Origin of the sequence: Amycolatopsis sp. 505 (assembly GCF_031625235.1) — a bacterium.
Taxonomy (GTDB): domain Bacteria; phylum Actinomycetota; class Actinomycetes; order Mycobacteriales; family Pseudonocardiaceae; genus Amycolatopsis.
The window spans coordinates 224,249-338,247 of sequence record NZ_JACKQP010000009.1 but is presented as its reverse complement, the minus strand read 5'-3'; the positions used below and the strand labels follow the sequence as shown (position 1 = coordinate 338,247).

109 protein-coding genes, 1 tRNA gene and 1 riboswitch (1 of these 111 cut by a window edge) are annotated in these 113,999 nt (G+C 71.7%); of the genes, 82 read left to right on the top strand and 28 right to left on the bottom strand.

What is annotated here, in order from left to right; all coding sequences use genetic code 11:
• The 10 genes from H5965_RS32470 to H5965_RS32425 form a co-directional block, all read left to right on the top strand.
• On the top strand, positions 1-643 hold the 3' portion of the coding sequence (locus H5965_RS32470) for a hypothetical protein (protein WP_310974588.1). Its footprint begins 62 nt before the window's first position; the window shows 643 of its 705 coding nt (coding positions 63-705); its start codon lies beyond the left edge, outside the window; the stop codon is at positions 641-643.
• Positions 644-756: 113 nt separating this feature from the next.
• Positions 757-1,485 carry a DivIVA domain-containing protein gene (locus H5965_RS32465; protein WP_003090632.1) on the top strand — a complete coding sequence of 243 codons (729 nt, stop codon included), beginning with the start codon at positions 757-759 and terminating at the stop codon, positions 1,483-1,485.
• A gap of 718 nt (positions 1,486-2,203) precedes the next feature.
• Positions 2,204-2,791: a YceD family protein gene (locus H5965_RS32460; protein WP_310974587.1), complete on the top strand. Its 588-nt coding sequence runs from the start codon at positions 2,204-2,206 to the stop codon at positions 2,789-2,791.
• Between the two features lie 84 nt (positions 2,792-2,875).
• Positions 2,876-3,058, top strand: a complete 183-nt coding sequence (rpmF, locus tag H5965_RS32455) for a 50S ribosomal protein L32 (protein ID WP_003090635.1) — start codon at positions 2,876-2,878, stop codon at positions 3,056-3,058.
• Between the two features lie 13 nt (positions 3,059-3,071).
• The gene (gene rnc, locus H5965_RS32450) at positions 3,072-3,821 is read left to right on the top strand and encodes a ribonuclease III (RefSeq protein ID WP_310974586.1); all 750 of its coding nucleotides are present in this window, start codon (positions 3,072-3,074) and stop codon (positions 3,819-3,821) included.
• Positions 3,822-3,908: 87 nt separating this feature from the next.
• Complete coding sequence (locus H5965_RS32445) at positions 3,909-5,264, top strand: polysaccharide lyase 6 family protein (RefSeq protein WP_310974585.1); 1,356 nt, start codon at positions 3,909-3,911, stop codon at positions 5,262-5,264.
• A 44-nt stretch (positions 5,265-5,308) separates the two neighbouring features.
• Positions 5,309-6,178, top strand: coding sequence for a bifunctional DNA-formamidopyrimidine glycosylase/DNA-(apurinic or apyrimidinic site) lyase (gene mutM, locus H5965_RS32440; RefSeq protein ID WP_310974584.1), 870 nt, complete (start codon positions 5,309-5,311; stop codon positions 6,176-6,178).
• Positions 6,179-6,236: 58 nt separating this feature from the next.
• On the top strand, positions 6,237-6,671 hold the full coding sequence (locus H5965_RS32435) for a helix-turn-helix domain-containing protein (RefSeq protein ID WP_013223693.1): 435 nt from the start codon (positions 6,237-6,239) through the stop codon (positions 6,669-6,671).
• A gap of 262 nt (positions 6,672-6,933) precedes the next feature.
• Positions 6,934-7,419 (top strand): hypothetical protein, encoded by a 486-nt coding sequence (locus H5965_RS32430; RefSeq protein WP_310974583.1) that lies wholly within the window; start codon positions 6,934-6,936, stop codon positions 7,417-7,419.
• Complete coding sequence (locus tag H5965_RS32425) at positions 7,416-8,606, top strand: MAB_1171c family putative transporter (protein WP_310974582.1); 1,191 nt, start codon at positions 7,416-7,418, stop codon at positions 8,604-8,606. The genes H5965_RS32430 and H5965_RS32425 overlap by 4 nt, the downstream gene beginning before the upstream one ends.
• A 223-nt stretch (positions 8,607-8,829) precedes the next feature.
• Here the strand turns inward: H5965_RS32425 and H5965_RS32420 are convergent, their stop codons facing one another.
• Entirely contained in the window at positions 8,830-9,732 is a 903-nt protein-coding gene (locus H5965_RS32420) for an SMP-30/gluconolactonase/LRE family protein (protein ID WP_310974581.1), read from the bottom strand.
• Positions 9,733-9,793: 61 nt separating this feature from the next.
• Between H5965_RS32420 and H5965_RS32415 the strand changes: the two genes are divergently transcribed.
• From H5965_RS32415 to H5965_RS32400, 4 genes are all read left to right on the top strand, one after another.
• Positions 9,794-10,240: an Lrp/AsnC family transcriptional regulator gene (locus H5965_RS32415; RefSeq protein ID WP_310974580.1), complete on the top strand. Its 447-nt coding sequence runs from the start codon at positions 9,794-9,796 to the stop codon at positions 10,238-10,240.
• Between the two features lie 84 nt (positions 10,241-10,324).
• Positions 10,325-10,648, top strand: a complete 324-nt coding sequence (locus H5965_RS32410; protein ID WP_086843254.1) for a PadR family transcriptional regulator — start codon at positions 10,325-10,327, stop codon at positions 10,646-10,648.
• Entirely contained in the window at positions 10,645-11,844 is a 1,200-nt protein-coding gene (locus tag H5965_RS32405) for an HAAS signaling domain-containing protein (protein WP_310974579.1), read from the top strand. Before H5965_RS32410 ends, H5965_RS32405 begins: the two co-directional genes overlap by 4 nt.
• Positions 11,845-11,995: 151 nt before the next feature.
• A complete protein-coding gene (locus tag H5965_RS32400; RefSeq protein WP_396136969.1) occupies positions 11,996-12,886 on the top strand; it encodes an alpha/beta fold hydrolase in 891 nt (296 codons plus the stop codon).
• Between the two features lie 223 nt (positions 12,887-13,109).
• Here H5965_RS32400 and H5965_RS32395 read toward each other — a convergent pair whose 3' ends face one another.
• Positions 13,110-13,631 (bottom strand): general stress protein, encoded by a 522-nt coding sequence (locus tag H5965_RS32395; protein WP_310974577.1) that lies wholly within the window; start codon positions 13,629-13,631, stop codon positions 13,110-13,112.
• Between the two features lie 210 nt (positions 13,632-13,841).
• Here H5965_RS32395 and H5965_RS32390 point away from each other — a divergent pair, with 210 nt between their 5' ends.
• The 4 genes from H5965_RS32390 to H5965_RS32375 are packed head-to-tail and all read left to right on the top strand — an operon-like array spanning position 13,842 to position 18,025.
• A complete protein-coding gene (locus tag H5965_RS32390) occupies positions 13,842-15,206 on the top strand; it encodes a glutamine synthetase family protein (protein WP_396136968.1) in 1,365 nt (454 codons plus the stop codon).
• Positions 15,187-15,894 (top strand): gamma-glutamyl-gamma-aminobutyrate hydrolase family protein, encoded by a 708-nt coding sequence (locus tag H5965_RS32385; protein ID WP_310974576.1) that lies wholly within the window; start codon positions 15,187-15,189, stop codon positions 15,892-15,894. The genes H5965_RS32390 and H5965_RS32385 overlap by 20 nt, the downstream gene beginning before the upstream one ends.
• Complete coding sequence (locus H5965_RS32380) at positions 15,891-17,258, top strand: aldehyde dehydrogenase family protein (RefSeq protein WP_310974575.1); 1,368 nt, start codon at positions 15,891-15,893, stop codon at positions 17,256-17,258. The genes H5965_RS32385 and H5965_RS32380 overlap by 4 nt, the downstream gene beginning before the upstream one ends.
• The gene (locus H5965_RS32375) at positions 17,258-18,025 is read left to right on the top strand and encodes a 3-oxoacyl-ACP reductase (RefSeq protein ID WP_310974574.1); all 768 of its coding nucleotides are present in this window, start codon (positions 17,258-17,260) and stop codon (positions 18,023-18,025) included. The genes H5965_RS32380 and H5965_RS32375 overlap by 1 nt, the downstream gene beginning before the upstream one ends.
• Here H5965_RS32375 and H5965_RS32370 read toward each other — a convergent pair.
• Positions 18,022-18,219, bottom strand: coding sequence for a hypothetical protein (locus H5965_RS32370; protein WP_310974573.1), 198 nt, complete (start codon positions 18,217-18,219; stop codon positions 18,022-18,024). The two genes, H5965_RS32375 and H5965_RS32370, sit on opposite strands and share 4 nt — an antisense overlap.
• A 72-nt stretch (positions 18,220-18,291) precedes the next feature.
• On the opposite strand from H5965_RS32370, the gene H5965_RS32365 reads away from it, so the two are divergent.
• From H5965_RS32365 to H5965_RS32335, 7 genes are all read left to right on the top strand, one after another.
• Positions 18,292-19,587: a helix-turn-helix transcriptional regulator gene (locus tag H5965_RS32365; RefSeq protein ID WP_310974572.1), complete on the top strand. Its 1,296-nt coding sequence runs from the start codon at positions 18,292-18,294 to the stop codon at positions 19,585-19,587.
• Positions 19,588-19,744: 157 nt separating this feature from the next.
• Positions 19,745-19,838, top strand: a riboswitch (glycine riboswitch).
• Positions 19,839-19,973: 135 nt separating this feature from the next.
• Entirely contained in the window at positions 19,974-22,805 is a 2,832-nt protein-coding gene (gene gcvP, locus H5965_RS32360) for an aminomethyl-transferring glycine dehydrogenase (RefSeq protein WP_310974765.1), read from the top strand.
• A 4-nt stretch (positions 22,806-22,809) separates the two neighbouring features.
• Positions 22,810-23,901, top strand: a complete 1,092-nt coding sequence (gene gcvT / locus H5965_RS32355) for a glycine cleavage system aminomethyltransferase GcvT (RefSeq protein WP_310974571.1) — start codon at positions 22,810-22,812, stop codon at positions 23,899-23,901.
• Positions 23,902-23,912: 11 nt separating this feature from the next.
• Positions 23,913-24,290, top strand: a complete 378-nt coding sequence (gcvH, locus tag H5965_RS32350) for a glycine cleavage system protein GcvH (RefSeq protein WP_310974570.1) — start codon at positions 23,913-23,915, stop codon at positions 24,288-24,290.
• Entirely contained in the window at positions 24,290-25,564 is a 1,275-nt protein-coding gene (gene glyA, locus H5965_RS32345; RefSeq protein ID WP_310974569.1) for a serine hydroxymethyltransferase, read from the top strand. Before gcvH ends, glyA begins: the two co-directional genes overlap by 1 nt.
• Complete coding sequence (lipA, locus tag H5965_RS32340; RefSeq protein ID WP_310974568.1) at positions 25,561-26,562, top strand: lipoyl synthase; 1,002 nt, start codon at positions 25,561-25,563, stop codon at positions 26,560-26,562. The genes glyA and lipA overlap by 4 nt, the downstream gene beginning before the upstream one ends.
• A 14-nt stretch (positions 26,563-26,576) precedes the next feature.
• Positions 26,577-27,944: an L-serine ammonia-lyase gene (locus H5965_RS32335; protein WP_310974567.1), complete on the top strand. Its 1,368-nt coding sequence runs from the start codon at positions 26,577-26,579 to the stop codon at positions 27,942-27,944.
• On the opposite strand, the gene H5965_RS32330 is transcribed toward H5965_RS32335, so the two are convergent.
• The gene (locus tag H5965_RS32330; protein ID WP_310974566.1) at positions 27,931-28,185 is read right to left on the bottom strand and encodes a hypothetical protein; all 255 of its coding nucleotides are present in this window, start codon (positions 28,183-28,185) and stop codon (positions 27,931-27,933) included. The two genes, H5965_RS32335 and H5965_RS32330, sit on opposite strands and share 14 nt — an antisense overlap.
• A gap of 84 nt (positions 28,186-28,269) precedes the next feature.
• On the opposite strand from H5965_RS32330, the gene H5965_RS32325 reads away from it, so the two are divergent.
• Together H5965_RS32325 and H5965_RS32320 are read left to right on the top strand one after the other, a co-directional pair.
• Positions 28,270-28,989, top strand: coding sequence for an FCD domain-containing protein (locus H5965_RS32325; RefSeq protein WP_310974565.1), 720 nt, complete (start codon positions 28,270-28,272; stop codon positions 28,987-28,989).
• Between the two features lie 77 nt (positions 28,990-29,066).
• Positions 29,067-30,917: a transglycosylase domain-containing protein gene (locus H5965_RS32320; protein ID WP_310974564.1), complete on the top strand. Its 1,851-nt coding sequence runs from the start codon at positions 29,067-29,069 to the stop codon at positions 30,915-30,917.
• A gap of 1 nt (position 30,918) precedes the next feature.
• Here the strand turns inward: H5965_RS32320 and H5965_RS32315 are convergent, their stop codons facing one another.
• Positions 30,919-31,575: an O-methyltransferase gene (locus tag H5965_RS32315; RefSeq protein ID WP_310974563.1), complete on the bottom strand. Its 657-nt coding sequence runs from the start codon at positions 31,573-31,575 to the stop codon at positions 30,919-30,921.
• Positions 31,576-31,647: 72 nt separating this feature from the next.
• Here H5965_RS32315 and H5965_RS32310 point away from each other — a divergent pair, with 72 nt between their 5' ends.
• Entirely contained in the window at positions 31,648-32,970 is a 1,323-nt protein-coding gene (locus H5965_RS32310) for a PLP-dependent aminotransferase family protein (protein ID WP_310974562.1), read from the top strand.
• Between the two features lie 95 nt (positions 32,971-33,065).
• Positions 33,066-34,211 (top strand): NAD(P)/FAD-dependent oxidoreductase, encoded by a 1,146-nt coding sequence (locus H5965_RS32305; protein ID WP_310974561.1) that lies wholly within the window; start codon positions 33,066-33,068, stop codon positions 34,209-34,211.
• On the opposite strand, the gene H5965_RS32300 is transcribed toward H5965_RS32305, so the two are convergent.
• From H5965_RS32300 to H5965_RS32290, 3 genes are all read right to left on the bottom strand, one after another.
• Positions 34,208-35,986 (bottom strand): hypothetical protein, encoded by a 1,779-nt coding sequence (locus H5965_RS32300; protein WP_310974560.1) that lies wholly within the window; start codon positions 35,984-35,986, stop codon positions 34,208-34,210. The two genes, H5965_RS32305 and H5965_RS32300, sit on opposite strands and share 4 nt — an antisense overlap.
• Positions 35,987-36,650: 664 nt before the next feature.
• Positions 36,651-38,630 (bottom strand): SDR family oxidoreductase, encoded by a 1,980-nt coding sequence (locus H5965_RS32295; RefSeq protein ID WP_310974559.1) that lies wholly within the window; start codon positions 38,628-38,630, stop codon positions 36,651-36,653.
• 59 nt (positions 38,631-38,689) lie between these two features.
• Positions 38,690-38,890, bottom strand: coding sequence for a hypothetical protein (locus tag H5965_RS32290; RefSeq protein ID WP_013223722.1), 201 nt, complete (start codon positions 38,888-38,890; stop codon positions 38,690-38,692).
• A 205-nt stretch (positions 38,891-39,095) separates the two neighbouring features.
• Here H5965_RS32290 and H5965_RS32285 point away from each other — a divergent pair, with 205 nt between their 5' ends.
• Complete coding sequence (locus H5965_RS32285; RefSeq protein WP_310974558.1) at positions 39,096-40,319, top strand: FAD-dependent oxidoreductase; 1,224 nt, start codon at positions 39,096-39,098, stop codon at positions 40,317-40,319.
• A gap of 177 nt (positions 40,320-40,496) precedes the next feature.
• Here H5965_RS32285 and H5965_RS32280 read toward each other — a convergent pair whose 3' ends face one another.
• Positions 40,497-41,216 (bottom strand): MerR family transcriptional regulator, encoded by a 720-nt coding sequence (locus H5965_RS32280; protein WP_310974557.1) that lies wholly within the window; start codon positions 41,214-41,216, stop codon positions 40,497-40,499.
• A 54-nt stretch (positions 41,217-41,270) separates the two neighbouring features.
• Here H5965_RS32280 and H5965_RS32275 point away from each other — a divergent pair, with 54 nt between their 5' ends.
• The gene (locus H5965_RS32275) at positions 41,271-41,525 is read left to right on the top strand and encodes a hypothetical protein (RefSeq protein WP_310974556.1); all 255 of its coding nucleotides are present in this window, start codon (positions 41,271-41,273) and stop codon (positions 41,523-41,525) included.
• On the opposite strand, the gene H5965_RS32270 is transcribed toward H5965_RS32275, so the two are convergent.
• Complete coding sequence (locus tag H5965_RS32270) at positions 41,515-42,720, bottom strand: multidrug effflux MFS transporter (protein ID WP_310974555.1); 1,206 nt, start codon at positions 42,718-42,720, stop codon at positions 41,515-41,517. The two genes, H5965_RS32275 and H5965_RS32270, sit on opposite strands and share 11 nt — an antisense overlap.
• Before the next feature lie 208 nt (positions 42,721-42,928).
• Between H5965_RS32270 and H5965_RS32265 the strand changes: the two genes are divergently transcribed.
• The 6 genes from H5965_RS32265 to H5965_RS32240 are packed head-to-tail and all read left to right on the top strand — an operon-like array spanning position 42,929 to position 49,434.
• Positions 42,929-43,780: a fumarylacetoacetate hydrolase family protein gene (locus H5965_RS32265; RefSeq protein ID WP_310974554.1), complete on the top strand. Its 852-nt coding sequence runs from the start codon at positions 42,929-42,931 to the stop codon at positions 43,778-43,780.
• A gap of 2 nt (positions 43,781-43,782) precedes the next feature.
• Positions 43,783-45,087 carry an enolase C-terminal domain-like protein gene (locus H5965_RS32260; protein WP_310974553.1) on the top strand — a complete coding sequence of 435 codons (1,305 nt, stop codon included), beginning with the start codon at positions 43,783-43,785 and terminating at the stop codon, positions 45,085-45,087.
• Positions 45,080-45,826, top strand: a complete 747-nt coding sequence (locus tag H5965_RS32255; RefSeq protein WP_310974552.1) for an SDR family oxidoreductase — start codon at positions 45,080-45,082, stop codon at positions 45,824-45,826. The genes H5965_RS32260 and H5965_RS32255 overlap by 8 nt, the downstream gene beginning before the upstream one ends.
• A gap of 37 nt (positions 45,827-45,863) precedes the next feature.
• Positions 45,864-46,904 (top strand): sugar ABC transporter substrate-binding protein, encoded by a 1,041-nt coding sequence (locus H5965_RS32250; protein WP_310974551.1) that lies wholly within the window; start codon positions 45,864-45,866, stop codon positions 46,902-46,904.
• Complete coding sequence (locus H5965_RS32245) at positions 46,901-48,424, top strand: sugar ABC transporter ATP-binding protein (protein ID WP_310974550.1); 1,524 nt, start codon at positions 46,901-46,903, stop codon at positions 48,422-48,424. Before H5965_RS32250 ends, H5965_RS32245 begins: the two co-directional genes overlap by 4 nt.
• Positions 48,421-49,434 carry an ABC transporter permease gene (locus H5965_RS32240; RefSeq protein WP_310974549.1) on the top strand — a complete coding sequence of 338 codons (1,014 nt, stop codon included), beginning with the start codon at positions 48,421-48,423 and terminating at the stop codon, positions 49,432-49,434. Before H5965_RS32245 ends, H5965_RS32240 begins: the two co-directional genes overlap by 4 nt.
• Before the next feature lie 43 nt (positions 49,435-49,477).
• Here H5965_RS32240 and H5965_RS32235 read toward each other — a convergent pair whose 3' ends face one another.
• On the bottom strand, positions 49,478-50,200 hold the full coding sequence (locus H5965_RS32235; RefSeq protein ID WP_310974548.1) for a FadR/GntR family transcriptional regulator: 723 nt from the start codon (positions 50,198-50,200) through the stop codon (positions 49,478-49,480).
• A gap of 80 nt (positions 50,201-50,280) precedes the next feature.
• On the opposite strand from H5965_RS32235, the gene H5965_RS32230 reads away from it, so the two are divergent.
• From H5965_RS32230 to H5965_RS32220, 3 genes are read left to right on the top strand one after another with little or no spacing between them, the layout of a single operon-like run.
• A complete protein-coding gene (locus tag H5965_RS32230; protein ID WP_310974547.1) occupies positions 50,281-50,619 on the top strand; it encodes an L-rhamnose mutarotase in 339 nt (112 codons plus the stop codon).
• 5 nt (positions 50,620-50,624) lie between these two features.
• Positions 50,625-51,593, top strand: a complete 969-nt coding sequence (locus tag H5965_RS32225; protein ID WP_310974546.1) for an aldo/keto reductase — start codon at positions 50,625-50,627, stop codon at positions 51,591-51,593.
• Complete coding sequence (locus tag H5965_RS32220; protein ID WP_310974545.1) at positions 51,590-52,441, top strand: amidohydrolase family protein; 852 nt, start codon at positions 51,590-51,592, stop codon at positions 52,439-52,441. The genes H5965_RS32225 and H5965_RS32220 overlap by 4 nt, the downstream gene beginning before the upstream one ends.
• 33 nt (positions 52,442-52,474) lie before the next feature.
• Here H5965_RS32220 and shbA read toward each other — a convergent pair whose 3' ends face one another.
• From shbA to H5965_RS32200, 4 genes are all read right to left on the bottom strand, one after another.
• Positions 52,475-53,131, bottom strand: coding sequence for an RNA polymerase sigma factor ShbA (gene shbA / locus H5965_RS32215; protein ID WP_310974544.1), 657 nt, complete (start codon positions 53,129-53,131; stop codon positions 52,475-52,477).
• Positions 53,132-53,384: 253 nt separating this feature from the next.
• The gene (locus H5965_RS32210; protein WP_310974543.1) at positions 53,385-53,681 is read right to left on the bottom strand and encodes a DUF202 domain-containing protein; all 297 of its coding nucleotides are present in this window, start codon (positions 53,679-53,681) and stop codon (positions 53,385-53,387) included.
• Between the two features lie 171 nt (positions 53,682-53,852).
• On the bottom strand, positions 53,853-54,236 hold the full coding sequence (locus H5965_RS32205; protein ID WP_396136967.1) for a YidH family protein: 384 nt from the start codon (positions 54,234-54,236) through the stop codon (positions 53,853-53,855).
• 11 nt (positions 54,237-54,247) lie between these two features.
• The gene (locus tag H5965_RS32200) at positions 54,248-54,727 is read right to left on the bottom strand and encodes a GtrA family protein (protein ID WP_310974542.1); all 480 of its coding nucleotides are present in this window, start codon (positions 54,725-54,727) and stop codon (positions 54,248-54,250) included.
• A gap of 138 nt (positions 54,728-54,865) precedes the next feature.
• Between H5965_RS32200 and H5965_RS32195 the strand changes: the two genes are divergently transcribed.
• Both H5965_RS32195 and H5965_RS32190 read left to right on the top strand, forming a co-directional pair.
• On the top strand, positions 54,866-55,276 hold the full coding sequence (locus tag H5965_RS32195) for a hypothetical protein (RefSeq protein WP_310974541.1): 411 nt from the start codon (positions 54,866-54,868) through the stop codon (positions 55,274-55,276).
• A gap of 77 nt (positions 55,277-55,353) precedes the next feature.
• The gene (locus H5965_RS32190) at positions 55,354-55,647 is read left to right on the top strand and encodes an iron-sulfur cluster biosynthesis family protein (protein ID WP_176172267.1); all 294 of its coding nucleotides are present in this window, start codon (positions 55,354-55,356) and stop codon (positions 55,645-55,647) included.
• A gap of 444 nt (positions 55,648-56,091) precedes the next feature.
• On the opposite strand, the gene H5965_RS32185 is transcribed toward H5965_RS32190, so the two are convergent.
• From H5965_RS32185 to H5965_RS32175, 3 genes are read right to left on the bottom strand one after another with little or no spacing between them, the layout of a single operon-like run.
• Positions 56,092-57,213, bottom strand: coding sequence for a glycerate kinase (locus H5965_RS32185; protein ID WP_310974540.1), 1,122 nt, complete (start codon positions 57,211-57,213; stop codon positions 56,092-56,094).
• Entirely contained in the window at positions 57,210-58,154 is a 945-nt protein-coding gene (locus H5965_RS32180) for a D-glycerate dehydrogenase (protein ID WP_310974539.1), read from the bottom strand. The genes H5965_RS32185 and H5965_RS32180 overlap by 4 nt, the downstream gene beginning before the upstream one ends.
• Before the next feature lie 30 nt (positions 58,155-58,184).
• Positions 58,185-60,281: an alpha-galactosidase gene (locus H5965_RS32175; protein ID WP_310974538.1), complete on the bottom strand. Its 2,097-nt coding sequence runs from the start codon at positions 60,279-60,281 to the stop codon at positions 58,185-58,187.
• 76 nt (positions 60,282-60,357) lie between these two features.
• Between H5965_RS32175 and H5965_RS32170 the strand changes: the two genes are divergently transcribed.
• The 29 genes from H5965_RS32170 (at position 60,358) to H5965_RS32030 (ending at position 91,887) form a co-directional block, all read left to right on the top strand.
• Positions 60,358-61,527 (top strand): ROK family protein, encoded by a 1,170-nt coding sequence (locus H5965_RS32170; protein ID WP_310974537.1) that lies wholly within the window; start codon positions 60,358-60,360, stop codon positions 61,525-61,527.
• Between the two features lie 18 nt (positions 61,528-61,545).
• Entirely contained in the window at positions 61,546-62,811 is a 1,266-nt protein-coding gene (locus H5965_RS32165; RefSeq protein ID WP_310974536.1) for an extracellular solute-binding protein, read from the top strand.
• A complete protein-coding gene (locus H5965_RS32160; protein ID WP_310974535.1) occupies positions 62,808-63,761 on the top strand; it encodes a sugar ABC transporter permease in 954 nt (317 codons plus the stop codon). The genes H5965_RS32165 and H5965_RS32160 overlap by 4 nt, the downstream gene beginning before the upstream one ends.
• Complete coding sequence (locus tag H5965_RS32155) at positions 63,761-64,594, top strand: carbohydrate ABC transporter permease (RefSeq protein ID WP_310974534.1); 834 nt, start codon at positions 63,761-63,763, stop codon at positions 64,592-64,594. Before H5965_RS32160 ends, H5965_RS32155 begins: the two co-directional genes overlap by 1 nt.
• A 27-nt stretch (positions 64,595-64,621) precedes the next feature.
• Positions 64,622-65,923 (top strand): glycoside hydrolase family 27 protein, encoded by a 1,302-nt coding sequence (locus H5965_RS32150; protein WP_310974533.1) that lies wholly within the window; start codon positions 64,622-64,624, stop codon positions 65,921-65,923.
• A 166-nt stretch (positions 65,924-66,089) separates the two neighbouring features.
• Complete coding sequence (locus tag H5965_RS32145; RefSeq protein WP_310974532.1) at positions 66,090-66,899, top strand: CoA transferase subunit A; 810 nt, start codon at positions 66,090-66,092, stop codon at positions 66,897-66,899.
• Positions 66,896-67,654, top strand: coding sequence for a CoA-transferase subunit beta (locus H5965_RS32140; RefSeq protein WP_310974531.1), 759 nt, complete (start codon positions 66,896-66,898; stop codon positions 67,652-67,654). The genes H5965_RS32145 and H5965_RS32140 overlap by 4 nt, the downstream gene beginning before the upstream one ends.
• Positions 67,651-68,832 carry a thiolase family protein gene (locus H5965_RS32135; protein ID WP_310974530.1) on the top strand — a complete coding sequence of 394 codons (1,182 nt, stop codon included), beginning with the start codon at positions 67,651-67,653 and terminating at the stop codon, positions 68,830-68,832. Before H5965_RS32140 ends, H5965_RS32135 begins: the two co-directional genes overlap by 4 nt.
• A gap of 11 nt (positions 68,833-68,843) precedes the next feature.
• Complete coding sequence (gene pcaH / locus H5965_RS32130; protein WP_310974529.1) at positions 68,844-69,581, top strand: protocatechuate 3,4-dioxygenase subunit beta; 738 nt, start codon at positions 68,844-68,846, stop codon at positions 69,579-69,581.
• The gene (gene pcaG / locus H5965_RS32125) at positions 69,578-70,132 is read left to right on the top strand and encodes a protocatechuate 3,4-dioxygenase subunit alpha (protein WP_310974528.1); all 555 of its coding nucleotides are present in this window, start codon (positions 69,578-69,580) and stop codon (positions 70,130-70,132) included. The genes pcaH and pcaG overlap by 4 nt, the downstream gene beginning before the upstream one ends.
• Before the next feature lie 4 nt (positions 70,133-70,136).
• A complete protein-coding gene (pcaD, locus tag H5965_RS32120; RefSeq protein ID WP_310974527.1) occupies positions 70,137-70,913 on the top strand; it encodes a 3-oxoadipate enol-lactonase in 777 nt (258 codons plus the stop codon).
• Positions 70,910-71,311, top strand: coding sequence for a 4-carboxymuconolactone decarboxylase (gene pcaC, locus H5965_RS32115; protein ID WP_176172256.1), 402 nt, complete (start codon positions 70,910-70,912; stop codon positions 71,309-71,311). Before pcaD ends, pcaC begins: the two co-directional genes overlap by 4 nt.
• 10 nt (positions 71,312-71,321) lie before the next feature.
• A complete protein-coding gene (locus tag H5965_RS32110) occupies positions 71,322-72,155 on the top strand; it encodes an IclR family transcriptional regulator C-terminal domain-containing protein (RefSeq protein WP_310974526.1) in 834 nt (277 codons plus the stop codon).
• A gap of 21 nt (positions 72,156-72,176) precedes the next feature.
• Positions 72,177-72,785 carry a nucleotidyltransferase family protein gene (locus H5965_RS32105; RefSeq protein WP_310974525.1) on the top strand — a complete coding sequence of 203 codons (609 nt, stop codon included), beginning with the start codon at positions 72,177-72,179 and terminating at the stop codon, positions 72,783-72,785.
• Positions 72,782-73,651 (top strand): MoxR family ATPase, encoded by an 870-nt coding sequence (locus H5965_RS32100; RefSeq protein WP_310974524.1) that lies wholly within the window; start codon positions 72,782-72,784, stop codon positions 73,649-73,651. The genes H5965_RS32105 and H5965_RS32100 overlap by 4 nt, the downstream gene beginning before the upstream one ends.
• 44 nt (positions 73,652-73,695) lie before the next feature.
• Positions 73,696-75,465 (top strand): hypothetical protein, encoded by a 1,770-nt coding sequence (locus H5965_RS32095; RefSeq protein WP_310974523.1) that lies wholly within the window; start codon positions 73,696-73,698, stop codon positions 75,463-75,465.
• 308 nt (positions 75,466-75,773) lie between these two features.
• Positions 75,774-75,850, top strand: a tRNA-Arg gene (locus H5965_RS32090).
• A 20-nt stretch (positions 75,851-75,870) separates the two neighbouring features.
• Positions 75,871-76,983, top strand: a complete 1,113-nt coding sequence (locus tag H5965_RS32085; protein WP_310974522.1) for a VWA domain-containing protein — start codon at positions 75,871-75,873, stop codon at positions 76,981-76,983.
• The gene (locus H5965_RS32080; protein WP_310974521.1) at positions 76,976-78,088 is read left to right on the top strand and encodes an XdhC/CoxI family protein; all 1,113 of its coding nucleotides are present in this window, start codon (positions 76,976-76,978) and stop codon (positions 78,086-78,088) included. The genes H5965_RS32085 and H5965_RS32080 overlap by 8 nt, the downstream gene beginning before the upstream one ends.
• Positions 78,089-78,291: 203 nt before the next feature.
• Positions 78,292-78,816, top strand: a complete 525-nt coding sequence (locus H5965_RS32075; RefSeq protein WP_091306596.1) for a (2Fe-2S)-binding protein — start codon at positions 78,292-78,294, stop codon at positions 78,814-78,816.
• Positions 78,816-81,257 carry a molybdopterin cofactor-binding domain-containing protein gene (locus H5965_RS32070; RefSeq protein WP_310974520.1) on the top strand — a complete coding sequence of 814 codons (2,442 nt, stop codon included), beginning with the start codon at positions 78,816-78,818 and terminating at the stop codon, positions 81,255-81,257. Before H5965_RS32075 ends, H5965_RS32070 begins: the two co-directional genes overlap by 1 nt.
• Entirely contained in the window at positions 81,254-82,108 is an 855-nt protein-coding gene (locus H5965_RS32065; protein WP_310974519.1) for a xanthine dehydrogenase family protein subunit M, read from the top strand. Before H5965_RS32070 ends, H5965_RS32065 begins: the two co-directional genes overlap by 4 nt.
• A gap of 78 nt (positions 82,109-82,186) precedes the next feature.
• A complete protein-coding gene (locus H5965_RS32060) occupies positions 82,187-83,179 on the top strand; it encodes an SRPBCC domain-containing protein (protein ID WP_310974518.1) in 993 nt (330 codons plus the stop codon).
• Between the two features lie 412 nt (positions 83,180-83,591).
• Entirely contained in the window at positions 83,592-84,812 is a 1,221-nt protein-coding gene (locus H5965_RS32055) for a GGDEF domain-containing protein (protein ID WP_310994472.1), read from the top strand.
• Positions 84,813-85,997: 1,185 nt separating this feature from the next.
• Positions 85,998-87,065, top strand: coding sequence for an NAD(P)-binding domain-containing protein (locus H5965_RS32050; RefSeq protein WP_310974763.1), 1,068 nt, complete (start codon positions 85,998-86,000; stop codon positions 87,063-87,065).
• A 233-nt stretch (positions 87,066-87,298) separates the two neighbouring features.
• Positions 87,299-87,871, top strand: a complete 573-nt coding sequence (locus tag H5965_RS32045; RefSeq protein WP_310974516.1) for a TetR/AcrR family transcriptional regulator — start codon at positions 87,299-87,301, stop codon at positions 87,869-87,871.
• A gap of 268 nt (positions 87,872-88,139) precedes the next feature.
• Positions 88,140-89,699, top strand: coding sequence for a discoidin domain-containing protein (locus H5965_RS32040; protein WP_310974515.1), 1,560 nt, complete (start codon positions 88,140-88,142; stop codon positions 89,697-89,699).
• Positions 89,700-89,707: 8 nt separating this feature from the next.
• Positions 89,708-90,937 (top strand): MFS transporter, encoded by a 1,230-nt coding sequence (locus H5965_RS32035; RefSeq protein ID WP_310974514.1) that lies wholly within the window; start codon positions 89,708-89,710, stop codon positions 90,935-90,937.
• Positions 90,934-91,887 (top strand): hypothetical protein, encoded by a 954-nt coding sequence (locus H5965_RS32030; RefSeq protein ID WP_310974513.1) that lies wholly within the window; start codon positions 90,934-90,936, stop codon positions 91,885-91,887. Before H5965_RS32035 ends, H5965_RS32030 begins: the two co-directional genes overlap by 4 nt.
• On the opposite strand, the gene iolD is transcribed toward H5965_RS32030, so the two are convergent.
• Genes iolD through H5965_RS31990 form a run of 8 tightly spaced genes read right to left on the bottom strand, consistent with a single transcriptional unit; the run spans position 91,872 to position 99,959 of the window.
• Positions 91,872-93,707, bottom strand: a complete 1,836-nt coding sequence (gene iolD / locus H5965_RS32025; RefSeq protein ID WP_310974512.1) for a 3D-(3,5/4)-trihydroxycyclohexane-1,2-dione acylhydrolase (decyclizing) — start codon at positions 93,705-93,707, stop codon at positions 91,872-91,874. The two genes, H5965_RS32030 and iolD, sit on opposite strands and share 16 nt — an antisense overlap.
• A complete protein-coding gene (gene iolB / locus H5965_RS32020; RefSeq protein ID WP_310974511.1) occupies positions 93,704-94,594 on the bottom strand; it encodes a 5-deoxy-glucuronate isomerase in 891 nt (296 codons plus the stop codon). Before iolB ends, iolD begins: the two co-directional genes overlap by 4 nt.
• A complete protein-coding gene (locus tag H5965_RS32015) occupies positions 94,591-95,283 on the bottom strand; it encodes an aldolase (RefSeq protein WP_310974510.1) in 693 nt (230 codons plus the stop codon). The genes iolB and H5965_RS32015 overlap by 4 nt, the downstream gene beginning before the upstream one ends.
• On the bottom strand, positions 95,280-96,209 hold the full coding sequence (gene iolC, locus H5965_RS32010) for a 5-dehydro-2-deoxygluconokinase (RefSeq protein WP_310974509.1): 930 nt from the start codon (positions 96,207-96,209) through the stop codon (positions 95,280-95,282). Before iolC ends, H5965_RS32015 begins: the two co-directional genes overlap by 4 nt.
• A 34-nt stretch (positions 96,210-96,243) precedes the next feature.
• The gene (locus H5965_RS32005) at positions 96,244-97,023 is read right to left on the bottom strand and encodes an ATP-binding cassette domain-containing protein (RefSeq protein WP_310974508.1); all 780 of its coding nucleotides are present in this window, start codon (positions 97,021-97,023) and stop codon (positions 96,244-96,246) included.
• Complete coding sequence (locus H5965_RS32000; protein ID WP_310974507.1) at positions 97,020-98,063, bottom strand: ABC transporter permease; 1,044 nt, start codon at positions 98,061-98,063, stop codon at positions 97,020-97,022. The genes H5965_RS32005 and H5965_RS32000 overlap by 4 nt, the downstream gene beginning before the upstream one ends.
• On the bottom strand, positions 98,060-99,058 hold the full coding sequence (locus tag H5965_RS31995) for a sugar ABC transporter substrate-binding protein (protein WP_310974505.1): 999 nt from the start codon (positions 99,056-99,058) through the stop codon (positions 98,060-98,062). Before H5965_RS31995 ends, H5965_RS32000 begins: the two co-directional genes overlap by 4 nt.
• Before the next feature lie 22 nt (positions 99,059-99,080).
• Positions 99,081-99,959 carry a TIM barrel protein gene (locus tag H5965_RS31990; RefSeq protein WP_310974504.1) on the bottom strand — a complete coding sequence of 293 codons (879 nt, stop codon included), beginning with the start codon at positions 99,957-99,959 and terminating at the stop codon, positions 99,081-99,083.
• A gap of 111 nt (positions 99,960-100,070) precedes the next feature.
• On the opposite strand from H5965_RS31990, the gene H5965_RS31985 reads away from it, so the two are divergent.
• Genes H5965_RS31985 through H5965_RS31975 form a run of 3 tightly spaced genes read left to right on the top strand, consistent with a single transcriptional unit; the run spans position 100,071 to position 102,591 of the window.
• Entirely contained in the window at positions 100,071-101,087 is a 1,017-nt protein-coding gene (locus H5965_RS31985; RefSeq protein ID WP_310974503.1) for a LacI family DNA-binding transcriptional regulator, read from the top strand.
• Positions 101,084-102,082 carry a Gfo/Idh/MocA family oxidoreductase gene (locus H5965_RS31980; protein ID WP_310974502.1) on the top strand — a complete coding sequence of 333 codons (999 nt, stop codon included), beginning with the start codon at positions 101,084-101,086 and terminating at the stop codon, positions 102,080-102,082. Before H5965_RS31985 ends, H5965_RS31980 begins: the two co-directional genes overlap by 4 nt.
• Before the next feature lie 32 nt (positions 102,083-102,114).
• Positions 102,115-102,591 carry a GNAT family N-acetyltransferase gene (locus tag H5965_RS31975; RefSeq protein WP_310974501.1) on the top strand — a complete coding sequence of 159 codons (477 nt, stop codon included), beginning with the start codon at positions 102,115-102,117 and terminating at the stop codon, positions 102,589-102,591.
• 55 nt (positions 102,592-102,646) lie between these two features.
• Here H5965_RS31975 and asnB read toward each other — a convergent pair whose 3' ends face one another.
• Entirely contained in the window at positions 102,647-104,488 is a 1,842-nt protein-coding gene (asnB, locus tag H5965_RS31970) for an asparagine synthase (glutamine-hydrolyzing) (protein WP_310974500.1), read from the bottom strand.
• A 404-nt stretch (positions 104,489-104,892) separates the two neighbouring features.
• Between asnB and kdpF the strand changes: the two genes are divergently transcribed.
• Genes kdpF through H5965_RS31930 form a run of 8 tightly spaced genes read left to right on the top strand, consistent with a single transcriptional unit; the run spans position 104,893 to position 113,016 of the window.
• Complete coding sequence (gene kdpF, locus H5965_RS31965) at positions 104,893-104,994, top strand: K(+)-transporting ATPase subunit F (protein WP_155545259.1); 102 nt, start codon at positions 104,893-104,895, stop codon at positions 104,992-104,994.
• Positions 104,994-106,655, top strand: coding sequence for a potassium-transporting ATPase subunit KdpA (gene kdpA / locus H5965_RS31960; RefSeq protein WP_310974499.1), 1,662 nt, complete (start codon positions 104,994-104,996; stop codon positions 106,653-106,655). The genes kdpF and kdpA overlap by 1 nt, the downstream gene beginning before the upstream one ends.
• On the top strand, positions 106,652-108,700 hold the full coding sequence (gene kdpB / locus H5965_RS31955) for a potassium-transporting ATPase subunit KdpB (RefSeq protein WP_310974498.1): 2,049 nt from the start codon (positions 106,652-106,654) through the stop codon (positions 108,698-108,700). Before kdpA ends, kdpB begins: the two co-directional genes overlap by 4 nt.
• 6 nt (positions 108,701-108,706) lie before the next feature.
• Positions 108,707-109,297, top strand: coding sequence for a potassium-transporting ATPase subunit C (locus H5965_RS31950; RefSeq protein WP_310974497.1), 591 nt, complete (start codon positions 108,707-108,709; stop codon positions 109,295-109,297).
• A gap of 4 nt (positions 109,298-109,301) precedes the next feature.
• Complete coding sequence (locus tag H5965_RS31945) at positions 109,302-111,830, top strand: sensor histidine kinase KdpD (RefSeq protein WP_310974496.1); 2,529 nt, start codon at positions 109,302-109,304, stop codon at positions 111,828-111,830.
• Positions 111,827-112,525, top strand: coding sequence for a response regulator (locus tag H5965_RS31940; protein WP_086837952.1), 699 nt, complete (start codon positions 111,827-111,829; stop codon positions 112,523-112,525). Before H5965_RS31945 ends, H5965_RS31940 begins: the two co-directional genes overlap by 4 nt.
• A 21-nt stretch (positions 112,526-112,546) precedes the next feature.
• Positions 112,547-112,783: a hypothetical protein gene (locus H5965_RS31935; RefSeq protein WP_310974495.1), complete on the top strand. Its 237-nt coding sequence runs from the start codon at positions 112,547-112,549 to the stop codon at positions 112,781-112,783.
• Positions 112,784-112,812: 29 nt separating this feature from the next.
• Positions 112,813-113,016, top strand: a complete 204-nt coding sequence (locus H5965_RS31930; protein WP_310974494.1) for a hypothetical protein — start codon at positions 112,813-112,815, stop codon at positions 113,014-113,016.
• A 203-nt stretch (positions 113,017-113,219) separates the two neighbouring features.
• Here H5965_RS31930 and H5965_RS31925 read toward each other — a convergent pair whose 3' ends face one another.
• The gene (locus H5965_RS31925; protein ID WP_310974493.1) at positions 113,220-113,813 is read right to left on the bottom strand and encodes a hypothetical protein; all 594 of its coding nucleotides are present in this window, start codon (positions 113,811-113,813) and stop codon (positions 113,220-113,222) included.
• Positions 113,814-113,999: the final 186 nt, after the last annotated feature.

Below are 113,999 nucleotides of genomic sequence, written 5' to 3'. Positions count from 1 at the left end.
CCCCGACGCGCTCGCCGACCGGGCGGCCCGGGACGTCCGCCGGCGCCGCGCCGGGATCACCGGGACCCTCGCCGTGGCCTCGGCCGCCGCGGCCGTGGCGGTGTTCGCGCCGGACCCGGCGCCGGTTCCCCCGGCCGCCTCGCCGCCGTCCCCGCCGCCGCTCGCCGAGCAGGCGCGGATCCGGCAGGCGCTCGGCGACGCCGTGGCCGGGGTGTTCCCCGGGCTCCGGCACCTGAGCGTGGGCACGTCGTCGGCCGACGCGGTGTCACCCGCGAGGATGAGCGTGACCGCCGAGTTCGTCGACGCGGCCGGGCGGCCCGGGTCCTTCCAGCTGACGGTGTACGGCCGGGACGCGCCGGACGACCACGTGCCCGTGGTCCGGTCGTGCGCCGAGCCGGCGTCGATCGCCCTGCGCTGCGACCGGATCCCCCAGCCGGGCGGGGCGGTGCTGCTGGTGTTCGAAAGCGGCGTCGTGACCACCGGGGGGCTCACGAAGCTGCGCGGCTTCGACGGCGCCCTCCACCGGGCCGACGGGTCCATGGTGACGCTCGCGGACGCCGCCGGCGACGCCGCCGACTCGGTGCAGCTGAGCGAGGAGCAGCTCGAGCGGGTGATCACCGATCCGGCCTTCGCGCTGCCCTAGGAACTCCGGCGCCGGGCGTGGTCCAGGGGGACACGCCCGGCGCCGGTCGCGTTCACCGCTTCGGCGCCGGATGCGGGCAGACTGGTCCATAGCGACAGGGGATTGGAGTTGCCGTGTACCGGGTTTTCGAGGCGCTCGACGAGCTCGTGACCATCGTCGAGGAGGCGCGCGGCGTCCCGATGACGGCCAGCTGCGTCGTGCCCCGCGGCGACGTGCTGGAGCTCCTCGACGACGTCCGCGACGCACTGCCGGCGGAGATCGACGACGCCCAGGACGTCCTCGACAAGCGCGACGACCTGATCCACGCGGCCCGCAAGGAAGCGGGCGAAACGGTGGCGGGCGCCAACGCCGAGGCCGAGCGAACGATCGCCGACGCGACGGACGAGGCGGAGCGCATCCTCGCCGACGCGCGCGCTCGTGCGGAGCAGATGCTCGCCGACGCGCACGACCAGGCGGATCGCACGGTCGCGGCGGGCCAGGCGGAGTATCAGAACCTCACGGACCGCTCCCGCGCGGAGTCCGAGCGCATGATCCAGGCAGGCCGCGACGCGTACGACCGGGCAATCGAGGACGGCCGGGCAGAGCAGGCCCGGCTGGTGGCCCAGACCGAGGTGGTCCAGGCGGCCCACGCGGAGTCGGCCCGCATCGTGGACGAGGCCCACGCGGAGGCGGACCGCCAGCGCGCGGACTGCGACGCGTACGTGGACGGGAAGCTGGCGGAGTTCTCGGAGCTGCTGGCGACAACACTGCGAACGGTGGATTCGGGGCGCAACCACCTGCGGTCGCCGGCGAACCTGCCGAGTTCAGGCGGCCGGCCGACGCTCTACGACTACCAGGTGTGACGAGTCTCTCGGCGCGGCGCTGGGCCTGCAGCGTCGCGAATGACTCATTCGCGACCTCGGACGTCCCGAATGAGTCATTCGCGACCTTCGAGGAGTGCAGACACCCACACCGGCGGAACATTGCCGGGCCCTGCCTTGAGAGGGCGCGCTCCGGCGAAGCCGGTGCGCCCGGAAGCTGCCTCGCTCACCGAAACGGGACGTCGACGCCGGACTTGCACCCCGCCCAGACCTGCCCGGCCACCCCGATCCGAAGCCAGCACGCGGCCGGTGGTGCCGGGTCAAGGCACGCTTTCCCGCCTTGACGCGGTACCACCGGCCGTAGTGACAATCCCGGCTTCGGGGTGGTGGGCACCCGGAGCCACCCGAGCCGGGCAGAGACCAACCAGCGGGACCCCCTTCCACCAGGCAGCAGTGACCGGCTGTACCGGAGCCATGCCTGAAGCGGGTGGGGCCCGGCAAGGTCTGCTGATGCGGGGTTGCTGGCACTCCGCGAAGGTCGCGAATGACTCATTCGAGACCTCCGACGTCCCGAATGAGTCATTCGCGACACCGCCGGAGCGCCCCACAGCTGCGGCTTCGGGGTGGTGGGCACCCGAACCCCGCCCAACTCAGCCGCACCTCCGAGCAGAGACCAGCAGCGACCGAACCCGCCCCAGAGGGAGCGCCCCGCCGGGTGCCTGCTCAAAAGGGGTGGCGACCAGTGCGTACCCTGGACTGGATGTCCGAGAACAAGACCCCCCAGCTCGACGACCGCAGCCCGTGGGTGATCGACACCCGTGAGCTCGGCCGTCACGCCGGTCTCAGCCGCGCCGTCAAGCGCAGCGTGCCGGTGGAGACGCCGCTCGGCGTCCCCGATGTCATCACCATCGAAGCCGGCTCCGAGCTGGACCTCGACCTGCTGCTCGAGTCCGTCGTCGAAGGCGTCCTCGTCAGCGGCACCGCCACGGCCACCGCGAAGGGCACCTGCGCCCGCTGCCTCGACCCGCTGACCGAAGAGGTCGAGGTCGAGGTCCAGGAGCTGTTCGCCTACCCCGGCTCGGCCACCGAGGAGACCACCGACGAGGACGAGATCCCCCGGCTGGTCGACGACAAGATCGACCTCGAGCCCATCGTGCGCGACGCGATCGTGCTGGCCCTCCCGCTGGCCCCGCTGTGCACCGAGGACTGCGCCGGGCTCTGCACGGACTGCGGCGTCAAGTGGGCCGATCTCGAGCCCGGACACGGGCATGAGAAGATAGACCCTCGGTGGGCCGCACTCGTCGAGCGCTTCGACGAGAACGCGGGCGAAAAGCCTGGGCCCAGCTGAGCAAGCCTGACGAGCGCCCCAGCTCGTTCCGGAGGAAAGTTCGCTCGCACGACCGCGAGCAGACCGTCATAAGGAGATCTACTCGTGGCCGTCCCGAAGCGGAAGATGTCGCGATCCAACACGCGCTCCCGCCGCAGCCAGTGGAAGGCGGCTCCGGTGCAACTGGTGCCCTGCTCCAACCGCGCCTGCAAGCAGCCGAAGCTCCAGCACGTCGCGTGCCCGTCGTGCGGCCAGCACAACGGCCGCCAGGTCGTCGAGCCCGCCTGATCGGGTAGCCGACATGGGGGGCAAGACGCCCGGGGGACCAGTAGCCGATCGGGCGCTGTTGCTCGAAGCGCTCGGGGTCACCTTGGACCCCGAGCTGCTCCGGCTTTCGCTGACCCACCGTTCGTACGCGTACGAAAACGGAGGTCTGCCGCCGAACGAGCGGCTGGAGTTCCTCGGTGATGCCGTGCTCAGCCTCGTCGTCACCGATCACCTCTACACCACACACCCCGACCTGCCCGAAGGGCAGCTCGCGAAGCTCCGCGCCAGCGTGGTCAACATGCACGCACTGGCGCGGGTGGCCCGCGGGCTCGGCGAGGGCGGGCTCGGGGCGCACCTGCTGCTCGGCAAGGGCGAAGAGCTCACCGGCGGCCGGGACAAGGCGAGCATCCTCGCCGACGGGCTGGAAGCCGTCATCGGCGCCGCCTACCTCGAGCACGGCATCGAGATCGCCCGCAAGCTCGTGCACCACCTCTTCGACCCGCTGCTCGCCGAAGCGCCGCTGCGCGGGGCCGGGCTCGACTGGAAGACGAGCCTGCAGGAGCTGACGGCGTCGGCCGGGCTCGGCGTGCCCGAGTACAAGGTCGAGGACACCGGGCCGGACCACCGCAAGGAGTTCACGGCCACCGTGCTGGTCGCCGGCCGTCCCCTCGGCCACGGCACCGGGTCGACGAAGAAGGAAGCCGAGCAGAAGGCCGCCGAGACGGCCTGGCGTTCGCTGTCCGCCGAACTCGAGGCCCAGCAGAAGGCCGAACCGGAGTCCTGATCAGCGGGAACCCTCGTTGACGCTTTGCCGGACCGCTCAGTAGCGTGTGGACATCCGCCGCCCCGTGCTCACTGAGAGGTTTGGCGGATGCGTCTGCTCTTCGTACCCCTGATCGCCGCGGCGCTCGTCGTCGTCCCCGGCTCGCCGGCGTCGGCCGCGCAGGTCCGCGTCACCTCCCTGTCCGCGCTGCAGTCGGCGCTGGACAAGGCGAACGCCGGGGACACGATCGTCCTGGCCGACGGTTCCTACTCCGCGAGTTCGACGCTGTCGATCAAACGGTCCGGCACGGCTTCGGCACCGGTGACGATCGCCGCCGAGCACACCGGCAAGGCGACGATCACCGGCTCGAAGACGTTCTCCTTCGCCGGCGGTGTCCACCACGTCGTGCTGCAGGGGTTCAAGTTCCGGGGAAGCGCTTCCCTGAGCGTCCCGGCCGGGGCGTCGCACAACCGCTTGTCCCGCAACGACTTCCAGCTCACCGGCGACGGCAACTGGGTCTCGGTCAACGGTGACGACACCGAGGTCGACCACAACGTCTTCCAGAACCGCACCAGCCAGGGCGTGTTCCTGCAGATCCTCGGCCCCTCGGCCGCCATGGCGCAGAACGTCCACGTGCACCACAACTACTTCTTCAACCACCAGTTCAGCGGCGACAACGGCGGCGAATCGATCCGGCTCGGGCTGAGCAACCACCAGTCCTACTCCGCGCACGCCATCCTCGAATACAACCTCTTCGAGAAGGCCGACGGCGACAGCGAGGCGATCTCGGTCAAGTCGTCCGACAACGTCATCCGCTACAACACCATCCGCGACAGCAAGGGCTACATCGTGCTGCGCCACGGCAACCGCAGCACGGTCGAAGGCAATGTGCTCTTCGATTCGGGGATCCGGTTCCACGGCAACGACCACAAGATCGTCGGCAACTACGTCGCGAACTCCGGCGGGCGGGCGATCGTGTTCGGTTCGGGCGACGAGGCCGACAGCGGGCCGACGAGCAAGCTGCACGACCGCCCGGACCGGGACACCGTCGCCTACAACACGGTGATCGGGTCGAACAGCGTCATCGACGGCGACGGCGGCGACTTCAAGCCGAAGGACTGCGTGGTCGCGGACAACATCGTCAAAGGCACCTCGGGGACGCTGGTGACGCTGCCGAGCGGGTCGACGGTCAAGTACGAGGGCAACATCACCTTCGGCGGCACCGCCGGGATGCCGTCGCGGAACGTCGACCCGAAGCTGGTCAAGGACGCGGCCGGGCTCTACCGGCTGGCGTCGGGCAGCCCCGCGGTCAACGCCGGCGTGGGGTCGTACCCGTACGCGGCGAAGGACTTCGACCTGCAGACCCGCTCGGGCACCTTCGACGTCGGCGCCGACGAGTACTTCGCCTCGGGAACGACCCGGGTTCCGCTGGCGAAAGCCGACGTCGGGCCCACCGCGCCGTAGGTGCCTTTTCAAGAAATGTCGGACCCCCCGGGCACAATGGCCGCATGCCCGAACTTCCCGAGGTCGAAGTCGTCCGCCTGGGCCTGCAGGCGCACGTCGCGGGGCGGACCATCCGCCAGGCGGAGGTCCTGCACCCGCGCGCCATCCGCCGGCACGCCCTGGGCGCGGAGGACTTCACGCAGCGGCTCGCCGGCACCCGCGTCGAGGCGGCGCGGCGCCGGGGCAAGTACCTGTGGCTGGAGCTCTCCGACAAGGAGGCGCTGCTGGCCCACCTCGGCATGAGCGGGCAGATGCTCGTCCAGCCGGAGGACGCGCCGGACGAGAAGCACCTGCGGGTGCGGCTGCGCTTCGACGACGACGGGCCGGAGCTGCGGTTCGTCGATCAGAGGACGTTCGGCGGCCTGGCGCTGGACGACCTCAGCGACATCGGCGGGGACGTCCTGCTCCCGGACACGATCGCCCACATCGCCCGCGACCCGATGGACCCGGAGTTCGACCTCGACGCGGCGGTGCGCACGCTGCGGTCCCGGCGCACGGAGGTCAAGCGCGCGCTGCTCGACCAGACGCTGGTGTCGGGCATCGGCAACATCTACGCGGACGAAGCGTTGTGGCGGGCGCGCCTGCACTGGGCCCGGCCGACCGAGAAGCTCACCATGGCGAAGGGCCGCGAGCTGCTGTCGGCGGCGTCGGACGTGATGAACGCCGCCCTGGGGGCGGGCGGCACGTCGTTCGACGCGCTGTACGTGAACGTGAACGGGCAATCGGGGTACTTCGACCGGTCGCTGGACGCGTACGGCCAGGAGGGGATGCCGTGCCACCGGTGCGGCACGGCGATCCGGCGGGAGCCGTTCATGAACCGTTCGTCGTTCTCGTGCCCGCGGTGCCAGCCGCGGCCACGGGCGAACTCGGGTTGATGGTGGAGGTGCGCCTTTCAGCTAGGATGAATACGCCTGGTAGCTGAGGGAGTGCATCGTGGTCAAGGAGCCCGGAAAGTCGACGCTGGCCGACAAGATCGACCGGCTGTTCCACGTGGTCCGCAGGCCCGATCGGGAGCCGTACAGCAACGAAGAGGTCGCCAAGGCCTGCCGCGAAGCGACGGGCGAGAGCTTCTCGACGACGTACTTGTGGCAGCTCCGCACGGGCCGCCGCGACAACCCGACCAAGCGGCACCTCGAGGCACTGGCCCAGTTCTTCGGCGTGCCCCCGGCGTACTTCTTCGACGACGAGCAGAGCCGGAAGATCGCGGAGGAGCTGGCGTTGCTGGGCGCCCTGCGCGACGCGGGGGTCCGGGACCTGGCGCTGCGCGCGGTGACGTTGTCCTCGGACGGCCTGGACACGATCAGCGACATGATCGACGCGATCGCCCGGAGGGAGGCCGGCCGCGGCGGCCCGAAGAAGGAGAGCTGAGAGTGGCGGTGCGTTCGCCGTCGGAGCCGGCCGCGGACGCGAACCGCCGGTCCCGGTCCCGGAACGCCGGTGTGGAACCATGTGCGGCGTCCGCGCGTCGGATTTTCCCCCGGCCGCGCAACCACACGCGCTTTGCCGCGTTGAACCTGCCGAAGCCGTTCGGCCGGGGCGTGGCGAGGGAGGCCTGAGAGTGGCGCGACCATCCTTGCGGCGGCGACCGGCCCGGTCGCTGTGGAAACGGGCCCGCGAAGTCGCCGATGCCGTGAGTCTGCCCGAACCCTTCGACGCCGAGGGCTTCGTCGCGGCGCTGGCCGCCGAGCGGGGGCGTCCCATCGAGCTGATGCCCGTCAGCGCTCCCGAAGGCGCGCCCTGCGGACTGCTGATGAGCACCGAACGCGCCGACTACATCCTCTACCCGACCAACACGACCGCCCTGCACCGGCGGCACATCCTGCTGCACGAGGTCGGGCACCTGCTGTGCGGGCACGTCGGCGCCGACGCGGGCGCGGACGGCGTCGCGATCGATGCCGCCGCCGGGCGGCAGCTCATGCCGAACCTCTCGCCCGAGCTCGTCCGGCGCGTGCTCGGGCGCACCACCTACTCGGCCGCCGAGGAACGCGAAGCCGAACTGGTCGCGACCCTGCTCGCGCAGCGCGTGGTCCGGCCCGCCGAGCCCCGCGAACCCGCGCCCGGCGTCCCGGACGGCGTGCGGCGCTTCGATTCCCTGTTCGGCCGCCGCACGCCGTGATCGAAAGCCTCGCCTACTACCTCTGCCTCGCGGGGTTCGCCGGGTTCGGGTACAAGCTGATCGAGGCGCGCCGCAGCCAGCCGCCGCGCACGATGTGGTTCCTCGCCGGGTTCGGCATCTGCATCGCCACCGGCATCGTCGTGCTGACGCCGGCGATGTCGGCCCTCGCCGGCCCCGGCCCGGTGGCCGAGTGGGTCCTGAGCTTGGCCGGCGACGAGCTGAAACTGGGCGCGATCGGCTTCGCGGTGGCCTTCACCCAGTCGGTGTGGCGCGGCGACAGCGCCCGGCTCGCCCCGCACGCGCTGTTCACCGGGGCGACGATGGTGCTGCTGGCGGTCTGCTTCGCGCTGTCCGAACCGCGGCGCGTCGGCGACGACACGGTTTTTTCGGGCGCGGACCTGCCGTTCGCCTTGGGCGACAAGGTGTTGTTCCTGCTCTACAGCCTGATCAGCCTCGGGTTGCTGCTGGCGGTGTTCGTCCGCAGCGCGTGGCACGCGGAGCCGGGGCCGCTGCGGGCGGGGCTGTGGTTGCTGGTCATCGGCGTGGGCGCGGCGACCGCGTGGACGTTCTGGGACGTCGACGACGTCCTCCAGCTGGCCCGCACGGCCCGGATCGGCGCCCGCGAAGACCTCCCGTCCTCGATCCTCGCGGCGGCGACGGTCGGTTTCGTGGCCGCGGGGGCGACGCTCAGCGCCTGGTCCCCGGCGGTGTCGTCGCTGATCGGCCGGGTGCGCGCGTACCGGGCGTACCGCCGCATCGAGCCACTGTGGACGGCGCTGCGCACGGCGGTCCCGGGCATCGCCCTCGACCCGGGCCGCGAGCTGGCGGGGGGAGCGGAGTTCGCGCTGTACCGCAGGGTCATCGAAATCCGCGACGGCCACTTGGCGCTGCGAGCCCACTTCGACCCCGACCTCCCACCCCGAGCCGAGGCGGCGGCCCGCCGAGCGGGAGTCCGCGAGACGGAGGTGGCGGCCACGGTCGAGGCGGTGACCCTGGCGGCGGCGATCGAGGCGGGCCGCGCGGGAAGGCGCTTCGACCGCGAACCGGACCCCGAGCCGGCCCCCGAGCCGGAGCCGGACACGGAGGCGGACGTCGCGGCGGAGGCGGCCTGGCTGGTCCGGGTGAGCCGGGCTTGGCGCCGCCGCGAGGCAGTGGTGGAGCGGGTCGAGGCGCCCACGCCCGGCTGACCGGACACGAGCTCCGCCGGAAGTGGGCCCGCCGCCGGGGGTGAGCTTGCCGCCGGAAAGTGGGCCGCCGCCGGGGGCGAGCTTGCCGCCAAAAGTGAGCCTGCCGCCGCAAGTAGGCTGCCGCCGGGGGTGGGCCTGCCGCCGGAAGTGAGCCAGCCGCTGCAAGCGAGCCAGCCGCCGAAAGTTCCTCGCCGCGACACCGGTCCCGGCCGGCCGCGGTCCCTCAGCGCGGGTAGCGAGCCCCGTTCACCGTCACCCTCAGCGTGTACAGCGAACTCGAGGCCGTGATGAACAGCTCGTTGCCCCGCGCGCCGCCGAACGTGAAGTTCGAGCACACCTCCGGGATGCGCAGCTTGCCGATCCGCGTTCCGTCCGGCGCGAAACAGTGCAGCCCGTCGTGGGCCGCCGCCCAGACGTGGCCTTCGCTGTCGACCCTCACGCCGTCGAAACCGCCGCTGTCGCTCGTCGCGAAGATCTCGCCGCCCGACAGCCGGCCGTTCTCGCCCACCGAAAACACCCTGATGTGGCTCGGTGTCTGGCGTGTGTCCGCGATGTACAACCGGGACTCGTCCGCCGAAAACGCCAGGCCGTTCGGGCGGCTGAAGTCGTCCGCCGCGATCTCCACCGTGCCGTCCGGGTCCGCGCGGTACACGTGGCAGGCCCCGATCTCGCTCTCCGCCCGGTACCCCTCGTAGTCGCTGTCAATTCCGTAACTCGGGTCGGTGAACCAGATTGACCCGTCCGAGTGCTCGACCACGTCGTTCGGGCTGTTCAGCCTCATGCCCCGGTACTCCGACGCCAGCACCGTGATCGAGCCGTCGGGCTCGGTGCGCGTCACGCGGCGGAGACCCTGCTCGCAGCTGATCAACCGGCCCCGGCGGTCCACCGTGTGGCCGTTCGCGTACCCGGACGGCTGACGGAAGACGCCGACCTGGCCCGTCGTCTCGTCCCAGCGGAGGGTGCGGTCGTTCGGGATGTCGCTGAACACCAGGTAGCGCCCCGCCGGGAAGTACGCCGGCCCCTCCGTCCAGCGGCAGCCCGTGTGCAGGCGCTGCGTCCACTCGTCGCCGTTGACGCGGGCGAACCGCTCGTCCAGCACCTGGAAGTCCGTCTTGATCACGTCCATCACCAGCTCCTCATGAGATTCTGTCAAAAGCATGGATCACCGAACCTGATACGGTCAACACGTGGATGAAGTAGATCGCATGCTGCTCAGCGAACTCCAGCGTGACGCCACCCAGGCGTACGCCGTCCTCGGGAAGGCCGTCGGACTGTCCGCGGGCGCCGCCCATGAACGCGTGCGCAAGCTCCGGGAGCAGGACGTCATCCGGCGGACCACCGTGGACGTCGACCCGGCCGCCGTCGGGCGCGGGGTCGCGGCCTTCGTGCTCGTCGAAGCGAACGCCTGGATGGGCGATCACCCCGTGCGCGAAGCCCTGGAGGCCCTGCCTGAAGTCGTGGAGGCGCACGTCATCGCCGGCCCGGCGTCGCTGCTGGTCAAGGTGCGCACCGCCACGACCGAAGACCTCCAGTCGTCGCTGCGCCGGCTCTTCGCGATCGACGGGGTCACCGGCACGCAGACCATCGTGGTCCTCGAATCCTTCTTCGAGCGGCCGGTGGACACCCGGAACTGAACACGGCGACCCGAAACGGCCCTCCGCCGTGCACACTACTGCGCAATGCGTGGTACCTTCCCAAGCGTAAGACTGGAGGGTGCAGTGGAGATCAGTCAGCTGCTCAAGGGCGTGCTCGATCTCGCCGTCCTCGCGGTGCTCCGCGAGGAAGACGGCTACGGGTACGACGTACTGAGAAGACTCCGGGCCGCCGGCCTGGACGAGGTGGGGGACGCGTCGGTGTACGGGACGTTGCGCAGGCTCTACAAGGCCGGCCTGCTGACCTCGTACGTCGTGCCCAGTGAAGAGGGTCCCCACCGCAAGTACTACAGCCTGAACGAGCCGGGCCGGGCGCGCCTCGCGGAGTCGGGCAAGACCTGGCAGAGCTTCGCTTCGACGATGAACGTGCTTTTGGGAGAGGCAGCATGAGCGACAAGCCGACCGCCGTGCGGGTGTATCTGGCGCGGGTCCGCACCGCGCTCGCCGACCTGCCCGCGAGCGAGATCGAAGAGATCCTCGAGGACGTCCGCCCGCACCTGGCGGAACTCGAAGCCGAACTGGGCGAGGGCGCCCGTGTCGAGGCCCTGATCGAACGGCTCGGCTCGCCCGAGAGCTACGCCGCCGAGCTGCGCGCGTCCGGTGGCTACCCGGCGCCGGGCGAGGGGGCGACACAGGTGCTCACGACAGCTGCGCCCAGCCTGCTGAAGCCGCGGATCGCATTGTGGGGCCTGGTGTTCTGCGCCCTGGGGCTCGCCATGCTCGCCTTCGGCGCCACCGTCTCCCGCAGTCCCGATGCCTTCGTCGGCCTGTTCCTGTTCGCGCCGGTCTTCCTCGTCAGCCTCGTGCTGCTGCTGCGCGGCGGGGTCGAGCCGGTGCTGGCCCTGCCGGAAGTCGGGTGGCTGCGCACCACGATGGCGAAGGGCCGGGATCAGGAGGACACCGGCAAGTTCCTGCGCTACCTCGGCTCGCTCAAGCCGGCGTGGTGGGTGTTGTGCGCCGTCGTGCTGGTCGCGCTGGGGCTGCTGTTCATGCTGCAGCGCCGCAGTGGCGTGCTGTTGCTGCCGTTCCTGATCCTCGCGGCCGTCGCGGCCCTGTGGGCGGGGCCGCGGGTGCGGGGCGACCGGAAGCTGCTGTGGGTGGTCGTGCCGATCTCGGCGTTCGTCATCGGCGGCGCACTGGGCGGCTTCGGCGCCGCGATCGACCTCTTCGCCCGCGGGACGTCCTACTCGGGCCCGTCGTCGTACTACCCGTCGGCGTCCGACAACTACGGCAACGACCAGCTGACCTACGGCGGCCGCGACGTCGAGAACGTCTACGCCTTCGACGCCGAGGGCAAGCCGCTGACCGAGGTCTACCTCTACGACGAAGAGGGCAGGCCGCTCACGGTGACCCGCTACGGCTGCGAGCGCTCGACCGGCGGGAAGCAGAAGATCGGCGAGGACAACCGGTTCCCGCGGCCGAAGATCGAGCAGGGCGTCACCGACGACCGGGGCAGCTACAACGGCTACAACGGCTACCGCGGTGCCTGCCGCGAGCTGGCGGGCGTGCCGTTCAGCGCCGCGATCCCGAAGGTGACGGCACCGCCCGCGACGACGACCACGTCACCGGCTCCGCCGACGAGGTAGGGGAGGAACGCCGGGGCCGCTCCCGGCGTTCACCTGATCCGAACGCGCCCGAAACGTTCCGCCAACGCGGGGCTGGTGTGCTGGGCCGGTGCTCCCGGAAGCCTTCGCCCCGCGGACCCGGGTGGTCCACGGCTACGAGCGCGCCTACCGGATGGCCGGGCGCGGCCCCGTGCTGCTCTTCCTGCACGGCATCGGCGACGACTCGTCGACGTGGCTGGAGCTGCTGGAGTCGCTGGCGGACGACTTCACGGTCATCGCGCCCGACCTGCTCGGCCACGGCGCTTCGGCGAAACCCCGTGCGGACTACTCGGTCGCCGCCTACGCCTGCGGCATGCGCGACCTGCTTACCACCCTCGACGTCGACCGGGTGACGGTGGTCGGGCACTCCCTCGGCGGCGGCGTCGCGATGCAGTTCGCCTACCAGTTCCCGGAACGCTGCGAACGCCTGGTCCTGGTCGGCTCGGGCGGGGTCGGCGCGAGCGTGCACCCGCTGCTGCGGCTGGCCGCGGCGCCGGGGGCGGGGCTGCTGCTGCCGCTGCTCGGAGCGCAGCCGGCGTTGCCGGTGCTGCGCAAGCTGGCCGAGTCGCTGCGGATCTCCGACGACCTCGACTACGTGGTCGCCCGCTACCTCCGCCTGGTCGAGCCGGGCACGCGGTCGGCGTTCCTGCGGACGCTGCGCTCGGTCGTCGACTGGCGCGGGCAGGTCGTCAACATGCTGGACCGGTGCTACCTGACCCAGGGAATCCCGACGCTGCTGGTGTGGGGCACGGAGGACCGGGTGGTGCCGAGCGGCCACGCGCTACGCGCGCACCGGGCGATGCCGGGCAGCCGGCTGGTGCTCTTCGAAGGGGCAGGCCACTTCCCGCACCGCTCGGCCCCGAAGCAGTTCCTGGAGGTCCTGCTCGAGTTCCTGGCGGAGACGCCGCCGGCCGAGTACGACCGGGCGCGCTGGGGCGAGCTGCTGCGGGCGGGCCGCCCGGCGGAGCAGCCACCGGCCTCGGCGGAGATCCCCGACGCGCCGACGGTGTCCTCGGGCACCTGAGCAGCCCCGATTTCCACGCTACCGGCGGGCACCGACAGTTCCGGGCACCGGCCGGACTCGGTGTGGACCACCCGCGCTTCGGCTCGGCGTTGTGGACAACTCGGGCCGCCCGCGGTGAGCGTGCCCGAACCTGTCGGGCGCTCCCGATAGCGTGGAAACCGGGGGCTGCTCGGACACGGCGAAGGCCGCCTCCCGCAGGAGACGGCCTTCGCGTACTACCGGATCAGTGGCCGAACGCGCTGCGCGCCGCGAGGTCCGCCAGCAACGCGCGGCCTTTCTCGGCGTTGCGCGGCTGGGACAGCACGTCGTAGCGGCGGGCCACCAGCTGGCTCTGCGAGATGAACCCGCGCTTGTTGCGGTTCACCGCGTAGCCCAGCGCGCCGAAGAGCAGGTTGAACCCGAGACCGGCGACGAGGCCGATCACGATCGGGACCATGCCGGCGCCGGGGTTCAACAGGCTGAGCATCAGGCCGAGGAACAGGCCGAACAGCGCACCGGACGTCGCCGCGCTGCCGAGGACCTTGCCCCACGACATCTTGCCCGCGACCCGCTCGACGAGCATCGGTTCCACGCCCACGATCGTGACGTCGGTGACGGGGAAGTCCGCGCCCGCGAGGTGGTCGACCGCCCGCTGTGCCTGCTCGTAGGACTCGTACGAACCGATCGGCCAGCCGGTGGGCAGGGTCGGCAGCTGGGGCCGGGCCTGCTGCTGTCCGATCGTGGTCTGCGTGAATGCTGTGGTCATCGATCTCACCTCTCTTGCCCCGTTCAACGCGCGAGGGCTCCGGATTCCTCCCGTGGCGGCGGATTCACAGACTCTTCTCAGCCGGGCATCCCGGACAATCCGACCGCCGCCGCAATGGTTCAAAAAGATACCTTTGTTCCGGTTGACCCGGCGAGGCTCACCGGGTAGGAAGGACCGGCAAAGGATTCATACCAAACCTTTGGGGCGACGATGGCACGCAGGCGAGGCATGCTCACGCTCGACGAACTCCGGGCGCGCGTGGACGCGGGCACGATCGACACCGTGCTCGTCGCGCTCACCGACATGCAAGGCAGGCTGCAGGGCAAGCGCTGCTCGGCGGAGTACTTCCTGGACGAGGTCGTCGGCCACGCCACCGAGGCCTGCAACTACCTGCTCGCCGTCGACGTCGACATGAACACCGTCGACGGCTACGCGCTCTCCTCCTGGGACAGCGGGTACGGCGACTTCGTGCTGCGCCCCGACTTCGACACCCTGCGGGAGATCCCCTGGCAGGAGGGCACCGCGCTGGTGCTGGCCGACGTCGAGCGCGTGCAGGGCGGCGCCGTCAGCATGTCGCCGCGGCAGATCCTGCGCCGCCAGCTCGACCGGCTCGCCGAGCGCGGGCTCGCCGCCTTCGTCGGCACCGAACTCGAGTTCATCGTCTTCGACGACACCTACGAAGCCGCCTGGGACAAGCGCTACCACGGCCTCAAACCCGCCAACCAGTACAACGTCGACTACTCGATGCTCGGCACCGCGCGCCTGGAGCCGCTGCTGCGCCGCATCCGCAACGACATGGCCGGCGCCGGGCTCTACCCCGAGTCCGCCAAGGGCGAGTGCAACCCCGGCCAGCAGGAGATCGCCTTCCGCTACACCGATGCCCTGAGCACCTGCGACAACCACAGCGTCTACAAGAACGGCGCCAAGGAGATCGCCGCGCAGGAGGGCAAGAGCCTCACCTTCATGGCGAAGTACAACGAACGCGAAGGCAACTCCTGCCACATCCACATCAGCCTGCGCTCCACCGAGGGCCGCGCCGTGCTGGCCGGGGACGGCGAGCACGGCTTCTCCAAGCTGATGGAGCACTTCCTCGCCGGCCAGCTCGCCGGGCTGCACGAGCTGACGTACTTCTTCGCGCCGAACATCAACTCCTACAAGCGGTTCGTGCCGGGCAGCTTCGCGCCGACCGCGATCGCGTGGGGCACCGACAACCGCACCTGCGCGCTGCGCGTCGTCGGGCACGGCGAGTCGCTGCGCGTCGAGAACCGGGTGCCGGGCGGGGACGTCAACCCGTACCTCGCCGTCGCCGCGCTCATCGCCGCCGGCTTGCACGGCATCGAGAACGAGCTGGAGCTCGAAGAGCCCTTCACCGGCAACGCGTACCACTCCGACCGCGGCACCGTGCCGACCACCCTGCCCGAAGCGGCCGCGGCGCTGGCGGAGAGCGACCTGGCCCGCGCGGCCTTCGGCGACGAGGTCGTCGATCACTACCTGAACGCGGCGAAGATCGAGATCGACGCCTACAACGCCGCCGTCACCGACTGGGAGCTGATCCGTGGCTTCGAACGGCTCTGAGCCCGTCATCGGCCTCACCAGCTACCTGGAGCCCGCGAAGTTCGGAGTCTGGGACACCGAGGCCGTGCTGCTGCACCGGGTCTACGTCGACTGCGTCGTCGCGGCGGGCGGCATCCCGGTGCTGCTGCCGCCGGTGTCCGACGCGTATGACAAACTCGTGTCCACTGTGGACGGGCTGGTGCTCACCGGTGGCGCCGACGTCGAGCCCGCGCGCTACGGTCACGAGCCGCACCCGGCCACCTACGTCCGGCCCGAGCGGGACGCCTTCGAGTTCGGCCTGTTCGCCGCGGCCCGGCGCGCACGCAAACCGGTGCTGGGCGTGTGCCGCGGCCTGCAGGTGATCAGCGTCGCCCTCGGCGGCACCCTGACCCAGCACCTGCCCGAGAGCGGCACCACCGAGCACCAGCCGGCACCGGCGACGTTCGGCCGGGGCACCGTCACGCTCGCCGAGGGCAGCCGGGCCGCGGCGATCCTCGGCCCCGAAACCAAGACCCTGTGCTACCACCACCAGGCGATCGACCGGCTCGGCAGCGGCCTGGAACCGGTCGGCCGGGCGGAGGACGGCACGATCGAGGCCGCTGAACTACCCGGTGAGTTCACCCTCGGTGTCCAGTGGCACCCCGAGCAGGACACCGACGACGTCCGGCTGTTCCAGGCTCTCGTCGAAGCGAGCAAGGAGAACCGATGACCACCACCTTCGACGTCCTCAACCCGGCCACCGAGGAGGTGGTGCGGAGCGTCCCCCTGACCAGCGCCGAAGAGACCGACGCGGCGATCGCCCGCGCCCAGGCGGCGTTCCCGGCCTGGCGCGACGTCACCCCCGGCGACCGCGCCCGCCTGCTGCGCCGGTTCGCCGACGCCGTCGAGGCCGACATCGAGCACCTCGCGCGGCTGGAGGTCGAGAACTCCGGCCACACCATCGGCAACGCCCGCTGGGAGGCGGGCAACGTCCGCGACGTCCTCACCTACTACTCCGCCGCCCCGGAACGCCTGATCGGCAAGCAGATCCCGGTGCCCGGCGGGATCAACGTCACCTTCCAGGAGCCCCTGGGCGTGGTCGGCGTGATCGTGCCGTGGAACTTCCCGATGCCGATCGCCGGCTGGGGGTTCGCGCCCGCGCTGGCCGCCGGGAACACCGTCGTCCTCAAGCCTGCCGAGCTGACGCCGCTGACCGCGCTCCGGCTGGCCGAGCTGGCCCGGGAGGCGGGCATCCCGGAGGACGTCTTCCAGGTGCTGCCCGGCAAGGGGTCCGTGGTCGGGCAGCGGTTCGTCGACCACGGGGGAGTGCGGAAGGTCGTGTTCACCGGCTCCACCGAGGTCGGCAAGCAGATCATGGCGGGCTGCGCGGCGCAGGTGAAGCGCGTGACGCTGGAGCTCGGCGGCAAGAACGCCAACATCGTCTTCGCCGACTCCGACCTGGAGAAAGCCGCGGCGACCGCCCCCTACGGCGTCTTCGACAACGCCGGCCAGGACTGCTGCGCCCGCTCCCTGATCCTGGTGCAGGCGAGCGCGTACGACCGCTTCATGGAGCTCCTGGAGCCCGCGGTGCACGGCGTCGTCGTCGGCGACCCCGGCGACGAGAAGACCGAGATGGGCCCGCTGATCTCCGCCGCGCACCGGGAGAAGGTCGCCTCCTACGTCCCGGACGACGCGCCCGTGGCCTTCCGCGGCACCGCGCCTTCCGGACCGGGCTTCTGGTTCCCGCCGACCGTCGTCACCCCGCCCGACCTGCGTCACCCGCTCGCCGCGGAGGAGGTCTTCGGGCCGGTCGTCGCCGTGGTGCCGTTCGCGGAGGAGGCCGACGCGGTCCGGATGGCCAACGCGACCGAGTACGGCCTGTCCGGGTCGATCTGGACCCGCGACGCCGGGCGCGCGTTCCGAGTTGCGCGCGGCGTCGAATCCGGCAACCTCTCGGTGAACTCGCACTCGTCGGTGCGCTACTGGACGCCGTTCGGCGGCTTCAAGCAGTCCGGCCTCGGCCGCGAGCTCGGCCCGGACGCCGCCGCGGCGTTCACCGAAACCAAGAACGTCTTTCTGAGCACGGAGGAGTAATGGTCCAGCGTTTCGAAGGCCGCGTCGCGGTCATCACCGGCGGCGCCAGCGGCATCGGGCTCGCCTCGGCCCGGCGCCTGGCGAGCGAAGGCGCGAAGGTCGTCATCGCGGACCTCTCGCCGGCCGAGGGCAAGGCGGCCGCCGACGAGATCGGCGGCGCGTTCATCCAGACCGACGTGACCGACGCCGAGCAGGTCGAGAACCTGTTCCACAGCACGGTGGAGCAGTTCGGCTCGGTCGACGTCGCCTTCAACAACGCCGGCATCTCACCGCCGGAGGACGACTCCATCCTCACCACCGGCATCGAGGCGTGGGACCGCGTGCAACGGGTCAACCTGACGTCGGTGTACCACTGCTGCAAGGCCGTCCTGCCGCACATGCAGCGCCAGGGCAAGGGATCCATCATCAACACGGCGTCGTTCGTGGCGGTGATGGGCGCGGCGACCTCGCAGATCTCCTACACCGCGTCCAAGGGCGGCGTGCTCGCGATGAGCCGCGAGCTCGGGGTGCAGTTCGCGCGGGAGAACATCCGCGTCAACGCGCTGTGCCCGGGCCCGGTGAACACCCCGCTGCTCAAGGAGCTGTTCGCCAAGGACCCGGAGCGCGCGGCGCGGCGGCTGGTGCACGTGCCGGTCGGCCGGTTCGCCGAGCCGGAGGAGATCGCGGCGGCGGTGGCCTTCCTGGCCAGCGACGACGCCAGCTTCATCACGGCGGCGCAGTTCCTGGTCGACGGCGGCATCTCCGGGGCGTACGTCACCCCGATCTAACGCTGCGACTTCTTCTTGACGTCGTAGACCTCCCGCAGGTAGCGCCAGGCGGCGTTGAGCTTCCTGCGCTCTTCGGAGATCTCCTTTTCCCGGCGGCGCAGGATCCGGGTGGCGATCTCGGAGGCGAGGAACGCGCCGGCGGCGAAGGTCAGCGCGCCGACGATCAGGGTCAGGGCGAGCACAGTGGTGGTCATGGTGACCAGCGTCGGAGCACCGTGGGCGGGTCGTCCCTGCGCAAAGCTAGCGGGTTTCGTTAGCTTTGTGAGGTGACGCACTGGCGCGCCGACGAGTGGGCGGAAGCGGTCCGGGCCGGCATCCGCTCCCGCGGTCTGTCCCTGGACGAGGCCGCGCGGCGCATCGGCGTCCCGACCTCGACGTTGCGCAGCTGGATCGAACACCGGCACGCGCCGAAGGTGACGGTGTTCGACCACTGGGCCGAGATCGCCGAAGTCACCGGGCTCGGGGAGGCCGAGCTGCTGCGCGTCGCCGGCGTCCTGCCGGACAGCCTCGCGAGCCCGGTGCACGTCGCGCAGGCGGCGAAGGCGCTGCGGGAGGGCATCGACCGGGCCGGGCAGTTCCTCCGGCAGGCCACCGCGCTCGTCTACTCCTCGCCCGGCACGCAGGTGGCCAACGCGATCGCGGCGTCGCCGATCGACTGGGAGATGCGGATCCGCTCGGCCACCCGCGGCGACGAAGTCCGGGTCACCTACCACCACTACGTCGGGATCGTGCCGCCGCGGGACTTCCCCTACGACGACGCCGAGGTGCGCCGGATCATCGAGCACGACGTCCTCGGCGAGCTGTGGCGGCCGCTCGGGCTGTACTGGCGGGTAGCCGAGGTGCACGACTGGCACGAGCCGCCCCGGCTGGTCATTCAGGTGCCCGAGCAGGAGGCGACGCGCCCGCCCGCGCCGTCGCCGGTGGTCGCCGCGCCGCCGGTGGTCGTGCTGTCGCCGATCTGGGGCTACGGCGAGCTGCTGGCCTCGCTGGTCGCCGACGGCCTCGGGTTCGGCAACGTCGACTTCCGCTACTTCGGCCTCCCGGACAAGATGGCCGACCGGGTCCGCGTCACCGCCCGTGAGCTGGCCGAACCCGCGCCGCGGCTGGTGCACTCGGTGCCGCCGATCATGCTGCTGCACGGCCTGGCCGTGCCGGACCTGACCGGCCGCCTCCCGGTCGTCGTCCGCTACGGGCCGCGGATGCGGGAACGGGCGGCCCGGATCTACCGTTCGGCGCTGCTCGAAGCCGGGTTCGACGACCCGCTGGAGGGCGCCCGGGCGATCGAGGACGCGGTCGCGGTCCCGCCGGGCTGCGCGCACTTCGAGGTGACCCTGGCCGACGAGGACGTCTTCGACGGCGACCGGCCGTCGCTGGACCGGCTCAACGACTCGGTGGCCTGGCACGCCGAGCAGATCGTCGAGCAGGTCCTGCTGGGTGCGGGCCTGCCGCCGGTGCCGGTGGGCGGGCCGCTGAAACGGCTGGTCCTGCCCTCGGGCCGGGTCCGGCGCCCGCCGGTGCTGGCCGGCCAGGTGGTCCGCCGGGTCGCCGGAGGTCGCGAATGACTCATTCGGGACCTCCGACGTCGCGAATGAGTCATTCGCGACCTTGCTGGGGGTGCGTTCGTGAGCCATCGAAAACTGATGTGGTGTTGCCCGGGTGAAGTGGACGCCCGCGGGAAGCGCCGGGTACCGTTACCGCCACAACTGCAGATCGGGCCGTCGAGCCGAGGCGGGAGAGCCCTCACGAAGTCGGTGGGGCACCGAAGGAGCAAACTCCCCGGAATCTCTCAGGTAACCGCTACCGCTTCGCGCGAGGCCACTCTGGAAAGCAGGCGCACCCGCGCCTCACCCAAGGTGAAAGCCGCTGCACAGGCGGTGAAACTCTCAGGTGCCATGACAGAGGGGGAGTTCCCAGCGCACCGGTGTGCGCCCGGCCCGAGGAGCTCCCGATCACTTCCACGCAGTTCGACGCCCGCCACATCGGCCCGTCCGAGGCCGAACGCGCGAAGATGCTGGCCGAGTGCGGTTACGGCAGTCTGGACGCCCTCGTCGGCGCCGCCGTCCCGAGCGCCATCCGCGCCACCCGTGACCTGCGGCTCCCGCCCGCCGCGTCCGAAGAGGACGCCACCGCGGAGCTGCGCGCCCTCGCCGCGCGCAACCGGCCGATGACGCAGATGATCGGCCTCGGCTACTCCGACACCGTGACCCCCGGCGTGATCCGCCGGAACGTCCTCGAGAACCCCGCCTGGTACACCGCGTACACGCCCTACCAGCCGGAAATCTCGCAGGGCCGCCTCGAAGCGCTGCTCAACTTCCAGACGATGGTCGCCGACCTGACCGGCCTGGCCACCGCGAACGCCTCGCTGCTGGACGAGTCGACCGCCGTCGCCGAGGCCGTCACGCTGATGCGCCGCGCGTCGAAGTCGAAGTCCAACAAGGTCGTCCTGGACGCCGAGTGCCTGCCGCAGACCATCGCCGTCGTGCGGACCCGCGTCGAGGCCCTCGGCATCGAGGTCGAGGTCCGCGACCTGCTGACCGGCCTGCCCGAGGACTTCTTCGGCGTCGTCGTCCAGTACCCGGGCGCGTCCGGCGTGCTGCGCGGCCGCGGCTTCTACCACGCGATTTCCGAGTCGGCGAAGGCCGCGGGCGCGCTGTTCACCGTCGCCGCCGACCTCCTCGCGCTCACCCTGATCACTTCGCCCGGCGAGTTCGGCGCCGACGTCGCCGCCGGGTCGACGCAGCGCTTCGGCGTCCCGCTCGGCTACGGCGGCCCGCACGCCGGGTACATGTCCGTCCGCGCCGGGCTCGAGCGCTCGCTGCCCGGGCGTCTGGTCGGCGTCTCGGTCGACGCCGACGGCAACTCCGCCTACCGGCTCGCGCTCCAGACGCGTGAGCAGCACATCCGGCGCGAAAAGGCGACGTCCAACATCTGCACCGCGCAGGTGCTGCCCGCCGTGCTGGCCGCGATGTACGCGGTCTACCACGGTCCGGACGGCCTGAAGAAGATCGCCCAGCGCGTCCACGGCCTCGCCGCGGGCTTCGCCGACACCCTCCGCCAGACCGGCGTCGACGTCGTGCACGAGTCCTTCTTCGACACGGTCGTCGCACACGTTCCCGGACAGGCCGCCGAGGTCCACGCGGCCGCCCGCGAGGCCGGGATCAACCTCGGGCACGTCGACGCCGACCACGTCCGCGTCGCGTTCGACGAGGTCAGCACCCCCGCCATCGCCGCGAAGGTCCTGAAGGCGTTCGGTGTCGAAGGGGACCTGGAAGACGGCGTCGCGCTGCCGAACGGACTGGCCCGCGAGAGCGGCTTCATGGGCCACGAGGTCTTCGGCACCCACCGCTCCGAGACGGCGATGCTGCGCTACCTGCGCAAGCTGTCCGACCTGGACTACGCCCTCGACCGCGGCATGATCCCGCTCGGCTCCTGCACGATGAAGCTCAACGCCACCACCGAGATGGAGCCGATCAGCTGGCGCGAGTTCGCCGGCATCCACCCGTTCGCCCCGGCCGAAGACGCCGCCGGGTACCACGAGCTGGTCGGGCAGCTGGCGGGCTGGCTGGCCGAGGTCACCGGCTACGACAAGGTGTCGCTGCAGCCGAACGCGGGCAGCCAGGGCGAGCTCGCCGGGCTGCTGGCGATCCGCGCGTACCACCGCGCCAACGGCGACGAGGCCCGGGACGTCTGCCTGATCCCGTCGTCCGCGCACGGCACCAACGCCGCGTCCGCGGTGCTGGCCGGGATGCGCGTGGTCGTCGTGAAGTGCACCGACGAGGGCAACGTCGACCTGGCCGACCTGCGGTCCAAGGTGGACACCCACCGGGACACCCTCGCCGCGATCATGGTCACCTACCCGTCCACGCACGGCGTGTACGAGCACGACATCGACGAGCTGGCGAAGATCGTCCACGACGGCGGCGGCCAGGTGTACGTCGACGGCGCGAACCTCAACGCCCTGCTCGGCCTGGCCAAGCCGGGCGAGTTCGGCGGCGACGTCTCGCACCTCAACCTGCACAAGACGTTCTGCATCCCGCACGGCGGTGGCGGCCCGGGGGTCGGCCCGGTCGCGGTGCGCGCGCACCTCGCGCCCTACCTGCCGAACCACCCGCTGCTGGAGGCGGCCGGCCCGGAAACCGGCGTCGGCCCGATCAGCGGCGCTCCCTACGGCTCGGCGTCGATCCTGCCGATCTCCTGGGCCTACGTCCGGATGATGGGCGCGCCCGGCCTGACCGCGGCCACGGAGGTCGCCGTGCTGGCCGCGAACTACGTCGCCTCGCGCCTGGCGCCGCACTACCCGGTGCTCTACACGGGCCAGGACGGCCTGGTCGCGCACGAGTGCATCCTCGACCTGCGCCAGCTCACCAAGGAGACCGGCGTGACGGTCGACGACGTCGCCAAGCGGCTCATCGACTACGGCTTCCACGCGCCGACCATGTCGTTCCCGGTCGCGGGGACGCTGATGGTCGAGCCGACCGAGTCCGAGGACCTGGGCGAGATCGACCGGTTCTGCGACGCGATGATCGCCATCCGCGCCGAGATCGACGACGTGGCCAACGGCAAGTGGAGTGCGGAGGAATCGCCGCTGCGGGGCGCCCCGCACACCGCGGAGACGCTGGTCGGCGAGTGGGACAAGCCGTACAACCGGGAGCTGGCCGTGTACCCGGCGGGTGTTTCGCGCAAGAACAAGTACTGGCCCCCGGTGCGTCGCATCGACGGCGCCCGCGGCGACCGTAACCTCGTGTGCTCCTGCCCGCCCCTCAACGCTTACGAAGGCTGAACCCGTGTCACACGAAACCTCCCTGCACGGAGTCCACAAGGGACTCGGTGCGCTGTTCACCGACTTCGCCGGCTGGTCCATGCCGGTCCGCTACGCCAGCGAGCTGGCCGAGCACAAGGCCGTCCGCGAGGCCGCCGGGCTGTTCGACCTCTCGCACATGGCCGAAATCCACGTCACCGGCAAGCAGGCGGCCGACGTGCTGGACTTCGCGCTGGTCGGCAACCTCACCGGGGTCAAGCCGGGCCGGGCGCGGTACACGATGATCTGCAACCCCGAAGGCGGCGTCCTCGACGACCTGGTCGTCTACCGGCTGGCCGACGAGCACTACCTGGTCGTCGCGAACGCGGGCAACGCGCAGGTCGTGGCGGACGCCCTGGCCGAGCGGGTCGCGGGCTTCGACGCCGTCGTGGCCGACAAGTCCGAGACCACCGCGCTGATCGCCGTCCAGGGCCCGAAGGCCGTCGAGATCCTGGGCGCGGTGACCGACGCCGACCTGGACGCGCTGAAGTACTACGCCAGCGTCCCGGCGAGCGTGAAGGGCCACGACGTCCTGCTCGCCCGCACCGGCTACACCGGCGAGGACGGCTTCGAGCTGTTCGTCGACGCCGACGAAGCCCCGGCGCTGTGGCGGCTGCTGATGGAGGCGGGGGAGCCGCACGGCCTGGTGCCGGCCGGTCTCGCCTGCCGCGACACGCTGCGCCTGGAAGCCGGGATGCCGTTGTACGGCAACGAACTCACCGTCGAGCAGAGCCCGTTCGAGGCCGGTCTCGGCCGGGTCGTCAAGTTCGAGAAGCCGGGCGACTTCGTCGGTCGCACGGCCCTCGAGGAGCGGTCCAAGCAGGACGTCCCGCGCGTGCGGGTGGGGCTGAAAGGCGCCGGTCGCCGAGCCCCGCGGCACGGTTACCAGGTGCTGGCCGACGGCACCGGGATCGGGGAAGTGACCAGCGGCGCCCTGTCGCCCACGCTGGGTTACCCGATCGCCATGGCGTACGTCGATCGGGCGTACGCCGAGCCCGGCACCGAGCTCTCCGTCGACATCCGGGGCAGGATCGAGCCCGTCGAGGTCGTCGCCCTGCCCTTCTACTCCCGCGCGTAAGGACTTCCCCTGTGAGCATCCCCGAGAACCTGCAGTACACCAAGGAACACGAGTGGCTGAAGGTCGAAGACGGCGTCGCCACCGTCGGCATCACCGCCTTCGCTGCCGAGTCGCTCGGTGACATCGTGTTCGTCCAGCTGCCCGACGCGGGCTCGGCGATCACCGCCGGCGAGGTGTTCGGCGAGGTCGAGTCGACCAAGTCGGTCAGCGAGCTGTACGCGCCGGTCTCCGGCGAGGTCGTCGAGGTGAACGGCACCACATCGGACACCCCCGAGGTCATCAACTCCGACCCGTACACCGAAGGATGGCTCCTGAAGGTGCGTCTGACCGGGGACGTGCCGGACCTGCTCGACGCCGCCGCCTACGCCGCGCACACCCAGGAGAACTGATGACGACTTTCGACGCCCCCCTCGCCGACGTCGACCCCGAGGTCGCCGCGGCCGTCGCGGACGAGCTGAACCGCCAGCAGTCGACCCTGGAGATGATCGCCTCCGAGAACTTCGCCCCGGTGGGCGTGCTCGAAGCGCAGGGCTCGGTGCTGACCAACAAGTACGCCGAGGGCTACCCGGGCCGCCGCTACTACGGCGGCTGCGAGCACGTCGACGTCGTCGAGCAGCTCGCCATCGACCGCGCGAAGGCCCTCTTCGGCGCCGAGCACGCCAACGTCCAGCCGCACTCGGGCGCGCAGGCCAACGCGGCCGCGATGTTCGCCGTGCTCAAGCCGGGCGACACGATCCTCGGCCTCGACCTGGCGCACGGCGGCCACCTGACGCACGGGATGAAGATCAACTTCTCGGGAAAGCTCTACAACGTCGTCGCCTACCACGTCGATAAGGAGACCGGGATCGTCGACCTGGCCGAGATCGAGCGGCTGGCCGTCGAGCACCAGCCGAAGCTGATCATCGCCGGCTGGTCCGCCTACCCGCGTCAGCTCGACTTCGCCGAGTTCCGCCGGATCGCGGACCAGGTCGGCGCCAAGCTCATGGTCGACATGGCGCACTTCGCCGGGCTGGTCGCGGCCGGCCTGCACCCGTCGCCGGTGCCGCACGCCGACATCGTCACCACGACCACGCACAAGACCCTCGGCGGCCCGCGCGGCGGCCTCATCCTGTGCCGCGAGGAACTGGCGAAGAAGATCAACTCGGCGGTGTTCCCGGGGCAGCAGGGTGGGCCCCTCGAACACGTCATCGCGGCCAAGGCCGTCGCGCTGAAGATCGCCGCGAGCGACGAGTTCCGCGAGCGTCAGGAGCGCACCCTCGAAGGCTCGCGGATCCTCGCCGAGCGGCTGTCGCAGGCCGACTGCGCTTCGGCGGGTGTCCGGGTGCTGACCGGCGGCACCGACGTCCACCTGGTGCTCGTCGACCTCGTCCAGTCCACTCTGGACGGACAGCAGGCCGAGGACCGCCTGCACGAGGTCGGCATCACGGTCAACCGCAACGCCGTCCCGTTCGACCCGCGCCCGCCGATGATCACCTCGGGCCTGCGGATCGGCACCCCGGCGCTGGCCACCCGCGGCTTCCGGGCCGAGGACTTCACCGAGGTCGCCGACGTCATCGCCGAGGCGCTCAAGCCGGACTTCGACGACGCCGTGCGGGCCAAGCTGCGCGACCGCGTCGAAACCCTGGCCGAGAAGCACCCGCTGTACGCGGACCTCGCGCGATGAGCGCCCAGCCCGAAGGCCGGAAGCTGCTGCGTCTCGAGGTGCGCAACAGTGAGACGCCGATCGAGAAGAAGCCGTCGTGGATCAAGACGCGGGTGCGGATGGGGCCGGAGTTCACCGAGCTCAAGGGTCTGGTGCGTCGCGAGGGTTTGCACACGGTGTGTGAGGAGGCCGGTTGTCCCAACATTTACGAGTGCTGGGAGGACCGGGAGGCGACGTTCCTGATCGGTGGCGATCAGTGCACCCGGCGGTGTGATTTCTGTCAGATCGACACCGGTAAGCCCGCCGAGCTGGACCGCACCGAGCCTCGGAAGGTCGCCGAGTCGGTGCAGGCCATGGGCTTGCGGTACTCCACGGTGACCGGTGTGGCGCGGGACGACCTTCCCGATGGTGGCGCCTGGCTGTATGCCGAGACGGTCCGCCAGATTCACGCGTTGAACCCCGGCACCGGCGTCGAGCTGCTGATCCCGGACTTCAACGCCGACCCCGCACAGCTGGCCGAGGTGTTCGGGTCGCGGCCGGAGGTCCTGGCCCACAACGTGGAGACGGTGCCGCGGATCTTCAAGCGCATCCGTCCCGGGTTCCGCTACGCGCGTTCCCTGGAAGTCATCACGAAGGCGCGTGAGGCCGGTTTGGTGACGAAGTCGAATCTGATCCTGGGCATGGGTGAGACCCCGGACGAGGTGGCGCCGGCGATGCAGGACCTGGTGGATGCGGGGTGCGAGATCTTGACGATCACGCAGTATCTGCGTCCGTCGCCGCGGCATCACCCGGTGGATCGGTGGGTCAAGCCGGAGGAGTTCGTGGAGCACTCCCGGGCGGCCGAGGCGATGGGCTTTGCCGGTGTGATGGCGGGGCCGTTGGTGCGCTCGTCCTACCGCGCGGGACGGCTCTACGCCCAGACCAAGCGTCACCGCGGAGAAGAGCTGCCGGAGAACCTGGCCCACCTCGCCGACCAGGGCCCGGCTTCGCAAGAGGCCAGCTCGCTGCTGGCCCGATAGGAAGGGGCGGATCAATGGCGATCAGCGTCTTCGACCTGTTTTCCATCGGCATCGGCCCGTCGAGCTCCCACACCGTCGGGCCGATGCGGGCGGCACTGACCTTTGTGGACGGACTCGGCGACGACCTCCCGCGGACGTCCCGCGTGCAGGCCGAGCTGTTCGGCTCGCTCGGCGCGACCGGCTTCGGCCACGGCAGCGACAAAGCCGTCCTGCTCGGGCTGTCGGGCGAGCGTCCCGAAGAGATCGACACCGACACCGTGCCCGTCCGCATCGCGGAAATCCGCGAGTCCGGGCGGCTGCGCTTGGCCGGCACGCACGAGATCGCGTTCGACGAGGACAACGACCTCACCATGCACCGCCGCAAGTCGCTGCCCGCGCACCCGAACGGCATGGTGTTCCGCGCGTTCGACGCTTCGGGCGCGCTGCTGCGCGAGCGGACGTACTACTCGGTCGGCGGCGGTTTCGTCCGCGACGAGTCGTACGAGACGGACACGGTGTTCGTCGAGGACTCGACGCCGGTGCCGTACCCGTTCCGCACGGGGGCCGACCTGCTCGCGCACTGCGCGTCGACGGGCTTGCCGATCAGCGAGATCATGCTGGCGAACGAGCTGTCGTGGCGGTCCCGCGAGGAAGTGCGGTCCGGGCTGCTGGACATCTGGGCGGTCATGGCGGAGTGCGTCCGCAACGGCTGCACGCACGAAGGCGTCCTGCCGGGCGGCCTGAAGGTCCCGCGGCGGGCGCGGGCGCTGCACGAGAAGCTCCTGGCGGAGGACGGCGCGGACGACCCGTTGTACGCGATGGACTGGGTGAGCCTGTACGCCCTCGCCGTCAACGAGGAGAACGCGGCGGGCGGGCGCGTGGTGACGGCCCCGACCAACGGCGCGGCGGGCATCATCCCGGCGGTGCTGCACTACTACCAGCGCTTCATCCGGCATTCGTCGGACGACGGCATCGTGACGTTCCTGCTGACGGCGGGCGCGATCGGCTCGATCCTCAAGCAGACGGGCTCGATCTCGGGCGCGGAGGTCGGCTGCCAGGGCGAAGTGGGCTCGGCGTCGGCCATGGCGGCGGCAGGGCTGACGGAGGTGCTCGGCGGCACGCCGGCCCAGGTGGAGAACGCGGCGGAGATCGGGGTGGAACACCACCTGGGGCTGACGTGCGACCCGGTCGGCGGCCTGGTCCAGATCCCGTGCATCGAGCGCAACGCGGTGGGAGCGTCGAAGGCGATCCACGCGGCCCGCATGGCCATGCGCGGCGACGGCAGTCACGTGGTGACGCTGGACAAGGCGATCAAGACGATGCGCGAGACGGGCGCCGACATGAGCGTGAAGTACAAGGAAACCGCGCGTGGCGGCCTGGCGGTGAACGTCATCGAGTGCTGACGCGGCGGGGTCGGTCTCGGCGGTCGTCCGGCTCGACGGCCAGCTTCAAGCCGACTTCGACCAGGCGCCAGCCCAGTTGCTGCTTGCGGGTTCCCGGGTGGCGGCTCGGCGTCGCGCGGCCCGGTGGGCGGTTCTGCACGCCGTGGCGCAACTCGTTCTCTCGTTCGTGGACCAGATCTTCGGCCATCAGGAAGTGCACCGGATCGCCCCCTGCGTCGATGTTCGGTGTCGGTGGTTCCATCGTCGCCGAGAGTGCCCACCGGGGCCACCGGTTTTCCGGACCGCGAACACAGGGTGATGGCCGGGCAGCGCCTAGACTCGCGGGATGGAGTCGACCTCGGTGGTGAATGCCGGCGAAGCGCTGTTCCGGCCGGTCCGCACCGGCAACGCCTTCGAGGAGACCGTTGAGCGGCTGCTGCAGGCCATCCGGCTGGGCGTCGTCGGCGCGGGGGAGCGGCTCCCCTCCGAACGCGAGCTCGCCGAACGGCTCGGCGTCAGCCGCGTCACGCTGCGCGAGGCCATCCGGGCGCTCTCCGACGCCGGTTACGTCGAGTCACGGCGGGGGCGGTACGGCGGCACGTTCGTGCACGACACCCTGCCCGCTCCGCCCGAGCCCGGCGGGAAGGTCGACACCGTCGCGCTGGAAGACGCGCTGAGCCTCCGCTACGTCCTCGAGACCGGCGCCGCCGAGATGGCCGCCGCGCGGTCGCTGAGCCCGGCCGACCGGCAGCACCTCACCGGCACGCTCGCCGAGGCCGCCGGCGCCGACCTCGACGACTACCGCCGCAAGGATTCCCGGCTGCACCTGGCCATCGCCGAGGTGACCGCGTCCGGCTCGCTGACCACGGCGATGGCCGACGCCCGCAGCCGCGTCAACCAGCTGCTCGACCGGATCCCCCTGCTCCCGCCCAACCTCGAGCACTCCAACGCCCAGCACGAAGCGATCGTGGACGCGATCCTGGCCGGCGACGCCCCCGCCGCGCGCCGCGCGATGGCCGAGCACATCGAGGGCACCGCCTCGCTGCTGCGCGCCTTCCTGTCCTGATTTCGACAGTTTCGATCTTCACAGGATTCGAACAACCTGCCGCAGAACCTTCTCACCCGTTCGGCCGTCATCCATTCGTGACCTTGGCGACCGAGGAAACCGAAGAAGAAGACAAGCCCCGCTCCCCGAAGTGGCGCCGCGTCCGGCGGATCACCGGCTGGACGCTCGGCGCCCTGATCGGCGGCCCGCTGATCGCCTTCTGGATCGCCTACCTGGTGCTCGACGTCCGCAGCCCCCAGGAGGTCCTGGCCGGGCTCGACAAGACCGTCGTCCTGAAGTACGCCGACGGGTCCGAGCTGCTCAAGGTGATCCCGGCCGACGGCGACCGGATGTTCGTCCCCTACTCCCGGGTGCCCGCGAAGCTGCGCGACGCCATCATCGCCACCGAGGACCCGACCTTCTGGGACAACCAGGGCTTCGACCCCACCGGCATCGGCCGGGCGTTCCTCACCGGCGTCGGCGGCGGCTCCGGGATCACCCAGCAGTACATCAAGAAGTCCACCGGCGACGAAGACGCGACGCTCGGGCGCAAGTTCGCCGAGCTCGTGCTGGCCACGAAGATCACCCAGGAACAGGGCAAGGAACAGATCTTCGAAAGCTACGTCAACATCATCTCCTTCGGCCGCGGCACGTTCGGCCCCGCCGCGGCGATGAACGCCTACTTCGGCAAGAAGCTCGACGACTCCATCACGTGGAGCGAAGCCGCCTTCCTGGCCGGGATGATCCAGTCCCCGTCGGTGCACGACCCCGCCGCCTCGGGCGACCTCCACGCCGCCCGGCGCTGGCAGTACGTGCGCGACAAGCTCGTGAGCCGCGGGTACGTCAAGGACGGCGAACCGATGGCCTACCCCGGCCCCGAGATCCAGCCGCCGTCGGAGACCCGCGCCGGCCGCGTGACCTACGACGAGTTCCACGTCAAGCAGCAGGTCCTCGCCGAGCTGGAGCGGGACGGCTTCCCGCTCGGCCGGCTCCAGCAGGGGAACATGACGGTCGAGACGACGCTGGACCGCAGCCGCCAGGACGCGGCGAAGAAAGCCCTGCGGGACAGGCTGAACGGCGAGCCGAAGGAGTTCCGCGGGGCCGTCGTCGCGATCGACCCGGCGACCGGCGCCGTCCGCGCCTACTACGGCGGTGACCAGGGCGTCCGCGACTACGCCGGAACCCCGCACGCGCTCGGCACGGCGTTCCACCCGTTCACCCTCGCCGCGGCGCTGGGCCGCGGCTACGTTCCGGACCAGCCGATCCCGTCGCCGTCGAAGCTGGAGTTCCTCGGCGAGAACTTCCAATACCCGGACGTCTGCGGCCCGAAGTGCACCCTGCGCTCGGCGATGGAAACGCACGCGGACGGCCCATTCATCGAGCTGGCGAAGCGGCTGGGCCCGGAGGCGCTGAGCGACGCCGCGCGCCGGGCCGGGATCCCGGACGCCGTCGACGGCGTTCCGACCCTGCGCGAAAAGGACGGCTTCCTGATCGGGGCGGGGATCGCCATCGGCCGGTACCCGCTGCGGCCGCTGGACGTCGCCGGCGCGTACGGGACCTTCGCCGCCGGAGGCCGGCGGGCCACCCCGCACCTGGTCGAGAGGGTGCGTGACGAAAACGGCGCGGTCGTCTGGGAAAACCCGGACACCGCCCGCCCGGCGTTCGGCGACGACGACACGAGCCGCCGCGTCGCCGAGGAGGTCACCTCGACCCTGCGCACGGACGGCCCGGCGGCGCTGCGCACCGGCGAGGCCGAGCACGGCAACAGCCCGGACTACCAGGACGCTTGGGCGGTCGGCTACACCCCGCAGCTGGCGACGGCGGTCTGGATCGGCTCCGACGACGACCGCCGCCTCAAGGACGCGAGCGGCCGCAAACTGACCGGCGACACCGTCCCGGCCGACGTCTGGCGCGCCTTCACCGCGACGGCCGCTCGCCCACCGCGGTGAGTCAGCGGACGAGGGCCAGCACGAACCCGTCGTGGCCCTTGCCGCCGACGGTCTGGACGGCGGTGGCGTCGATCCGGTCCTCGGCGGCCAGCAGCTCGAACATCTCGCGCGCGCCGCGGACGTTCGGGTCGTCGCTGCCCGCGTCGGCCACCCGGCCCTGGCGGACGACGTTGTCGACGACGATCGCCGTGCCCGGGCGGGCGAGCGAGAGCGAGGCGCGCACGTAGTTCGCGAGGTTGACCTTGTCGGCGTCGATGAAAACGAAGTCGAACGGCCCGGTCAGCGTGGGCAGCGTGTCGAGGGCCGCGCCGACGCGGATGTCGACGACGTCCTCGCCGAAGCCCGCCCGCGCGAGGTTGGCCTTCGCGACTTCGGCGTGCTTCGGCTCGTATTCGCAGGTGACGAGCTTGCCGCCGGCCGGCAGGGCGCGGGCGAGCCAGATCGTGCTGTACCCGCCGAGCGTGCCGATCTCCAGGATCGTGCGCGCCCCGGCGAGGCGCGCCAGCAGGTTGAGCAGCTTGCCCTGGTTGGGCGCGACGGCGATCTGCGGCAGCCCGGCGGCGTCCGCGTCGGCCAGCGCCGTGTCGAGCACCGGGTCGGGGGCGAGCAGCGCGCCGGCGAGGTAGTCGTCGACGTCGGTCCAGTTCTGGTCGGTCATGGCACCTCCACCGTCAATCTAGCCCGGATGGGATCATGCCGGTCGAGGAGAAACCGCGGCGGGAAGGTGACCATGGACGACTACCGCGTCGTCGCGGACGCCATCGCCGCCGACATCGAGGCCGGCCGTCTCCGCCCCGGCGACCGGCTCCCGCCCCAGCGGCGCTTCGCGCGGCAGCGCGGCATCGCCGGTTCCACCGCCGCCCGCGTCTACGGCGAGCTCGTCCGGCGCGGCCTGGCCGTCGGCGAGGTCGGGCGCGGCACCTTCGTCCGCGCGGCGAAACCGCCGCCCGAACCCGCGCTCGCCGAGCCCGGCGGCGCCCGGGTCGACCTCGAACTCAACTTCGCCGTCCTGCCGGAGGAGTCCGCGAAGCTGGCCCGCGCCCTGGAACCGTTGCTGCGCGACGATGTCCTGACGGCGGCCCTGCACCCGATCGGCGCGGCGGGCACCCCGGTCGCCCGCGAGGCCGCGGCCGGCCTGCTCGCCCGCGGCGACTGGCGCCCGGACCCGGCGACGATCCTGTTCACCGGCAACGGCAGGCAGGCACTGGCGGCGGCGATCGCCGCGTTCGTGCCGGTGGGGGAGCGGCTCGCGGTGGAGTCGCTGACGTACCCGGTGGTGAAGGCCCTCGCGGCGCGACTCGGCGTGGAGCTCGTGCCGATCGAGACCGACGAGTCGGGGCTGGTGCCCTCGGCGCTCGCCGCGGCCGGGCCGGTGCGCGCGCTCTACGTCCAGCCGACGCTGCACAACCCGCTCGGCACGACGATGCCGCCGCAGCGCCGCGCCGAGCTCGCCGAGGTCACGGGCCGCCTGGACCTGCCGGTCATCGAAGACGGCATCTACACGTTCCTCCGCGACGACGTCCGCCCGTTCGCCGCGTACGCGCCGGAGCGCACGGTGTTCGTGGACAGCCTGTCCAAGCGGGTCGCGCCGGGCTTGACGGCGGGGTTCCTGGTGACGCCGCCGGCCTGGACGGCCCGGCTGGCGTCGTCGGTGCGCTCGGGCGCCTGGGGGGTGTCCCGGTTCGCCGTCGAGGCGGCGACGCAGTGGATCGTGACCGGCACCCTGGCGGAGATCGAGGCGGCGAAACGCCGGGACGCGGCCGCGCGCGCGACCGTGGTGGCGGAGAAGCTCCCGGGCCTGCGCGGCGACCCGGCGTCGTACCACCGCTGGTGGGAGCTGCCGGAGCAGTGGCGGGCGGAGACGTTCGTCGCGGCGGCGGCCCGGCGGGGGATCGCGCTGTCCCCGGCGGCGGCGTTCGCGGTCCTGCCCGGCCACGCGCCGAACGCGGTGCGGGTCGCGGTGTCGGCCCCGCCGCCGGCGGCCCTCGCGTCGGCGCTCGACGTCCTGGCCGGGCTGGCCGGCGGCAGTCCCGACGACCTGCTCGCCGACTGACAGCGCCCGCCAGCGGCGTGCCAGCTCCGTGTGCGGTCCGCGCCAGTGATCTTCGCCAGCCTTCGGGAGTCGCACCGCAACCCGAAGGAGCACGCATGCACGTCACGATCATCGGCGCCGGCCTCGGCGGCCTCACCCTCGCCCGCGTCCTGCACGTCCACGGCATCGCCGCCGACGTCTACGAAGCCGAGTCCTCCCCGGCGGCCCGGATGCAGGGCGGCATGCTCGACATCCACGACTACAACGGGCAGCTCGCCGTCGAGGCGGCCGGGCTGACGGCCGAGTTCCGCGGCCTGGTGCTGGAGGGCAGGCAGGCGATGCGGGTGCTCGACCGGCACGGGACCGTGCTGGCCGAACAGGCCGACGACGGCACCGGCGGCCGTCCCGAGGTGCAGCGCGCCGACCTGCGGCGGATGCTGCTCGACGCGCTCCCGGCCGGCACTGTCCACTGGGGACACAAGGTGACCGGGGCCCGCGCCCTCGGCGACGGCCGGCACGAGGTGACCTTCGCCGGCGGCCGCACCGCCGTCACGAGCCTCCTGGTCGGCGCGGACGGTGCCTGGTCGAAGGTCCGGCCGCTGCTCACCGGCGTGGTGCCGGAGTACGTCGGCGAAGCCTTCGTCGAGAGCTACCTGTACGACGCGGACACCCGGCACCCCGCCGCCGCGAAGGCGGTGGGCGGCGGCTCGCTGATGGTGCCGTCGGTGGGCAAGGGCATCCACGCCCACCGGGAGAGCGGGGACACGCTGCACACCTACGTGTCGCTGACCCGGCCGCTGGCGTGGTTCGACGCGATCGACTTCACCGACCCCGCCGCGGCCGCCGCCCGGGTCGCGGCGGAGTTCGACGGCTGGGCCCCGGAACTCACCGCGCTGATCACCGACGGCGACACCCCGCCCGTCCTGCGGCCGCACTACACCCTGCCGGTCGGGCACCGGTGGGCGCGCGTGCCGGGGGTGACGCTGGTCGGCGACGCGGCCCACCTCATGCCGGCCAACGGCGAAGGCGCCAACCTCGCCATGCTCGACGGAGCCGAGCTCGGCCTGGCCCTCGCCGCGCGCCCCGGCGCGGTCGAAACCGCGCTCGTGGAGTACGAGGAAGCCATGTTCCCGCGCAGCGCCAAGGTCGGCGAGGAGGGAAGGCGGTTCGAGGAACTGCTAGCCGGGGCCGGCGAGGACGACCTCGCGCGGGTCCTGGCCGACGCGTTCCGGGAGTTCACCGGCGCGGTGCGGGAGTCCTAGGGGGCGTACTTCCCGACGAAGCTGCCGCAGGTGACGGCCCGGCCGGTGAGCCGGGCCTGGATCGCCTTCTCCAGCCCGAGGTAGTCGAACACCGGCGTGTCGGCCGGGATCGACTCCGGGACCGGGCCGCCGGTCGCGAGCATCCGGATCGAATCCGTCTCGAACAGCACCAGGTAGCCGCCTTCGCGGTTCAGCTCGTCCGCCGTCGCGAGCATGCGCTCGGGCGCGTCGCCGACGATCTCCAGCGGCAGCGGCCATTCGAGGGGGAACGGGTTGCGCAGGCCGAACGCCGGGTAGGCGAACGGGCTGTCCGGCAGGATCGCGGTCCGCGCGGCCGGGAAGCGGTCCAGGCAGTCGCGGATCTGCCGGACGAAGGTGAACGTCGAGGGGTTCGTGCGGATGCCCGCCATCGCCGGGGTGACGGCGCCGAGGTCCTCGGTCAGCCGGTCGTGGCTGACGTCGAGGTAGGCGGCCTGGTCGTGGCGGGCGACGACGACCCAGCCGCAGACCGCCACCGCGGTCAGGCCGGCCGTCGCCGTCACCCAGCGGGGCACCGGCCGCGGGCGGGGCGGGACCAGCTGGCCCAGCAGCAGCAACGCCGTCAGGGCCAGGGTGCCGGTGAGCAGCGTCGGTGTGTCGTTGCCCCAGGACAGGCTGGTCATGAACCCGGTGGCGAGCACGAGCAGCCCCGCCCACGGGACCTTCCGCCGGACGGCCGCGTTCACCGGCACGCTGACCGCGACGATCCACCACAGGACGTCCGCCCAGCGCGAGGAGCCGGTGAACCGGCCGTCGACCACGGTCCACACCACCGCCGTGGCCCCGGCGAGCACCAGCACCCAGGACGCCACCCGCCCGGCCACGCCGAGCCGGTCGCCGGGCAGCCGGACGGCCAGCAGCACCACGGCGATCGCGGCGAAGAAGCCCAGCTCCCGCACGGGGGCCTTGGTCAGCACCTCCGGGTCGTCGAGCCAGAGGCCGAGCAGCCGCTCGCCGTACGCGGGCACGCCGCCGGTGACCTGCTCGACCATCTCCGTGAAGCCGCCGCCGAGGCTCACCCACGCCACGTACGCCAGCCCGGGCGCGCCGAGCGCGAGGAGGTCGAGGACGAACCGGACCGCGCGGCGCGTGCCCGCCCGCGTCGCCGGGTGCAGCACCAGCCAGACGACGCCGATCACCGCGGCCAGCGCGAAGCTCTGCTTGACGAACACCGCGCAGCCGAGCAGCACCAGCCCGCCGCGGCGGGCGAGCGCGCGGCCGCCGCGCAAGCCCGCGTCCAGGGCCCAGGCGCCGCACGCGGTGAGGAAGATGCCGTCCACGGTGTGCCAGGCCATCAGCGGGAAGGCGTTGAGGTTGATCAGCGACGCGGCCGCGACCAGCGCCGTCATCCCTGGGCCCCAGTCCAGCACCCGGCGCCGGGTGACCAGCGTGGCGAACGCGATCGTGGCCACGATGATCTCGATCATCGACAGGAAGCTGGAGCCGAAGAACAGCGGCATCGGCAGGGCGAAGTCGGCGACGTGCAGCACCGCGGACCCGAGCGGGCGGGCGGAGATGATGTCGGCGTGCGGGACTTCGCCGTGCAGCACGCGCCACGCCTGGGCGAGGATGAAGCCCTGGTCGGAGGGGTGGAAGCCGAAGCGGCCGACGCGCAGTTCGGTGGCCAGCGCGAGCAGTACCACCCAGCCGGCGTGAATGCTCCCGCGCAACAGCGGCCGGGTCTGCCGGGCGGGCGCCGGCGGCGTGGCGACGTGCGCAGGACTCGCCACGTCCACGCCCCGCCCGCCTTCCACTCCCGATCACGCCCGGGAAACGATGGTAGCGGCCGGGACCCGCACCCGGCGGACCGGTGCGAACGCCACCCGGCAGCCGTGGGGTGAGCGCCACCCCGGGCGCTGTTTGGCGAGCGCCACCCCGGGAGCTGTGGGGCGAGCGCCACCCCGGGCGCTGTTTGGCGAGCGCCACCCCGGGGCGCTGTGGGGTGAGCGCCATGTCGGGCGCCGCGGGGCGAACGCCACCCCGGGGCGCTGTGGGGCGAGCGCCACCCCGGGAGCTGTGGGGCGAACGCCACCCCGGCAGCCCCGGGCGACCTTCCGCCGCGCGGCACCCGCCGGAAGGTCGCGAATGACTCATTCGGGACCTCCGACGCCGCGAATGAGTCATTCGCGGCATCGGGTGCGGCGGAAACCGCCCGCGCGGGCCCGGAACCCGGGCCCGGAAACCGGGGCCGGGCACGCGCCCGGCCCCGGCCGGTGTCACCCGAGGGTGCGCCGCGCGGTGCCGATCACGGCCGTCTTGTCGGTCGTGGTGCTGCAATCGAATACGCTGAATTCCGGCATTCCGAACTCCCCAGTCGAAGCCCGTACGGGTGTACGGGACTCGCGCGAGGGTAGAAGTACCGTCGGGTGCGTGCCACCGTTTCGGCGGAATTCGCGGAAATCAGGCACGACGGCGCCAGATCAGGCGGGTCACCGCCGCCGCGACCGACGCCGGCGCGGACCGGCGGGGCAGGCCGCGCGCCTCGGGCGCGGACTCCGGCATCGCGCGGTAGGCCAGGTGCGCGGCGAACCGGGCGAGCTTCGGCGCGGCGAGCGTCGCCAGTTCGGCGGCGCGGCCTTCGGGGAGGCTGAGGATCTCCGGCCGCTCCTCGCACGCCTTCACCACCAGCGCCGCGGCGCGCTCCGGGCTGCTGGACGGGATTCCGCGGTAGCCGGTCGGGGCGATCATCGGCGTCCGCACCAGCGGCATCCGCACCGACGTGAACGTGACGCCGTCCGAGAGCGTCTCGCGCCCGGCCGTCAGCCCGAACTCCTCCAGGGCCGCCTTCGACGCCAGGTAGGCCGAGAAGCGCGGGGTGTCGGTCTGCAGGCCCTGGGTCGTCACGTTGACGACGTGGCCGAACCGCCGCTGCGCCATCGACGGCAGGAAGCCGAGGATCAGCCGCACCGGCCCGAAGTAGTTGATCGCCATCGTGCGCTCGAAGTCGTGGAACCGCTGCGTGGACAGCGCGACCGAGCGCCGGATCGACCGGCCGGCGTTGTTCACCAGCACGTCCACCGCGCCGTGGTCGGCGAGCACGTCCTTGACCAGCGCGTCGATGGCGTCGCCGTCGGTGAGGTCGCACGGGTACGCCGCGGCGGTGCCGCCGGCCGCGAGGATCTCCGCCCGCACTTCTTCGAGCTCCGACGCGCGGCGGGCCACGAGGATCACCTTCGCGCCCTTGCGGGCCACGACGAGCGCGGACGCCCGGCCGATGCCGGACGAGGCGCCGGTGATCAGCACCGTCCGCCCGGCCAGGCCGTGGGTGCGGCGCGCGCGGTCGGGGTCCAGGTGGTCCTGCCAGTACCGGTAGAGCGGCGCCGCGTAGTCCCGCAGCTCGGGGAGTTCGATGCCGCTGCCGAACAACGCCGTCGTGGTGCGCGCGGTGTCGAAGACGACGTCCATGGTCAGGTGCGGCAGCACGGCCAGCGGGATGCCGAGCTCCTCCAGGACGGCCGCGCGGGCGCCGCGGCCGCCGGGGATGCGGTCGATCCCGGCCGCGGCCGCGTGCGCCAGGCGGGTGCCGGCCCGCCGGACGGCCCCGGACGGCTTTGCCGGCAGCACGGCCCGGATCTTCGGGCCGCCCGCGGCGCGCGCGAAGGCGTTGTAGACGGAGTTGAGCGGCTGCGGGCGCGCGGCGGCGAGGTGGTAGGTCGTCCCCGAAGGCGCGTCCCGGTGCATCAGGTAGTCCATCGCGTCGACGACGTAGTCGACCGGCACCAGGTTCGTCGCGCCCAGATCGGGGGCGGCCAGCGGGAGACGTCCGGGCAGGGCCGCCAGCCGCGAGATGGCCGGCAGGAAGTAGTAGGGCCCGTCGACCTTGTCCATCTCGCCGGTGCGCGAATCGCCGACTACGGCCGACGGCCGGTAGACGCGGAAGGGCAGCGGCTGCTCGCGGACGAGCTTCTCGGCCTGGAACTTCGTCGCGTGGTACGGCGAGCCGAAGCGCTGGCCGAGGTCGAAGTCGGCTTCGGTGAACCGCCCGGCGTGGTCCCCGGCCACGGCGATCGACGACACGTGGTGCACCAGCCCGGCCCGCGCGGCGGCCGCGAAGGCCAGCAGGTGGCGGGTGCCCTCGACGTTGGCGCGGCGGTTGGCCTCCTCGTCGGCGGTGAGGTCGTAGATCGCGCCGAGGTGGACGACGTGGTCGAGGTGGGGGAGTTCGGCGGGATCGGCGCCGAGCCGGGGTTCGGCGAGGTCGCCGAGCACCGGGTGCAGCTTGTCCGCGTCCGGCCAGTCCCGCGCGCAGGTGGCCAGGCGCTCGCGGGAGGTCTCCCGCACCAGCGCGTACACCGCGGACGTCTCCGGCCGCCGCAGCAGCCGGGCGACCAGGCGTTTCCCGATGAAGCCCGTCGCGCCCGTCACGAAGTAGGTCGTCATGGCCGGTCCCTTCTCGTCGGGCCCGACTCTAACCTACTGAAAAGTAGGAACGGTAGTTGTCAGCTTTCTTCCTCATCGGCCGTCGCGACGACGGCGTCCCGCAGGGCGGCTCGCAACCGTCCGACGTCGAGCGGCCCGAGCACCGCCGCCTCGCCCGGCGGTGCGACCAGCACCACCTTGTCGTTGCTGACGAACACCGTCACATCCCGGCGCCGGCCGGCCAGATCCCGGCAGCCGATCGACCACTCGCCCCGACTCATGGTCGCCGCCCTCGCTTCCCTTGTCGTGGTCGTGCTCCGTGCGAGGGTGGGAGCGGCCCCCGGCGTCGCTATGACGCGCGTTCACCCGATCTGCCTACTCGCGGGTTTTGTCTTGCGCTTTCCGGATTTTCGGCGTAGCCACGGCTCGTGGTGCGGCCGGTTCGCGAGTAGCGTCCGGTCCGGGAGCCGTCTTACGGAGGTCTGGATGTCGGAACCGCGGAAGATCGTCATCGTCGGTGCGGGCCTGGGTGGGGCCTCCGCGGCGGCTGCGGTGCGCGAACGCGGTTACAGCGGCGAAATACTGTTGCTGGGCTCGGATCCGCACCGCCCGTACGAGCTGCCGCCGCTGTCGAAGGGCGTCCTGCTGGGCAACGCCGACGAACCCGACTGGGTGCACGAAGAGAAGTTCTACGCCGAGAAGGACATCCGCTTCAGCGCCGGCGTCACGGCGACCCGCGTCGAGCTGGGCGCCCGCCTGGTCCTCGACGACGCGGGCGGCGAGCACCGCTACGACCGGCTGGTCCTGGCGACCGGCTCCAAGCCGCGGCAGCTCCCGGTCCCCGGCGGCGACCTGCCCGGGCTGTACACGCTGCGCACCCTCGACGACTCGCTCAAACTGCGGTCGGCGTTCGCCGCGGCCGAGCGCGTGGTGATCGTCGGCGCCGGCTGGATCGGCTCCGAGGCGGCCGCGGCGGCCCGCACGCACAACGCGGAGGTGACGGTCGTCGACCCGGTGCCGGTGCCGCTGGCGAACGTGGTCGGCGAGACGGTCGGCGGGGTGTTCCGGGACCTGCACGTCGCCAACGGCGTGCACTACCGCCTGGGCGAGCAGGTCGCGGAGATCACGGGCGGCCCGGACGGCGTCCGCGGCGTGCGCCTCGGCAACGGCGAAGAGCTGACGGCGGACGTGGTCCTGATCGCGGTGGGCGCGGTGCCGAGGGTGGAGCTGGCCCACGCGGCGGGCCTGGAGCTCGCCGACGACGGCGGAGTGGCGGTGGACGCGGGCCTCCGCACGGCGGCCCCGGACGTCTACGCGGTGGGCGACATCGCGGCCCACTTCCACCCGCGGTTCGGCCGCAGGGTCCGCGTCGAGCACTGGGCGAACGCGAAGGACCAGGGCACGCACGTGGCGCAGAACCTGCTGGGCGAGAACGAGCCGTTCCTGGCCTCGCCGTACTTCTTCACCGACCAGTACGACCTGGGCTGCGAGTACCGAGGCCTGGCGGACCCGGCCGCGGACGAGCTGGTGATCCGCGGCGACCTGGCCTCCCGTGAGTTCACGGCATTCTGGCTGCGCGACGGCGAAGTGGCGGCGGCGATGAACGTGAACATGTGGGACGACGGAGACGCCCTGGGAGCCCTGGTGGACGGCCGTCAGAAGGTGACGGCGGACCAGCTCAAGACGGCGGACCTGGCCTCACTGGCGTAGCGCCGAAGCGGGCCGCGGCAGAGAGCAAACCGCAGGACAACACCCAGACCCCCCGCAACCCCGATCCGAAGCCAGAACACGGCCGGCGGCACCGGGTCAAGGCACGCTTTCCCGCCTTGACGCGGTGCTGACGGCCGTAGTCACAATCAGGCTTCGGGGTGGCGGGGAACGCCCGGCTCACCCGAGCCGCTCCCGCAACAGCGCGTCGAGCCGCCCCCACGCGGGCGACGACGCGTTCACCGCACCCTGCACCAACGCCGGAATCGCGGACCCCGGGTCGTACGCAGGCAGCTCGTCGCCATAACGGGCACGAGTTGCCGCGACAAGCTTCGAAGCCAACGCGTCCACGCGCGGATCGTGCGGATCGACATCGTGCACCCGGTCGTACTCGAGGACCACGGCGAGCAACGCCGGGTCGTCAAGCATCGACGACTGGTCGCGGAAGTTCGTGCGCGCCGTCTCCGGGTGGGTGGCGAACACCAGCAGCCAGAGGTCGCTCTGCAGCGTCACCCAGCGCTCGCTGAACCCGAGGCCCGGCAGCCGGCCGAGGTAGGCCACCACCTCGTCCGGCAGCGGGGACAACCGGCCGGATGCCAGGCGCCGCAGCCGCGCCCGGGTGGCCTGCAGGGCCTCGATCCGCGCGGCGAGGTCGTCGTCGATCTGCCGCAGCGCCGATGCGAGCCCGTCGCCCGCGCGGAGTTCGCGGATCCGGGCCAACGGGACGCCGGCCTCGGCGAGGGTGCGGATCTTGATCAGCTCGACCGCGTCCGCGGCGCGGTAGCGGCGGTAGCCGGAACTGTCGCGGTCCGGCTCGGCGAGCAGGCCTTTCGCGTGGTAGACGCGGATCGCCTTGGCCGTCACGCCGACGTACCCGGCGAGCTGTCCGATGGTGAGCACCCGGCCATCCTCGCACTTGACCTTGCCCTTGGGGCAAGGTCGCAGACTGGCCCCATGACCGATCACGAGACCCTGCGCGCGCTGGCCGACGAGGGCAACGAAACCGCACTGGACCGGCTCGCCGACCTCGCCGACGCGTGCGGCGACGTCGAGGAGCTGAGCGAGCTGCTGGACGAGGGCTGCGACCGGGCCGGGGAACTGCTCACCCGCCGCGCGGTCGCCGCGAAGGACCTCCTCGAGCTGCAGCGGATCGCCGACGCCGGCCACGAACCGGCCGCCGACGAGCTGGAACGGCTCCTCAGGCGGTAGCCGGGCGGGCCAGCGTCAGGTAGGCCACCAGCGCCAGCGCCGCGAACCCCGCCATGGTCGCGGCCATCGGCACCGCCGTCCCCGGGCCGCCGAGGCCGACCAGCGGCGTCGCCACCGCACCCACCACGAACTGCAGCACCCCCAGCAACGCCGACGCCGCCCCCGCCGAGCGCGCGTGCGACGCCAGCGCCAGCGAACTCGCGTTCGGCATCACCAGGCCGATGCTCGACACCAGCAGGAACAGCGACACCAGCAGCACCGCCAGTGGCGCCTTCAAGAGCACCGAAGCCAGCACGAAAGCCCCGCCGAACACCCCGAGCAGCAGCCCGGAAAGCAACAGAACCCGCTCGCGAACCCGCCCCACCAGACGGCCGTTGAGCTGCCCCGCCAGCACGATCCCGACGCCGTTCGCCCCGAAGACCACGCTGTACGCCTGCGGGCTCAACCCGTACACGCCCTGGAGCGCGAACGACGACCCGGAGATGTAGGCGAACATCGACGCGAACAGCAGCCCCGACGCCAGCGCGTACCCGGCGAAGGACCGGTCCAGCGCCAGCCGCCCGTAGGTGCGCATCACCTGGCCGAGCCGCAGCGGAGACCGCACCGCCGACGGCTCCGGCAGGAAGAACACCACCACGGCCAGCAGCAGCGCGCCGAACGCCGTCAGCACGACGAACACCCCGCGCCACGACGTCCAGTTCAGCAGCTGGCCGCCGATCAACGGCGCCAGGATCGGGGCCAGGCCGCTGACCAGCATCAACGTCGAGAAGAACTTCGTCATCGCGGTCCCGGAGAACAGGTCCCGCACGGTCGCGCGCGCGATCACGATGCCCGCCGCCGCGCCGAGGGACTGCACGAGCCGCGCCGCGACCAGCAGAAGCGCGTCCGGGCTCACCGCGCACAGCACCGAGCCCACGACGTAGAGCACGAGCCCCGCGAGCAGCGGGCCACGGCGGCCCAGCGCGTCCGACAGCGGCCCGAGCACCAGCTGGCCCAGCGCCAGCCCCACGATGAACGCGCTCAGCGTCAGCTGGACCGTGCTGTCCGCCGCGTGCAGGTCGGCCGCCATCCGCGGCAGCGCGGGCAGGTACATGTCGATCGACAAGGGCCCGAAGGCGGTGAGACCGCCCAGGACGAGGACGAACTTCAGCTGCGCCCGCCGGCTCGGCGCGGTACGTTCCGCCGTGGTGGTCATGCACGTCCTTTCGCTCCCTCACCGGGGACCAGCGGGAACAGCCGCAGGGCTATTCCGGCTGTGACCCGTGACACTCCGTGGTCGCGTGACCCGGCACCGACACTGATCCGATCAATTTTGCTCCCGATTTCGGCGATGGCTCTGGATCGGCGGTCACGACTGCGATATACATCGGATGTCTGGTCGGTGTGGGTGAAGGGAAACATCCGTGCAGCTTGTGCGTCTCGGGGAGCCGGGAAGTGAGCGTCCGTTCGTGCGGGCCGACGACGGCACGACCTACGAACTGGGCGGCCTCACCGCCGACATCGACGGCAGCTTCCTCGCCGCGGACGGGATCGCGCGCACCGCCGCCGCGCTCGACGCCGGAGAGCTGCCGGAAGCGTCCGGAACCGGCCTGCGCGTCGGCCCGCCGATCGCCCAGCCCGGCAAGGTCGTCTGCATCGGCATGAACTACCGCCGCCACGCCGAGGAAACCGGCGCGACCCCGCCCACCGAGCCGGTGGTCTTCATGAAGGCGCCGGACGTCGTGGTCGGCCCGGCCGACGACGTCCTCATCCCGCGCGGCTCGGTCAGCACCGACTGGGAGGTCGAGCTCGGCGTCGTCATCGGCAAGACCGCCCGCTACCTCGAAAGCGTCCAGGAAGCCTTGGAGTACGTCGCCGGCTACGTCGTCTCGAACGACGTCTCCGAGCGCGAGCTGCAGTTCCGCGCCGGCCAGTGGGACAAGGGCAAGTCCTGCGAGAACTTCAACCCGCTCGGCCCGGCGCTGATCCCCGCGGGCGAGGTGCCCGACCCCCAGGACCTCGGCCTGCGGCTGTGGGTCAACGGCGAGAAGAAGCAGGACTCCTCGACCAAGGACATGATCTTCACCGTCGCCGAGATCGTCCACCACCTGAGCCAGGTGATGGTGCTGCGGCCCGGCGACCTGATCAACACCGGCACCCCGGAAGGCGTCGCGCTCGGGCAGCCCGACCCGAAGCCGTACCTGCGCGACGGCGACGTCATCGAGCTCGAGATCGACGGGCTCGGGCGGCAGCGCCAGACGGCGAGGCAGGCCTGACCATGGCGAAGATCATCGGCATGGAGGTCCTCGACGTCCGGTTCCCGACGTCGAAGGAGCTCGACGGCTCGGACGCGATGAACCCCGACCCGGACTACTCCGCCGCCTACGTCGTGCTGCACGCCGACGGCGGCCCGGACGGCTACGGGCTCGCGTTCACCATCGGCCGCGGCAACGACGTCCAGGCCGCCGCGATCCGCGCGCTCGCCCCGCACGTCGTCGGCCGGGACGTCCCGGAGGACGCGGCCGCGCTCGGCGACCTGTCCCGCACGCTCGTCGGCGACTCGCAGTTCCGCTGGCTGGGGCCGGAAAAGGGCGTCGCGCACATGGCCGTCGGGGCGGTGGTCAACGCCGCCTGGGACCTCGCCGCCCGCCGCGCCGGCCTGCCGGTGTGGCGGTTCGCCGCCCGGATGACGCCCGAAGAACTCGTGTCGCTGGTCGACTTCCGGTACCTGTCCGACGCGCTCACCGAAGCCGAAGCCCTGGACATCCTGCGGCGCGCGGAACCGGGCCGGGCGGAGCGGACCGAGCAGCTCGAAGCCCACGGCTACCGCGCCTACAGCACGTCCCCCGGCTGGCTCGGGTACGCGGACGCGAAGCTCGTGCGGCTCGCCGAGCAGGCCGTCGCCGACGGTTTCGAGATGATCAAGCTGAAGGTCGGCGGCAACCTCGAGGACGACGTCCGCCGGATGAAGCTGGCGCGGGAGACCGTCGGCCAGGACGTCCGGATCGCCGTCGACGCCAACCAGCGCTGGGACGTCTCGGCCGCGGTCACCTGGATGACCGCGCTCGCGCCCTACGACCCGTACTGGATCGAGGAACCGACCTCCCCGGACGACGTCCTCGGCCACGCGGCCATCGCGAAGGCCCTCGCGCCGATCAAGATCGCCACCGGCGAGCACGTCCAGAACCGGGTGATCTTCAAGCAGCTGCTGCAGGCGGACGCGATTTCGGTGCTCCAGCTGGACGCCGCCCGCGTCGGCGGCTTCAACGAGAACCTGGCGATCCTGCTGCTGGCCGCCAAGTTCGGCGTCCCGGTGTGCCCGCACGCCGGCGGCGTCGGGCTCTGCGAGCTCGTCCGGCACCTCTCGATGTTCGACTTCGTGGCCGTGTCCGGCACCGACGCCGACCGCTCGATCGAGTGGGTCGACCACCTGCACGAGCACTTCACCGACCCGGCCGTCGTCGAGCGCGGCCGCTACCTCGCCCCGACCGCCCCCGGGTTCTCCGCGCGCATGCACGACGCCACGCTGCGCCGGTTCCGGTTCCCGGACGGTCCCGAGTGGACGGAGACCGCAAGTGAGTGAATTCGAGGGCCTGGTGGCCGCCGTCACCGGAGGCGCCTCGGGCATCGGCAAGGCGGCCGCGGACCTGCTGGCCGAACGCGGCGCGCGGGTGGCGATCCTCGACCTGAAACCGGGCGACGACGGCATCCGCTGCGACGTCTCTTCCGACGATGAAGTCCGCTCGGCCATCGACGCCGTCGTGGAACGCTTCGGGCGCCTCGACATCCTCGTCAACAACGCGGGCATCGGCGCGCAGGGCGACGTCACGGGCAACGACGACGACGAATGGCACCGCGTGTTCGACGTCAACGTCGTCGGCATGGTCCGGCTCGCCCGGGCCGCGCTGCCGCACCTCAAGAACTCGCCGTCCGCGGCGATCGTCAACACCTGCTCCATCGCGGCCTGGGCGGGCCTGCCCAACCGCGCGCTCTACTCGGCCAGCAAGGGCGCGGTGCTCTCGCTGACCCTGGCCATGGCGACCGACCACCTGCCCGATGGGATCCGCGTCAACTGCGTGTGCCCGGGCACGGCGGACACCCCGTGGGTGGGCCGGCTCCTGGACGCCGCCGACGACCCGGCGGCCGAACGCGCGGCCCTCGCGGCCCGCCAGCCGATGGGCCGGCTGGTGACCGCGGACGAGGTCGCGAACGCGATCGCCTACCTGGCGAGCCCCCGCTCCGCTTCGACCACCGGCACCGCCCTCGCGGTCGACGGCGGCATGTACGGCCTGCGTCCTCGCGGCCCCGTGAACCACGACTAGAACGACTTGATTCCCCGCCGTCATCAAGGAGGATGCTGTGCGCACGAAGGTGATCAAGGTGGCCGCCGTCGCCGCCTGCGGCCTGATCCTGGCCGCCTGTGGGTCCACCAAGGACAACGCGGCGGCACCCGCGGCCGGGGGCGGCGCCGGCGGCAAGGTCGGCGCGACGCTGCCGCTGCTGACCTCGCCGTTCTGGCAGGCCTACAACAACTACGTGCCCAAGATGGCCAAGGAAGAGGGCGTCGACGTCCTCCCGACGGTCAACGCCGACAGCGATCCCGCGAAGCTGATCACCGACATCGGCACCTTCCTCAACCAGGGCGTCAAAGGCCTGGTCGTGACGCCGCTGGACTCGGCGGCCATCGTCGCCGGGCTCAAGCAGGCCGAGAACAAGGGCGTCCCGGTGGTCGCGGTCGACGTCGCGCCCGAGAGCGGCAAGGTCGCCATGGTGGTGCGGGCCGACAACAAGGCCTACGGCACCAAGGCCTGCGAAGCGATCGGCGAGAAGGTCAAGTCCGGCAAGGTCGTGCAGATCATGGGCGACCTCGCCTCGGTCAACGGCCGCGACCGCTCGGAGGCTTTCCGCGACTGCATGAAGTCCAAGTACCCCGACATCCAGGTGCTGGAGATCCCGGCCGAGTGGAAGGCCGACAAGGCGTCCTCCGGCCTGGACAGCATGCTGACCGCGAACCCGGACATCAAGGGCGTCTACATGCAGGCCGGCGGCGTCTACCTGGCCCCGACCGAGCAGGCGCTCAAGCGCAAGAACCTGTTCTTCCCGGTCGGGGACCCGAAGCACGTCGTGCTCGTCTCCAACGACGGGATTCCGCAGGAGCTGGCCGCGATCCGCGCCGGCGAGCTGGACGCCACGGTCTCCCAGCCGGCCGACGCCTACGCGAAGTACGGCCTGTACTGGCTGAAGAAGGCCATGGCGGGCGAGACGTTCAAGGCCGGGCCGACCGACCACGGCAGCACGATCGTGGAGATCAGCCCCGGCATCCTCGAGGACCAGCTGCCCGCGCCCGTCATCACCAAGGACAACGTGGACGACAAGGCCCTCTGGGGGAACAACCTGTGACCGCGCTGCCCGCCGGCGAACCCGCCGCCGGAGTGGTCAGCGCCGTAGGTGTCGGCAAGCGCTACGGCCCCACCGTCGCGCTCCACGACGTCAGCCTCACCGTGCACCCCGGCGAGTCGCACGCGCTCGTCGGGCGCAACGGGGCCGGCAAGTCGACGCTCGTCTCCATCCTCACTGGCCTGTCCGCCACGGACACCGGGCACGTCGAGTTCGGCGGCGAGCCGGCCCCGCCACTGTCCAAACAGGACGACTGGAAGGCGCGCGTCGCCTGCGTGTACCAGCACGCGATGGTCGTCCCGCAGCTCACCGTCGCCGAGAACCTGTTCCTCAACCGGCAGGCGGGCGGCGGGTTCTCGATCGGCTGGAAGTCGTTGCGGCGCAAGGCGCGCGACCTCCTGGAATCGTGGGACGTGCACGTCGACGTCGACACCCCGGCCGGGGACCTCTCGGTCGAGGACCGGCAGTTCGTCGAGATCGCCCGCGCGCTGTCCTACGGCGCCCGGTTCATCGTCCTCGACGAGCCGACCGCGCAGCTCGACAGCCAGGCCATCGAGCGGCTCTTCGAGCGGATGCGCCAGATGCAGGCGGGCGGGGTGACGTTCCTGTTCATCTCGCACCACCTGCACGAGGTGTACGAGGTCTGCCAGGCGGTGACCGTGCTGCGCGACGCGAAGCACGTCCTCACCGCCCCGGTCGCCGAGGTGGGCCGCGCGGAACTGGTCGACGCGATGACCGGCGAGCCCGGCGGCCTGTCGGTGCGGGATGCCGCTTCGCGCGAGGCTCTCGACGCGGGCGCGTCCGAGATCCTCGCCGTCGACGGCCTCTCCGGCGACGGCTTCCGGGACGTCTCGTTCCGGCTCCGCCGCGGCGAAGTCGTCGGGCTCGCGGGCAGCAACGCCAGCGGCAAGCATCAGGTCGCCGAGACGGTCTACGGCCTCCGGGCGCCGTCGGCGGGCACCATCCGCGTCGACGGCTCGCCGCTGCGGCCCGGGGACATCCCGGCGGCGTTGCGGGCCGGGATCGGGTGCGTGCCACGCGACCGGCACCACGAAGGCCTGGTCCTGGAACACTCGATCGCCGACAACGCCACGATGTCCATTCTGGACAAGCTGGGCCGCGGCGGGATCGCGTCTCCCGCCACGCGGTACGCGAAAGCGTCGCAGGCGCTGAAGGACTACGACATCGTGGCCGCGGGCGCCGACCAGCCGGTGTCGGACCTCTCCGGCGGCAACCAGCAGAAGGTCGTGCTGGCGCGGGCGTTGCTGAGCGAGCCGCGGGTGGTCGTGCTGATCAACCCGACCGCGGGGGTGGACGTGAAGTCGAAGGAGGCGCTGCTCGCGGTCGTCGACCGGGTGCGCGCCGAGGGCAAGGCGGTGCTGATCGTCAGCGACGAGCTCGACGACCTGCGCCTCAGCGACCGGGTCCTGGTGCTGCGCGCCGGGGCCGTGGTCGCCGAACACCAGGCCGGGTGGTCCGACGGCGACCTCGTGGCCGACATCGAAGGAGTCGAGCTTTCGTGACCGACGTGATGACCTCCCCGCAGACGCAGCTGCCCGCGCCACCCCGGCGCCGGAAGGCCGTCTGGCTGCGCGAACTCGCGCTCCTGCCCGCCCTGGTCGTCGTGTTCCTCATCGGCGGCCTGGTCGACGACACGTTCGTCGGCTGGAGCAACATCGTCAGCATCCTGACCGCATCGGCCGCGCTGTCGCTGGTCGTGCTCGGCGAGTCGCTGGTACTGATCACCGGCAAGTTCGACCTGTCCCTGGAATCGACCATGGGCCTGGCGCCCGCGCTGGGTGCGATGGTGGTGATCCCGGCGGCGTCGGCCGGCTTCGGCGTCGAGCTGCCCGCCGCGATCGGGCTGCTGATCATCCCGCTGTGCGGGGCGCTGGTCGGGTTCGTCAACGGCTTCCTGATCGTGAAGCTGAAGCTGAACGCCTTCATCGTCACCCTGGCCATGCTGACCGTGCTGCGCGGGGTCCAGGTCGGGTCGACCAAGGGCAAGACGCTGTTCAACCTGCCGGACTCGTTCACGAACCTGGCGACGACGACGTTCGCCGGGCTGCCGATGTCGGTGTGGCTGGCGGCGCTGCTGTTCGCGGTCGCCGGCTGGGTGCTGCGCTACCACCGCGTCGGCCGCGCGCTGTACGCGATCGGCGGCAACCGCGAAGCCGCACGCGCGGCCGGGGTCCGCGTCGACCGGATCGCGTGGGCGGTGTTCGTCGTCGCCGGGATCCTCGCGGCGATCGGCGGGCTCGCGTACACGGGGTACGTCGGCGCGCTGGGCGCGAACCAGGGCTCCGGGATGATCCTGCAGGTGTTCGCGGCGGCGGTGATCGGCGGCGTCTCCCTCGACGGCGGCAAGGGCACCCTGGTCGGTGCCCTCACCGGCGTCCTGCTGCTGTCGTCGGTGTCGAGCCTGCTCAACTACGCGCACGTCACGGCCGAGTGGCAGGGGGCGATCTACGGCGCCATCATCCTGGTCGCGCTGATCATCGCCCGGTACGCGGGCGGAAAGCCCCAAACCTGACACCCGCCGCGTGAAGATCCGACGTGTACCGGAGGTAGGTGTGCTACGAGGCTTCCGCGGCCGGCTCGGCGTCGGCCGTCGGGTCGTCCGCGGTGCCCAGGGCGTTGCGCAGCCACTGCTCCACGCCCGCGACGTGCACGGTCGCCCACGAGCGGGCCAGTTCCGGCTCGCGCGCGGCGATGGCCTCGTAGATCGCCGTGTGCTGCTCGCGGGTCTTCGCGACCGCACCCTCCTGGGTGAGCCCGCGCCAGATCCGGGCGCGGGCGGTCGGCCCGGACAGGCTGTCGAGCAGCGAGCACAGCACCGGGTTGCCCGAGCCGTCGGCGATCTTGCGGTGGAACTGCAGGTCGTTGGCGACCAGCGCCTCGACCGTCGGCGAGTCCTCCAGCTCCCCGAGCAGCGTGCCCAGCTCCGCGATGTCGGCGTCGCTCATGTGCAGGGCGGCCAGCGCGGTCGCGGCGGGCTCGAGGATCCGGCGCACGGCCAGGAAGTCGAGCACGGTGTCGTCGCGGTGGAAGTCGACCACGAACGTCATGGCGTCGAGCAGCAGGTTCGGTTCGAGGCTGGTGACGTACGTGCCGTCACCCTGGCGGACGTCGAGAACCCGGATCAGGCACAACGCCTTGACGGCCTCCCGCAGGGAGCTGCGCGAGAGCCCGAGCCGCTGGGCCAGCTCGGCCTCCTTCGGCAGCCGGTCGCCCGGCGCCAGCTCGCCGGAGATGATCATGTCCTTGATCTTGTCGATCGCGACATCGGTGACGGGCATCGCGTCCGCCCTCCCTGCAACAGACCTCGGATGTTTCGGTGTTACTCCCCAGCGTGCCATGTCCCGGCGAAGGAGGGGCGATGACCCACCAGGGCACACCACAACGAGTGGCTCTGCACACCCGGCTCAAGCCCGGCAAAGAGGCCGAGTACGAGTCCGTCCACGCGGTCATCCCGCCGGAACTGGACACCGCGCTGCGCGAAGCCGGGGTCCGCTCCTGGCGGATCTGGCGTAACGGACTCGACCTGTTCCACGTCCTCGAAGTCGACGACTACGAAGCGATGCGCGCGGCGCTGCGGGACCACCCCGCGAACGTGCCGTGGCAGGCCAGGATGGCCGGGCTGCTGGCCGTCGAGGACGACTACTCCGGCGGCGACACCGGCCTCGGTCTGGTCTGGGAACTGCCGGTGAAGGAGTGACGGCGTTGGAACTCTCCCTGTCCCCGCTGGGGCTCGGCTGCGCGCAGCTGGGCAACCTCTACCACGCGATCAGCGACGAGACGGCGGCCGCGACCGTCCGGCGCGCGTGGGAGGAGGGCATCCGCTACTTCGACACCGCGCCGCACTACGGCCTCGGCCTGTCGGAGACCCGGCTCGGTGCGGCCCTGGGTGCGTTCCCGCGGGACGAGTACGTGCTCTCGACGAAGGTCGGCCGGGTGCTGGAGCCGAACCCCGGCGGCGCCGGCGCCCGCGACGACCAGGGCTTCGCCGTCCCGGCCGCGTACAAGCGCCGGTGGGACTTCAGCCGCGACGGCGTCCTGCGGTCCCTGGACGACAGCCTGACCCGGCTGGGCCTCGACCGCGTCGACATCGTGTACGTCCACGACCCCGACGACCACTTCGAGGAGGCGGTTTCCGGGGCGTTCCCGGCGTTGCGCGAACTGCGGGAGCAGGGCGTGATCGGCGGGTTCGGCGCCGGGATGAACCAGGCGCCGATGCTGGCCGAGTTCGTCCGCCGCACCGACCTCGACGTCCTGCTGGTGGCCGGCCGCTACACGCTGCTCGACCAGCCGGCGCTGGACGAGCTGTTCCCGCTCTGCGCCGCGCGGGGCGTCAAGGTGGTGGCCGGGGGCGCGTTCAACGGCGGGATCCTGGCGACCGCCGAACCGGGCCGGGTCTACGACTACGCCGAAGCACCGCCGGAGCTGGTCGAACGGGCCGGGCGGATCGCGGAGATCTGCGCGCGGCACGGCGTCGAGCTGCCGGAAGCCGCGCTGGCCCTGCCGATGGGGCATCCCGCGGTGGCGTCGGTGGTCGTCGGCGCGCATGATCCTTCGCAGGTGAGCGTCAACGCCCGGCGTGCGCGGGCCGTGGTGCCACCGGCCCTGTGGACCGAGCTGATCGACGCGGGACTGCTGCGCGCCGACGTCGTCATCGCCGAAGGAGTCTCATGATCGACGCGCACCACCACCTGTGGGACCCCGCGCGGCGCGACTACCCGTGGATGACGGGCGACGCCATGGACCCGATCCGGCGCCCGTACACGGTCGACGACCTGCGCGCGGTGACGAAGGCGGCGGGCGTGCACGCGACGGTCCTGGTCCAGACGGTGTCCTCGGCGGAGGAGACGGCGGAGTTCCTCGCGACGGCGGCCGCGGAGCCGGTGATCGCGGGCGTGGTCGGCTGGGTGGACCTCACCGCCGCGGACGTCGCCGACCGGCTGGCCGCCCTCGACGGACCCCTGGTCGGCGTCCGGCACCAGGTGGAGAACGAGCCGGACGACGACTGGCTGCTGCGGCCCGAGGTGCTGGCCGGGCTCAGCGCGGTGGCGGCGGCGGGATTGGCGTTCGACCTGCTGGTGCGCCCCTCGCAGCTACCCGCCGCGGCCGAGGTGGCGTTGCGCCTGCCGCAGCTGCGCCTGGTGCTGGACCACGCGGCGAAGCCCCCGATCGCGACGGGGGAGTGGGAGCCGTGGGCGTCCGGCGTGGCGGCGCTGGCGGGGCGCGAGAACGTCGTGTGCAAGCTGTCCGGTCTGGTCACCGAAGCGGACTGGACCGGCTGGGAGGTCGGGCACCTGCGCCGGTACGTCGACCACGTGCTGGACGTGTTCGGCCCGGAGCGCCTGCTGTTCGGCTCGGACTGGCCGGTCTGCGAACTGGCGGCGTCCTACGAAGTGGTCCTCGACGCGGCGATCGCCCTGACGGGCTCGCTGTCGGACGCCGAGCGCCTGGCCGTCTTCGAGCACAACGCCCGCACGGTCTACGGGCTGGACGCGGGCGAGGTCACCTCCTCCAGGGGGTAAAAAAGGCGACCCCGCCCGCCCGCCGGTGTGGTCTCAGAACTCTTCGTCGCGGATCATGCCGCGCAGCCGGGTCAGGGCGCGGTGCTGCGTCACGCGGACGTTGCCCGCGGAGATGCCGAGCGCTTCGGCGGTTTCGGTCGCCGAGAATCCGACGGCGATGCGCAGGGTCAGGATCTCCTGCTGCACCCGGGGCAGGGCGGCGAGCAGCCGGCCGAGGCGGGCACCGAGGTCGAGGTGCAGCGCGTGCGACTCGGGCTCGTTGCCGGCGACGTGCGGGCTCTCCGGGAGCTCGGGGACGGGCTCGGAGCGGTCGCGGGCGACGGCGCGGTAGGCGTCGGCGACCTTGTTGGCCGCGATCGCGTGGACCAGGTAGAGGAAGGAGCCCCCGCGGTCCTGGTAGTCGGGCAGCGCCTTGAGCACGGCCAGGCAGACTTCCTGGGCGACGTCGTCGGCCGACAGGTAGGAGAGGTCGCGGCCGCCCATGCGCGCGCGGCAGTAGCGGACCACCACCGGCTCGATCATCTGCAGCAGCGAGTGGATCGCCGCCGGGTTGCCCTCGCCCGCGTCCTTGACGAGGGGGTCGAGGTCCTCCTTGGTGAGCCGTCCGCCCGGGCGGGGCAGAGTCTCGGGAGTGCGATAATCGCGAAGGCTGGAAGCGGATTGTTCGGTGGTACTCGGCGGTGCCGTCATGGTCGTCTCCCCGGCCGACCCTCGACCGTCGCTGCCGGGGGTTCAACACTCCGTAACTGATCCATCGCAGATGCTCCGATGGATCGGGGCCGATCTGCGGTCCGTGCGACGCAGGGTAATCGTAAGCACCTCCAGGCGGGTCAGTCCAGATTTCAACGACCAATACCCCGTTAGCAGTATCGACCGTGATGTTCCCGCGACCCGCCCCCGCACATTGCGATTAATCGGTTTCAGGATGTGCCGAGTTCACTCGTCAGTGGAAGACGACCACGGAAGTGGCGGTCACGGTCACGGCGAGCGACGCGATGGCGGGCAGTAAGCGGCTCGGCGGCCCCGGTTCGGCGGCGCGCAAGGCCCGTTCGCGGTGCATCCCGATGGCCCCTAGCAGGGCGGATGTCGCCGCGGCGAGCGCCACCGGGATCAGCGTGCCACCCCAATGGCGCTGGGCGGCGGAGTGCAGGAGCAGTACCGTGCAGGCGGCGGACGCCAAGGCTGTTCGCCGCCAGGCGAGCCCGGTGCGCTCGGCTTGGGCGCCCGCGGGGGTGGTCACGGCCGGATCTCGGACGGCGTGTCGGTACTTTTGACGTCACGATAATCGCGAAGCGACGGTATTCGCGTCCAGGCGGGCCGCTCGCCCGGGGCGGCCCGGCCGGCTCGCCGGGAAAGCCGGGCGGACGGGCCGTTTTTCCCGGCCGTCACCGTCCGCTGCCATTCGTGTCACTCACGAGACCACCAGCAGCACGGCCGCGGCGACGATCAGCGTCAGCAGGCCGCCCGTCAGCACCAGGATCGTCCGGCTCGGCGGCAGCGGCTGCCCGGCCCGCATCGCGATCTGCACCCGCCGCCAGCGCGGGTAGGCGGTCGCGGCGAGGACGGCGGCCAGCGCGACGCACAGGCCGGCGAGCACCGTGCTGGCCGCGGCCGGTGACGGCACCAGCTGGTGTACGGCGACGCCGCCCGCGAGTAACCCGAGGGCGGTGCGGAGCCAGGCGAGGAAGGTGCGTTCGTTGGCCAGCGTGAAGCGGTAGTCCGGTTCGGTGCCGCCCGCGTGGGGCGTGATGCCGTCCGGTGCGCCGTCGGCCGGCTTGCTTTCGTCCGGGGCCACGTCCGCAGACGCTAGCCGGTGTGGGCGGGCGCGGCCGGGTCGGTGCGGTGCGCGAAGACCCACCAGCGCAGCACGGCGAACCGCACGAACCCGCCGACGAGGCTGGCGAGCAGCAGGGTGCCGGTCTCCTCCCACGACGTCGGCCGGTCGACGAAGGCGTCGAGCAGGGCCAGCACGGCCGAGCCGTACAGGGCGTAGAAGGCGAAGGTGAGCAGGTCCTGCAGGTGCCGCTTGCCGGCGTTGCTGCGTCGCCCGGCGAAGGTGACGCGGCGGTGGAACTCGGTGTTGCCGACGGTGGTGAGCGCGATCGCGACCAGGTTCGCCACCTGAGAGCCGAGCTCGTCGCGCAGCAGGAGGAACAGAACGGCCTGGACGCCGGTTGTCACCACGCCGGCCACGACGTACCACGCCGCGTGCGTGCCGAGCTCGTGGTGGCGGTCCGGGTCGGTGGCGAGCAGCCGGTGCTCCGGTGCGCACCTGGTGGTGGCCATGATCCCAACCTAGCCCACATTCACAAACTTGTGAATGTGTTAAACCCTGTGATCCCTGCGACACCGGCAGGTTTCGCCGCCCTGCCGGCCGGGGTAGGTCACCGGCGACGAGATGTTCCCGACGCGCCTGGAGGGCCAGTGAGCGACCGTGACTCGGCCGAACCGCAGAGCTTGAGTCCCAGCGAGGCGCTGGACGAGGACGAGCTGCGCGTGGATTCGCTCGAGGAGGGCATCGAGCCGCCCGAGCACTGGAGCGCCGTCGACCGGTACGGCACCACGCCCCGGGAGATCCGCGAAGGCGAGCCGATGGACCAGCGCCTGGCCGAAGAGGTCCCGGACGCCGAGCCGGAGCCGGTCCCGGAGCGCCCGCTCGCGGCCACGCCGGCCGCGGAGCTTGACGAGACGATCGAAGACGCGCCGGCGGACTTCGAGCCGGTGGTCCCGGAGGAGACGGTGCCCCGCCGCCATTCGAACCAGGGCCGCCGCGAGACGACGGACTACGCGGGCGAGTCGGTGGCGGACGCCATCCGGGCGGCCCGGCAGGGCTGATCCGCTCAGACTGCACGTCCGTTCGGACGCCCCTAGCGTGGGGAAAACATCGGACCGCGACGAAGGGAAGGCCGAAAATGCTGACCGTGACCGAAGCCGCCGCCGAGGCGATCACCGCGTTGACCAGCCAGGGCGAGGGGGAAGCCGGACTGCGCCTGGCGGTCCAGAACGCCGACGGAGAGAGCGCCCAGCTGGCCCTGTCGGTGGCGCCCGAGCCCGCCGAGGGCGACAGCGTCCTGGGAGAGGCCGAAGGGCCGAAGGTGTTCCTCGAGCCCCAGGCGGCCGCGCTGCTGGACGACAAGGTCCTGGACGTCCAGGAGGACGAAGCGGGCGGCGTGGCATTCGCCGTGCTGCCCCAGCACACGAGCTGACCGCGGCGGACGGGCCTTTCGCTCCTCGAGTGCGGAAGGTCCGTTCGCAGGCGGGCGCCGCGCAGCGCCGCGCGCCGCCCACAGCTGGCCGCCGACTCCGCTGGCCGCCGACTCCGCCCACCGCTGGCCGCCGACTTCGCCGGCCGCCGGCCGCCGGTGCCGCTGGCCACCGGTGCCGCTGCCGCCGGTCCTGCCGGTCGCGCGGGGCCTGCCCGGCGGGTGCGCTTTGCGCACCGCTTCCCCGGCTGCGGGTGCCGCCGGTCGCGCGGGGCTTGCCCGGCGGGTGCGCTTTACGCACCGCTTCGCCGGCTGCCGACTCCGTCGGCCGCCGGTGCGGCTGGCTGCGGGTGCCGCCGGTCGCCGGTCCCACGGGGCCCGCCCAGCGGGTGCGTCTCGCGCAACGCTTTCCGGCTGCCCTCGCGCCGGATCAACCCGAGCCCTCGTCTACCCCTCCCTCCAGGCGCGGACCAGCTCCGCCGCCCGCTCCCGCAGCAACTCCGCCGCGTGCTTCCGTGCGTGATCCAGCGAAGGCGCGTGGTCGATCAGCGCGCTGCTCCTCACCACCCCCAGCCGCGCCAATCCCGCCGCGTCGAGCTGGATCCGCCCGGCCAGCGCCAGCAGCGGCACCCCGCGGGGCCGCGCCCGGTCCGCGATGCCCGCCGGGGCCTTTCCGTTGAGGCTCTGCTCGTCCAGCGATCCCTCGCCCGTGATCACCAGGTCCGCCCCTTCCAAGGCCGCATCCACCCCGGTCAGGCCCGCGATGAGGTCGAACCCGGACTCCACGCTCGCCCCGAGCGCGATCGCGGCCGCGGCCACTCCGCCGCCGGCGCCCGACCCCGGTACCCGTGCGACGTCCGGCGCACCGCCGACCTGCAGCGCGTGCGCCCACCGCCCCAATCCCTCGTCGAGCAGCGCCACCTCCTCGGGGCCCGCCCCCTTCTGCGGTCCGAACACCGCCGCCGCGCCTTCCGGGCCCAGCAACGGGTTCGTCACGTCGGTCGCGACCGCCACGCGCACGCCGTCCAGCCGCTCGCGCACCGGTGTCAGCTCCGTCGACGCCACCCGCGTCAGCGTCCCGCCGCCCAGGCCGACCGGTGCGCCGAACGCGTCCAGCACGCCGGCGCCCAGCGCGCCGAGCATCCCCGCCCCGCCGTCGGTGCTGGCCGTGCCGCCGACCGTGAGCACCAGCCGCTTCGCGCCGTGCACCAGCGCGTCCGCCAGGAGCTCGCCGACGCCCCAGGTGTGTGCGGCCAGCGCTGTCGCCGGGGAGGGTTCGACGAATTCGATCCCGCACGCGCGCGCGGATTCGACGTACGCCGTGCCGTCCAGCACCGCGTACCGCGCCTGGACCTGCTCGTCCAGCGGCCCGCGCACCGTCATCCGCACGATCCGCGCGCCCGCGGCTTCCAGGACGTCCAGGGTGCCCTCGCCGCCGTCGGCGACCGGGCACGTGACGATTTCCGCGTCCGGCAAGGCATCGCGCACGCCGAGCGCGATCGCCTCCGCGGCCTCGACCGCGGTCAGGCTGCCCTTGAACTTGTCGGGCGCGATGACGACCCGGGTCACGGCTTCACCTCCGTCAGCGGGGGACGCCCGGCGAGGATCGCCGCGACGTTGCGCGCGGCCAGCACGGCCATCGCGGTGCGGGTCTCGACCGTCGCCGACCCCAGGTGCGGGCTGAGCACGACGTCGTCCCGGCCGAGCAGCCGCGGTTCGACCTCGGGCTCCTTTTCGAACACGTCGAGCGCGGCGCCGGCGATCTCCCCGGCCTCCAGCGCGTCGGCCAGGGCGGCCTCGTCGACGACCGGCCCGCGGGTCGTGTTCACCAGGTACGCCCCGGGTTTCATGGCCCGCAGCGCCCCGGCGTCGATCAGGTGCCGCGTCTCGGGTGTCAGCGGGCAGTGCAGCGAGACGACGTCCGAGCGCGCCAGCAGCTCCTCGAACGACACGTACTCGGCGTCCGTGTCCTTTTTGGACCGTCCGGAGTAGACGACCGACATCCCGAAGGCCGCGGCCCGGCGCGCCATCGCCCGCCCGATCTGCCCGAACCCGACGATACCCAGCGTCTTGCCCTGCAGCCCGGAGCCGAGCAGGAAGCCGAGGTGGAACGACCACGGCGTGCGCGAGCGCAGCAGCCGTTCGCCCTCGCCGAGCCGCCGCGTGGCGGCGAGCAGCAGCCCGAAGGCGAGGTCGGCGGTGGCGTCGGTGAGCACGCCGGGCGTGTTGGTGACGACGATCCCGCGCGACGCCAGCGCCGGGAGGTCCACGTTGTCGTACCCCACGGCGACGTTCGCGACCACCTTCAGCCCCGGCCCGGCGGCGTCGGCCAGCGCGCCGTCGAGCCGGTCGTGCAGCATGCCGACGACCGCCGACGCGCCGCGCACGAACTCGTGCAGTTCCGCAGGCGCCAGCGGACGATCGGCGGGGGAGACCTCCACGTCGCCTGCCTCGGCGAGGAGCTTCACCGCGTCGTCGGGAATCCATCGGGTCACCGCGATCTTGGCCACGACGACAGCGTAAGGCACCCCACCGACAATTCAGGCCACGCGCGTCAGCCGCACCACCGCGCTCGCATACCCGCTCCCCGGCAGCGAGACGTCCAGCCCGTGGCTCAGCAACACCGCGCCGTGGTGCACGACGCCGTCCTGGTCGCGGTACGACCCGGCCGGGTCCAGCCCCGCGAGCCGCGGCGGCGTGACCGGCCGCGCGAACTCCGTGGGCCGCCGCCAGAAGAACACGACCACGGAATCGTCCAGCACGTACTGCACCGCCGTCAGCGCCGAGACCGCCGGGTCGGCCAGCCGGTACTGCGTCCCGTGCTGCACCACCGGCCGGATCTCCTTGTACAGCGCCACGAGCGACGCCGCTTCGGCGAGTTCGCCCGGCGTCCAGCGCGGCAGGTCGCCGCCCAGGCCGAGCACGCCCGCCATCGCCACGTGGAACCGGAAGCTCAGCGGTGCTTCCCGGTGCGTGGCCGGGTTCGGGCTGTCGGTCACCCAGGCCGACATCGTGCCCGCGGGGTAGATCTGGCCGTAGCCGTGCTGGATGGTGATCCGGTCGGCCGCGTCGGTGTTGTCCGACGCCCAGATCTCGTCGGTGCGCGCGAGGATCCCCAGATCGGTGCGCCCGCCGCCGCCCGCGCAGCCCTGGATCCGCAGGTTCGGGTGGTCGGTGCGCAGCCGGTCCAGGATCGCGTACACCGCCCGGATGTGGCCGACCCAGAGGCGTGCGGCGTCCGGCCCCGCCTCCGGCCAGCCGGCCTCGGTGAAGGCGCGGTTCATGTCCCACTTGAGGTAGTCGATGCCGTGCGCGCCGACCAGGCCGTCGAGCCACTTGTGGGCCCAGTCCGCGACGTCCGGGCGCGCGAAGTTCAGCACGAGCTGGTTGCGCAACGTCGTCCGGGAGCGGTGCGCCATGTGCAGCACCCAGTCCGGGTGCGCGCGGTAGAGGTCGCTGTCCGGGTTGACCATCTCCGGCTCGACCCACAACCCGAACTGCATGCCGTGCGCGTGGACGGCGTCGACGAGGGGCTGCAGCCCGGCCGGGAAGCGCTGTTCGTTGGCGATCCAGTCGCCGAGCCCGGCGGTGTCGCCGCTGCGGGCGCCGAACCAGCCGTCGTCCATGACGAACAGTTCCGCGCCCAGCTTGGCGGCCGCCGCGGCGAGCTCGGTCTCGGTCCGCTCGTCGACGTCCCAGCCGGTGGCCTCCCAGGAGTTGTAGACGATCGGCCGCAGCTCGCTCGCGTGCGGCTGGACGAACTCGCGGACGTACGCGTGCCACCGACGGCTCGTCCCGCCGAAGCCGTCGGCCGCGTAGAGCCCGGCGAACACCGGCGTCTCCCACGTTTCGCCCGGGTGCAGCCGCCAGGCGACGTGCTCGTGGCCGAACCCGCCGGTCCAGGTGACGCGGCCGGTGTGCGTGCGCTCGACGGTGATCCGCCAGCTCCCGCTCCACGCGAGCGCGGAAGACCACACTTCGCCGGCGGTCTCCGTCGCGTCGCCCGCGTCGAGCATCACCCACGGGTTGACCTGGTGGCTGGAGGCGCCGCGGCGGCTGGTGAGGGTGGTTTCGCCGACCGGCAGCGGTTCGCGCAGCACGCCGTACTCGGCGCTCCACGCCCCGGACGTCCGGCTCAGCCGCGCGCCCTCGCGCCGGGGGAGCGTCCATGACGCGGAATCGGTGCGCAGCAACGCGATCGGCTCTTCGGAACCGGTGTGCCGCAGCGACGTCCAGCGCTCGACGACGTCCCCGCGGACGCGGTAGTGCAGGGACAGCTCCAGGGGGTAGTGCCGGTCGGCGAGCCGGACGACGAGCGCGTCGTCTTCGAGCGCGAAGCCGTCGTAGCGCCACTCGAGCGCCGAGGTCCCGTCGGCGTACCGCACGGCCAACGCCGAGACGCCGAAGAACGCGCCGCCCTCGGCCGGGAGTTCCTGCCGCTCGTCGCCGGGCTCGTCGAAGCTGCTGTCGGCCGGGTTGCGGCGCGCGGCGACCTGCGTGGCTTGGGCCAGGGTCAGCGGCGGGCCCCAGTGGACGTGCCGCGGGCGGTCGTCGGCGTCCAGCCGGAAGGCGTATGAGCTCTCGGGGGTGCGCAGCAGCCACAGCCGGTGCGCGGGGTCGTGTTCGACGAGCGACATGCCCGACAGCGTAGAGCTGACCAGCGCGAAAATAAATTCTTGACGAAGTTAATTAAATCTCTCTACCCTTCCGGCCATGCCTCGCAGTGCACCGGCAAGGGCGCCGATCACCAGTCCCGCGGCCGCGACCGTGTTCACCACGGTCCTGACCGAAGGGCCGGTGTCCCGCGTCGACGTCGCCCGCCGCACCGGGCTCTCCTCCGCCGCGGTCACCAAGGCCGCCCGGCCCTTCATCGAGGCCGGCTACCTCGAAGAACTCGCCTCCGAAGGCCGCACCGCCCCCGGGGCCGGCCGCCCGGCGAACCCCCTGGCCATCCGGCCGGACCGCGAGTACTTCGTCGGCGTCAAGATCACCGGCGACGACCTGATCGGCGTGGTCACCGACCTGCGTGCCGACGTCCGGGCCAGCGCCCACCACGCCCTGACCGGCCACGACGTCGGGCACGTCGTCCGCGCGCTGGCCGATCTCGTCGGCGAGCTGCTGACCGGCACTCTCCGCGAGCGGGCCTACTGCCTCGGGATCGCGGTGTCCGGCGACGTCGACCGCGCGTCCGGCGTCGTCCGGTACTCCCCGTTCCTCGGCTGGCGGGACGTGCCGCTGGCCGAACTCCTCGAGGAGGCCACCGGGCTGACCGTGACCCTCGAAAACGACGTCAAGGCCCTAGCCGTCGCCGAGCAGTGGTTCGGCGAAGGGGTCGGGGCATCGTCGTTCGCGCTGGTCACGGTGGGCACCGGCATCGGCAGCGCGCTGGTCGTCCACGGCGACCTCGTCCGCGGCGCCCATGGCGTCGCCGGGGAGATCGGGCACGTCCCGGTCGCCGACGGCGGACCGTCGTGCCACTGCGGCGGACAGGGCTGCGTCGAGGCGATCGCGTCCACCGAAGCGATCCTGACCCGCGCCCGGCAGGTCACCGGCGAGCCCGGGCTGTCGATGGACGACGCCGTGACGCGGGCCCGCGGCGGCGACGAGCCGCTCCGGGAGGTCTTCGCCGGGGCGGGGCACGCGATCGGCCTCGGGCTGGCCGCGCTGGTCAACCTGTTCGGCCCGGAACGAGTGGTCGTCTCGGGTGAGGGCGTCGCCACCTACGACCTGTTCGAAGACCAGATCCGCCGGACCTTCGCGGTCCAGGCGTTCGGCAGCGCGGCCCGGTGCGGCCTGGTCATCCGGCCGCTGCCGTTCGAGGAGTGGGCCCGCGGTGCCGCCGCGGTCGCCGTCCAGAGCCTTTTCGCGTCGGAAAGCGTCTAAGGAGACACCGTGAGCCCCATGAATCGTCGTAGCTTCCTGGTCGGTTCGGTCCTCTTCGCCGGGGGAGCGGCCCTCGCGGGTTGCACCTCGGACCCGTTGAACAAGAACGCCTCCTCTTCGGGCGCGAAGGTCACGTTGCAGCAGTGGTACCACGCGTACGGCGAATCCGGGACGCAGCAGGCGGTCCAGCGGTACGCGCAGGAGTTCACCAAGGCCAACCCGGACATCGCGATCAACGTCAGCTGGATCGCCGGCGACTACGAGACCAAGCTCAACTCGGCGATGCTCACCGCGCAGGCCCCGGACCTGTTCGAACTCGGCGACTTCCGCTACCAGAACGTCAAAAACGGCCTGCTCGCGCCGCTTGACGACGTGGTCGGCCCGGTCAAAGCCGACTTCAGCCCGGCCGCGCTGGACACGGTGACCGTCGACGGCAAGGTCTACGGCGTCAAGATGATCGACGACGTCATGATGCTGTACTACCGCAAGAGCGCCCTGCAGGCCGCGGGCGTCCAGCCGCCGCAGACGTTCGCCGAACTCCTGGAAGCGACGCGGAAGCTCGACAACGGCAAGCAGAAGGGCCTGTACGTCGGCACCGACGGCGTCGGCGAAGCGGCGACGCTCCTGCTCTGGTCGTCCGGTGGGGACTTCTTCGACGCGAGCGGCAAGAAGGTCGCGTTCGCCTCACCCGAAGCGATCACCGCGATCGGCGGCCTCAAGCAGCTGCACGACACCGGCGGCCTGCTCCAGGGCTACCCGACCGACTGGTCCGACCCGGGCGCGTTCGCCAACGGTGCCACGGCCATGCAGTGGGGCGGCCTGTGGTCGCTGCCGGACATCAAGAAAGCCTTGGGCGACGACTTCGGCGTCGTCGCGTGGCCGAAGTTCGGCGACGCGGGCAAGCAGGTCGCCCGCGTCGGCGGCTGGTACCAGCTGGCCAACGCGAAGTCGGCGAACCTCGACGCCGTCAAGAAGTACATCGACTGGCTGTGGATCAAGAACGCCGACCTGCAGAAGGACTGGTGCGTCAAGTACGGCTTCCACATCCCGGCCCGCAAGGAGGTCGCGGCGCGGACGACCGAGTTCGCCAGCGGGCCCGCGAAGGACGCGGTGACGATCTCGCAGCAGTTCGGCAAGTCCTACTCGGGGCTGTGGAACAAGGCGTCGGCGACTCTGTTCCTGCAGGCCGCGACGAAGATCGCGAACGGGCAGGCCGACCCGGCCGCCGAACTCGGCGACGCGGCGAAGAAGGCGCAGGCCGAAGTCGACAAGCAGCTGGCATGACGGCCCTGATGGAGGCACCGGCCGTCTCGGCGCCGGCGAAGCCGCGCCGCCGGCGTCGCGACTGGCGGGCGATCGGCGCGTTCGTGGTGCTCACCGGGCCGGTCGTGCTCGGGCTGGGGCTGTTCAAGTACGTCGCCATCGCGTGGAGCTTCCTGCTCAGCTTCAACGACGCCCGCGGCACCATCACGCTCGGGAACTGGATCGGCTTCGGCAACTACGCGTTCCTGCTGGGCGACGACGCCTTCCTGACATCGTTGACGACGATCGCGCTCTTCACGGTCTTCATCGTGCCGATCACCTTCGTCGCCTCGCTCGGGCTCGCGGTGCTGATCAACAGCATCAAGCGCGGCAAGGCGTTCTTCCGGACCGTGTTCCTGATCCCGGCCGCGGTGTCGTACGTCGTGGCCGCGCTGGTGTGGAAGATGGCGCTGTTCAACGGGCTGCCGTCCGGGGTCGCGAACGTCGTCGGCGGGCTGTTCGGCGCCGACCCGGTGCCGTGGCTGTCGACGACGAGCCCGCCGGTGTACTGGGTCGCGGTCGTCACGCTGCGGCTGTGGCTGCAGGTCGGGCTGTACATGATCCTGTTCCTGGCCGGGCTGCAGGCGATCCCGCCGTCGCTGTACGAAGCCGGCGAGCTGGACGGCACGACGAAGTGGCAGGCCTTCCGGTATATCACGCTGCCGCAGCTGCGGAACACGTCCGTGGCCGTGCTGCTGCTGATCCTCATCGCCGCGTTCCAGGCGTTCGACGAGTTCTACAACCTGTTCGGCACCGGGCTGTCCGGCACCGCGACCGCGCCGGTGAAACCGCCGCTGGTCTACCTGTACGACTCCGCGCTCGGCGACCAGAACTACGGCGTCGGCTCGGCGGGGGCGTTCCTGCTGACGGTGATCATCGTCGTGATCACCCTGCTGCAGGGCCGGTTCGTCGGCTTCGGGAAGAAGGACTGATGGCCGTTCTGCCGGTGTCCCGGAAGGCGCCGAAGTACGTCCTGGCCTCTGTGCTGTCGCTGATCTTCCTGCTGCCGTTCTACATCATGCTGCGCAACGCGCTGATGACGCGGCAGCAGGTCAGCTCGCCGGACTGGGCGTGGCTGCCGGACCCGCTGTCGTGGGTCAACTTCGGCGACCTGTTCGCCGACACCTCGGTGCCCATGGCGCACGCGCTGGGGAACTCGTTCCTGGTCGCGATCGTGACGGCCCCGGCCGGCACGCTCTTCGGCTCGATGGCGGGGTACGCGCTGGCCCGGATCAACGTGCCCGGGCGGCGCTTCGTGTTCACCTACGTGCTGGTCACGCTGATGATCCCGCAGTCGGTGACGTTCGTGCCGACGTTCGTCGTCGTCGGCTCGATGGGCGGGGTCAACACCGAGTGGGGCATCATCGCGCCGAACCTGTTCAGCGCGTTCACGGTGATCCTGTTCCGCAACTTCTACCTGCGGTTCCCGGCGGAGATCGAGGAGGCCGGGCGGCTCGACGGGCTCGGCTACCTCGGCGTCTACCGGCGCCTGGTCCTGCCGAACTCCGGGAGCATGATCGCCTCGCTCGGGGCGCTGATGTTCATCGAAAGCTGGAACGCGTTCCTGTGGCCGCTGGTCATCGGGCAGGACCCGTCGTCGTGGACCGCGCAGATCGCGCTTTCGACGTTCCTGACCGCGCAGTCGGTCAACCTGCCGGCGCTGTTCGCCGGTGCTCTGGTCACCATCGCGCCGCTGGTCGCGATGTTCCTGGTCGCCCAGCGGTTCATCGTCCGCGGGATCGCGGCCAGCGGGCTCAAGGAATAGGTCCCCACCTCACCGAGGAGTGTCCCTGTGCAGCGCCTCCTATCCGTTTTCGTGGCCGTGCTCGCGTTTTTCTCGCTGGTTGTTCCGCCGGCCGATGCGCGGACGCCGTTCGTCAAGCCGTTCATGGGCTGGAGCAGCTGGAGCCTGGAGTCGTCGACCCGCGCGGGTTACGGCACTTCGTGGCTGAACGAGTCGCACATCCGTGGCGCGGCTCAGGCTCTCGCCACCAAGCTCAAGTCCGCCGGTTACACCTACGTCAACATCGACTCGGGCTGGAACGCTTCGCAGTCCTGGGTCTTCCACACCGACGTCAACGGCATCCCCGACCCCGATCCGACCCGGTTCCCGTCCGGGATCCCGGCGCTGGCTTCCTCCGTGCACTCGCTCGGGCTGAAGCTGGGCCTGTACGCCGTGACCGGGCTCGAGAAGGAGGTCTACGACAAGAACGCGCCCATTCTCGGGACGTCGTGCCACGCGCAGGACATCGCTTTCAAGCCGCTGACGCCGTCGAACGGCTGGGGCGGGAACTGGAAGGTCGACTTCTCGAACCCGTGCGCGCAGAAGTACTACGACTCGATCGTGGCCCGGTTCGCGTCCTGGGGCGTCGACTTCGTCAAGGTCGACGGGACGACCGCGGACAACGTCGCCGACATCCGGGCCTGGTCGACGGCGATCGACCACTCCCGGCGGCCGATGTGGCTGACGGCGAGCGCGTGGCCGGTGCCGCGGTCCATCGGTGCCTCCCTGGCGCCTTACGCGAACGGCGTGCGCGTCGACACGGACATCGAGTGCTACTGCGAGACGGTGTCCACCTGGGACAGCTCGGTGAAGGCGCGGTGGGCCGACCTGCCTTCGTGGCTCGGCGTGTTCGGGCCGAACTACCGGCCGGACCTGGACTCGATGCCGATCAGCAACAACACGGGGTCCGGCATCCAGGACGGGCTCTCCGACGTCGAGCGGCAGAGCGTGATGACGTTCTGGTCCATGGCTTCGTCGCCGCTGTATGTGGGAGGGGACATCTATTTCCTCGATGCCTCCGCGGTGTCGATCCTGACGAACCCCGAGGTCATCGCGGTCGACCACGCCGGTTCGTACCCCACGCAGGTCAGTGGCGGGCACCTCCAGGTGTGGAAGAAGCGTGCGCCGGACGGCCGGTGGTACGCGGCCGTCTACAACCTGGGTTCTTCGCCCGCGGACATCACGGTGGACTTCGCCGGGGCGCGGCCGGTGCGGGACCTCGTCGCGCGTCAGGACCTCGGGCGGTTCCGGGGCTCGTGGACGGCGTCCGCCGTGCCGCCCCACGGCTCGCGGTTGATCAGGATCGGCTGACCGTTCTTCCCGAAGGGGACTTTTCCCGCCTGTCCGGGCGGGGAAAGTCCCCTTCGACGTGCGTGCGTCATCCATTGGGTGGAAGACGTCTGGTCGGGCCCGGTTCCGCCGTGCTATGTTCGCTGGCAGAACGAGTGTGCGTGATGCGAACAGTGCGGAGGGTGTGATGGCGGAGCTGCTGTCGCTGGAGGAGGCCGTGGCCCGGCTGGTGCACGACGGCGACACCGTCGCGCTCGAAGGGTTCACGCACCTCATCCCGGTCGCGGCCGGGCAGGAGATCATCCGGCAGCGCCGGCGTGACCTCACGCTGGTGCGGATGACCCCGGACATCGTCTACGACCAGCTGATCGGCGCCGGCTGCGCGCGCAAGCTGATCTTTTCCTGGGGCGGCAACCCGGGAGTCGGCTCGCTGCACCGCTTCCGCGACGCCGTCCAGCACGACTGGCCGGTGCCGCTGGAGATCGAGGAACACAGCCACGCGGGCATGGCGAACCGGTACGTCGCCGGCGCGTCCGGCCTGCCGTTCGCGGTGCTGCGCGGCTACACGGGCACGGACCTGCCGGCCCAGACGGCCACGATCAAGCCGATCACCTGCCCGTTCACCGGCGAGAAGCTGACGGCGGTGCCGGCGCTGAACCCGGACGTCTCGATCGTCCACGCCCAGCGCGCGGACCGCGCCGGCAACGTCCAGATGTGGGGCATCACGGGGGTCCAGAAGGAAGCGGTGCTGGCGGCGAAACGGTCGCTGGTGACGGTCGAGGAAGTCGTCGACGAGCTGGACGACCGCCCGGGCGCGGTGGTGCTCCCGGCGTGGGTGGTCACGGCGGTGGCCGAGGTGCCCGGCGGCGCGAAGCCGTCGTACGCGGCGGGGTACTACGAGCGGGACAACGCGGCGTACCAGGCGTGGGACAAGGTCGGGCGCGATCGCGAGGAGTTCACGAAGTGGCTGAACGAGCTGACCGGGGTGAAGGCATGAGCGCGGATTACACCGCCGACGAGATGATGAGCGTCGCCGCGGCCCGGGCCCTCGGCGACGGCATGTCCTGCTTCGTCGGCATCGGCCTCCCGAGCAAGGCGGCGAACCTCGCCCGCCGCGCGCACGCGCCGAACCTGACGCTGATCTACGAGTCGGGCTGCCTCGGCGCCAAGCCGTCCCGCCTGCCCCTGTCCATCGGCGACGGCGAGCTGGCCGACACGGCGGACGCGGTGATCAGCGTGCCCGAGGTGTTCAACTACTGGCTCCAGCCCGGCCGCATCGACGTCGGCTTCCTCGGCGCGGCCCAGCTGGACAAGTTCGGCAACATCAACACGACGGTGATCGGCTCGGACTACCACGACCCGAAGGTCAGGTTGCCGGGAGCGGGCGGCGCCCCGGAGATCGCCGCCTCGTGCGGCGAGGTCTTCATCGTCCTCCGCCAGAACCCGCGCGCCTTCGTGGAGAAGGTCGACTTCGTGACGTCGTTCGGTCACGGGACCGGCCAGGGCGACCGCGAGCGCCTGGGCCTGCCCGGCCGCGGTCCCACCCTGGTGGTCACCGACCTGGGGCTGCTGCGCCCGGACCCGGAGACGGCGGAGCTGACGTTGACGCACCTCCACCCGGGTGTGGACCTCGACAGCGCCATCGCGGCCACGGGGTGGAAACTGAAGGTGTCCGACGACCTCGAGACCACCCCGGCCCCCACGGAGCAGGAGCTGACCCTCCTGCGAGACCTGGAGAAGGCAAGCGCATGACCGACGTCTACATCCTCGACGCGATCCGCACCCCGTTCGGCCGCTACGGCGGCGCGCTGGCCGGCGTCCGCCCCGACGACCTCGCGGCCGGCGTGCTCAAGGCGCTCCAGCAGCGCAACGACCTCGATCCGTCCACAGTGGACGAAGTAACCCTCGGCGACGCGAACGGCGCGGGCGAGGACAACCGCAACGTCGCCCGCATGGCCGCCCTCCTCGCCGGCTGGCCCACCACCGTCCCCGGCAGCACGGTCAACCGCCTCTGCGGGTCCGGCCTCGACGCGGCCATCCAGGCCAGCCGTGCGATCCAGACCGGCGACGCCTCCCTCGTCGTCGCGGGCGGCGTCGAGTCCATGACCCGCTCGCCGCTCGTCATGCCCAAGCCGGACAAAGCCTTCCCCGCGGGCAACCAGACCCTCTACAACACCGCGCTCGGCTGGCGCATGGTCAACCCGGCGATGCCGTCGCAGTGGACGATCTCCCTCGGCGAGTCCACCGAGCAGCTCGCCGAGCGATACGGCATCGGCCGCGACGAGCAGGACGCCTTCGCCGCCCGCAGCCACGTCAACGCCGCCAAGGCGTGGGACGAGGGCTTCTACGACGACTTGGTCGTCCCGGTCGAGGGCGTCGACCTGGGCCGCGACGAAGGCATCCGCCCGGACTCCAGCCCCGAGAAGCTCGCCAAGCTGAAGCCCGTGTTCCGCAAGGAGAACGGCACCGTCACCGCGGGCAACGCCTCCCCGCTGAACGACGGCGCCTCGGCCCTCCTGCTCGGCGACGAAGCGGCCGCGAAAAACCTGAACAAGGCCCCGCTGGCCCGGATCGCCGGCCGGGGCGCGGCGGGCGTCGACCCGGACGTCTTCGGCATCGGCCCGGTGCGCGCGGCCGAGATCGCCCTCGAACGCGCCGGCATCGGCTGGGACGACCTGGCCGCGGTCGAGCTCAACGAGGCCTTCGCCGCGCAGTCGCTGGCCTGCCTGCGCGACTGGAAGGACCTGGACCCGGAGATCGTGAACACCCACGGCGGCGCGATCGCCATCGGGCACCCGCTCGGCGCGTCCGGCGGCCGGATCCTCGGCACCCTGGCGCACGACCTGCACCGCCGCGGCGGGGGCTGGGGACTGGCCGCCATCTGCATCGGCGTCGGCCAGGGGCTGGCTGTCGTCCTCGAAGGCCGATAAGGGAGAGAAACGTGGCCACTCCGACCGAATTCAGGCTGCCGCGCTACGGGGAGGACCCCGAAGGCACCCACCCGCCCCTCGACTCCAGCGGCTACCGCTCCACGGCGCTGCGGCACCCCAAGCAGGAGCTCGTCCTGCTGCCGCAGATGCTGACCGAGGTCACCGGCCCGCTGCTCGGCCCCGGCCGCCTCGGCGAGCTCGACAACGACCTCACCCGGCAGCACGCCGGTGAGCCGCAGGGCCAGCGCATCATCGTCACCGGGCGGCTCCTCGACGGCGACGGCCGCCCGGTGCGCGAGTCCCTGGTCGAGATCTGGCAGGCGAACGCGGGCGGCCGCTACCGGCACACCGGGGACCGCTGGCCGTCCCCGCTCGACCCGAACTTCGACGGCGTCGGCCGCACCCTGACCGACAGCGACGGCCGCTACACCTTCACCACCATCAAGCCCGGCGCGTACCCGTGGAAGAACCACGACAACGCCTGGCGCCCGGCGCACATCCACTTCTCGGTGTTCGGCTCGGCGTTCACCCAGCGGCTGGTCACCCAGATGTACTTCCCGGACGACCCGCTGTTCTCCCAGGACCCGATCTTCAACTCGATCCCGGACGAAAAGGCCCGGCAGCGGATGGTCTCGCGCTACGACCACGACATCACGCAGGCCGAGTGGGCACTCGGGTTCCAGTTCGACATCGTGCTGCGCGGGCGCGACGCGTCGGTGTTCGAAGAGGAAGAGGACGAGGACGAATGACCAGGCTGCTGCCCACCCCTTCGCAGACCGTCGGCCCGTACCTGTCGATCGGGCTGCCCTGGCCCGACGGCCCGCACGTCGTGCCCGAGGGCACGCCCGGCGCGTTCTGGATCCGCGGCACCGTGCGCGACGGCAACGGCGACCCGGTCCCGGACGCCATGATCGAGACCTGGCAGGCCGATCCCGAGGGCGGCTTCCGCCACCCGGACGACCCGCGCGGCGCGGCGAACGGCGAGTTCCGCGGCTTCGGCCGCTGCCCGACGGAGACCGACGGCACGTACGGGATCCACACCGTGCTCCCCGGCGTGGTGCCGGGCGAGGGCGGCGCCACGCAGGCCCGGCACATCGACGTCTCGGTGTTCGCACGCGGCCTGCTCAACCGGGTCGTCACGCGGATCTACTTCGAGGACCAGGACAACACGGGCGACCCGGTGCTGGCGACGGTCCCCGAGGAGCGGCGCGGCACGCTGATCGCGGCGAAGACCGGCGACGGCTACCGCTTCGACGTGCGGCTGCAGGGAGACGGCGAGACCGTCTTCTTCCGGGTGTGACGCCGTGAGCGCCGTGCAGCTGCACCGGGTCGTGGAAGGGCCCGAAGACGGGCCGGTGGTCGTGTTCGGCGGGTCGCTCGGCAGCGACCTGCGGATGTGGGAACCCCAGGTCGCGCCGCTGGTGGAACGCGGGTTCCGGGTGGTCCGCTACGACGCGCGCGGGCACGGCGCGTCGCCGGTCCCGCCGGGGCCCTACGAGCTCGGAGACCTGGGTGCCGACGTCCTGGCGCTGCTCGACGACCTCGGCGTCGAGCGGGTGCACCACGTGGGCCTGTCGCTCGGCGGCATGACCGGGATGTGGCTTGGCATCCACGCGCCGGACCGGATCGCGAGCCTGGTGCTGTGCTGCACGTCGGCGAAGCTCGGCCCGCCGTCGATGTGGGCGGACCGGGCCCGCACGGTCCGCGCCGAGGGCACCGCGGCGGTGGCCGAGGCCGGCGTGCAGCGCTGGCTGACCCCGGGGTACCGCGAGCGGCACCCGGACCGGGCCGGGTTCCTCCGCGCGATGATCGCGGCGGTCCCGGCCGAGGGCTACGCGGCGTGCTGCGGGGCGATCGAGCGGATGGACCTCCTCGACCTGCTGCCGAAGATCACCGCCCCTACGGTGGTCATCGCGGGCGCGGACGACCCGGCCACGTCGCCGGCCGAGCACGCGCGGCCGATCGCCGAGGGCATTCCCGGCGCACGGCTGGAGGTCGTGGCGGACGCCGCGCACCTGGGCAGCTACGAGCGGCCGGGGGAGTTCACCCGGCTGATCCTGGACCACTTGGAGCGAGCGTGACGGACCGCCACGAGCAGGGCATGAAGGTGCGGCGCGAGGTGCTCGGCGACGAGCACGTCGACCGCGCGGTCGCGGGCACCACGGACTTCAGCCGCCCGTTCCAGGACTACATCACCGAGGGCGCGTGGGGCTCGGTGTGGGCCCGCGACGGCCTGGACCGCCGCACCCGCAGCTGCGTGACCCTGGCGGCGCTGACGGCGCTGCACGCGCACAACGAGCTGGCGATGCACGTCCGGGCGGCGGTCCGCAACGGCCTGACGGCGGCGGAGATCGGCGAGGTCCTGCTGCACACGGCGGTCTACGCGGGCGCACCGGCGGCGAACGCGGCCTTCGCCATCGCCCAGCGCACCCTCGCCGAGCTCGGCGAGCCGAGCGCCGTGCCGAAGGACGCCGGATAAGGTGCCGGGCATGGACGTGACGAGGCCGCAGACCGACGTCCGCCTGGACAACGAACCGGCGCACCGTGGAGCCCACCACGTGCAGTCGCTGGAGCGCGGCCTGGCGGTCATCAAGGCCTTCCACGCGGGCGCGTCCGAGCTGACGTTGAGCGACGTGGCCCGCGCGACGGGCCTCACCCGCGCGGCGGCGAGAAGGTTCCTCCTGACCTTGGCCGACCTGGGCTACGTCCGCACCGACGGCAAGTACTTCTCGCTGACGGCCCGGGTGCTGGAGCTGGGCTACGCGTACCTGTCGAGCATGACGCTGCCGGAGGTGGCCCAGCCGCACCTGGAGCACCTGTCGGCCCGCGTCCACGAGTCGAGCTCGGTCTCGGTCCTGGAGGGCACCGACATCGTCTACGTGGCCCGGGTGGCGGTCTCCCGGATCATGACGGTGAGCATCAACGTGGGAACCCGCTTCCCGGCGCACGCGACATCGATGGGCCACGTCCTGCTGGCGGGCCTCGCCGAGGCCGACCTGGAGGCGTACTTCCTGGTGGCGAGCTTGGACCGCCTGACGGACCACACGGTGACGGCGCCGGCCCGCCTGCGCACGGAGCTGGCCAGGGTGGCCACCCAGGGCTGGGCCATGGTGGACCAGGAACTGGAGGAAGGCCTCCGCTCGGTGGCCGCCCCGATCCGGGACCGGAGGGGCCAAGTGGTGGCGGCGGTCAACCTGTCCACCCACGCAAGCCGCACAACGGCGGAGTCGGTCGAGCGCGACCTGGTCCCCCCGCTGCTGGAGACGGCCCGCGCCATCGAGGCGGACCTGGCGGTCGGAGCCCCGGCCCACGCCCGTGGCTGACCCGCGGGCAGGCTCGCCCTCATGACCACTCCTCACCAGGTCGCGGGCCTCCTCCTGGCCGCCGGCGCCGGCCGTCGCTTCGGGGGCCCCAAAGCCCTCGCCGAACTCGACGGGGAACCTCTCGTCCTCCGCGCCCTCCGCACCCTCACCGCCGCGGGGTGTCACCCCGTGCGGGTCGTCGTCGGGGCCGCCGCCGACCAGGTTCGCGCCCTCCTGCCCGACCCCGCCCAGGCCGTGACGGCCGAGGACTGGGCCACCGGCATGGGCGCCTCCCTCCGCGCCGGCCTGACCTCCCTCGAGACCACCGACGAGCCCGCCGCCGCCCTCGTCCACCTCGTGGACCTCCCGTGGGTCGGCACCGACGTCATCGCCCGCCTCATCGCCGACGTCACCGCCGAAACCGTCGCCCGCGCGGCCTACGACGGCGTCCCCGGTCACCCCGTTGTGCTCGGCCGCCGCTGGTGGGGCGAGGTCGCGGAAACCGCCCGAGGCGATCGTGGCGCCCGTGACTGGCTCGCCACCCGCGCCGACCTCGCCCTGGTCGAGTGCGGTGACCTCGGCAGCGGCCGGGACGTCGACCGCCCCGGCGATCTCGCCGGTCCCGCCGGAAGACCTACGATCGACTCGTGACGGACTCGCCCGAAGACCTCGCCGCCGCGCTCGACGCGACCGGTTACCTCGCCGATGACGGGCTGGCGACCGCCGGCTTCCTCGCCCTGCGGATGGGCCGCCCGCTCTTCTGCGAGGGCGAGCCCGGCACCGGCAAGACGTCACTCGCCCTGGCCCTGGCCACCGCGCTGGACCGGCCGCTCGTCCGCCTCCAGTGCCACGAAGGCATCGACGCCGCCCAGGCCCTCTACGAGTGGGACTTCCCCCGCCAGCTGCTGCACCTGCGCGCGCTCGAGGCGGCCGGCGGCGGGCAGCTCGACGTCGAGGCCGCCGAGCGCTCGCTCTACACCGAGCGGTTCCTGCTGGCCCGGCCGCTGCTGCAGGCCCTGATCAGCGCCCCGTGCGTCCTGCTCATCGACGAGATCGACCGCGCCGACGACGAGTTCGAGGCCTTCCTCCTGCAGCTGCTCGACGAGCACGCCGTGACCATCCCCGATTACGGCGAAGTCCGCGCCGAGCACCCGCCGCTGGTGATCCTCACCTCGAACCGGACCCGCGAGGTGCACGACGCGCTGAAACGCCGTTGCCTCTACCACTGGCTCGAACACCCGGACCTGGTTCGGGAGGTCGAGATCCTGCGCCGTAGGATCCCGCGGGTAAGTGCAGCTCTGGCTCGGCAAATCGCTGAAGCGGTGCATCGGCTCCGCGAAATGGATTTGCTGAAACCACCGGGAGTGGCGGAGTCCCTCGATTGGGGGCGGGCTCTTTTGACTCTTCACCGTGACGAGCTGGACGCGGCGACAGCGGCACGCACGCTCGGAGCCGTCCTGAAATACAGCGAAGACCTCGACCGGGTCAGGGCGAAGCTCGACGCCTTGTTCGCCTGACCACCCGGGTCGGGGGCCGGGTCGAAGCGAGGGAGAACCAGCGGATGAGCGTGGCGGAGACGACGGAGACGAGACCGCCGTCCGAAGCAGCACCGGATCGGCCGGGTGCGGCCGGGACGGCGACCGCGCGCCGGGGCTGGCGGGGCAAGCTCGCCGCGGTGGCCGCCGTGCTCGGCGGGACAGCGCTGATCGCCGTGCACGCCTCCTTCTACGGGCACTGGCTGATCGACGACTCGGCCATCACGTTCGCCTACTCGCGCAACCTCGCCGACGGCTTCGGGCCCGTGCTACAGCCCGGCGCCGCGCCGGTCGAGGGGTACTCCAACCCGACCTGGATGGTCCTGATCGCCCTCGGCAAGCTCGTCGGTCTCTTCGACCACGGGACGCTCTTCGGCGTCAACGACCAGATCCTCTTCCCGAAGGCGCTCGCGCTGCTCTGCTGCGCCGCCATCCTGGTGCTCTTCTACTTCGGCGCGAAGGTGCTCAGCCGCCGCCCGGCGCTGATCACGTTCGCCGCCGGGGCCGCGCTCGCCGCGATCCCGTCCTTCGTCATCTGGTGCTTCTCGGGGCTGGAGAACTCCTTCTACGCCCTCACCGTCGCCGCGCTCGCGGTGCTGATCGTGCGTGCGGTCCACAGCGGCCGGCTGTTCGACACCCAGGTCGCCGTCGGCACCGGGCTGATCTCGATGCTCGCCGCGCTGACCCGGCCCGACGGCATCATCTACGCCGGGGCCTACCCGATCGCCGTCCTGCTGTTCCTCAAGCGGGAGCTGCTCGGCCGCAGCGTGCGCGCGGTCGTGCTCTCCGTCGCCGGCTTCGCCGTCCCGTACGGCGCGTACCTGGTCTTCCGCTGGTTCGAGTTCGGCCGGCTGGTCCCGAACACCGCCGTCGCGAAGGGGCAGGAGCCGCCGACGCTCGAGGACCTCGCCCGCCCCGGTGACATCGTCTCCTACTTGGGCTGGCTGGTCGTCGCGGTCGCCGTCGCGTGCCTGGTGGTGCTGATGGTCCGGCCGTCGCGCCTGCGCACCGGGCTGATCGCCCTGATGGCGCCGTTCGGGCTCAGCGTGGTCGCCTACATCGTGCTCGAGTACGACTGGATGGGGCAGCTGCGGTTCGCCACCCCGGTCTGGACGCTGGGCGCGTTCGGTGCCGCGATCGTGGTCGTCGAGGCGCTGGCCGCGGTCCGGCTGCGCGGCCGGATCGCGCTCGCCTGCCTGCTGGTGGTGGCGCTGGTCAGCTCGGTGAGCGGGCTCTACGACCAGGGCACGTCCTACCGCGCCAACGTCAAGACCGCGTTCTGCATCGTCGCCGAGCGCGATGCCCGGACGATCAACGGCCTCGCGGACCTCCTCAAGCTCCCCGACTCGGCCCAGGTCGGCCTGATCGACCTCGGCGGGACGTCGCTGGGCAGCCGCCTCCGGGTGCTCGACCTGGCCGGCCTCGGCGACAAGCAGGTGGCCGACTACCTGCACGAGTCCGACGTGACGGGGGTCCGCAACTACGTCTTCAACCAGGAGAAGCCCGAGCTGATCACGTTCATCGGTTCGTGGATCACCACGCTGGGCTTCGACAAGGACCCGCGGTTCGAGAGCGAATACGCGACGATCTTCCTCAACCGGCCGATCGGCGTGGCGACCATCGATTCGCGCAACTGGGTCAGCTACCACGTCCGGCGCGACCTGGTCGACGACGCGAAGCTCGCCGAACTCCAGGCGTACGCCCAGAAGACGCTGCCGCCGGTCCTGGAGCTCAACAAGACGGCGGGGCTGCGCGGTTGTGACAACGTCCAGCCCGGCTTCAAGGCCGCTGCCTGAGCGAACCCGCAACGCCCGCCTCGACGGTCCACAAAGGACCGCCGAGGCGGGCGTTTTTAATTGCGTTGCCCCTCCCTCGCGGCTGAGGCATTCTTTCTTCACCACCAGCACGCCACCCCGAGAGGAGGAGATCGTGACCCGACGGCAAGACCGGAATCCCTGCGGCGCGATCTCCCGCGTCGTTCGCTGAAAATTCCCTTTCTTTCCGAAAAGCTCTTCGCGCCCACCCGCCGCTACCTTGGGTCGGCCGCGGCGAAGAGCGCGGTCTGCGCGCCTGCCCGGGGAGGGGTGTGCGCGCAGACCGCCCCGTCCCGGTAGCTCAGCAGGACAGAGCGCGGCGCTACGAACGCCGAGGTCCGAGGTTCGACTCCTCGCCGGGACGCCAGAAAAGCGCACAATGGACGTATGACCACTGCCGCCGATCCCGTCGCCGGGTACGTCGGGTTCGCCGCCGCGCTGCGCGAAGCCGGTGTCGCCTGCGACGCGCACCGCGTGCAGGCGTACCTCACCGCCGTGGCCGAGATCGACGTCGCCGAACCCACCCGGCTGTACTGGGCCGGGCGGCTCACGCTCTGCTCCAGCCCCGACGACCTCCCGTACTACGAAGAGGCCTTCAGCCAGTGGTTCTCAATCGAGACCACGACGCCGAAGCGGGCGACGTCCGCCGCGCCCAAGAAGGCCAGGATCGCCCCGCTGGGCGAGGCCGACGGCGGGGACGCCGAGGGCGGCGAAGGACAAGACCAGCTGAAAGTCGCCGCCAGCGCCCACGAAGTCCTGCGCCACCGCGACCTCGCCGAACTCACCACCGCCGAGCGCGAACACCTCCGCGAGCTGCTGGCCACCCTGAAACCCGCGCTCCCGCGGCGCCCGGCCGCCCGGCGGACGCCGTCGCGACGCGGCCGGCTCGACCCGCCGCGGACGCTGCGCGCCATGCTCGCCAGTGGCGGCGAGCCCCTCCGGCTCGTCCACGCCCGGCGCGGCAGCCGGCCGCGGCGGGTGGTGCTGCTCATCGACGTCTCCGGCTCGATGAGCCCGTACGCCGACGCCCTGCTGCGGTTCGCCCACGTGCTGACCCGGGCCGCGCCGCCGTCCGTCGAGGTGTTCACCCTCGGCACGCGGCTGACCCGGGTGTCGCGCCAGCTGCGGCAGCGCGACCCGGAGCGCGCGATGCTCGCGGCGGGCTCGGCCGTGCCGGACTTCGCCGGCGGCACCCGGCTGGGGGAGACGCTCCAGGCGTTCCTCGACCGCTGGGGCCGGCGCGGAGTCGCGCGCCGCGCCGTGGTCACCGTGTTCTCCGACGGCTGGGAGCGCGGCGACACCGGCCTGCTCGGCGAGCAGCTCGCCCACCTGCGCCGGCTCGCGCACGCCGTATTCTGGGTGAATCCGCACGCCGGCCGCGCGGGGTACGCTCCGGTCCAGTCGGGCATCGTGGCCGCGCTGCCCCACATCGACCGGCTCCTGGCCGGGCACACCCTGGCCACCTTGGAACGACTGCTCGGGGAGATTTCCGATGCGTGACGTACTCGATGACGTGTTCCGCCGCTGGTCCGACGGGGAGACCGTCGGCCTCGGCACCGTGGTCGCCACCTTCTCCTCGGCGCCGCGTGCGCCCGGCGCCGCGATGGTCGTCGCCCCCGACGGGACCGTCGCCGGCAGCGTGTCCGGCGGCTGCGTCGAGGGCGCGGTCTACGAGCTCGCGCAGGAGGTCGTCGCCGAACGCAAGCCGGTGCTGCAGCGCTACGGCGTCAGCGACGACGACGCCTTCGCGGTCGGCCTGACCTGCGGCGGGATCATCGACATCTACGTCGAGCACGTCGACCGCGCGTCGATGCCCGAACTCGGCGAGGTCGTCGCGTCGGTGCGCGGCGGCGAGCCGGTCGCGGTCGTCACGGTGATCGAGCACGAGCAGGAGGGCCTGGTCGGCGAGCACATGATCGTCTGGCCGGACCGCACCGCGGGTTCGCTGGGGTCGTCGCGGATGGACGACGCCGTCGCCGACGACGCGCGCGGCCTGCTGGCCAGCGGCCGCACCGGCACCCTGCACTACGGCCCGGACGGGCAGCGCCGCGGCGAGGGCATGGCGGTGTTCGTCAACTCCTTCGAGCCGCCGCCCCGGCTGCTGGTCTTCGGTGCGATCGACTTCGCCGCCGCGATGGCGCGCATGGGCGCCTACCTCGGCTACCAGGTCACGGTGTGCGACGCGCGGCCGGTGTTCGCCACCACCAGCCGCTTCCCGGACGCGCACGACGTCGTCGTCGACTGGCCGCACCGCTACCTGCGGGCCGAGGCGGACGCGGGCCGCGTCGACCGGCGCACGGCGATCGCCGTGCTGACCCACGACCCCAAGTTCGACGTGCCGCTGCTCGAAGTCGCTCTGCGCCTGGACGTCGGGTACGTCGGCGCGATGGGTTCCCGCAAGACGCACGACGACCGGTTCGCGCGGCTGCGCGAGGCCGGGATCACCGAGGCGGAGCTGGAACGGCTGTCGTCGCCGATCGGCCTCGATCTCGGTGCGCGCACGCCGGAAGAGACGGCCGTGTCGATCGCCGCGGAGATCATCGCGCTGCGGTGGGGCGGTGGCGGCAAGCGGCTCGCGGAGCTGTCGGGCCGCATTCACGGCTGACTCAGCCAGGTGGCCGATAAAGTTCACCCGTCCGGCGTTCCGCGGATGCGGCGTTGTGCCGCACCTGTGCGCGTATCTGCGGAACAGGTAGTTGAACGTGTGACATCAGGGCTTGTCGACGCGAACGTCGCGTAGCACGCTCGGGGTCTGTGAGCCCGATCACGGTCGGGCAGGCCGTTCCCGAACCGGCTTTTGGAGGCCTGATGCGCATCACCGTCACCGTCGACGGGACGAAGTACACCGACGAAGTCGAACCCCGCACCCTCCTCGTGCACCACCTAAGGGAAAAACTCGGGAAGGTCGGCACCGTCGTCGGCTGCGACACCAGCAACTGCGGCGCCTGCACCGTCCACCTCGACGGGCACAGCGTGAAGTCCTGCTCCGTACTGGCCGTGCAGGCCGACGGCTGTGAGGTCACCACCGTCGAAGGCCTCGCCCGCGACGGCAAGCTGCACCCGGTGCAGCAGGCGTTCCACGACAACCACGCCCTGCAGTGCGGTTTCTGCACGCCGGGGATGATCATGCAGTCGATCGACCTGCTGGCCGACAACCCCGACCCGGACGAACAGGCCGTCCGCGAGGGTCTCGAAGGCAACCTCTGCCGCTGCACCGGCTACCAGAACATCGTCCGCGCGGTCCGCGACGCCGCGAAGCACATGAGCCCGGGCGCCGGGCCCGAAGCCGAGCGGATCGCCGAGAACAAGCACGTCGGCGTGGGTGGTGACTGATGACCGCCACGATCGAACCGGAGGTCGGCAAGTCCCGCCGCCGCAAGGAGGACGAGCGGCTGATCACCGGCCGCACCCGCTGGACCGACAACATCACGCTGCCCGGCCTGCTGCACCTGGCCGTCCTGCGCAGCCCGTTCGCGCACGCCAAGATCGTCTCGATCGACACGTCGGCGGCGAAGGACGCGCCCGGCGTCATCGCCGTCTACACCGCGCAGGACCTCGACCCCGAAGGCGCGGTCGGCATGCCCTGCGCGTGGCCGATCACGCCGGACATGAAGGCGCCGCGCCGCCCGGTGCTCGCCGCCGGCACGGTCAACTTCGCCGGTGAAGGCGTCGCGGTCGTCGTCGCGCGCTCGTCCGCCGAAGCGCACGACGCGCTCGAGGAGATCGACGTCGAGTACGACGAGCTGCCGGTCGTCCTCGACATGGAAGCCGCCATCGCCGACGGCGCGCCGCTGGTCCACGAGGACCTGGGCACGAACACGAGCGCGGTCTGGAAGTTCGACTCGGCCGAGGCCGGGACCGGCGGCAACGTCGAGGACGCGATCAGCTCCTCGGAGGTCGTGCTCAAGCGCCGCTTCCGCCAGCAGCGCCTGGTCCCGGCGTTCATGGAGCCGCGTGCCTGCGTCGTCGACCCGACCGGCACCCAGATCACCATGTGGTCGGCCACGCAGATCCCGCACATCCTGCGGGTGATGTCGGCGCTGACGCTCGGCATCCCCGAGCACAAGCTGCGCGTGATCGCCCCGGACGTCGGCGGCGGCTTCGGCGGCAAGATCGGCGTCCTGCCCGAAGAGATGATGTCGCTGCTGGTCGCGCAGAAGCTCGGCAAGCCGGTCAAGTGGAACGAATCGCGGTCGGAGACGATGCTCGCCGCGCACCACGGCCGCGACCAGATCCAGGACATCACCATCTCGGCGACCCGCGACGGCCAGGTCACCGGCCTCAAGGTCGAGCTGCTGGCCAACCTCGGCGCGTACAACGGCCTGGTCGGGCCGGGGGTGCCGATCCTCGGCGCGTTCATGTTCAACGCGATCTACAAGATCCCGGCGTACCACTTCGCGTGCACCAACGTGTACACGACGACGACGCTGACCGACGCCTACCGCGGCGCCGGCCGCCCGGAGGCGACGTTCGCGATCGAGCGGATCATGGACGAGCTCGCCGTCGAGCTCGGCATGGACCCCCTGGAGCTGCGCGAAAAGAACTGGATCAAGCACGAGGAGTTCCCGTTCACGACCGTGTGCGGGCTGACCTACGACTCCGGCAACTACGAGGCTGCCACCGAGAAGGCGAAGCAGCTCTTCGACTACGACGGCCTGCGCGCCGAGCAGGAGCGGCGCCGCGCGTCGAAGGACAAGGTGCAGCTCGGCATCGGCATCTCGACGTTCACCGAGATGTGCGGGCTCGCGCCGTCGCGGGTGCTCGGCTCGCTCGACTACGGCGCCGGCGGCTGGGAGTACGCGTCGATCCGGATGCTGCCCACCGGCAAGGTCGAGGTCACGACCGGCGCGTCCGCGCACGGCCAGGGCCACGAGACGGCGTGGAGCCAGATCGTCGCCGACCAGCTGGGCGTCGCGTTCGAGGACGTCGAGATCCTGCACGGCGACACGCAGTCGTCGCACAAGGGCATGGACACCTACGGTTCGCGCTCGCTGGTCGTCGGCGGCATCGCGATCGTCAAGGCCGCGGAGAAGGTGATCGCCAAGGCCAAGCCGATCGCGGCGCACCTGCTCGAATGCGCCGAGGACGACCTCGAGTTCGCCGGCGGCAAGTTCACCGTCAAGGGCACCGACACGTCGACGTCGATGGGCGATGTCGCGCTCGCGGTGTTCGCGGCGCACAACCTGCCCGACGGGGTCGAGCCGTCGCTCGACTCGGACGCGACGTTCGACCCGGAGAACTTCTCGTTCCCGCACGGCACGCACCTGTGCGCCGCCGAGGTGGACACCGAGACGGGCCGGATCACGCTGCGCTCGTACGTCTGCGTCGACGACGTCGGCGTCGCGGTGAACCCGCTGATCGTCGAGGGCCAGGTGCACGGCGGGCTCGCGCAGGGCATCGCGCAGGCGCTGTTCGAGGGCACCGAGCACGACGAAAGCGGCACGTTGACGACCGGCACGTTCGCCGACTACCTGCTGCCGTCGGCGGCCGACCTGCCGTCGTTCACCACCGACCGCACGGAAACGCCGTCGACGACGAACCCGCTCGGCGCCAAGGGCGTCGGCGAGGCGGGCACGATCGCCTCCACCCCGGCGGTGGTCAACGCGGTGATCGACGCCGTGCGGCCCTTCGGCGTCGACGACATCGAGATGCCGCTGACCCCGATGCGGGTGTGGCACGCCATCCAGCACGGCACCACCGACGCGGGCGGCCCCGGCCGCGGCGAAGCGGGCGGCGGATTGGGTTCCATCGACGCCACCGGAGGTGCGCAGTGATCCCGGCTCCCTTCGACTACGTCCGTCCGTCCACAGTGGACGAAGCGGTCCAGGCGCTGGCGACGGCGGGCGAGGACGCCAAGGTGCTCGCGGGCGGGCAGAGCCTGCTGCCGGTGCTGCGGATGCGCCTCGCGGCGCCGACGACGCTGATCGACCTCGGGCGCGTCGCGGAACTGCGCGGCGTCCGCGAAGAGGGCGACTCGCTGGTGATCGGCGCGATGACCACGCACTACGACGTCCAGCGGGACGCGTTGGTGGCGGCGCACGCGGCGTTGCTGAAGTCGGCGACCGACACGGTGGCCGACCCGCAGATCCGCCACCGCGGGACGCTGGGTGGCGCGATCGCCCACGCCGACCCGGCCGGCGACCTGCTGGCGCCGGTGCTCGCGCTGGACGCCTCGCTGGTGGTGGCCGGCCCGTCGGGGCGGCGCACGGTGCCGGCCGCGGACTTCTTCCGCGACCTGTTCACCACCGCGCTGGCGCCGGACGAGCTGCTGGTCGAGATCCGCATCCCCAAGCACACGGGGTGGCGGGCGCACTACGAGAAGTTCAACCGCGTCGCCCAGGCGTGGTCGATGGTGGCGGTCGCGGTCACGGTGCGTACGGAGGCGGGCGTCATCGAGGAAGCCCGGGTCGCGCTGACGAACATGGGCTCGACCCCGATCCGCGCCTCGGGCGTCGAGTCGGCACTGGTCGGCGTCCAGGCATCGGCGGAATCGATCGCGGCGGCGGCCTCCCACGCGGCGGAGGGCACGAATCCGCCGGTGGACAGCAACGCCGACGTCGAATACCGCCGTCACCTGGCGGAGGTATTGACGGGACGCGCCATCGCGGCGGCCGCGGGGGCCTGACGCTGCACCCTGGCCGCCGCTCCGGCGGCGGCTAGGGTGGGCAGCGGACCCGTCCGCTTTCAGGAAGGAGGTCGGCCCGTGCGGCTCGACCACGAATTCACCGTCCCGGCTCCGATCGGCGAGGTCTGGCAGGCGGTCGTCGACCCCGAGCGCGTCGCCCCGTGCATGCCGGGCGCCACGCTGACCAAGGTCGAAGGGGACAGGTTCAGCGGAACGGTGAAGGTCAAGCTCGGGCCGATTTCCTTGTTGTACAAGGGAAACGGCGAGTTCCTGGAGAAGGACGAAGCAGCCCGCAAGGTGACGATCAAGGCCTCGGGCAAGGACTCCCGCGGCTCCGGAACAGCGGCGGCGACGGTAACGCTGACGTTGACGGAGAAGGACGGCGGAACCCACGGATCGGTGGCAACCGACCTGGCGATCACGGGCAAGCCGGCCCAGTTCGGGCGCGGGTTGATCAGCGAGGTGGGCGGGAAGATCCTGGACACGTTCGCGGGGTGCCTGTCGGGAAAACTGGCCCCGGCGGAGGGGGAAGGGGCGCCTGCCTCGGCGAAGGCTGCGTCGGCTGGTGACGCCCCGGCGAAGGCCGCTGCGCCCGGCGATGCCCAGGCGGCTCCCGCGGCGGCGGCCGCCTCGGCGAAGACTGCTGCGGCCGGCGATGCCCCGAGCCAGGCGGCCACGGCCGGGGCGGCCCCGGCGCAGGCCGCACCGGCCGGCGATGCCCCGGCCACCCCCGCGGCGGCGGCCGCCGCCCAGCCGGTGGCCGAGCCGGCCGCGAAGCCGGTCCCGGAGCAGGGTGCGCCGGCGGCCGAACCGACGGCCACCTCCGAGCCGGTGGCCAAGCCCCAGCCGGCGGTCAAGCCGGCGCCGACCACCCCGGAGATCAACACCGAGCCGAAGCCCAAGCCGGCGGACCGGCCGGCGCTGCACAGCGTCCCGGCACCCCCGGAGACCGAAGCGATCGACCTGCTCGACTACGCGGGACAGTCGGTGCTGAAGCGGGTGGTTCCCGTGCTGGTCGCCGTCGCCGCGGTGGTCGGCTTGGTGGCGATCGTCCGCGCTCTGCGCAAGTAGGTCGGCGCGCTCCGGGCATGACCGGTTCGGTGGCGATCGTTCGTGCCCTGCGCAAGGAGGCCGATTCGGATCGGTGGGCTTGGGGCCCGGCCCGGTGGTGATCGTCCGGGTGTTGCGTACGTGAGCCTGGCCTGTCCGGGGTGTCCGCGCGGGTGATCCGCTCGTGAGGCGCTGAGCTGGGTCGATCTACCCTGCGCGGGTCTTCGAACAGGGGCGTTGGCCGCAATTCGCCCGGACTGGCGACGCGCGTCGCCGGAACGGCTACGCTGGGCTACCTGGTCGGCCGAACTTCGCGCAAGGGGTACGTCACGATGGCGGTTCGTCACGTCTGTGGCCTCGGCTCTTGAGAGCGCAGGCCGCCGTGCGCCGGGAAGCGCTTTCCACCTGGCCGGGCTGGCCTGCGCGATGGGCGATGTGGAATGGCGCCAAGACCCGCTGGATCGCCTATGCCCTCGGCTGCGAACTGCTCGCCGTCGTCGCGACCGGGACGGCGCTGGCTACCGGGTTCGGCGGGCCCGTGCGTCCGGGGTGGTTCGCCGTCCTCGTCGCGCTGGGGGTGGCGCAGGCCGAGATGTCGCGCCGAATCGAGCGGTTGCGGCGGTGGATGAGCGGGCAGACGCACATCAACGTCACGTCCGTGTGGTACCTCGCCGGTGTCGTCCTGCTGCCACCGGCGTGGGTGGCGCTGCTGGCCGTCGTGCTCTACACGCACCTGTGGGTGCGAGTGTGGCGCCAGGTCCGTACGCGGCCCGCGCACCGCTTCGTGGCGAGCACGGCTTGGGCGATGCTCTCGTGTTTCGCTGCTTCCTCCGTTCTCGCGGTGCTGGGGTTGCACGGGACGCCGTTGCAGACGCCGCGCGGGTTGTTCGCGTTGTGCTTGGCGGCCGCGGTGTTCGAGCTGGTGAACGTCGGCCTCGTGGCGGCCGGCATTTACCTGTATACGAGCCAGCGGTCGGCGGCCGATCTGATCGGCACGTGGGAGGACAACGCGTTCGAGCTGGCGACGCTCTGTCTCGGCGGGCTCGCTGCCCTTGCGCTGGTCGAGCAGCCGGTGCTGGTGGTGTTCGTGGTGGCGCCGTTGCTGCTGTTGCACCGCTACCTGTTGTTGAAGCAGCAGTTGCAGGTCGCGGCGGTCACGGACGAGAAGACGGGGTTGCTCAACACCGCCGGCTGGCACGAATCGGCGACGCGCGAGCACACCCGCGCCCAGCGCCGCGGCGCCGGGGGCTTCGCGGTGCTGATGATCGATCTGGACCACTTCAAGCGGATCAACGACACGTACGGCCATCTGACCGGCGACGACGTGCTGGCGGCGGTCGCGGTGGCGATTTCCGGGTCGGTGCGCCAGGGCGACACGGTGGGCCGGTTCGGCGGTGAGGAGTTCGTGGTGCTGCTGCCGGGCATCGGCCGTGCGGACGTGCTGGCGATCGCCGAGCGGGTGCGGGTGGCGGTGGGTGAGCTGAACGTGGTGATTTCGACGGGTGCCGGGACGGTCCGGGTGAGTGGCCTTTCGGTGTCGATCGGGGTCGCGCGGCATCCGGACGCCGGGCCGACGCTCGATGATGTGCTGCGCACCGCTGATGCCGCGCTGTATCGGGCCAAGGAGGCCGGGCGGAACCGGGTCGCGGTGTGAGGGCGGTCGGGTTGCGCGGGTGGGTGGCCCGCGGTGGCGAGCTGGATGATCGGCTGGTCTGGGTGGTGGGGCTGCTGGTGCGCTGGCGTGCCGTGGGACGCGGCGGTTGGGCGCCGGATGTGCGGGCGGGTCGGCTCTGGTCTCGCGGGCGGGGCTCGCTCGGCCTCAAGGGGGAGCGGGGCCAGGGGTGCTGGTCGCGATGGGGGTGGGCTGGCTCGGATCTTGGGTTGGGTGTCTTGGGGGCGGGGATGCTGGTTGTGTCCGAGGGCGGGGCGGGCTCGGATCTTGGGTTGGGTGTCTTGGGGGCGGGGATGCTGGCTGTGTCCGAGGGCGAGGCGGGCTTGGGTTGCGGGTTGGGTGTCTTGGGGGCGGGGATGCTGGCTGTGTCCGAGGGCGAGGCGGGCTTGGGTTGCGGGTTGGGCGTCTTGGGGGCGGGGATGCTGGCTGTGTCCGAGGGCGAGGCGGGCTTGGGTTGCGGGTTGGGCGTCTTGGGGGCGGCGACGCTGGTTGCGCCCGAGGGCGAGGCGGGCTTGGGTTGCGGGTTGGGCGTCTTAGGGATGGCGACGCTGGTTGCGCCCGAGGGGGAGGCGAGTTTGGGGCCCGGGTTGGGTGCCTTGGGATGGCGATGTTGGTTGTGTCCGAGGGCGGGGCGGGCTTGGGTTGCGGGTTGGGCGTCTTGGGGATGGCGACGCTGGTTGCGCCCAAGGGGAGGCGGGCTTGGGTGGCGGGTTGGGTGCCTTGGGGATGGCGACGCTGGTTGCGCCCGAGGGGAGGCGAGCTTGGGGCCCGGGTTGGGTGCCTTGGGATGGCGATGCTGGTTGTGTCCGAGGTCAGGGCGAGCTTGGGTTGCGGGTTGGGCGTCTTGGGGGCGGGGATGCTGGTTGTGTCCGAGGTCAGGGCGGGCTTGGGTGGCGGGTTGGGCGCCTTGGGGGTGGCGACGCTGGTTGCGCCCGAGGGGAAGGCGAGCTTGGGTCGCGGGTTGGGCGCCTTGAGGGCGGCACGCCGGTTACGTCGAGGTCAGGGCGAGCATGGGCCTCGGGTTGGAGCGCGGGATGGTGGTCGCGACCGGGGCGGGGCGGCTTGAGCTGCGATGCCGGGGCGGAAGGGGACGCCCGGCCTGGCCGCGGCCCGGGCGGTGTGATGTAGGGCGCGAAATATGCCGGTGCCGTGGGTGTTGACTCCGTTATGAGCGGCGCGGATCACGAAACGGATGTTGTGGTCATCGGGGCCGGGCAAGCCGGGTTGTCTGCCGCCTATCACCTGCGGCGGGCCGGGTTCGGGAACCGGAGCGGGTTCGTTGTTCTCGACCACGGGAAGCGGGCCGGGGGTGCCTGGCAGTACCGGTGGCCGTCGCTGGTTCTCGGGAAAGTCCATGGCATTCACGACCTTCCCGGGATGGCCTTCGGCTCTCCCGACGTGACGCGTCCGGCCTCCGAGGTCGTCTCCGAATACTTCGGACGGTTCGAAAGCGTTTACGACCTTCCCGTTCTGCGGCCCGTCGACGTGCAGTCCGTGACGCGGGCGGGGGAGCGGCTGGTCGTCTCGAGCCCGGCCGAGTCGTGGGCCGCGCGGGCCGTCATCAGTGCCACCGGGACCTGGGACCGGCCCTTCTGGCCGCGCTATCCCGGCCAGGAGACCTTCGCCGGGCGGCAGCTGCACACCGCCGACTACGCCGGGCCGGAAGACTTCCGTGGGCAGCGGGTTGTCGTCGTCGGGGGTGGGGCCTCCGCCGTTCAGCTGCTCATGGAGTTCGCGCCGCTCGCCCGCGCGACCGCCTGGGTGACGCGCCGGCCGCCCGTCTGGCGGGACGAGCCCTTCAGCGAGAACTGGGGACGCACTGCCGTCGCCAAGGTCGACGAGCGGGTGCGGGCCGGGCTGCCGCCCGAAAGCGTTGTCAGCGTCACCGATCTGGCCGTGACGCCGGAGGTGCGGGCCGCGCGGGCGGCCGGCATCCTCGACCGGCGTCCGATGTTCGAGCGGATCACGCCCGGCGGCGTCATCTGGCCGGACGGCGAGCGGTTCGACGCCGACGTGATCCTGTGGGCCACCGGGTTCCGCGCGGCGATCGACCACCTGGCCCCGCTGCACGTGCGCGAACCCGGCGGTGGCATCCGGATGGACGGCACGCGGGTGGTGCTCGAACCGCGCCTGCACCTGGTCGGGTACGGGCCTTCGGCGAGCACGGTCGGCGCCAACCGGGCCGGCCGGGCCGCGGTGGCGGAGATCCGGAAACTGCTGCACTCGGAGCGGTGAAGGTCTTCGCCGGACGGTGACGGCGCGGGTGTCAGGAGCCATGGGACCCACGCTACCGAACAACTGTGCGAACACCATCGCTGGATCGGGTGATCTTGTCCGGTCAAAAACCCTTGCGCCGCAGGGGAAACCTCAGCGCCGGTCGGCGAAATGTCCAGGCCGGTGGTGCCGAGCTTCACGGGGGCGACTCAGGGAGGATTCTCCGCACGTCGGCGATGCGGCATGATCGGGGCATGACCGACGGTACGTACGGCACCCAGCGCAAGGCCGCCGCGCGCAACCGGATCGCCATCATCGAGGCCGCTCACGAGCTGTTCGCGCAGAACCCGCTGGTGCCGCTGAGCGAGGTCGCCAAGCGCGCCGGTGTCGGCGCCGGGACCCTCTACCGCCACTTCCCGACCCGCGAGGACCTGATCCTCGGCGCCTACCAGCACGACATCGAGCGCCTGACGACCACGGCCGACGACGTGCTGGCCCGCCATTCGTCCGCGAAGGCCGCTTTCGTCGAGTGGTTCGAGACGCTGTCGGCCTACATCCGCGTCAAGCACGGGCTCGGGGACGCGCTGCACAGTGCCGCGGCCCAGGAGCTGATCAGCGCGTCGTGGGCGCCCACGACGGCCGCCGTCAAGAAGCTCGTCGACGCCTGTGTGGCCGAAGGCTCCATCGCGCCCGGGCACGACCCCGCCGACATCGTCATGCTCATGAGCTTCCTGTGGCGGGTGGCGAACAACGACGACGGCGCGGCTCAGGGGCGGCGGCTGATCGCCGCGGTCTTCCGAGGTCTTCAGGCCCCTCCGGCCGGCTGACCGGTCCCGGCGCACGGAGCAGTGTGCCGCTCACCGGTACCCGCGCTGAGCTGCGGAAAGCGTGAAAAACTCACCCTCTTGACCGATTCAAGGACAAGACAAGTCTTGTCAGCCGGAACGGACCCTCGCTACAGTCCGCTTAGTTAGGAAACTTTCCTAACTGTTTTCCTCTCGTTAACCGACGCCGCAGCCCACCCGCCACCGCCAGGCCCGCAAGGAGCGCGACGTGCCGTCCACCCGCTTACGCCCGTTAACCCGACTCACCCCGGTGCTCGCCGCCGTGGTGCTGTTGCCGTCCGCGATCGCCGCGGCCGCCACCACCCAGGCCGCCGATGTCCTGCTGTCGCAGGGAAAGCCCGTTGCCACCTCGACCACCGAAAGCTCGTCCTACACGGGCGCCAAGGCCGTCGACGGCAGCACCACCACCCGCTGGGCCAGCGCCGAGGGCGCCGATCCGCAGTGGCTGCGGATCGACCTGGGCCAGTCCGCGAGCATCCACCGCGTCGTCCTCAACTGGGAGGCCGCCTACGCGAAGAAGTACCGGATCGAGGTCTCCGACGACGGCACGTCGTTCACCACGGCCGCCACCGTCGACACCGGCGACGGCAAGATCGACGACCTCGGCGGCCTCACCGCCCGCGGCCGCTTCGTGCGCTTCGTCGGCCTCACCCGCGCCACCAGCTACGGCTACTCCTTCTGGGAGATGCAGGTCTACGGCAGCACGGACTCCTCCGGCGACACCCAGGCCCCGAGCACCCCGGCCGGTCTCGCCGCGGGCACGGCGACCGCCACCAGCGTCCCGCTGACCTGGGGTGCCGCCACCGACAACGTCGGCGTCACCGGGTACGACGTCCTCCGCAACGGCACGGCCGTCGCCACCAGCGCGACGACGTCCTACACCGACACCGGGCTCACTCCGAACACCAGCTACACCTACGCGGTCCGCGCACGCGATGCCGCGGGGAACGCCTCACCCGCGAGCACGCCGATCACGGTCAAGACCGCGGCCGGGAGCGCCGGATTCGTCCTCGCGGCGGCCGGGGACATCGCCGAGCAGTGCACCGCGAGCAGCTCGAGCTGCGTCCACCCCAAGACCGCGAAGCTCGTCGAGAACATGAACCCCGCAGCCGTGATCACCATGGGCGACAACCAGTACGACGACGCCCACCTTTCGGACTTCAAGTCCTACTACGCCACGACGTGGGGCAAGTTCAAGAGCAAGACCAAGCCGATCCCGGGCAACCACGAGACCTACGACGACACGCCGTACAAGGGCTACGACGACTACTTCGGCGCCATCGCGAAGCCGCAGGGCAAGCGCTACTACAGCTGGGAAATGGGCAACTGGCACTTCATCGCCCTCGACTCCAACGACTTCGCCACCCACGAATTCGGCCCGAGCGAGCAGCTGACCTGGCTGAAGCAGGACCTCGCGAACAACACCAAGGGCTGCGTCGCGGCGTACTACCACCACCCGCGGTGGAGCTCCGGTGACCACGGCGACAACCCGGACAGCATCGAGCTGTGGAACCTGATGGTGGCCAACAAGGTCGACCTCGTCCTCAACGGACACGACCACGACTACGAGCGGTTCGTCCCGCAGAACGCCGACGGCAAAGCGGACGCGAACGGCCCGGTCGAGATCGTCGGCGGGAGCGGCGGCGCCAACCTGTACGACCTGAGCCCGGCCCACGCGACGACGGCCAAGCTGCTGAAGACCTTCGGCGTCCTGAAGCTGTCGATGACGGACACGACGTTCCAGTCGCAGCTCGTCGGCGTCGACGGCAAGGTCCTGGACAGCAGCCCGACCTACACCTGCCACCAGTAGGCCCGGCCATGTACATCGCGGCAAGCCGTACCTCGGACCTGGCGTCGGGAACCGACCGGAAACCGGCGCTGAAGCGGGTGTCCGCCAACGTGGTGGCACTGGGGGTGGTCAGCCTGGTCACCGACGTCTCCTCGGAGATGGTCACCGCCGTCCTCCCGCTCTACCTGGTGCTCGGCCTCGGCCTCAACCCGCTGCAGTTCGGGCTGCTCGACGGGCTCTACGCCGGCGCAACCGCGGTCGTGCGGGTGCTCGGCGGGCACCTCGCCGACCGGTGGCGGCGGCTCAAGGCGGTCGCCGGGTTCGGGTACGGCTTGTCCGCGGTGTGCAAGCTCGGCCTGGTCGCCGCCGGTTCGTCGGTCGCGGCCATCGGCCTGGTCCTCGCCGCCGACCGCACCGGCAAGGGACTGCGCACCGGCCCGCGCGACGCGCTCATCTCGCTGTCCAGCGAGCCGGCGACCCTCGGCCGGTCGTTCGGCGTGCACCGGGCGATGGACACCGTCGGCGCGTTCCTCGGCCCGCTGGTGGCCATGGCCGTGCTCGCCGTCAGCCTCGGCAGCTACACCAGCGTGTTCTTCACCAGCTTCTGCATCGCGGCCATCGCCTTGCTGCTGCTGGCGCTGTTCGTCCGCGACAGGCCCGGCGCGGTCGACCGCACGGCGGTGTCCGCCCGAGCCGCCTTCGGCCTGTTGAAGCAGCAGGACTTCCGGCGCGTCGCGCTCTGGGCGGCGCTGCTGGGCCTGGTGACGGTCGGCGACTCGTTCGTCTACCTCGTCCTGCAGCGGCGCTGGGAGATCGCGGCGACGTACTTCCCGCTGCTGCCGCTGGGCACCGCCGGGGTCTACCTCCTGCTGGCCGTCCCGCTCGGCAAGCTCGCCGACCGCGTCGGCCGCTGGCCGGTGTTCCTGGGCGGGCACGTGGCCCTGTGCCTGGCCCTGGTGCTGCTCTGCGGCCCGGTCTACGCGGTGCTCCCCGTGGTCGCGCTCGGCCTGCACGGCGTGTTCTACGCGGCCACCGACGGCGTCCTGATGGCCGCCGCCGGCCCGCTCATCCCGGCCGGCCTGCGCGCGACCGGGCTGGCCGTGGTGCAGACGGGCCAGGCCGCGGCCCGGATGCTCTCCTCCGTCCTGTTCGGACTGGCGTGGACGCTGTGGGACCTGCGGCCCGCGGTGCTCGTCGCCGCGGCCTGCCTGGCCGTCGTCGCCCTCGCCGCCGCCTTCGCGAAACCGGTGCGCCCGTGAAGAAACTCGTCCTCGCCCTCACCGGCACGGCCCTCCTCGTGGCCGCCGCCGTCACGTACACGCTCAGCGCGCGGCACGACACCGCGGCCGCCGAACCCGCGGCCGCGTTGACCCTCGCCCCCGGCCAGTTGTTCTTCCGCGACACGGCCACCGGCCGCGTCGGCGCCGTCCCGCTCGCCGAAACCACGGCAAAACCGCAGCTCAGCGGCCTGAAGTGCGACCGGTTCGCGGTGGCCGGGCAGACGGCGGTGTGCCTGGCTGTCCGGCCCGGCACGCTCCCGGCGATCACCGACGTCCTCGTGCTCGACGACCACCTCGCCGTCCGCCACACCGAAACCCTGCCCGGCACGCCGAGCCGCGCGCGCGTCTCCCCGGACGGCAAACACGTCTACTGGACGCTGTTCGTCACGGGCGACTCCTACGCCCAGACCGGCTTCTCCACCCGCGCCGGGCTCTACGACGTCGAGACCGGACGGCTGGTCAAGACGATCGAGGAACTGCCGGTCTTCAAGGACGGCGAACGCTACTTCGCGGCCGACGTCAACTACTGGGGCATCACCTTCGCCCCCGACGGCAACCGCTTCTACGCCACCCTCGGCAGCAAAGGCAAGACGTACCTCGTCGAGGCCGATTACGGGCGCTACCGGGGCAAGACTCTCCGCGAGAACGTGGAATGCCCGTCGCTGTCCCCGGACGGCAAGCGGGTCGCCTTCAAGAAGAAGGTCGGCGACGGCGTCTGGCGGCTGTCGGTGCTGGACCTAGCGAGCCTGAAGGAGACCGAGCTCGCCGAGATCCGCAGCGTCGACGACCAGGCCCTCTGGCAGGACGACCGCACGATCCTCTACGGGCTCGACAACGCCACTTGGGCGCTGCCGGCCGACGGCTCCGGCGCGCCCCGGCAACTGGTCGCCGGGGCGGTCTCGCCGGCCGTCACTCAGGACCCGAGGTAACGCACCTGGCCGCCCTTCCCGCGCTCGTAGCCCTCCCGCCCGGCCAGGTGCTCGGGCACGCCGACCTCCCACCAGGCCCCGGCTTCGGTCCACGTCGACGGCTGCGTCTTCACCACGACGACGGCCGGCCGCCGTTCCGAGACGGCCGCTTCGCGAGCCGACGCGTACGCCTCCCGGAGGGAGTCCACAGTGGACGCCGTGAACACCACGCAGCCCAGTGACTCCGCATGGCGTGCGAAGTCGACCCGCGGCGGCGAAGCGTGCGAAGTCGTGCAGTCGGCGTAGAAGTTGTTGAACGGCTTCCCGCCCTGACCCTCCTGAAGCCGCGCGATGACGGCGTACCCGTCGTTGTCGCACACCACCGCGACGAACGGATGGCCCGCGAACGCGGCCGAGAACAGTTCCGAGTTCAGCATCAGGTACGAGCCGTCACCCAGCAGCGTCGTCACCAGGCCCTGGTGGGCGATCGCCGCGCCCCACGCACCGGACAGCTCGTAACCCATGCAGGAGAACCCGTACTCGACGTCCATCGAGACCGCGCCGGAGCCGCGCCAGCCGCCGATCAGCTCGCCCGGCAGCCCGCCCGACGCCGTCATGACGTAGTCGTGCTCCTCCGACAGCGCGTTCACGACGCCGACCACCTGCGCGTACGACGGCAGCTCGCCCGAAGGGGAGCGCAGCGCGTCGATGTGCTCGTCCCAGGAAGCGCGTTCGGCCGCGGCCCGCGACGTCCACGACGAGTCCACCCGCCAGCTCTCCAGCTGGGCGGCGAGGTCGGCCAGGCCCGCGTCGGCGTCCCCGACCACCGACAGGGCACCGTGCTTCACCGCGTCGAACCGGGCCGCGTTGAGCGACACCAGCCGGACGCCGGGGGAGAAGACCGTCCAGGACGCCGTCGTGAAGTCCTGCAGCCGCGTGCCGACCGCGAGCACGACGTCGGCGGCCGCCGCGACGACGTTCGCCGACGTCGAGCCGGTGATGCCCAGCGGGCCGGCGTGCAGCGGGTGCTCGTGCGGCACCAGGGTGCGGCCCGCTGTCGTCTCCACGAGCGGGATCCCGTGCCGTTCGGCGAACTCGAGCGCGCGCTGCCCGGCCCCGGAGTACCGGACGCCGCCGCCGAGCACCAGCAGCGGGCGGTGGGACGCACGCAGGACCCCGGCCGCCTCGGTGACCGCACGCCGGTCCGGGCGCGGGCGCAGCGGGCGGTGCGTGACCGGCTCGAACAGCGCGTCCGGGAAGTCGTACGTCTCGGCCTGGACGTCCTGCGGCAGCGCCAGGGTGACCGGCCCGGCGTCGGCCGGGTCGGTGAGCACCCGGGCGACCTGTGGCAACGTCGAGAGCAGCTGCTCGGGCCGGGTGATCCGGTCGAAGTAGCGCGAGACCGCGCGGAAGGCGTCGTTGACCGTCGCGGTCGCGTCGCCGAACGGCTCGATCTGCTGCAGCACCGGGTCCGGCGCCCGGTTGGTGAACGTGTCGCCCGGCAGCAGCAGCACCGGCAGCCGGTTCGCGTGGGCGACGCCGGCCGCGGTGACCATGTTCAGCGCGCCCGGCCCGATCGACGACGTCACGACCCCGACCTGCCGCCGGTGCGTGGCCTTCGCGTACCCGACCGCGGCCAGCGCCATGCCCTGCTCGGTGTGCCCGCGCCAGACCGGGAGGTCTCCGCGGTGTTCCTCCAGCGCGGTGCCGAGGCCGAGGACGTTGCCGTGCCCGAAGATCGCGAACACGCCGGGGAACAGCGGGACCTCGCGGCCGTCGAGGGTTTCCGAGCGCTGGGCGAGGATCCAGCGGATCAGCGCCTGAGCCGTCGTCAGCTTCACTGAACACGCCCTTCGTGACTCGTGACGGGACAACGCGGGTCGAGGTCCTGCGTCGCCCAGGTGTCGCGGACCCAGCCGTGCGCGGGGTCGTCGCAGAACGCCATGGACCGCTCGTCGGCCGGCCCGGCCAGGACGTTCAGGTAGTACATCGGGTAACCCGGCGCGGCCACGCACGGCCCGTGGTAGCCGCGCGGGATGAGGAAGACGTCGTGGTCGCGCACCGCCACGTCCTCGTCCAGCTCGCCGTCGCTCGTGTACGTCCGGTGCAGGCCGAAGCCTTCGCGGGACGGTGTCACGCCGTCGCGGCCGGCGATGCGGAAGTAGTAGATCTCCTCGTTGACGACCTCGCACTCGGTCGCTTCGTCGTGCTTGTGCGGCGGGTAGGACGACCAGTTGCCGCCGGGCGTGATCAGCTCGCACGCGTTCAGCTTGTCGGCGTGGTCCCACACCCCGGGCACGCCGAAGTTGGTCACCTGCCGCGTCGCCTGCCCGGCGCCGCGCACCTCCACCGGCACGTTCTCCGCGGGACCATACGCAGGGGACAGACGGCGGGTGCAGCGCGCCATCGGCAGCGCGACCTCCAAGCCGCCTTTTGCCGACAACTCGACTTCGGCGTCCCGGGGTACGTACGCGAAGTCCGTCACCCGCGTGAAGACCGAGTCGCGGCCGCGCAGTGCGAAGACCTCGCCGTCCACCCGGACGGTCGCCGACCCCGAAAGCGGCAGCACGAAGGCCTCGAACTCGCCGGTGTGCAGGACGCGCGTCTCGCCGGGGGCCAGGGAGAGCACGCGCAGGCCGGAGTACCGCCACCCCGCGGTGTCCGGGGTCAGCCGGACCGGGTCGGCGGCGTCGGACAGTGTCCCGAGTGGACGGTGCAGCTTGCTCACTTCGCGGCCTCCAGAGCTTTCGCGGCGGCTTCGACATTTCCCGCAGGGTTCATGACCAGGCCGCGGACGACCCCGTGCGACAGCGTCCGGTCCGGTGGCAGGCCGCCGAGCAGCACCGGCAGCGTCGTGGCGTCCAGGACGGCGGGCGACGCGGTGGCCGGCAGCTTCAGCCAGGTGTACGCCGACGTCGTCCCGAGGGCGGACGCGCGAGTGACCGACGGCGCCAGGGCCTCCGGCAGCTCGATCAGGGCGACCAGACCGTACGCGGCCAGCTCGGTGACCGCGTCGGCGCAGGCCTGCCGGGCCGGGCCCGGCAGCAGCAGCTCGCCGCCGTCGAGCCCGCAGTCGACCAGCGTCCGGGCGTCGTAGCCGGTGAACCCGCCGTCGGGGTTCATCGTCCCGAAGACGACCTTGTCGTGCAGTGCGCCGAGCAGCAGAAGCTCCTCGACGATGTCCGGGGTGCCGAGGACGCCGTCGACCGCCGGGTTCGCCAGCGCGACGAGCAGCCGTTCCAGGAGCGTCCGCCGGCCCTCACCGGCCGCCTGGTCGGCGGCGACCAGGAACAGCGTGCCCTGGTCGGACACCAGCCGGGACCGCCGCCTGCGGGTCGCGTACGCCTGCCGGACCGCGCCCGGGTTCGTGGCGCGGACGTGCAGGAGCTCCCTCCAGCGCTCGTCGGTGAGGATCACAGCAGCTCCTCGATCTCCCCGGCGGTCGGCATGGCGTCGGCGCAGGCCAGGCGGGACGCGACGAGCGCGCCCGCGGCGTTCGCGTACTCCGCGATCCGCACCGGGTCCCAGCCCGACAGCAGCCCGTGGATCAGCGCGCCGCCGAAGCCGTCACCCGCACCGAGGCCGCAGACGACCTCGACGCGCTGCGGCGGCACCGTCCAGCGGCCGTCCGGCGTCGCCACCAGCACACCTTCGGCGCCCTTCTTGATCACCGCGAGCCGGAGACCGCGTTCCAGCAGCCGGTCCGCGGCCGTGTCCGGGTCCGCGGTGCCGACGGCGACCTCCACCTCGGCCCGGTTGCCGACCGCGACCGTGACGTGGTCGAGCAGCCCGCCGATCTCGGCCCGCGCCTGCTCCACCGACGGCCAGAACATCGGCCGGTAGTCCAGGTCCAGGACGGTGTGCTCCCGCCGCCCGCGGGCTTCGAGGATCCTCCGCTGGGTCGCCCGCGCGGGTTCCACGGAGACACCGGTGCCGGTCACCCACAGCAGCGGCACCGACTCGACGACGTCCCAGGGCACGTCGTCGTCGGTCAGCGTGAGGTCGGGGGCGATCGGGGAGCGGTAGAACAGCAGCGGCGGGTCCGCGGGCGGGTTCAGCTCGCAGAACACCACCGGCGTCTGCAGGTCCGGCGAGGTGCCCACGAAGTCCGGCGAGACGCCGAAGCCGTCGAGGGCCTGCCGGACGTAGTCGCCGAAGCCGTCCGGGCCGACCTTGGTGAGCACCGCCGTGCGCCGGCCGAGCCGCGCGGCGGCGACCGCGACGTTGGTCGCGGTCCCGCCGAGCGACTTGGCGAACGTGCGGACCCCCGCCAGCGGAACGCCGCTCTGCTCCGGGTAGAGGTCCACCCCGACCCGGCCGATCGTCAACGCCTCGATGGTCATGCCGCCTCCGCGGGAAAGAGTGCGTCGGCGGGCGTCACGCCTTTTCCACCTGCCGAAGCTCGTGTTCCAGGGCCTCCAGTTCGGCACCGCCCGCCATCTGCCGGGTCAGCTCGCCGATGTCGATCTCGGACTTCTCGTAGTGCCCGAGCGCGGCACCCCGCTTGAGCAGCAGGAACCGGTCGGCCACCGGGTAGGCGTGGTGCGGGTTGTGCGTGATGAGCACGACGCCGAGCCCGCGGTCCCGCGCCTGGGCGACGTACTTCAGCACCACGCCGGCCTGCTTGACACCGAGCGCGGCCGTCGGCTCGTCGAGGATCAGCACCTTCGCGCCGAAGTACACCGCCCGCGCGATCGCGACGCACTGGCGTTCACCACCCGAGAGCGTCCCGACCGGCTGCTCGACGTCCCGCAGGTCGATGCCCATGTCGGACAACGCCTTCTTGGTCGTCTCGCGGCCCTTCTTCCGGTCGAGCATCTTGAACGGCCCGAACCCGGTCGTCGGCTCGGAGCCGAGGAAGAAGTTCCGCCAGACGCTCATCAGCGGCACCACGGCGAGGTCCTGGTACACGGTCGCGATGCCGCGATCGAGGGCCTCGCGCGGCGACGAGAACCGCACCGGCTCGCCCTCGACGAGGAACTCGCCGCGATCGTGCTGGTGCACGCCGGCCAGGATCTTGATCAGCGTGGACTTCCCGGCGCCGTTGTCGCCGAGCACGCAGGTGACCTCGCCGGCGTTGACCACAGTGGACACATCGCGCAGCGCGATCACGCTGCCGTAGGTCTTCCCGATCTCGCGAACTTCGAGCAGGCTCATCGGCGTACCCTCTCCGCGCGGCGCCGGAAGGCGTTGTTGACCAGGACCGCGGCCAGCAGCATGACGCCGAGGAACAGCATGAACCAGTCGCTGTTCCACTGCGCGAACACGATGCCCTGCCGCGCCATGCCGAAGATCAGCGCGCCGATCGCCGCGCCCGCCGCCGAGCCGAACCCGCCGGTGAGCAGGCAGCCGCCGATCACCGCGGCGATGATGTACTGGAACTCCAGCCCGATGCCCTGGTTCGCCTGGACGCTGGCGAAGCGCAGGATGTTGATCGAGCCGACCAGCCACGCGCCGAGCGCGGTGCCCATGAACAGCAGGATCTTCGTGCGCACCACCGGAACGCCGACCGAGCGGGCCGACACCTGCGACCCGCCCACCGCGAAGATCCAGTTGCCGAACCGGGTCCGCACCAGCAGCCACGCGGCGATCGCCGTGACGACGATCCACCAGACGATCGACGACTGGAACTCGGTGCCCCCGATGTCGAACGTCGAGGCGAACAACCCGCCGGCCGATTCGTACCCGCTGGTCGAACGCATACCCGAGACCTGGACGGTGTTGGTGACCAGCCGCGTCACGCCGAGGTTGAGCCCCTGCAGGGCGAGGAACGACCCCAGCGTGACGATGAAGCTGGGCAGCCCGGTCTTCATCACCAGCCAGCCGTTGAACGCGCCGACGCCGAGCGCGAAGACCAGCGACGCCAGGAGCGCGAGCCAGACGTTCCAGCCCGCCTGCGTCGCCAGGATCGCGGTGACCAGCGACGTCGACGCCGTCATCACGCCGGCCGAGAGGTCGAACTCGCCGCCGACCATGAGCAGCGCGACCACCACGGCCATGATGCCCAGCGTCGAGGAGTCGTCGAGCCAGGTCGCCACGCCCAGCGGGCTGAGGAACTGGCCGGTGACCACGGAGAAGAAGACGAAGACCAGCACGGCTCCGAGGAGCGCGCCGATTTCGGGGCGGACGACCAGGCGGTCGGTCAGCCCTTTCTTGGCGACGCGCTCGTCGGGTTGTGCCTGGATCGCTGCGGTCATCGCGTGCCGCGCTGCGCGTACGGGGCGATGGTGTCGATGTTGGTCTTGTCGACGAAGCCCGGGCCGGTCTGGACGGGCTTGCCGCCGCCGATGGTGTTGCCGTTCTCCTTGTACAGCTTGAGGAACACGATCGGCAGGTAGCCCTGCTCGTACTGCTGCTGGTCGACGGCGAAGAGGATGCTGCCGTCCTTGATGGCCGCGACGACGTCGGCGTTCAGGTCGAAGGTGGCCACCTGGGCCTTGGAGCTCGCTTCCTTCGCGGCGGCGACGGCGCGGGCCGCGACCTGGGAGTTCAGCGCCAGCACGGCGTCGATCGACGGGTCGGACTGCAGGGCGCCGCGGATGCGGGCCTGCGCGTCGGTCGGGTTGGAGATGTCGACCTGCAGCGTGGTGACGTTGCCGAAGGTCTGCTTCGCGCCGTCGCACCGCTGGTTCTGGCCGATGTTGCCGGCCTCGTGGATGACGCACAGCAGCTTCGTCTTGCCCGCCGCCTTGAGCCGCTGGCCCGCGCCCTGGCCCGCGAGGCCCTCGCTCTGGCCGACGTGCGCGATCGCGCCGAACTGGGCGCTGAAGTCCTCGCCGGAGTTGATGGTGATGACCGGGATGCCGGCCTTCACCGCGTTCTGGATCGACGTCTGCAGGGCCTGCGGGTTCGCCATCGAGACGACCAGGCCGCCGACCTTCTGCGCGACCGCGTTGTCGACCAGCCGCGCCTGGTTGCCCGGGTCGCCGTCGGAGAAGTAGTCGACGCCGACGTTCAGGTCCTTGCCCGCCTGCTCGGCGCCGTTCTTCACGACGTTCCAGAAGGCGTCGCCGGCGCTGCCGTGGGTGACCACGGCGACCTTCAGCGGGCCGCCCGTGCTCGGCGCGGCGGCCGACGGGCTGCCGCTGGTGCTGCTGCTGGAATTGTCGGCGGTGGGGCCGCTGCAGGCGGACAGGACGAGACCGGCGGCGGCGATCGCCGCCACGCCGGCCAGCTTCTTCAGAGAAAACACAGTCACTCCTTTGGGACCAGGTTCAGAGGGAGTCGGTGATCTTCGCGAGGTGGGCCAGGCTGCGTCCGGTGTCCCGCCGGGGCAGGTCGTCGGGGCTCGAGTCGCCGAGGGCGGTGTCCTGTTCGAGGACGTACCAGCCGTCGTAGCCGGCGGCCTGGACGGAGCGCACCATCGCCGCCACGTCCACGTCGCCCTCGCCGAGCGGGGTGTACATGCCCCGCCCGACCGCGTCGGTGTAGGCCAGCCGGCCCGCGCGGACCTCGGCCGCCAGGTCTTCCCGGACGTCCTTGAGATGCACGTGCCCCACCCGTTCGGGATACCGCTTCGCCAGCTCCACCGGATCCGTCCCGCCGATCATCAGGTGCCCGGTGTCGAGGCACAACCCGAGATCGGAATCGGCGAGGAAGCGCTCGACCTCGGCCTGCTGCTCCACGTGCGTCCCGACGTGCGGGTGCAGCACCGTGCGCAGGCCGTGGGCGGCGGCGACGTCCCGGATCCGGCCCGCGGTGTCGACGAGGGTCGCCCATTCGGTGTCGGTCAGCTGCGGGCGGTCGTCGTAGCCTTCGAGGCCGGTCGCGGCGGCGAGGACGAGGACGTCACCCCCGCAGGCGGCGAAGAGCGCGGCGGACTCTTCGGCCTCCTTCAGGGCGTTCTCCTGGTTTTCGTGGAGGACGACGGCGAGGAAGCCGCCGACGAGCGTCAGGCCGTACCCGGCGAGCAGCTCCCGCAGGGCGGCGGGCTCGCGGGGGAGGTACCCGGGCGGGCCCAGCTCGGTGGCCCGGACGCCGAGGGCCGCCATCTCGCCGAGCACGGTGGCCGCGTCCAGCACCCGGCCCCAGCCGGGGACTTCGCAGACACCCCAGGAGATCGGGGCGGCGGCCACGCGGATCGTCGCTGTCACAAGGGGCCTCCGTTGGTCCGTTGGAGCGCTCTATTGATTAGAGCGCTCCAATCTTGTAGCGTCCGTCACAGCAAGTCAAGGCCGAGTTTTCCGAGATCAGGGGAGGTGCGCATGGTGCGTCCGACCATGGAGGACGTCGCCGAACGGGCGGGAGTTTCCCGCGCGCTGGTCTCCCTGGTGATGAACAATTCACCGAAGGTCTCCGAGGTCCGGCGCGCGGCGGTGCTGCGCGCGGCCGAGGAACTCGGCTACCAGCCGCACGTGATGGCGCGGTCCCTGGCCAGCCGGACGTCGACCGTGCTCGGCGTGATGGTCAACGACCTGCGCAACGCGTTCTTCGCCGACGTCGTCGAGGGGCTCGACGCGGCCGCGCAGGCCGCGGGCTTCGACCTCATCCTCAACACGGGCGGCCGCAGTCCCACCCGCGAGTGGAACGCCCTGCACAACCTGCTTTCCTTCCGCCCGGCGGGGATCATCCTGCTTTCCCCGGTCGTGCCGGCGGCGTCGATCCAGGTCGCGGCCAAGCAGTGCCCGGTGGTGCTCGTCTCCCGGACGATCCGATCGTCCACAGTGGACACGGTGAACGACGACGGCGAAGCGGGGTCCGGGCTGGCCGTCGACCACCTCGTCGGCCTCGGGCACCGGCGCATCGCGCACCTCGACGGCGGGGGAGCGGCGGGTGCGGCGCAGCGCCGGCGCGGGTTCCAGGCGGCGATGCGGCGGCACGGCCTCGAGCCGATCGTGGTGCGCAGCGAGCACACCGACACCGGCGGCGAGAAGTCGGTGCGGGAGCTGCTGGCGACGTACTCGCGCGCCGACCTGCCGACCGGGCTGGTGGCGGGCAACGACTTCAACGCCGTGGGGGCGATTTCGGCCTTGGAAGAGGCCGGGTTGCGCGTGCCCGAGGACGTCTCGGTCGTCGGCTACGACAACACGTCGCTGGCGGCGCTGCGGCACCTCTCACTGACCACAGTGGACCAGCCACGCACCGAGATGGGCCGGCTGGCCTTCGAGGCGCTGGCCGAACGCATCCGCGGGGAGCGCACGGAGCCGGTCCGGCACCTGCTGCACCCGTCACTGGTGGTCCGGGCGACCACCGCCGAGACGACAGGAGGAACACCACGATGAGGTTGGGACTGGCGGGCACCGGCCGGATCGGCACCGCGCACGCGGAGACGCTGAAGGGCTTCGAGGAGGTCGAGTCGGTCGTCGTGGCCGACGTCGACCCGGCGCGGGCCCAGTCGGCCGCCGCGAAGCTCGGCGTCGAAACGGTGGCGCTCGACGAGCTGTTCGCCGCGGGCCTCGACGGCCTGGTCGTCACCGCGGCGACGGACGCGCACCCCGGCCTGATCATCGCGGCGGTCGACGCGGGCATCCCGGTGTTCTGCGAGAAGCCGGTGGCCGCGGACATCCCGGGCACGCTGGCGGTGATCGACCGGATCGGCGCGTCGGACGTCGGGGTCCAGATCGGCTTCCAGCGCCGCTTCGACGCGGGCTACGCGGCAGCGAGGGCGGCGGTCGCGTCGGGCGAGCTGGGCTGGCTGCACACGCTGCGCGCGACGACGTTCGACCCGGCGCCCCCGCCGGCGGAGTACGTGGCCCACTCGGGCGGGCTGTTCCGCGACTGCGGCGTCCACGACTTCGACATCATCCGCTGGGTGAGCGGCCGCGAAGTCGAAGAGGTGTACGCCATCGGCGCGAACCGCGGCGAGCAGTTCTTCCGCGACGCGGGCGACGTGGACACGGCGGCGGCGACGCTGACCCTGGACGACGGAACCCTCGCCACGGTGTCGATGACCCGTTACAACGGCGCGGGGTACGACGTGCGCCTCGACGTGCTGGGCTCGGTGTCGGGTGTCGTGGTCGGCCTGGACGACCGGGCGCCGCTGCGGTCGGTCGAGCCGGGGGTGGCCCCGCTGCCGGGGCCGGCGTACCCGGGGTTCATGGAGCGCTTCCGGCCGGCGTACACGACCGAGCTGCGCGCGTTCCTGGACGTCGTCGCGGGCCGGGCCCCCTCGCCGTGCGGGGCGGCTGATGCCCTGGAGGCGTTCTACATCGCGGAGGCGTGCGAGGTGTCGCGCCGCGAACGGCGTCCGGTGGAGCTGACGGAGATCCGCCGCTGAAATCCGGTGGCGCGCCCGGGCAGGCTTGGGGGGTGATCACCTTGACCCCGCTCGACGAGCCTGCCCTCGCGCGGCTGCTCGACGCCGCCGTCGCCGGAGCCGACCCCCTGGAGGTCATGCCCCCGGTCGACGACGTCCCCGGCTGGACCCCCGCGCGCCGCTCGGCGTTCCTGGCGTTCCACCGCGGCCGGTCCCTGGACCCCGCCACCGCGGTGGAACGCACCTGGGTGGTCGACGTGGACGGTGCCACGGTGGGTGCCGCCCGGCTGGAGCACCACGGCGACGCGGTGGAAGCGGGCCTCTGGCTGAGCCGTGCGGTCCGCGGCCACGGGATCGGCCGCGAGGTCACCCGGCTGCTGCTGGCCGAGGCCCGGGCGTCCGGCGCGGCGAAGTTCGTAGCCTCGACGACGGTAGGCAACCACGGCGCCCGGGCCCTGCTGGCCGGGACGGGAGCGGAGCTCACCACCGACGGTGACGAGGTCGCCGCGGAACTCCGGCTCAGGTCGTGAGTGGGAAGGCGGGTTCCAACCCGCCTTCCCACTCACGACCGGCCGGTGGCGAGCGTCAGCCGAGCTGCAGCTCCGGGGAGTACATCTCGATCCAGTGGTACAGGTCGAGCACCCGGTCCAGGCCGATGCGCATGGCCGGGTCCATGGTCGCCGGGTCCACTTCGGACGCCCGGTGCGCCCAGGCGCGGTCCACCAGGCCGAACACCTCGTGCTTCGGCTCGACCAGCACCTCCTTGACCTGTTGCTGCAACGCCGCCGCGTAACCCGGGTCCTGCGTCGACGGGTACGGGCTCTTCACGCGCTGCGCCACCGACTCCGGCAGGACGTGCTTCGTCGCGTGCCGCAGAAGGCTCTTTTCCCGGCCGTCGAACGTCTTCAGCGACCACGGCGTGTTGTACACGTACTCGACCAGCCGGTGGTCGCAGAACGGCACGCGGACCTCCAGGCCCACCGCCATCGACGCGCGGTCCTTGCGGTCGAGCAGCATCCGCACGAACCGGGTCAGGTGCAGGTTGCAGATGGTCCGCATCCGCGCCTCCTGCGAAGACTCGCCGTCCAGGTGCTCCACCGAAGCGACCGCGGTCTGGTACTGGTCCGCGATGTACGACTCGACGTCCAGGCTCTTCACCAGCTCCGGCGTGTACAGCGACGCCCGCTCGTCCATCATCGACGTCCGGAACGCCAGCCACGGGAACGTGTCGGCGTTGACCGCCTTCTCGTCGTGGAACCAGCGGTACCCGCCGAACACCTCGTCCGCCGACTCGCCCGACAGCGCCACCGTCGACTGGCCGCGGATCGCCTTGAACAGCAGGTACAGCGAGGTGTCCATGTCGCCGAGGCCGGCCGGGATGTCGCGCGCCCGCAGCACGGCGCGCCGGACCTCGGGGTCGGTCAGGTCGCCCGGGTTGAGCATGACGTCCTCGTGCGCGGAGTTCACCAGCTGAGCGACGTCCCGCACGAACGGCGAGTCCGCCGTGTCGCGCATTTCGTCCGGCTTGAAGTTCTCTTCCTGGCCGAAGAAGTCGACGGAGAACGTCCGCAGCTGCTCGCCCCGCTCCGCCAGCCGCGCGGCCGCGAGACCGGTGACCGCGCTGGAGTCCAGGCCGCCCGACAGCAGCACGCAGCGGGGGACGTCGGCGACGAGCTGGCGGTTGACGATGTCGGTCATCAGCTCGCGCACGCGCGCGACCGTGGTCTCCTGGTCGTCGGTGTGCTGCTTCGCGTCCAGCTTCCAGTACGTGCGCGTCTTGATGCCTTCGCGGGACACGGTGACGATCGTGCCCGGCTGGACCTCTTCCATGTCCTTCCACAGCGACCAGCCCGGCCGCTTGGTGAAGCCGGCCAGCTCGCGGAAGCCGTCGAGGTCGACGACCTTCTTGGCCAGCGGGTTGGCCAGGATGGCCTTCGGCTCGGAGCCGAACAGGACGCCGTCGCGGGTCGGGTAGTAGTAGAACGGCTTGATGCCCATCCGGTCGCGGATCATGACGAGCCGGTCGTCGCGCTCGTCCCAGATCGCGAAGGCGTACATGCCGTTGAGGTGGTCGACGACCGCGTCGCCCCACTGCAGGTAGCCGTGCAGCACCACTTCGGTGTCGCTGTCGGTCTCCCACTTGTGGCCGAGCTTGGTCAGCTCTTCCTTCAGCTCGGTGAAGTTGTAGGCCTCACCGCTGTAGACCATCGCGACGTCGCCGTTCGGCGTGGACACCGACATCGGCTGCCGGCCGCCGGGCAGGTCGATGATGGCCAGCCGCCGGTGGCCGAGCGCGACGTGCCGGCGCACCCAGGTGCCCTCGTCGTCCGGGCCGCGGCAGGACATGGTCGCGGTCATCGCGTCGACGACGTCCTGGCGGCGGGTGAGGTCGGCGTCGTAGGAAACCCAGCCGGCGATACCGCACATAGGTGATCCCCTCTCCCAAGATTTTGCTTAGCCGATACAACTATCGGTAACACAGGTGTAACACGGGCAGTAGATCTTGTCTGCCCGAATTGCACGTTCCGCACCTGTTCGGTCACGCGTTGTGTCGCGAGTCACTGGCCAACCGCATACCGTGATTAATCGGCAAACGTTTGCGTGATGGCCGCCACCAGCCATAAACGCGGCGTAAATGCGTGTCAGGAACGCGTCAAGGCGCCATCAGCCGCGGGTCGTGCCGAGGTCCCGGAGCCGCAGAGTGAACGACGTCCGGTCACCGAACCCGGTGACCCGTCCTGAGAGGTGCCTGTGGCCGACTTGCTCTACGCCGTCCTGCTGATCGGCGTGTTCGTGGTGCTCGCGCTGGCGCTGCGCGGGCTGGAGAAGCTGTGAGCGGCGCCGGGACCGTGGCCAACGTCGTCGGCGGGCTGCTGGCGCTGGGCCTGCTCGTGTACCTCTTCGTCGCGCTGATCAAGCCGGAGAAATTCTGATGTCCGACACCACGGCCGGGCTCATCCAGCTCGGCCTGCTCCTCGCCGCGCTCGCCGTGGTCTACAAACCGCTCGGCGACTACCTGGCGCGGGTCTTCTCCACCGAGAAGCACCTGAAGCTCGAGAAGGGCCTCTACAAGCTCTTCCGCGTCAACCCGGACTCCGAGCAGCGGTGGCCGACCTACGCCGCGGGCGTGCTCGGCTTCTCGTTCGTCTCGGTCGTCCTGCTCTACCTGCTGCAGCGCCTGCAGCCGCTGCTGCCGTGGGACCTGGGCCGCGGCTCGGTGAGCCCCGGCGTCGCCTTCAACACGGCGATCTCGTTCGTCACCAACACGAACTGGCAGTCCTACGTCCCCGAGACGACCATGGGCCACTTCGTCCAGATGGCCGGCCTGACCGTGCAGAACTTCCTGTCGGCGGCCGTCGGCCTGGCCGTGGCGATCGCGGTGACCCGGGGCTTCGTCCGCGCGAAGACCGACCGGCTCGGCAACTTCTGGGTCGACCTGACGCGCGGCACGGTCCGGGTGCTGCTGCCGATGGCGTTCGTGTTCGCCCTGGTCCTGGTCGCGCTCGGCGTGGTGCAGAGCCTCAAGGCCGGCGTCGCCGTGACGAACCCGGACGGCAGCCACAGCACCATCGCGCTGGCTCCGGCCGCGAGCCAGGAGGCGATCAAGGAACTGGGCACGAACGGCGGTGGCATCCTCAACGCCAACTCCGCACACCCCTTCGAGAACCCCAACGCCTGGACGAACCTCGTCGAGCTGTTCCTCATCCTGGTCATCCCGGTCAGCCTGACCCGCGCGTTCGGCACGCTGGTCGGCAACCGCCGCCAGGGGTACGTCCTGCTGAGCGTGATGGGCCTGCTGTGGGCGGCTTCCCTGGCGCTCATCTGGTTCTCCGAGGCCACGGCGAACAACCCGGCCGCGCTGGCCGCGGGCGCGAGCATGGAAGGCAAGGAACAGCGGTTCGGCATCGGCCTGACGTCGATCTTCGCCGACACCACCACCGGCACGTCGACCGGCGCGGTCAACGGCGCCCACGACAGTCTTTCGGGGCTCGGCGGTGGTGGACCGCTGCTGAACATGCTGTACGGCGAGATCTCGCCCGGCGGCGTCGGCACCGGCCTCTACGGCATCCTCGTGCTGGCCATCATCGCGATGTTCCTGGCCGGGCTGATGGTCGGGCGCACGCCGGAGTACCTGGGCAAGAAGCTGGGCAAGCGCGAGGTCACCTGCGCCGCGATCGCCATGCTGGCGATGCCGACCGTCGTGCTCCTCGGCTCCGGGATCGCCCTGCTGCTGCCCGGAACGGCGGGCGCGCTCGGCAACACCGGCGCGCACGGGCTGTCCGAGATCCTCTACGGCTACGCCTCGACCGGCAACAACAACGGCAGCGCGTTCGGCGGCCTGACCGCGACGAGCGACTGGTTCCAGTCCTCGTTCGGCGTCGCCATGGCGATCGGCCGGTTCGTGCCGATCCTCGCCGTGCTCTGCCTGGCCGGCTCCCTGGCCGCGCAACGCAAGGTGCCGGAAACCGCCGGCACCCTGCCCACCACCGGGCCGCTGTTCGCCACCCTGCTCACCGGCACGGTGGTGCTCGTCGCGGCCCTCACGTTCATCCCGGCGCTCGCGCTCGGGCCCATCGCGGAGGCACTCGCATGACCGTCACCGAAGAACGACCCCGGGTGACCCCCGTCGAACCCCCGGGCCGGGTCGGCGCCGGCGTGTTCAGCCCGCGCCAGCTCTGGACGTCGCTGCCGGAAGCGTTCCGGAAGCTCAACCCGAAGCACCAGCTCGGCAACCCGGTGATGTTCGTGGTCTGGGTGGGTTCCGCGCTCACCACGGTCTTCGCCGTCACCGACCCGAGCGTGTTCACCATCCTGATCGCGGTCTGGCTGTGGTTCACGGTCCTCTTCGCGAACCTCGCCGAGGCCGTCGCGGAAGGCCGCGGCAAGGCCCAAGCGGAATCCCTGCGGCGGTCGAAGAAGGAGACCGTCGCCCGCCGGCTCACCGGGTCCGGCTCCGAGGAACAGGTCCCCGGCGTCGAGCTGCGGGTCGGCGACCTGGTCGTGGTCGAGGCGGGCCAGGTGATCCCGGGGGACGGCGACGTCGTCGAGGGCATCGCGACCGTCGACGAGTCGGCCATCACCGGCGAGTCGGCCCCGGTCATCCGCGAATCCGGCGGCGACCGGAGCGCCGTCACCGGTGGTACGACCGTGCTGAGCGACCGGATCGTCGTGAAGATCACCACCAAGCCCGGCGAGTCCTTTGTGGACCGTATGATCGCCTTGGTGGAAGGCGCTTCCCGGCAGAAGACGCCGAACGAGATCGCGCTGACCATCCTGCTCTCGACGCTGACGATCATCTTCCTGCTCGCCGTCGTCGCGCTGCAGCCGATGGCCCGGTACTCCGGTTCCGAGCAGTCGGTCATCGTGCTGACCGCGCTGCTGGTGTGCCTGATCCCGACGACGATCGGCGCGCTGCTGAGCGCGATCGGCATCGCGGGCATGGACCGCCTGGTCCAGCGCAACGTCCTGGCGACCAGCGGCCGCGCGGTCGAGGCCGCGGGCGACGTCTCGACGCTGCTGCTCGACAAGACCGGCACGATCACCTTCGGCAACCGCCGCGCCACCGAGCTGATCCCGGTCGGCACGTCCACGCCGGACGAACTCGCGCGGGCCGCCCGGCTGGCCAGCCTGGCCGACGAGACCCCCGAGGGCCGCAGCGTCGTCGACCTCACCGAGGACCACGCGGCGCAGGACGAGCACGGCGAGTTCGTCCCTTTCACCGCCCAGACCCGGATGAGCGGCATCGACATCGGCACCCGCCGGATCCGCAAGGGCGCGGCGAGCGCCGTGCGGGCGTGGGTGCGCGACAACGGCGGCGAGTTCCCCGACGAGACCGAGCGGGTCGTCGACGAGATCAGCGCCCAGGGTGGTACGCCGCTGGTCGTCGCCGAGGACACGGTGGTGCGCGGCGTGATCCGGCTGTCCGACGTCGTCAAGCCGGGCATGAAGGAACGCTTCGAAGAACTGCGCTCGATGGGCATCAAGACGGTGATGATCACCGGCGACAACCCGCTCACCGCCAAGGCCATCGCCGCGGACGCCGGCGTCGACGACTTCCTCGCCGAAGCCAAGCCCGAGGACAAGATGGCGCTCATCAAGCGGGAGCAGGAAGGCGGCCGGCTGGTCGCGATGACCGGCGACGGCACCAACGACGCCCCCGCGCTCGCCCAGGCCGACGTCGGCGTCGCGATGAACACCGGCACCTCGGCCGCCAAGGAAGCCGGGAACATGGTCGACCTCGACAGCGACCCCACGAAGCTGATCGAGATCGTCGAGATCGGCAAGCAGCTGCTGATCACCCGCGGCGCGCTGACCACCTTCAGCGTCGCCAACGACCTGGCCAAGTACTTCGCCATCCTGCCCGCGATGTTCACCGGCATCTACGCCCAGCTGGGCGGGCTGAACATCATGCACCTGGCCACGCCGAAGTCGGCGATCCTGTCGGCGGTCGTCTTCAACGCGCTGATCATCGTCGTGCTGATCCCGCTGGCCCTGCGAGGGGTGCGGTACAAGCCGTCGTCGGCCTCGGCGTTGCTGCGGCGCAACCTGCTCGTCTACGGCCTCGGCGGGATCGTCAGCCCCTTCCTCGGGATCTGGCTGATCGACCTGCTCGTCCGCCTCATCCCTGGAATCGGGTGACTTTCCGTGAACACGCTCGTCAAGCAGACCTGGGCCGGGCTGCGCGTCCTGCTCGTCATGACCGTCCTGCTCGGCATCCTCTACCCCCTGGCCGTCTGGGCCATCGCCCGCATCCCAGGCCTGGAGGGCAACGCCGAAGGCTCGATCGTCACGCAGAACGGCCAGGCCGCCGGTTCGTCGCTCATCGGCGTCGACCCGGTGCCCGCCGACCCGGCGCACGACCCGTGGTTCCACACCCGGCCCTCGGTGGTCACGCCCGAGATGCCGTCCGGCGCGTCCAACAAGGGTCCGTACAACGAGGACCTCGTGAACACCATCGGCGAGCGCAAGGACGCCATCGCGAAGCGTGAGGGCGTGTCACCCGCTCAGGTACCGCCGGACGCGGTGACGGCGTCGGGCTCGGGCCTCGACCCGGCGATCAGCGTCGCCTACGCCGACCTCCAGGCACCGCGGGTCGCGCGGAACACCGGCCTGCCCCTCGACCGGGTGAAGCAGCTGATCGAGCAGAACACGAGCGGGGCCGGGATCGGTGTCCCCGGAGTGGATGTGCTCCCGCTCAACTTGGCCGTGCGCGCGGCGGCCGGAGGGGCACACTGACACCGTGACCACGGAGAACAGGCCGCGCCGGGGAGAGCTGAGGATCTACCTCGGCGCGGCGCCGGGCGTCGGCAAGACCTTCGCCATGCTCGGCGAAGCGCGGCGGCGCCTCGACCGCGGCACCGACGTCGTCATCGGCCTGGTGGAGACGCACGGCCGCGAGAAGACCGCGGCACTGCTCGAGGGCCTCGAAACCGTTCCGCGGCGGCACGCCGAGCACCGCGGCCGCGTGTTCGACGAGATGGACGTCGACGCCGTCCTCGCCCGCGCGCCCGAGGTCGCCGTCGTCGACGAGCTCGCGCACACCAACGTGCCGGGGTCGCGCAACGCCAAGCGCTGGCAGGACGTCGAAGAGCTCCTCGACGCCGGCATCGACGTGCTTTCCACGGTCAACGTGCAGCACCTGCAGAGCCTCAACGACGTCGTCGAGCGGATCACCGGCGTCACCCAGCAGGAGACCGTGCCGGACGAGGTCGTCCGCCGTGCCGAGCAGCTGGAGCTGGTCGACATCACGCCCGAGGCGCTGCGCCGCCGCCTCGCGCACGGCAACGTCTACCCGGCCGAGCGGATCGACGCCGCGCTCGGCAACTACTTCCGGCCCGGCAACCTCACCGCGCTCCGCGAACTGGCGCTGCTGTGGGTGGCCGACCAGGTCGACGTCGCCCTGCAGCGCTACCGCGCCGAGCAGCGGATCACCGACACGTGGGAGGCGCGCGAACGCGTGGTCGCCTCGATCACCGGCGGCCCGGAAAGCGAGACGCTCATCCGCCGGGCCAGCCGGATCGCCACCCGCGCCGGCGCCGAACTGCAGGTGGTGCACATCCTGCGCGGCGACGGCCTGGCCGGGATCAGCCCGGCCGCGATGGCCCGCTACCGCAAGCTCGCCGAAGAGGTCGGCGCGACGTTCCACACGGTCGTCGGCGACGACGTCCCGGGTGCCCTGCTGGACTTCGCCCGCGGGGTCAACGCGACCCAGCTGGTGCTCGGCACCTCGCGGCGGTCCCGGGTGGCGCGGCTGTTCGACGAGGGCATCGGCGCCGCGGTGGTCCGCCGGTCGGGGCCGATCGACGTGCACATGGTCACCCACTCCGAGGCCGGCGGGCGGCTGCGGACCGGGTTGATCGCGAGCCCGCTGGGGCTCTCGCGGCTGGTCACCGGCTGGGTGCTGGGCATCGTGCTGCCGGTGCTGGTCACCCTCGTCGGCGTCTTCGTCCCGAGCGGGCTGGACTTCGCCACCGACGTCATCGCCTACGTCCTCGCCACGGTCGTCGTCGCCCTGGTCGGCGGCCTCGGCCCGGCGCTGGTCGCGGCCGTGCTCGGCGCCGGGCTGCTCAACTTCTTCTTCACGCCGCCGCTGTACACGCTCAACGTGCACACCCCGCAGAACCTGGTGACGCTGATCGCGATGGTCGTGGTCGCGGTGCTGGTCGCGCTGGTCGTCGACCAGGCCGCGCGCCGGGCCGCGCAGGCCGCGCGAGCCCGGACCGAGGCGGCGCTGCTGGCCTCCTACGCCCGGACCGTGCTCACCCACGCGAACCCGATCGAGCGGCTGCTGGCGAAGGTCCGCGAGAACTTCGCGCTGACGTCGGTGACGCTGCTGGAGAAGCAGGACGGGGTGTGGCAGTGCGTGGCGACCGTGGGGGAGCACCCGTGCGCCGACCCGGACGAGGCGGACGCCGACATCGCCGTCACCGCCGACGTCCACCTGACCCTGAGCGGCCGGGCGTTGCCGGCGGCGGACCGGCGGGTCCTGGAAGCCGTGGCGGGGCAGGCGTTCCTGGCCCTGCGGCAGCAGCGGGCCGCGGCCGCGGCGGCGCGCGCCGAGCGCAAGGCCGAGGCGACCGAGCTGCGCACGACGCTGCTCTCGGCCGTCGGGCACGACCTGCGGACGCCGCTGACGTCGATCAAGGCGTCGATCGGCAGCCTGCGTGCCGCGGACCTGGATCTGTCCGAAGAGGACACCGCGGAGCTGATGGAGGCCATCGAGCTGTCCGCCGACCGGCTCGCCGGGCTGATCGACAACCTCCTCGACTCCTCGCGGCTGGCCACCGGGGCGGTCCGCCCGCACCTGCGCCCGGTCGGCTACGACGAGGTCGTCGCGCACGCCTTGTCCAATGTGGACAACTCGGACGACGTGGTGGTGGCGATCGACGACGAGCTCCCGTCGGTGCTGGCCGACCCCGGCCTGCTGGAACGGGTGGTGGCGAACGTCCTGGACAACGCCCTGCGCCACGGCGGCGCCCCGGTGTCGGCCCGGGCCAGCGCGCACTCCGGCCAGGTCGAGCTGCGGATCGTCGACCACGGCAAGGGCCTGCGCAAGGGCGCCGCGGACTCGGCGTTCGCGCCGTTCCAGCGGCTCGGCGGCGACCGGGACACGACGCCGGGCGTCGGGCTCGGGCTGTCGGTGGCGAAGGGGTTCACCGAGGCGATGGGTGGCACGATCCGCGCCGAGGACACCCCGGGCGGCGGGCTGACGGTCGTGGTGTCGCTGCCCGCGTTCAGTGTGGAGTACGAAGAGGAGGGGGTGCGATGAGCGACCCGGGGGCCACCGTGCTGGTGGTGGACGACGAGCCGCAGATCGTGCGGGCGCTGCGGATCAACCTGACCGCCCGCGGCTACAAGGTGATCACCGCGCACGACGGCACGGCCGCGTTGAAGGCGGTCGCCGAGACCAAGCCGGACGTGGTCGTGCTGGACCTCGGCCTGCCGGACCTGGACGGCACCGAGGTGATCGCGGGCCTGCGCGGCTGGACGACGGTCCCGATCATCGTGCTGTCCGCCCGCGGCGACTCCGCGGACAAGGTCGAGGCCCTCGACGCGGGCGCCGACGACTACGTGACCAAGCCGTTCGGCATGGACGAGCTGCTGGCCCGCCTGCGCGCGGCGGTCCGCCGGTCCGCGGTGGCGGGCGCGGACGGCGCGGACGCGGTGGTGGACACGGCGTCGTTCAGCGTCGACCTGGCGGCGAAGAAGGTCCGCCGCCACGACGGCGTGGAAGTCCACCTGACGAAGACGGAGTGGGGCGTGCTGGAGCTGCTGGTCCGCAACCGCGGCCGGCTGGTGGCGCAGAAGCAGCTCCTGCACGAGGTGTGGGGCCCGTCGTACGAGACGGAGTCCCACTACCTGCGGGTGTACCTGGCCCAGCTGCGGCGCAAGCTGGAGCGGGAGCCGTCACGGCCCCGGCACCTGCTCACGGAACCGGGGATGGGGTACCGCTTCGAGGTCTGACCCGCTGGGTATCCCTCCGGCGTGACCGAGGGGACGAAAGGCCGGATGCCGGCCAAGGTGGCGTTGGGCCTGGCGGTGTTGTGGAGCGTGTTCACGGTCGCCGCAGTGGTGCTCGCCCTCGGCTGGGAAGCGACCGGGTGGCGGCAAGCGCTCCGGTTCGTGTGGCCGGTCGGCGGGGTGCTGGCGGCCGCGTTCTACTGGGCCCGGTACTTCCGGGCACGCCGGAGCGGAAGCCCGCCCCGGACTTCCGGGGCCTGAACCCGGGCTCGGCCGGGTAGTCCTCCCCCATGACCACTGGGGTGCGGAAGAAGAACGGGTGGGGCAGAGCCGCGCTGCTGCTCGTGCTGCTGGTCGCCGGCTACTTCGTGGGCGTGGGGGTGGCGGCCGTCCTCGGCAGCGCGGAACCCTGGAGCTTCGGCATCATCGGCATCGGCCCCGCACTCGCCGGCTTCTTCGCCGACGACCTGCGGTGCCGCGTCCGCGGCGGCTAGAACCAGAAGGCCGGCTGGTCGATCTCTGAACAGCAGCTTCGCGTAGCCGAACGCGATGGTCACCGCGCTCAGCTCGGGCGCGAGCTGCCGCGCGGTGCAGCTGCTGGCCCGCGACGTGATGGTCGCCGCCGTTCTGGCCTTGGCCTAAGTGCCCCAATCTTGGGACACTTAGGCTAAGTGCCTCAGCGTTGGGGCACTTAGGCCTAGGCTGTCGTGCTGGTTCCCGTCGTGCTCGACGAGGGGGCGCCGACCGAGCTCGAGCCGCCCCCGGGCGGTGTGGTGTCCGTCGGGGTGGGGGTCGGCGTGGGAGTCGGGGTCGGCGTGGGGGTCGGCGTCGGCGTCTTCGTGGGCGACGTCGGGTGCTGGCTCGACGGCGGCGGGTTGCCGCCGGTATCGTTGCGCGGCGGCGGGGGCGGCGACGGCTGGGTGACGACCGTGGTGGTCGTCTTGCCGTCCGGGCTCACCGAAACCACGGTCGTCGGCGCGCTGGGCGACGTCGGGCTCGACGTGGTCGGCGCGCCGCTCGAGGACGCGGGGTCGCTCGACGACGGGGTCGCCGGCAGCGTCTGCACGCCGGCCGGGACGGTGCCCTGGCCGCCGGGGCCGCCCGTGCCGCCCGCAGTAGAGGCGGGGGCCGGCCCGGCGAGCTCGGCCACGGCGGCGAACGCGGTCGCGACGACCAGCCCGGCCACCCCGAGCACGACGTACCCGGTGCGGTTCGGTTTGCTGCTCTTGGGCGGCGCGGTGTCGATCCTGGTGATCCGAGAGCTCGAATCCGACCCGGCGGGGCGGGGCATACGGGGCTCCTTGGGGAATTCGGGGAGGCGCGGTGTTTCCGACGGCACGGCGAGGCCGGGAAACGGGCGTGTCGTACCAAGCACAGCCACGGCGGGGGACCGACCTCGGCGGGGAGGTTATCACCGGCGTGCGGGTATTCGCCCAGGTAGTGGCCTTGATCCGTTACTGTGCGCGGTCGGTCGACC

Coding starts and splice junctions, on each gene's coding strand:
- H5965_RS31940 (WP_086837952.1), top strand. CDS start 111,827: ATGAGCGACCCGGGGGCCACCGTGCTGGTGGTGGACGACGAGCCGCAG.
- H5965_RS32105 (WP_310974525.1), top strand. CDS start 72,177: ATGACCACTCCTCACCAGGTCGCGGGCCTCCTCCTGGCCGCCGGCGCC.
- H5965_RS32110 (WP_310974526.1), top strand. CDS start 71,322: ATGGACGTGACGAGGCCGCAGACCGACGTCCGCCTGGACAACGAACCG.
- H5965_RS32140 (WP_310974531.1), top strand. CDS start 66,896: ATGAGCGCGGATTACACCGCCGACGAGATGATGAGCGTCGCCGCGGCC.
- H5965_RS32005 (WP_310974508.1), bottom strand. CDS start 97,023: ATGAGCCTGCTCGAAGTTCGCGAGATCGGGAAGACCTACGGCAGCGTG.
- H5965_RS32380 (WP_310974575.1), top strand. CDS start 15,891: ATGACCACCACCTTCGACGTCCTCAACCCGGCCACCGAGGAGGTGGTG.
- pcaG (WP_310974528.1), top strand. CDS start 69,578: ATGACCAGGCTGCTGCCCACCCCTTCGCAGACCGTCGGCCCGTACCTG.
- H5965_RS32395 (WP_310974577.1), bottom strand. CDS start 13,631: ATGACCACAGCATTCACGCAGACCACGATCGGACAGCAGCAGGCCCGG.
- H5965_RS32295 (WP_310974559.1), bottom strand. CDS start 38,630: ATGACGACCTACTTCGTGACGGGCGCGACGGGCTTCATCGGGAAACGC.
- H5965_RS32325 (WP_310974565.1), top strand. CDS start 28,270: ATGGAGTCGACCTCGGTGGTGAATGCCGGCGAAGCGCTGTTCCGGCCG.
- H5965_RS32390 (WP_396136968.1), top strand. CDS start 13,842: ATGGCACGCAGGCGAGGCATGCTCACGCTCGACGAACTCCGGGCGCGC.
- H5965_RS32220 (WP_310974545.1), top strand. CDS start 51,590: ATGATCGACGCGCACCACCACCTGTGGGACCCCGCGCGGCGCGACTAC.
- H5965_RS31930 (WP_310974494.1), top strand. CDS start 112,813: ATGACCACTGGGGTGCGGAAGAAGAACGGGTGGGGCAGAGCCGCGCTG.
- H5965_RS32235 (WP_310974548.1), bottom strand. CDS start 50,200: ATGCCCGTCACCGATGTCGCGATCGACAAGATCAAGGACATGATCATC.
- H5965_RS32135 (WP_310974530.1), top strand. CDS start 67,651: ATGACCGACGTCTACATCCTCGACGCGATCCGCACCCCGTTCGGCCGC.
- H5965_RS32055 (WP_310994472.1), top strand. CDS start 83,592: ATGTGGAATGGCGCCAAGACCCGCTGGATCGCCTATGCCCTCGGCTGC.
- H5965_RS32035 (WP_310974514.1), top strand. CDS start 89,708: ATGTACATCGCGGCAAGCCGTACCTCGGACCTGGCGTCGGGAACCGAC.
- H5965_RS32275 (WP_310974556.1), top strand. CDS start 41,271: ATGACCGATCACGAGACCCTGCGCGCGCTGGCCGACGAGGGCAACGAA.
- H5965_RS31925 (WP_310974493.1), bottom strand. CDS start 113,813: ATGCCCCGCCCCGCCGGGTCGGATTCGAGCTCTCGGATCACCAGGATC.
- H5965_RS31985 (WP_310974503.1), top strand. CDS start 100,071: ATGGTGCGTCCGACCATGGAGGACGTCGCCGAACGGGCGGGAGTTTCC.
- mutM (WP_310974584.1), top strand. CDS start 5,309: ATGCCCGAACTTCCCGAGGTCGAAGTCGTCCGCCTGGGCCTGCAGGCG.
- kdpB (WP_310974498.1), top strand. CDS start 106,652: ATGACCGTCACCGAAGAACGACCCCGGGTGACCCCCGTCGAACCCCCG.
- H5965_RS32190 (WP_176172267.1), top strand. CDS start 55,354: ATGCTGACCGTGACCGAAGCCGCCGCCGAGGCGATCACCGCGTTGACC.
- lipA (WP_310974568.1), top strand. CDS start 25,561: ATGAGCGCCCAGCCCGAAGGCCGGAAGCTGCTGCGTCTCGAGGTGCGC.
- H5965_RS32050 (WP_310974763.1), top strand. CDS start 85,998: ATGAGCGGCGCGGATCACGAAACGGATGTTGTGGTCATCGGGGCCGGG.
- H5965_RS32420 (WP_310974581.1), bottom strand. CDS start 9,732: ATGGACGTGATCAAGACGGACTTCCAGGTGCTGGACGAGCGGTTCGCC.
- H5965_RS32330 (WP_310974566.1), bottom strand. CDS start 28,185: ATGGAACCACCGACACCGAACATCGACGCAGGGGGCGATCCGGTGCAC.
- H5965_RS32095 (WP_310974523.1), top strand. CDS start 73,696: ATGAGCGTGGCGGAGACGACGGAGACGAGACCGCCGTCCGAAGCAGCA.
- H5965_RS32170 (WP_310974537.1), top strand. CDS start 60,358: ATGCCTCGCAGTGCACCGGCAAGGGCGCCGATCACCAGTCCCGCGGCC.
- H5965_RS32155 (WP_310974534.1), top strand. CDS start 63,761: ATGGCCGTTCTGCCGGTGTCCCGGAAGGCGCCGAAGTACGTCCTGGCC.
- H5965_RS32310 (WP_310974562.1), top strand. CDS start 31,648: ATGGACGACTACCGCGTCGTCGCGGACGCCATCGCCGCCGACATCGAG.
- H5965_RS32305 (WP_310974561.1), top strand. CDS start 33,066: ATGCACGTCACGATCATCGGCGCCGGCCTCGGCGGCCTCACCCTCGCC.
- H5965_RS32315 (WP_310974563.1), bottom strand. CDS start 31,575: ATGACCGACCAGAACTGGACCGACGTCGACGACTACCTCGCCGGCGCG.
- H5965_RS32045 (WP_310974516.1), top strand. CDS start 87,299: ATGACCGACGGTACGTACGGCACCCAGCGCAAGGCCGCCGCGCGCAAC.
- H5965_RS32460 (WP_310974587.1), top strand. CDS start 2,204: ATGTCCGAGAACAAGACCCCCCAGCTCGACGACCGCAGCCCGTGGGTG.
- H5965_RS31980 (WP_310974502.1), top strand. CDS start 101,084: ATGAGGTTGGGACTGGCGGGCACCGGCCGGATCGGCACCGCGCACGCG.
- H5965_RS32160 (WP_310974535.1), top strand. CDS start 62,808: ATGACGGCCCTGATGGAGGCACCGGCCGTCTCGGCGCCGGCGAAGCCG.
- H5965_RS32085 (WP_310974522.1), top strand. CDS start 75,871: ATGACCACTGCCGCCGATCCCGTCGCCGGGTACGTCGGGTTCGCCGCC.
- H5965_RS32070 (WP_310974520.1), top strand. CDS start 78,816: ATGACCGCCACGATCGAACCGGAGGTCGGCAAGTCCCGCCGCCGCAAG.
- H5965_RS32075 (WP_091306596.1), top strand. CDS start 78,292: ATGCGCATCACCGTCACCGTCGACGGGACGAAGTACACCGACGAAGTC.
- H5965_RS32405 (WP_310974579.1), top strand. CDS start 10,645: ATGAGCGACAAGCCGACCGCCGTGCGGGTGTATCTGGCGCGGGTCCGC.
- H5965_RS32080 (WP_310974521.1), top strand. CDS start 76,976: ATGCGTGACGTACTCGATGACGTGTTCCGCCGCTGGTCCGACGGGGAG.
- H5965_RS32370 (WP_310974573.1), bottom strand. CDS start 18,219: ATGACCACCACTGTGCTCGCCCTGACCCTGATCGTCGGCGCGCTGACC.
- H5965_RS32270 (WP_310974555.1), bottom strand. CDS start 42,720: ATGACCACCACGGCGGAACGTACCGCGCCGAGCCGGCGGGCGCAGCTG.
- H5965_RS32165 (WP_310974536.1), top strand. CDS start 61,546: ATGAATCGTCGTAGCTTCCTGGTCGGTTCGGTCCTCTTCGCCGGGGGA.
- kdpA (WP_310974499.1), top strand. CDS start 104,994: ATGTCCGACACCACGGCCGGGCTCATCCAGCTCGGCCTGCTCCTCGCC.
- H5965_RS32290 (WP_013223722.1), bottom strand. CDS start 38,890: ATGAGTCGGGGCGAGTGGTCGATCGGCTGCCGGGATCTGGCCGGCCGG.
- H5965_RS32445 (WP_310974585.1), top strand. CDS start 3,909: ATGCGTCTGCTCTTCGTACCCCTGATCGCCGCGGCGCTCGTCGTCGTC.
- H5965_RS32230 (WP_310974547.1), top strand. CDS start 50,281: ATGACCCACCAGGGCACACCACAACGAGTGGCTCTGCACACCCGGCTC.
- asnB (WP_310974500.1), bottom strand. CDS start 104,488: ATGTGCGGTATCGCCGGCTGGGTTTCCTACGACGCCGACCTCACCCGC.
- H5965_RS32285 (WP_310974558.1), top strand. CDS start 39,096: ATGTCGGAACCGCGGAAGATCGTCATCGTCGGTGCGGGCCTGGGTGGG.
- H5965_RS32400 (WP_396136969.1), top strand. CDS start 11,996: ATGGCCGGGCGCGGCCCCGTGCTGCTCTTCCTGCACGGCATCGGCGAC.
- iolC (WP_310974509.1), bottom strand. CDS start 96,209: ATGACCATCGAGGCGTTGACGATCGGCCGGGTCGGGGTGGACCTCTAC.
- H5965_RS32260 (WP_310974553.1), top strand. CDS start 43,783: ATGGCGAAGATCATCGGCATGGAGGTCCTCGACGTCCGGTTCCCGACG.
- shbA (WP_310974544.1), bottom strand. CDS start 53,131: ATGACGGCACCGCCGAGTACCACCGAACAATCCGCTTCCAGCCTTCGC.
- H5965_RS32375 (WP_310974574.1), top strand. CDS start 17,258: ATGGTCCAGCGTTTCGAAGGCCGCGTCGCGGTCATCACCGGCGGCGCC.
- H5965_RS32175 (WP_310974538.1), bottom strand. CDS start 60,281: ATGTCGCTCGTCGAACACGACCCCGCGCACCGGCTGTGGCTGCTGCGC.
- H5965_RS32145 (WP_310974532.1), top strand. CDS start 66,090: ATGGCGGAGCTGCTGTCGCTGGAGGAGGCCGTGGCCCGGCTGGTGCAC.
- glyA (WP_310974569.1), top strand. CDS start 24,290: ATGACGACTTTCGACGCCCCCCTCGCCGACGTCGACCCCGAGGTCGCC.
- H5965_RS32335 (WP_310974567.1), top strand. CDS start 26,577: ATGGCGATCAGCGTCTTCGACCTGTTTTCCATCGGCATCGGCCCGTCG.
- H5965_RS32000 (WP_310974507.1), bottom strand. CDS start 98,063: ATGACCGCAGCGATCCAGGCACAACCCGACGAGCGCGTCGCCAAGAAA.
- H5965_RS32200 (WP_310974542.1), bottom strand. CDS start 54,727: ATGGCCACCACCAGGTGCGCACCGGAGCACCGGCTGCTCGCCACCGAC.
- rnc (WP_310974586.1), top strand. CDS start 3,072: ATGGGGGGCAAGACGCCCGGGGGACCAGTAGCCGATCGGGCGCTGTTG.